We start from the raw sequence: 115,343 nt of genomic DNA, 5'->3' as shown, positions 1-115,343 counted from the left end.
TATGAGTACGAAATACAGCTTTTTCAATACTGGCATCAATTATCTCAGACTGTCGACAATACGGTTACGAATTTGAATGCTATTAGGTTCTAATTGTTTATATAGGTAGCTGCGATCTAATATCTCTTTACTAGGAAAAAGTTCAGGGTCATTTTGATACTCTTGAGAGGTCAACTCTTTTGCTTTTGTACCAGGGGTTGCAAACCATGAATCCATCGCGTTTTGAGCTGCGATATTGGGTTGAGATAAGAATGTCATTATTGTGGTGGCTTGTGAAGATAACGCTCCGTTGTTAATTGCTGCGATACACTCTAGCCACAAAGTTGTTCCTTCTTGAGGCACGACATATGCCCAAGATGAACCAGGCTCGGCATCATTGAGTGCATAGCTATCGCCTGAATAACCGTAGGCGAGGTCAATGTTTGAGAGGCGTTCAGGCTGGTGAATATAATCGATAACGTATTCGTTGCTTTCAAGATGCGGCTTCTGTGTTTGTAGGGTTTTATACGCAACGCGCAGTTCTTGTTCGTTGTTCGTGAACGGATCAAATTGATGTGCCAACAGTGCAGTACTCACTAAATCTGTTGCTTCGTAATACATACTTATTTTGCCACTGGCTTTTGTGTCGGGATCAAGAATGGCATTCCAAGATTCGGGAGTAGTAACTTTATCGCTTCGATACAAGATGCCTGATGTCCCCCAAGCATAAGGGATACCGTAATCTCCACATCCATCAACCCATCTAGAATCAAAGTTTCCTGCAATGGATTGTTGCAAGTCTTGGAGGTTGTGGAATAGATTTTGTTCGGCTAACGCTTTAAGTTTTACACTTTCTACAATAACTAGTTCAAAAGCGCCTCGACGTTCGCTCAATAAAACTTCATCTCTTATTGACTCATCAGAGAAGTACTGTTGTTTCAGCGAAATATCGTAAGTATCGCGTAACTGGGTAATAACACGATCAGATAAAAACTCATCCCAATTGTAGAGGTAAATTTCATGGGTTTGGCCAAGTGCAGAGCCAGTTAAAAAGGATGATGATGCAACAATTGAAACATAGAATGTTTTCACTGACGGATTCCTTTCGTACTGTGATTAATTAAATCGTAGCCCAATTCTTGAGACATAGTTCAAATTTAGGCCTCTTATTTTAGTACAACCTAATGCATTGCACGTGAACAACAATTTTCTGACTCCAAATAAGCGAGTTATTGAGCCTTGGTCAAAAGCTCACTAAGCTAAATCGTGGTTTGATAATCTAAACATTGAAAAGCTTATTATTAGGAAGTCTCGTACCTAACAAGACTGATTAAAACGTGTTGTCTGTCTGATCCTCTTAGTATCTAAACATTAACAGTTAACCAATAAAACCCAGCCTCCAATTATTATGCAATAATAATGCATTAAATTTTACAATAAGGACATTGGTTTATGGATACGGGTTTAGTCGGAATTTTTGTTACCGTGGCGATTGCTCACTTTCTAGCGTTATTGAGTCCCGGGCCAGACTTTGTGATTGTGGTGAAGAGTGCTGTTCGAAATAAGGGAAGAAAAGCATTAGGCGTTGCATTCGGTATTGCCAGTGCGAATGCGGTTTATATTGCTTTGTGCTTGGTTGGAGTAGGGTCTATTCTAGCGGCTTCCGTTTCCGTTATGATTGTACTGAAGATCATTGGTGGTGTGTTTCTTGTTTATCTTGCTGTGCAAGCGATAAGAGCGAAGAAATGTAATTACAGCAATATGGATGTTACCGAAGGAGATAGCTTCAACCAAACGACTTTTCTTAAAGAATTCATCACGGGTTTTCTATCAGGAATTCTTAATCCCAAAAACCTTTTGTTCTATTTGAGCTTATTCACGGTTGTGTTGAACAATGACATTGGCTTCATGTTCAAGCTCGGGCTGGGAGTTTGGATGACGGTGGTTGTATTTGTGTGGGATGCAGCAATCATATTCCTTTTATCGGCACCTAAAGTTCGTCGAGAGTTCACACGTGTTGCTTACTATATTGATAAAGTGACAGGAGTCATGCTGGGTCTGCTTGGCTTGACCATTGTGAAATCTGCTTTGGTACGTCAGTAGATTCATCATTACTGATTAACCTACGTTTGTGGCACGATACAATGCCTATGCGCCGCGAATGTGTGCTTGTTAAGTACCAGGCTGATACGTTTTAGCTCTTATCTGCCCGATATTAAACCTTCTGCTTAATCCGCCTATTATTTTCATAACTCTTTGTTTATCATTCCTTACTTCTTAAATAAGTATTAATTATGTTGCTGTTGAACACTTGTAGCACGGGGTGTTTGTGCTTATTGTAGGCAACAATATTTATCCAATATAAGAGCTAGGAACCATTGTGGATTTAGATATATATCAAGTAGATTCGTTCACAACCCAAGCCTTTAAAGGAAATCCTGCTGGGGTTTGTATTTCTCAAGAGCCTTTGAATGAAGCATTAATGTTTTCAATAGCGGAAGAGATGGCGGTATCAGAAACGGCTTTTCTTGTGCTTAACACTATGACGCTTAAATGGTTCACGCCAGAAGTAGAAGTGAAACTATGTGGACATGGTACTTTGGCAACCGTCCACGTATTGAAAGAGCAAGGGTTAGTGAAAACGGGTGATAAGGTAGTTTTTGATACTTTGTCTGGTGAGTTATCTGCCACGGTTCGTGAATCGTCTATCGAGCTGGATTTTCCTAGCACTCATTTATCGCCGAGTCTGGAACCCGATCAAGAATTGCTCGAACACCTTGGCTTGGAGTTCAACCAAGTTGTTTCATTTAGAGAGTTTGATTCGAAGCAGTTAATCGAAGTCGTTGATGAGCGCGTTCTATCGGATTTGTCGCCAAACTTTGACTCCTTGAAACGCATGGATGGTAGAGGTGTTGTGGTAACGGCAGTTTCATCAAATCCTGAACTTGATTTTGTTTCTCGCTACTTTGCGCCATGGGTGGGTGTTAAGGAAGACCCCGTCACTGGTTCGGCACATTGTGCATTGACGCAGCACTGGGCAGAAAAGCTAAACAAAAGTAGTTTCAATGCTTATCAGGCGTCTCGTCGTGGTGGCTATATGTCGACAGAGTTATTAGCTAACGGGCGAATAAAGTTAATAGGTTCTGCTATCACTGTGATTAGTGGTGTGTTGAAACTTTAGATCCCTGTTGAAGCTTTGAATCACTGTTGCCGTATTTTTGAATTAACCAAGAGAGTTTCTTAGGCTATTCATGGTTGAACAAAACGGCTCGGGCGTAATGTTATTATTGAAGGAATCACCGTGTCAACCTTTTATCTTTCTCAAGTATTAGTCGCGATTGCGATCTGTTTCGATCTTTTGTCATTTCAGTTTAAGGAAAGGAAGAAAATCGTCACTTGTCTGTTCTTTGCTGGTGTGCTTATTTCGAGTCACTTTATTCTTATCGAACAATGGACAGCGGCGAGCTTAATGACGATTGCCACTGTTCGCTATTTAACGAGCGTGTTTTCTACATCGTCTAAGTTTAAATATTTGTTCTGTTCCATGTCGGTGGTCGCAACGGCCGTGACTTACTCGGGGCTGACAAGCATATTGAGTTGCTTTGCTTCCGTATTTCAAACCTTTGCAGCCTTCAATAAAGATGACCGTCGATTGAGAGAGTTGATGATCATCGGAACCAGTTTTTGGTTGGTTCACAACTACTTAGTTGGCTCTCCAACAGCCGTACTGATGGAAGCGCTGTTTATATGCAGTAACTTAGTGGGCTATTACCGTTTTTACTTCAAAAAGAGTGTTGCTGCCTAGGTTTCGGCTTTCTACTGTTTATTAAGTTAAAGAACCACAAGCTTCAAAGCGCAGCACCAGATTACAGTTAACAAGGATTAGGATAGTTCGATGTCTAATATTTACGCTGATGTTCCTTCGTCGATGCCCAATGAAATATTCAATGACCTGCTTGCCAACGACAGTGTTCGAATCGAAAGAATATTGTCTCATGGTCACAGTTCCCCTGAAGAGGGTTGGTATGACCAAGATGAGAATGAGTGGGTGATGGTGATTGAAGGTCAAGGTGTGATTGAGTTTGAAGATGGACGCGTTGTGACTTTATCAAAAGGGGATTACATCAACATTGCCGCAAGAGAAAAGCACAAGGTTATTGGTACAGACAAAGACATGGTGACGATCTGGTTGGCTGTGTTTTATCGTTGAAACTCTTTGTTCTAGAGTCGACTCATTCAGAGAGCACATAGGGATAATACTTTACCTGTCCAATACGCTAAATACATGAAAGGACTATGTCGTGGTTAGAATCCGAAATTACCAAACCAGTGATGCTAAGGCGTTGTGGGAGATTTACTTTCATACCGTTCGTAACATTAATGTTCGAGATTATTCTCAGCAGCAAGTAGAGGCTTGGGCTCCAAACGGTTTTGACTCTGAGCTTTGGCAAAAGCGCATGAACGAGTTACTACCTTTTGTGGCTGAGTTAGATGGTTGCGTTGTTGGCTATACTGACCTGCAACCCAATGGCTTGATTGATCATTTCTTCTGTCATCATGAATGCCTGGGTAAAGGCGTTGGAAGAGCGCTAATGGAACATGTTCTTGTTGTTGGTCGTGTTCGTGGTGTATCGCGGTATTTCTCTGAAGTAAGTATTACCGCAAGGCCTTTCTATGAACACCTTGGTTTTAAGGTCGTTAATGAGCAGGAAGTTGAAATGCGTGGCGTAAAACTCACCAATTACGTGATGGAGAAGGTAGTGCCTTCAGACGAACGGTAATCTCATTTTTGTTACAGTTTTCACCTGTTTTTGGTTCTCTTCTTAAAGAAAAATCATCACTTTAGCGATAATATTCACTGCAACTAATTTGAGTGAAGGAAGTAACGTGGGAATTGAAGCTTTAGCGTTTGTGATGGACGCATTAATAACAGCATGCTGCATGTATATCGCCTCCAAAATGTCTTTCGTGGTCGCAGACTTTAAATCCCTTCTTACTATTGCTGTAATCGTTGCTTTGGTGTCATTGATTCCGACAGTGGGTTGGGTGTTGGGGTTGATTCTGTTTGTGTTCCTTCTCGGGAAAGCGACGCACTCTAGTATTGGTGATTGCATCTGGGTGGTGGTCTTCACGAAGGTGGTGTCGATGGCGGCATTTCTAATATTCGGCCGCTTGTTTGTGTAACTCGGGTTCTTGTTGATATAAAGGCAGCCTCGCTTGGCTTGAGACCGTGATTAACTTTTTAGTTAAAAGATGAAAAGGGCGTGACCTGTCACACCCTCTTAAAAGACTTTGACCGATATTGTATTTCTTATTTAGGCAACAGCACAGCGTCGATCACATGGATAACACCATTGCTAGCCTCAACGTCTGGCATAATAACTTTAGCGTTGTCTATCATTACGTTGCCGTCATCAATCGCTATCATTACCGCACCGCCTTGAACCGTCACTGCGCTATTTAATTTCATAACTTCAGCTGCCATGATTTTACCTGGTATTACATGGTATGTGAGCACTGCAACTAATTTGTCTTTGTTTTCTGGCTTCAACAACATGTCGACCGTTCCTTCTGGTAACGCAGCAAATGCCTCATCAGTGGGAGCTAATACAGTGAAAGGGCCTTCACCTTTCAATGTGTCAACTAAGTCCGCTGCTTTTACTGCAGCCACTAAAGTATTGAAAGAGCCGTTTTCAGCCGCAACATCAACGATGTCTTTCTTCATCTCGTGGTGGTTAGCGTGAGCAAAAGCCGTAAAAAGAAGCGTCGCAACTAGCACTGATGTGGTTTTGATTAATTTGTTAAACATATTGTCTTCCTTTGAGTTTTGTCCGTTATTTTCGAGAAGTTCTACGAAAGCTTAAAAGCGATAGATCAACTTATTGCACCTTTGAACCTATTTTTTAGACACCCAATTCGTCAGCTGAATGAATGTCTCCGTTAAATAGTTGTTATAATTTTAATTTAATACATATAGTTAACGGGTGATTATTCAATTAATGGATGTGAATATGAGGTTTGTTTTACCAGTTGTATTTTCGGCATTCGCTTCAATGCCAGCTTATAGTGGCCTTGCACCAACGGAAGGTTTCAGTGGTAACTTTAGTGTCTTGACGGGTGTATCTTCTGACAGCAGTAACTTGAGCACCGAGCAAGACGCGAATCAAGCAACTAACACCAAGGAGGGGGACAGCGAAAATCTAGGGCTACTCGGTTTTTTGGGTACGGTTCAATATACCTTTGGTGAGTCACTGACTCATCAAGTGTATGCGGGCACCACTCGAGAGGATATTGCAACAGGTACCATTGCTTTTGAGATTGGTTATCGACATCAGCTATCTGGAGGCACAATATTGGATTTTTCTGTTCTTCCTACGCTTATCTCGGGCAAGGCTTGGACGGATCCGTATGCTGTTGGCGTTAATCGAAATGAAACGGATGTGAAAGGTAATGTAGGACGACTGCAGCTCACTAATATCGGTGGAACTGGTTTTCGAACGGATCTCGCATTTGGGCAATCTGATGTTGATGAAGAGCTATCTGGTAGCCAAGGCTTATCTCCTGAAAATGCTGTGCTGCTGGATAGGGAAAGAACCTATGTGTACGCCAAAGCAGGGTACCGCTTTATCTTGCCAAACCAAGCAGGTCTATTTGTTCCTTCAATGGTGTATTTCCACTCAGACGCAGAAGGAGGAGCACTCAGCTTCGATAGTTATGGTATTGAATTAAACTACGCAAAGAGAATCGGTCGTCATGGTTTTGTTGTCACCCTAGATGCAAGTGATCGTGAATATGATGAGTCGAATCCAATTTACGGGCAAGTACGTGAAGAGAATGAATTCGGTGCATTCTTAGCTTATGAGTTTGGTGGCTTAATGGGTTATGAAGATTGGTCGTTTATTTCATTACTCGGTGTAAGGTCGATTGACTCTAAGATTGACTTTTACAGCTCTGAACAAGCATTAGCGAGTGTTGGTGTTGACTACAAATTCTGATATTCACACTGCGTAAACAATACTAATCAAAGCAGAAGCAGAAGCAGAAGCTCAGTCTTTCTATTTGTTTAATTATTTCGGGCACTTACACTTTCAAAGGTTGTAGGTGCCCGTTGCTATCCGTAATATGAAAATTAGCTTATGGACAAAAATAATATGATAAGGAAACGTTTTGGATATACAAATTAGACATTTAGAAGCAACGGATAGCCACGATATTTTTGATATTTATCGCCACCCTTCAGTTTCAGAAAATACCTCACAAAAGCCTTATCTTAGTTCTGACCAAGTGGAGCGACTGTTTGGCCATTCTGATCATTTCACATTGGTCGCCGAATTATCAGAGAAAGTCGTAGGACACATTACGCTATTCATGACCACAAAGGTAAGAGACAGGCACTGTGCTGGGCTTGGTATTGCGATTCACCCTGAAGCTCAAGGGAAGGGGATAGGAAAGGCTTTGATGCAAGAGGTGGTTAATCAGGCCGATAATTGGCTAAATCTAGTTCGTCTTGAGCTTGAGGTTCATGCAGATAACCACTCCGCGATTGCTTTATATGAACGAGTGGGTTTTCAGTTAGAAGGCACCAAAAGGCTGAGTACATTCAAAGCGGGTAAATATATCGATATGTTGCTGATGTCGAGAATTCGACCGGATTATCGTTGATATCGAGCTAAACGGGTTCCTACTATATAAATCGGTTTTTACTATGTTAATGAGTAATTGATTAGTGAAATTCACACTGAACTCTGTATAGTGGCAACCGTTTGCTTCGTATAACCCCAATGATATGGTTTGGGGGTCTCTACCAGCTCCCGCAAAGTGCTGATTACGAAGGGTTTAGATCACAATTGTGTTCTTACTCTTTGTAATGGCGTTCAAGAAAACCTCCTGTCTATTATTCAGAGTAAGTGCACACCTAAAATCCATAGTAGGTGAAATATGAACGCATTTATTCAAGGGCTTCCAAAAGTAGAGTTGCATTTACACATTGAAGGTTCGCTCGAACCTGAGTTACTTTTCCAACTTGCTCAACGCAACGGCATTGATCTGCCTTATTCATCCCCAGAGCAGCTAAGACGCGTATACGAATTTGATGACCTGCAGTCATTTCTTGATATCTATTATCAAGGTGCGGATGCATTGCGCACTGAACAAGACTTCTATGACTTAACCTGGGCGTATTTAGAACGTTGTAAAGCCGACAATGTTATCCATACTGAAATTTTCTTTGACCCTCAGACACATACCGATCGTGGCATTGCATTCGACACCGCTATTAACGGCATTCATCGTGCGCTTGAACAGGGTCATAAAGAGATGGGCATAACATCTCAAATCATCGCATGTTTTCTGCGCCATTTATCTGAAGAGAGCGCCATTCAAACGTTCGCCGATGTGTTGAAGCATCAAGACAAGATCATCGGAGTTGGCCTAGACTCTTCTGAATTAGGGCACCCACCAGAGAAGTTCAAGCGTGTATTCCAGCAAGCAAAACAAGCAGGCTTCTTAACTGTTGCCCATGCAGGAGAAGAAGGGCCTGCTCAAAACATTGTGGATGCGATTGAAATGCTCAGCGTGAGCCGAGTGGATCATGGTGTGCAGTGTATGACCGACGAAGCTCTGATAGCCGAATTGATTGAAACCAAAATGCCGCTGACCGTGTGCCCACTGTCTAATATTAAATTGCGTGTATTCGATGAGATGGAAGACCACAATATTGTTGAGCTGTTAAGACGAGGCGTAGCGGTGACGATTAACTCGGACGACCCCGCATACTTTGGTGGTTATATGTCGGATAACTTTAACGCGGTGAGCTTAGCTCATGAGATGACGGAGCAAGAGCTTGCTCAATTTACTTTAAATGCTATAGAAGCGAGCTTTATTGAAGAATCATTGAAACAGCAATATCGTGATGTTGTTTTGGCGTATCTCGCTTAAGTTAAAAGTTAAAAGTTTCAGTATGAAGCTAAAGGTGAAGTTTAGGGTATAGGTGAATGCGAACGAACTCTCGGCATTCTGCGATTTAGAAAGCTTAAACGGCCAACAAGTGTTGGTCGTTTTTATTTTGGTTCTCAAGCGGGTTTTAAGCTAGATAAGTGGCTTAAGACATTAAGAAATATGATTTTATTTGGGTAAAAACATCTTGTCTTAAGCTTTAATGAACTACATTTAAACGAGGTGTAGATATACAGTGTCACGCTGTATTGAAATAGAGATTAACTTAAGCATAAGCGTATAAAAGCAGACACAGAGATTGTCTGAGGAGGAACAAACTGTTGTTAGATCCAACAATCAGTGAACAAATACAATGGCCGTGTGAATTGTCTGCGGACTTGATAGAAAGCTTGCTTGATATTGCCGTTTTTAAATCGGGTGTCGACAGCTTTGAGATTACAAAAAAGTTTCAGAATTTGCCCGGTGTCTTTTATATTTTAAGTGGCTCCGCTGGAATCTGTTTTTCTACGGAAAACATGAAAAGCTTATCTGGTGGTGTTATTGGAAGGGGAGATTGGATGGGTGCTTTGTCTATACATGCTGACTACAACCTCTTTGCAGTGGCAGAAGAAGTCGAGCCTATCACTATGGTACTTTTTCCTGCAAGTAAGGTATTAGAGCTCGCTGAGCGGAAGTGCATGGTTTACAAATGGCTACTTCACTGTGGAACCAAAGCGCAATCTATTTGGATGCAGGCTTACTTATCCTCGATTCATGAAAAAGAGCAGAAAACCATTTACGTCTTGTTGGAACTTGCGGCACGCCAGACCAATATCGCGGGGGCAACCGTCAGCATTAATATTTCACAAATTCAACTGAGTTCGATAACAGGCATATCAAGACCTAGGCTAAACGAAGTTCTTAAAGGGATAGAGCAACAAGGCTTGGTTAAGATACAAAGAGGAAAGGTGTTTATCACCGATGTTAAGGGCTTGTATGAGCATATTTCACCGATGAATTTGATGATACGAGATCCTGTTGCTGAAATTAAGGCATGAATCTTTAACACTACGAGCTAACGTTTGGATTACTAGATTTTCAGTGTTTATTAGATATTTCAAAAAATTATGCACAGTGTTCTTTTAGGAACATACATTACAAGAGAACACCTATAATGTTCACTCTAGATTTATAAATTGAATTAGAGCGGAATAGAATTGTTATGAAAATGGCTGTATTGGAATATAAAGTATTGGGGCTTGGTGATTGGATTAAAACAAGAGTTTCTAGCCGCTGTGCGCACTTACTGGCCGCAGAATACAAAGCGCTAGGATGGCCAACAAAAGTAGATGGAAAAGTGTTATCGACTGAGTCGGCTTAATCAATATAAGCCTAAATCATCTAGATGAAGACAAAAAAGAAGCTGGCAGTGTACCAGCTTCTTTCATTTTGAAATTAAGACCATTGAGCTACTTGTTCACGTAGTCTTTGAATTTCTGCTTCGTTTCAGCATCCGCTTTTTCGTACCAGAAATACAACATTTCTTCAGCTGTATTCGCTGAATTTCCGTCAATCTTTGCTGGAAGCGTTACGGGTTGTGCTACTGCTACTGCGCCCGCGCTAGCACCTAGTGTAAGTGCAGCGATGCCGCCTTTTTGGTTGTATTCCTTAGCTTCTTGCGGGTACTTACGACCAATCTGCATGCCATCTTTGATTAGCTTATCTTGCTTAACACTGATTGCATTTTGGTTTTCATCAACCAGTTTCCAATCTAAGTTTTGAAGGCCTTTTTTCGCTTCGTTGGTGTTGCGGAACTTCGGCATGTCGAACGTTAATGCGGTGTTTGTCGCGCTAAAGGTTGCAATAATAGCGTCGCTATCAATGAACTCACGATCGTTGCCTTTATCAAAAGCAAGTTGATATTGGAATACGATTTGATTTTGACCGTCCGGAACGGTTAGCGTTTTATAAGAAGAGAATAAGCTACCATCGAGATCTGGCTTAGCTTCGTTGACCGCTAGAATATCAACACTTGATGGAACTTGGATTTCAACGTCAGCTAACACGTGCGGTGCTACGATAATTGTGGAAAGCAGTGCAATGGATTGTAATGTTTTCATAATCATACAGTTGTTTATGGATAGTTAAATTACAATCTCATGCAGAACGAAGTATTTCAAGTTACCTTGTCTCGATTTGGTAAAATTCACCGAAACTTAACCTAAGCCTAATTCTTGAACGTACGAAACGTATTTTTTTCGTTCGTATTATGGTGTGGCCTCAACGTTTTCTCTTCTGGATTATCTAAATCGCTCTCTTGAGCGCTTCGAAGCGACTGCAGAGTGATATACATAGGAACGAGAGCAGATACCCAAATGGCATAAATCGTAATCACTCGGTTGAAGGCGACGAACCAGGTTTCACTACCTGTCCCCGACAAGTAGTAACCCAATAGAGTCAGCAGGGTGCAGATGATGGCCCAAATGATCGTGGAAGATGACTCTCCTGTTGTCGATGCGAGTAGCACAATCGTAATGTAGGGAATGGCCATAGCAATGCCTAAAGGTACATGACAATCGACGGCGAAAATGATTGTTGCACCAAGGGCTAAGAGTATATTTGATCGCGTATTGGGTAAATTAAAGTTCCATGTCATGTGATATCTCACTTAGCCCGTTTTACGTTGTTGATTGAGCCTGTTTTACGTTGTTGATTGAGTTTGTTTATTAGGCGTGTTGCTTGGTGGCTGTTGACCATTAAACGGTTGATCAGTTGTTGGATTAATTCGGCTTCTGGCATGATTTGACGCTCTGCTATCTGTTCAGCGAAAGTGGCAAGTTCCAGTACTTCCGTCATTTCAAACTTTGACGCAATGCTTATTACTGCGTTTAAAGTTTTATTTAAGTCATCGGGTCTGGCGCTCGAGAACAGCTCTATCAATTCATCAATTTCGTTTTCTAGGTCATCAACGAGAGACGTTAAGCATTTGAGTTTTTCATCTAATTTAAGCTTACCTGTGGCTAATAAATGGCTTCGAGAAAGCTCTTCTTCCGTCAGTGGAAGTTTGTTCTTGGGTGGGCGCGTTAATATAGTGATGTTGCTTTCATCTTTGTCTGGAAAGTTATGTACGTTAACCAAGCTATGTCGGTTGCTCTCAAACTGATGATGAAACTCATTGATGGCGTTTTGTAAGCTGTTTTTCTGTAATGGTTTGGTGAGCACGAAATCAGCCCCGGACATGATAAATTCGTCATGCGCTTCTTTAAACACATCGGCTGTACACGCGAAAACTACGGTAGTCAGCTTGAGTTCCTTGCGGATTTTTTGAATCGCTTCAACACCGCTCATGTTCGGCATGTGGTTGTCCATTATGATTAGGTCATATTGGTTTGAAGCCAATTTATCTAAGGCTTGCAAACCGTCGTAGGCGTTCTCAACGGTTAAGTTTATAGATTCACAAAACTTCCTAATCACCATTGCGTTGATCTTATTGTCTTCTACTAACAATACCGAGAAGTTGTCGAGTGCCTGATTAGTTTTTGTTGGTGTTTTAACGACGACTTTTTCTTCGAGTTCGTGCATTTCAAGCGGAAGCGAAATGGTAAATCGAGTGCCTAGATTAAGTTCACTGGTAACCGTAATTGTACCACCCATCAGTTCGACTAACTGCTTAACAATGGAAAGCCCTAATCCTGTGCCACCAAACTTACGGGTCGTGGAAAGCTCGGCTTGTTCAAAGGCTGTGAATATATGGTCTATCTTGTCTGCTGCAATGCCAATACCAGTATCCGTCACCAAAATATTAACGCTTGGCGGGATTGTCTGTGCAATCAAAAATTCAACTTCGACTTTACCTGATTCAGTAAATTTAACTGCATTGCCTGCCAAATTAAACAAGATCTGACGCGTACGCGCGGGGTCTCCCACCAACTGAATATTGGTAGGTATGTTGTCCTTGATGACAAAACTTAGCCCTTTGTCCTCTGCAAGTGGTGTCAATGTCTTATCGAGATGTGTAACCACGTCTGTGACTGAGAATGGGCTGTATTCAAGTTCCATTTTTCCTTGTTCAACCTTAGAGAAGTCAAGAATGTCATTCAATATGGTGACGAGGTGCTGACCTGAGTCGATGATGATCTGTGCTTGCTTACGAGTGTCTGTGTTTTGCGATTCCTCTTTGATAATTTGAGCAATACCTAGTACGCCATTCATCGGCGTTCTTAATTCATGACTCATGGTGGCAAGGAATAAGGACTTCGCTTCGTTGGCTTTTTCTGCTTTGTCTGCTGCTTCTTGATAGGCAAGGTTGTTTCGTTTTAATTCAAAGACCCGGAAGATAAATATGGCGAACGAGAACACGAAGGTTAGTAGTGCTAGTGTGATGGTGAGTTTAACCATGACGCCTTCTAATTGGTCTTGAAGGTCGGTGAATTGGTGTTCAATTTGCTCAAGGTACTCCATGTTATGCACCGAAAGAACTTGAGATAACAATACATTTTGTTGCTGATTAAGTTCAGCGAACGTTTTAGACAGGTCCGCCAACTCTGAGCTTATCTGTTGATGTTGAATTTGGGTGCCTGTAAATAACACGCTAGCGAGCAGCTCACTTTGAATATTGATATCCGGTGTAGAGAGTGCATTTAACTCTTCTGAATTAAGCTCGCTTGCTGCTTCACGATGGTTTGCTGAATGACTATCAATGAGTTGTAGCGTTAGGGATTGCAGTATGAACTGACGAGCGACACTCAACCCTACGAGCTTGTCGAGCGTATCGACATTGGATATCGAGGCTTTGTGGAAACGTTCAAGTAATTGAGTGGTTTGTAAGTCTTGAAAGAACGTTGAGTGGATGCTTTCACCCTGATAGCTACCCTTTAACTCTTGCAGTTCTATTTCTAGTCTGACTAACTCAGCCGAAATTTGGTAAGGGTTCGAAATATCAGCGAGAGCAGCGTTGGTTATCTGATCACGCATTTCTAAAACTTCATGCCCCAGCTCTCGAACAGATTCTCCATATTCCGATACTTTCTCGTGCTCAGAGTAGGTCAGTATGATTAAGCTAACCAGCCCCACAAATAGCGAAATAAAGAATAAAAATATGAGTCTTATCTTATTCATTTTCAAACTCCACTAACATTTTAGGACGGTTACCTGTTAGGGTTTCGAGGAACACTTTAATCTCGTTAATGGTTTGTTTTTCAAATGTCTTGCCGAGTTGGCTTTCACCCATGATTTTGATGGCTTCCTCTAACGTTTCAGTTTGACCATCATGAAAATAGGGTGCAGTGATCGCCACGTTTCTTAAACTGGCGACACGGAAGAGGTGCTTGTCTTGTGGTTGTCCTGTAAACATAAATCGACCTTGGTCTTCACTTCGTTCTGAACCCGTTTTTGATAACCCAAAATAACCAAATCGCATGACCATTCCTCCGCCAATATTTGTACCTTGGTGGCAACGAATACAACCTTCCTTCTGAAAGGTTTCCCAGCCTCGCTTGGCCTTATCAGACAGCGCTGAATGATCGCCTCGCAAGTACTGGTCGAAAGGAGAATCAGGTGTGGTTAGCCCTTGCATGAACTCAATAAGCACAGCCTTAATCGAAGCTTCGTTGATGGTTGTCGATTGTTCTTTGAATAGGCTGATGTAGGTCTCCGATTGAGATACATAGTCCGTAATATGTTTCCAGTTTGAATCCATTTCGTCAACGTTGTGTACTGGACCATCGATTTGATCTCCAAGGTTATTCACCCGACCATCCCAAAAAAATCGGTAGTTAAAGGCAGCGTTAAAAACGGTGAGTGAATTTCGCATTCCCGCTCCATTTACGCCAATCGAAACCGGAATCACTTCAGCGCCATTGGTTTGTAGGCTATGGCAACTTTCACAGCTGACACTTCGGTTCGACGATAAGTTAGGGTCTTTGAATAGCACCCAACCTATCTTGGCAAGTTCATTGTTAATCTCGGTCGAATCTGGAATTGGGAAGATTTGTTGATCTGGAAATGCCGCTTGTTGGGCATCTTGTGAGTTTGTATTTGAGTAGTGTTCTGAAGAGTATGAATCATCATGGTCGTTTGCATGAGAGTGATTTTCTTGGTGCTCAAAAGAGGCGTGCATCTTTAAAGAAGCGGCGTCATAAACCAGTAGGCCTATTGAAACGCAAATGACAGTTATGCTTATTACTGCTAAATATGGCGTTTTCATAGTATTAGTTCCATCTAGTTTAGATAATTTTGGCAAGTCAGAATCCTTCTGATTTAAACCTTATTCACCCTGTGGATGAGAGGTGTATAGTTATTAACTTAGTTTCATAATGGTGATGTTGCAAGAAGATGGTGTAACAAGAGGAGAGGAGCAATATGAAGTCATTGAACCGTTGAATGACAAGGTACAGGGATCGTTAGAAACAACGCGTTACGTAGGGCAAGTTAGTGAGTTAACGGTCAATTCGAAAAAACGTTGTTGTATAAAATTTAGATTTTTAAGATACAGATACAGATACAGATACAGATACAGAAAACAAGTGCCAGACGTAGAAAAACCGTGGTAACTGCATAGAGTGACCACGGCTTTGGTATTACATCATGTACTTTCTAAACTGCTTGAATTACATGGTCTAGAGGGGCTTATTTAGCTTGCGCTGCTGCCGCTTCTAGTTGCTTAAGTTTACCTTGAAGCATGTAAGCATTCTGGTTGAAGTTACCAGGGTTCAACACTTGGCTTTGCTGCATTGGGTAGTCAGGTAGCGTGTTCATGAACTCTTGTACTTTGCCGCCTACTGGTACGAATAGCCACATGTTGTCTGCCATCCAGCGTAGGTACATGCCCGATTCGTGTGGTGCTTTTTCGAATGGGTCAGCACGTAGGTGAACAACTTGAGGCCAGTTTGGTTGGAAGCGAACCGCATCAACGATGTTACCGTCCATCACTGCGAACGAAATCTTGAAGTCATTCCAGCGAACTGCGTTTAGCTCAGCGTTAGCAGAAAAGTAAAGCATGCTGTCACGAGGTCCTTTTTCTTCTTTACCTTGGAAGTAAGGTAGGAAGTTGTAACCATCTAGGTGAACACGCCAGTTTTTACCGTTGTAAGTTGCACCTTTATCAGACGCTAGCTTATCAACTACTTTATCATCACCAGCGGCTGCTAGTAGAGTAGGGATCCAGTCTTGGTGCCCCATGATATCGTTGATCTTAGTTCCCGGTTTGATAGTACCAGGCCAGCGAACTAGCTGAGGAACACGCATGCCACCTTCGTAAGTTGTACCTTTCTCACCGTGGAAGTAAGTAGCACCACCATCAGGCCAAGATACGGTTTCTGCACCGTTATCGGTAGAGTAGATTACGATAGTGTTGTCTGCGATTTTAAGCTCATCAAGCTTGTCTAAAAGGATACCCACTTGGTCATCGTGCTCTAACATGCCATCAGCGTAGATGCTGATACCAGATGCGCCTTGGTATTTTTCTTGTAGACGAGTCCACACGTGCATACGAGTTGTGTTGTGCCAGATGAAGAATGGTTTGTCAGCTTTCACGGCTTTTTCCATGAAGGCTAGAGATTCTTCTAGGAACTCTTCATCCGCATGCTCCATACGCTTACGCGTCATAGGGCCTGTATCTTCAATCTTACCGTCAGAAGTCGATTTGATTACACCACGAGGGCCAAAGTTTTTACGGAACTCAGGGTCTTTAGGGTAGTAGTATGTCTCTGGCTCTTCTTCTGCGTTTAGGTGGTACAGGTTACCGAAGAACTGGTCAAAACCGTGGTTCGTTGGAAGGTGTTTGTCTTGGTCACCCATGTGGTTCTTACCGAACTGAGCTGTCATGTAGCCTTGTTCTTTAAGAAGGTCTGCGATCGTTGGAGCCCAATCAGGGATACCGTGGTCCGAACCTGGCATGCCAATAGTCAATAGACCAGTACGGAAAGGTTCTTGACCTGTTAGGAATGCAGCACGACCAGCAGTACACGATTGTTGACCGTAGTGGTCAGTAAACAGTGCGCCTTCGTTAGCAATACGGTCGATGTTAGGTGTTTCGTAACCCATCATACCGTTGTTGTATGCACTGATGTTGAATACACCAATGTCATCACCCCAGATAGCAAGAATGTTTGGTTTTTCTGCTGCTGTTGCCGCTGAAGAAGCTGCTAATAAGCCAACACCTAATGCTAGTTTATTAATTTTAGTACCCATAAGGACTCCGATTCACTTTTAAGATTAATGCGTTAGAACAACGCATCGATGAGCAAATGTTATTCCCAAAATTCCGTTACGTCCTTTTATAGTGCTTATAACCAATCGTTATGATGTGTGGGTAACTTACTGATTAAATTGAATTTAGGCTAATGGATGCCAGAAACCCTTAGATAGCATATGTGATCCTTATCATGTTTGTCGCCGTAAACCTTATCGATAACTTCTGCACCTGTATCTGAATAAAAAATGACAAAAAGATTAATAGCTTAGCGAACCTCGCGCATGCTTAAAAAATGGACTATACGTTGTAGGGCAGGATGCAAATAACTTACGAAGAGGTTTCTATGACAGCGAAATATGGCGTTAAACGTCGTTTAGCGATTTTGGGTACGGCGATGATGGCGGCTTCCACCACCACATTCGCAGCTGAAAAACCAAATATTCTCGTGATTTGGGGGGATGATATTGGACAGTCTAATGTTAGCGCATACACCTTTGGTTTAATGGGTTACAAAACGCCTAATATTGATAGCATCGCCAAAGAAGGGATGATGTTTACCGATTATTACGCTGAACAATCGTGTACTGCGGGTCGCTCTACCTTTATTACGGGGCAAAGTGTATTACGAACGGGTTTGAGTAAAGTAGGTTTGCCGGGCGCGGACATTGGCTTGCAAGCGGAAGACGCGACAATTGCAGAAATGCTAAAACCTATGGGTTACATGACAGGTCAATTTGGTAAAAATCACCTTGGCGATAAAGATGAATTCCTTCCAACAGCACACGGGTTTGACGAATTTTTTGGCAACCTTTACCACCTGAATGCTGAAGAAGAGCCCGAGAATGAAGATTACCCAACCGATCCTGAGTTTCGTAAGAAGTTCGGTCCGCGTGGTGTCATTAAGTCATTCGCTGATGGCAAGATTGAAGATACGGGTCCACTTACGCGTAAGCGTATGGAAACGGTCGATGAAGAAACACTAGACGCGGCACTTGATTTCATGGATCGCGCAGTGAAAGCGGACAAGCCATTCTTCGTTTGGTGGAACGCAACACGTATGCACTTTAGAACGCACGTGAAAGCCGACAGTAAAGGTGTGACCGGTGTCGGTAACTACGCTGATGGTATGGTTGAGCACGATCGACACGTTGGGCAACTATTGAAGCAAGTGGATGAGTTGGGAATCAAAGACAACACGATTGTTTTCTACTCAACGGATAACGGCCCACACATGAACTCTTGGCCAGATGCGGGTACAACCCCGTTCCGTGGTGAGAAAAACACTAACTGGGAAGGCGCATACCGTGTACCAGCAATGGTCCGTTGGCCTGGTAAGATTGAACCTGGAACAGTATCCAATGAAATCATGCACCACATGGACTGGATGCCAACCTTCGTTGCCGCTGCTGGTGATGACCAAATCAAAGAGAAACTACTTAAAGGTCATACTGCAGGTGATAAAACGTTTAAGGTTCACTTAGATGGTTATAACTTCCTTCCTTACCTAACGGGTGAAGAAGAAAAAGGCCGTCGTTCAGAGATCTTCTACTTTACCGATGATGGCGATTTAGCGGCGCTTCGTTACAACCAATGGAAAGCGGTGTTCATGGAGCAACGTGCAACGGGTACCATGCAGATTTGGTCAGAACCGTTCGTGACGTTACGTCTTCCTAAGCTGTTTAACCTGCGTATGGACCCATACGAAAACGCAGATATTACGTCGAATACCTATTATGACTGGTTGTTAGACCATGCTTATATGTTCGTTCCTGCGCAAGCGTATGTAGGCGAGTTCTTAGAAACGTTTGCCGAATACCCACCACGCCAAAAAGCAGCAAGCTTTAGCTTGGATCAGGTTATGGAGAAACTTCAAGAGAACCATAATAAGTAAACTATTGCCTTAGCTAAACTGATAACACGAAAGAGCTCCTAGGAGCTCTTTTTTTATGCGCATATCGATGAGTAAATCCCGGTCGTGAATATGAATCACAACTATCGTGCTCATTGCCACTAAATAATTGTATTTTAGTCGTTTTTACGTCTACCTTAGTAAGCATGAGGATGTATAAAAACAAGGAATGTTATGTCTGCATGGTTGTGCTCGCTAGTGAACGGATTGAAACACCAGAGAGTCGCAGTATTATCCGTAATCTTGTCTCCACTTATGTTGTCGCTGTTCAGTTTGAGCACCTATGCCAACGAGCAAGCTCCTAATAGCAACACTGAGACTTCAAAGCTCAGTTCTGTAGCTTCACACGCTAGCTCTGATGTTTTACCTATCGGCTCTAAAGCCACCTATGTTGGATCGGAAGCTTGTGTTGATTGTCATAGTGAAGAAGTCGAAGCGTGGCAGGGCTCTCATCATGACATGGCGATGAAACACGCTACAGATGAATCTGTATTAGGCGATTTCAACGATCAAACGGTCACTCATGGCGGTAAACCCAACCGATTTTTTCGCAAGGGTGAAGAGTTCTGGGTCAATATCGAAGGCCCAGACGGGCAATTCAAAGATTACAAAATCAGCTATACCTTTGCCTTTGAACCATTACAACAGTACATGGTTGAGTTTGAAGACGGTCGAGTACAGTTGATTCCTTTCGCTTGGGACTCTCGCACTGAGGGCGAAGGCGGTCAACGCTGGTTTAACCTCTACCCGGATACCACCAACACTGATGAATTCTACTGGACCAATAGCGGTCAAAACTGGAACTTCATGTGTGCCGATTGCCACTCAACGAATCTAGAGAAAAACTACGACAGCGCGAGTAATACCTATAACACTACTTGGTCTGAGATTAATGTCGGTTGTGAAGCCTGTCATGGCCCTGCAAGCGAGCACGTTGAGCAGGCCAAGTTAGCTAAAGCTCAGTTAACACAAAACAAGTCAGCCAAAGCCAATGGCGTAAAGGATGTTCAAATCTCGGCGCATTATGGCTTTGATCGCGACTTGTCGAAGTCGGTGAAAGAATGGGTCTACCAAGAGGGCAATTCAACCCTACAACCAAAAGACATCATCCATACCAACCAAGTTCAAACCTGTGCGCAATGCCACAGCCGACGTACTCAGTTAAATGAAACGGGTGACCACGTGAACGGTTCATTCTTCGATAAGTATCGTTTGAGCTTGATTACTCCTGAGCTTTACCATAACGATGGTCAAATCTACGATGAAGATTACGTTTACGGATCTTTCTTGCAATCAGTGATGGCTGAAAAAGGGGTCACATGTACTAACTGCCACGATCCTCATACCGCAGAATTAAAAATTGCAGAGGAAGCCGTATGTAGCCAATGTCACATTGCTTCTGAATACACGCCTGAAAAGCACACCTTCCACGAGGCGAATACCGAAGCTTCACAATGTACGACTTGTCACATGCCAGAAACGACGTACATGGAGGTCGACCCAAGACGTGACCACAGTTGGCATATCCCACGTCCTGATATTAGCCAACACATTAAAACGCCGAATGTGTGTACTAGCTGTCATGAAGACCAAACTGACCAGTGGGCAGATAAACAAATTGGCGAATGGTTCCCAGATTCTAAGTATCGTAACCAACAACATTTTGCTGTTGCCTTTTATGCTGACTCAATAGGGCACAGAGGTGCAGAGGATGCGTTGGCATACTCGGCTCAGGACTCCAGCTTAAGCAATATCATTCGTGCATCGAGCTTAGAACGTTTGGGCGGTCATACGGGTAAGAATACGCTTATCTCGCTAGCAAGAGCGGTGAAACATGATGATGAAATGATCCGTTTAGGCGTTGTGCAAGGCTCGTCTAGTTTCCCATTCTCTGACCGTTGGCAGATTCTGGAGCCGCTACTGAAAGACCCTGTATTATCGATTCGTTCAGAAACCGCAGGCGCATTAGTGCGTTATTGGGGAGAAATGAATCCTCTGCAGAAAGACCAAATCAAGCCTGCATTGGAAGAGTACATTGAGATACAGCAATTTAATTCCGATAGAGGATTTGGACGTACTAACCTAGGCAACGTTTACCGCGATCTAGGCCAATATCAAAAAGCGATTGAGTTTTATCAAGGTGCTATCGAAATCGAGCCTTATTTCGAAAACAGCTACGCCAACTTGGCGGATTTGTATCGAGCGCAAGGTAACGAAGCAAAAGCGCTGTCGACCTTGAAGCAAGGTATTCAAGCGCAACCAAAATCGAGTGTATTACCATACAGTGCAGGCTTATCTTTGCTTCGTGTGAAAGATTACGACCAAGCAACCGACTACCTAAAACAAGCAGCTGAAACAGCGCAAACTGACCCTCAATATTGGTATGTGTACGGCTTGGCTTTAGAGAAGTCTGATGTGCTTGCTGCAAGTAAATCGCTGAACAAGGCTTACCAATTTAGCCGTAACCCACAACACTTGTATGCACAGTGTGAGATTTTGGCTCGAAATTACCAGAAACCGGGTGTACCAAAAGCATTTGAGCAATGTATTTCATCATTGAGTAAGGTGGCACCACCGGAAGCCATTAACCAATTGAAAGCAATTAGTCAGTAGAAAGCTGAGCTGAAATAAAGCGCCAACATTGACGTGGCTATGCGCTTATAATTTATGGTGCTTATAACTAATAGTTATGGGGCTTGTGAGTAGGATGTCCACAGCCAGATTGAATTAAGGGAAGACCTATGAACCATGCGCAACAAGCAATAAACCAACTGATTGAACAAACAGAGAAAAGTGTTATCGGCCAGAGCCACGTCGTTCGGGCTCTGGTGATAGGGTTATTGACTAATGGGCATGTGCTTTTAGAGGGACTTCCCGGTACAGCGAAAACGCGCTCGGTGAAATCGCTGGCGAACCTACTGAACACCAGTTTTGGTCGAATTCAGTTTACGCCTGACCTGCTGCCATCAGATGTAACGGGTACTGAAGTGTATCAAGAGCTGGATGGTAAGCCTCAACTGCATTTCCAACCGGGGCCTATTTTCAATAGCATTGTTCTGGCCGATGAAGTGAACCGTGCCCCTGCGAAGGTGCAAGCGGCTCTGCTTGAAGCGATGGCGGAAGGCACGATAACCGTAGGTGGTCAAACTCATATCCTTCCAGACTTGTTCATGGTGCTAGCGACTCAAAACCCTGTTGAACAAGAAGGCACGTATCCACTGCCTGAGGCGCAAATGGACCGTTTCATTATGAAAGTGACGGTCGACTACCCAGAAGACGAAGCGGAGCGTGACATTATTCGACTGGTGCGCAGCGAAGAGTTGGGCAGCGAGACCAGTTCAGAATTAGTCACCCCACAGCATATTGAACCTGAATTGGTACTTGAAGCTCGTCGCCAACTTCCTGATATTACGGTTTCTGATTTAGTCGAAAACTACATTGTGGCCTTGGTGATGGCGACTCGTAAGCCAGAGCGTTACCCAGAATCAAACTTGTCTAAATGGATTGAGATAGGTTCAAGCCCACGAGCGTCAATCTCCTTGGATAAATGTGCACGCGCTTATGCGTGGCTACAAGGGCGTGACCACGTCACGTTAGACGATGTGCGAGCAATGCTACCGACCGTATTAGGCCATCGATTTTCGCTATCTTATGACGCATTGGCTGATGGTGTGAACCATCAACGAGTAGTTGAAGAGCTGCTTGATAATGTTGAGATCGGATAACTAGGGGGCGTTATGGCGAAGCCAACACAAGCTCCCGAATCGCAAGGCCTTGATCCACGACTGTATTGTGACTATTCAAGGCTAGTGCGAATACAGGCTCAAGCGGAGTCGTTTTCTCTGTTACCTCATTTAAAGGCAGGCAGCGTATTGTCAGGACGACATAATTCTTTGTTTCGCGGTCGAGGTTTGAATTTCGAGGAACTGCGTCATTATCAATTGGGTGATGATATCCGCAACCTCGATTGGAAAGTGACAATGCGAACAGGCAAGCCGCATGTTCGTAGTTACACCGAAGAGAAAGACCGAAATGTGATGATCTGTGTTGATCAGCGCAGTTCGATGTTTTTCGCTTCTCAAAATACCATGAAATCTGTTGTGGCTGCCGAAGTGGCGGCATTGTGTGGATGGCGAGTGCTTAAAGACGGCGACCGTGTCGGCTTTGTTTTAGCTTCACACCAAAAGCTATTTCACAGCAAAGCACAGCGTTCTCAGTCTGATTTACTGGCGCAGCTCAAGCACCTAGCAAAAGCCAATCAAAGCTTAGGGGTGAGTGTCAGTGACAATGATGGTGTTGGGTTTAGTCAGTGGATTGAACTGATCAAGAGAATGAGGCTAAAGCAGTCGACTCTAATATTTATTAGTGACTGGCGAGACTGCCAAGAACAGCACCTTGATCGGCTGAAACAACTTCAGCAACACAACGACATCTTAGCCATTATGGTGACCGATCCATTAGAACAATCACTGCCTCAAGACCTTGCTAGCGCAAATTGGGTGGTGGGTGATGGTCATTTTCAACTCAACCTAGATAGCCAATCTAAGGTTAATCTAGCGAGTGAAAGCCTATCCCAAAAAGCAGCACTCCAAAAACAATCACTGGCCAAATTAATGGCGATGAAAAGTCTCCCTTATATCGAACTAGATACATCCGGCGCTCACATATCGCAGCTTCAAAAGCTGGTGGGAGGACGCTAAATGGCTGTTGAACATACTCCTCCAAGTACCTATATCCTCCGCGAACTGCACGATGTAGCGATTCCTGACAGTGTGAGCTGGGCTCCTCAAACGATCGGCTGGAAGATCCTTGGCGTTATTTTGTTATTGGTCGCTATCTATCTGGCTTATCGTTTAGCGCAGAAATGGTGGAATAACCGTTATCGCAAAGAAGCGCTTCAAGAGCTCATGGTATTGGATGCACGAGACAAAAATTCAACAGAACGAACCTTTAAAGTACTGAAAGTGGTACTTCGTTACTTAGACAGCAGTAATGCAAAGCTGTTTGGAAAAGCCTATGTAAACCGTCTAAACGCTTATCTGCCTGGTAGCGCTAACACAAGTGAAAACAGCAATGCGTTCTTTGCCGATGAAGTTTCGGAATTATGGATGCAAAGCCTAATTGACCCTAATGTGCGTTTGAGCTTTGAACAGCGTTTAGAGGTGATCCAAACCGCGATGATGTGGCTAAAACTTCATAAGCCGAATGTACAGGTAACGGTTGAGGGGCAAGACAATGTTTGATGTTTTATCTTCCAGCTTTGAATTTGCGCATCCGCTGTGGTTTATCGCGTTACCTCTGCCTTTGTTGGTCTACTTTGCAGTGCCTGCTTATCGAACCAAGCAAATGGCCATCAAGGTGCCATTTTTCAGTGAGTTGGTTGAAGCGATAGGTGAAGCACCGTCTGAAGGGGCAAGCCAGCTAACACCAAGCTGGTGGCAACGAACCACGCTCACTATTACTTGGGTACTCGTGGTTTGCGCGTTAGCTAAACCAACCATTCTTGGTGAGCCGCAAGTTCGCGAACAATTAGGTCGTGATGTGATGGTAGTGGTCGATTTATCTGGCTCAATGGCAGAACAAGACTTTACCTCTAAGCGGGGCGATAAAATATCTCGTTTGGACGCGACCAAAGAAGTGCTGGCTGATTTTGCGACTACCCGAAAAGGGGATCGACTCGGTTTGATTCTTTTTGGTGATGCAGCGTTTGTACAAACACCGTTTACAGCTGACCAAGATGTCTGGCTTGAACTGCTTAATCAAACCGATGTCGCGATGGCAGGGCAAAGCACGCACTTAGGTGATGCAATTGGCTTGGCGATTAAGGTGTTTGAACAAAGCGAAAAGCAAAGTGCTGCCGTTCAAGATTCAAGTGTTGATGCCAACGAAAAAGAGAAAGTAGTGATCGTACTAACCGATGGTAATGACACTGGCAGCTTTGTTGAACCTATCGATGCCGCCAAAGTGGCGAAGGCGAAAGGCGTTCGTATTCACGTGGTCGCCATGGGTGACCCACAAACCGTTGGTGAAGTGGCTTTGGATATGGAAACCATCAAACGAGTGGCTCAAGAGTCTGGTGGCGAAGCCTTTGAGGCGCTTAACCGCGATGAATTGACTAAAGCTTACGCTCAGATTGGTGAGCTAGAGCCTCAGCTATATGAAAGTACCACTTATCGTCCTAAGCAAGGTCTACATCATTATTTGATGGCGATGGTTGTTGTGATGTATTTGACCGCGTTCAGCTTGGCGACGATACGTCGAAGATCGCTTTTGGCTTCTTCAACTAGAACTTTGAAAGGAGAGGACGATGCCTGATTCTCTCATGCTACAGCAGTTCTTTACCCAATTTCATTTTATTCGGCCATTGTGGTTATTGGCCTTTATACCGATGTTCTTCCTATTATGGATTCGTTGGAGAGAAGAAACTAAGCCAACGTGGAAAGACATTCTTCCTGATCACTTACGTGATGCGTTGACCATTGGTGAAACCGGTTGGCGTAAGCAGCTACCATTGAAGCTATTGGTGGTGATTGTAACTATCGCCATCATTATCTGTTCTGGCCCGACATGGCAACGTGAGGCTTCGCCTTTTGGTGAAGACAAAGCGTCGATGTTGGTTGTGCTTGATAACAGTGAATCTATGCTCGCTAAAGACTTACCACCGAGTCGCTTGGAACGATCTAAGCAGAAGATTAGAGACTTATTAGCAGCTCGGAAAGGCGGTAATACGGGCTTAGTGGTTTACGCAGGCAGCGCACACGTCGCGATGCCAGTCACTCAAGACAGCAAAGTATTCGAACCGTTTCTAGCGGCTATCACACCCGATATCATGCCGGTATCAGGTAAGTCAGCAGAAGAAGCACTGCCCCTGATTCATCAGCAACTGTCTGGTGAGTTAGGCTCTTCAATACTGTTGGTATCAGATGGTGTAAACCCAAGCACCATTAGGGCGTACGAGAGTTTCTTTAACGACAACCCGTATCAGTTACTAATTCTCGCCGCAGGAAACAGTAATGTGGTGAGCGATAACCCTGTCGACCTAGATTCACTGCGTAACTTAGCGAGTAAGACGGGTGGGCGATTGATTGAGGTGACCGTTGATGATTCGGATATTCAACAACTGAACAGAGCGGTTGAAAGAAACATGCAGCTCAACGGCGAATCTTCAATGCCTTGGAAAGACATGGGCTATGGTCTGCTCATTCCAATGGCGATCATCATGTTGTTGTGGTTCAGAAAAGGGTGGCTGGTGCAGTGGTGTGTCGTTGGTTTGATGATCACAAGCAGCATGTATTCACCAGACACTTTGGCGAAAACAGTTAACTTAACCGCTGAGAAACCAGTTGTGGTGGAGTCGGTTACGGCTTGGGACAAAACAGCTCAATGGTGGTGGGACTTATGGTTAACGTCTGACCAGCAAGGTCAACGCCTCTTGAACCAGAAGGAATACCTTGAAGCAGCAAAACATTTTACTGACCCAATGAGAAAAGGCGCGGCTTACTACTATGCTCGTGATTTTAAGCTCGCTCACAGTGCATTCCTGCAAACCAAAACTGACCTTGGTTTATACAACGCGACGAGTGCGTTAGCCAGACAGCGAGAATATCTTGCGGCGCGAGACCTTTTGAAATCCCTAAGCGAGAAAGAGGATCTTTCACCAGAACTAAGAACGGATGTGGAAAATAACCTTGCAGTGCTTAGCGGGATTGTCGAAGAGGTTAACCGAACCAGTGAAAGTCAATCCGGAACCACAGATGGCCCTGAAGAGTCTTTAGAACTCGAAGACGATCAGCCGCGAACGGGTGATGGCGCTGAAGAAGAAACGGTAGCGGAATTGATGCTCAAGGAAACGCTTAATGCCAATGAAATTTTGGGTAGCCAAGAGCTTGCCGATAAGTGGTTAAAGAGAGTAGAAGCGGATCCTAAGTTCTTCTTGAAGTCCAAGTTCCAAATTCAATTAAGAGACCCTGCACCTTCCATCGAACAAGCGTCAAAACAGGAACAGGCATCAAAACAGGAGCAAACCCAATGAGTCGATATGATTTAGCTCTTGAAGCCATTCAATCAAAGAGAGTGCGATTCAGAGCCCGTAAGTGGTTACTGTCGATGACTCTTATATTGAGTTGGTTTTCTCCTTTTGTTGCTTCTGCTGCAGATATCTTCGATCTCCAAAAAAGTGGTGACGTTGAGCTTATTGCTTGGGTAGGGGAGAAGCCAAAGTCAGGTGATAAGATAACGCCGACCAAAGTGAGCGTTAATGAGCAGGTAATTCTGAACATTGAGGTGGCGACGCCGCGTTGGTTAACGGGAGGGACTCGAATCGGCAGTATCGAAATCCCTAACGTGATTGCTAAGCAACGCAACCAACTCGCAACTAACTACACGGAACGGGTCAATGGCACTACATGGTCACGCCAGCGTTGGGAAGTGACGCTCTATCCGATGACTTCTGGCGAGTTTGTCATTCCAACCGTGCCGGTTCGCGTCCAAATTTCTGCACCTGATGGCTCTAACGTTGGCGGCACGCTTTACACGCAGCCAATTAAGTTTGAAGCTTCGTTGCCTTCAGGTTTACTTGATAATGAATCGCCTTGGTTTTCTGCAACAGAAGTAGATACAGAGCAACAATGGCAACGCTCGAGTGAAAACTTAAAAGTAGGCGATGCTATTACTCGAACGGTAACCATCAAGGCAAAAGACAGCCTTTCTGTATTACTTCCGGACGTGTTGAACAATGGATCGACCCAGCAGTACCAAGCTTACCCGCAACCTAATCGTTTAGATGATACTCAAGATCGTGGTAACTACCGTTCCAGTCGAATTGAAGAGACGGTTTATGTTATTCAGCAGGGCGGTGAATTTACGTTGCCAGAGTTTTCATTTCAGTGGTGGGACAGCAAGAATCAACGCATTGAAAACGTGGTGATAAAAGGGAATGTGTTTGAAGCAAAACACACAGTCCAATCTTTCATCAAGGCTTACATGTCAGTGTTTATTAGCGTTGGTCTGGCACTGTTGTTCAGTGTGGCGTGCTTTGTTTCTGTTAAACGTTATTATGCGAACCGCCCAACACCAGGTTGGTTGGCACTACGTCGTTTACTTAAGCAAGGTAATTGGCCTGCATTAAGAACTTTTGTCTATCGTCAACTACGCAGTGAAACCGCCCAACTCGAGCTGAGTAAAGCGCAACTTGGTAAATTGAATGGACAAAAGCGATGGGTGGAAGATAGCGAAGCGCTCCAGCAAGGGTGTAAAGATCAAGCCGTCTTTACGCGTTTATGGCGAGGGTTACGAAACCTATCATCTGGAAAATCAAAATCAGGCGCTTCTCGTACGATTATTAGCCGCTTGAAAATTCCTAAAGCATTGCCAGACTTAAAAGATAGAACTGAGTAGCTTTGCGATGAGAAGTGCATGTATGCGATGAAATCCGTCAAATTGAAATATCTATAAAAATTGTGGGCTAATCGCGGCATTACGCACAACTTTTAGCAATTCGCATCGAACATAATCGGCAGGTTCTCTAATATGGGGAACCTGCTTCTTTACTATGGAACTGTATGAAAAGTACTGAACTAAATTTAATTCCTATTTTTGTCGCTATTTATGAAGAGCAGAACTTGTCTAGGGCTGCGAATCGTATGGACATCAGCCAGCCAGCGGTAAGCAAAGCGCTCGCTAGGCTGCGTGATATTTATGACGAGCCACTGTTTCATCGAACTACTTCTGGCGTAGAGCCAACCACATTCGCTATTGATATCTATCCAGCAATGGCTGCGGCGCTTAAAAACTTTACTTCTACTTTATCCGCATCAAGAGATTTTGACCCTAAAACCTCTGGCCGTGTGTTTTCAATTGCCTGCGTTTCAGCAGCGAGTTATGAAATGATGCCAAGAGTCATGCAGTTAATCAGTCAAGTCGCACCTGGTATCGCATTAGAAGTTCATCCTCTATTTACGGAAGATTACGAGTCTGATTTAAGGCTTCAAAGACATGATGTCATTATCGATATGACGCCAAGAGGAAGAACCATGCTCAAGCATGAGGTGATCTCTAAAGAGGAACTGGTGGTGGTGTGCCGTAAAGACCATCCCACGATTGGTGACACTATCGATATGGAACAGTTTTTATCACTTGATCATGTGGTTGTTTCAAGATGGCATGCACGTAGAAGCTTATTGAGTTCTGAACACTACAGTGACCTTGAAAAACGCAGAATAGTCTATCGAGCTGCTGGCGTTGTTGAGATGCTGCCTGTTATTGAGGGCTCTGATTACATTGGCGTGCTACCTATGTCATCGGTGCGTTGCTTTTCTGAAAAATATGACGTTAAAACTCTGCCTTTGCCATTCGAATTGGAAGACCTTGATATGTGTATGATTTGGCACCCCAGTCGCACTAACGAACCTAGCCACAAGTGGTTGCGCACTAAGCTCAAAGCGGCGGCAAAAGAGTTATCAAGTTAGCTTTTAAAGGGCTTTTTCATAGAAAGCATTCGCGCAATTTTAAATGGAAAGAAAGCCAGTATCCTTGAGCTGAGGTAAGCGGTGTTTACTACAAGGGGACGGGATATTGACCTACAAGTTAGAGTCAGGTGGGACTCGTAAGATATGTTTCGCTTGGTGCTGCCCGAAGGCAGCCCTTGTTTAATCATAAATCAGTGAAAGAACTTAACTTACTGAATTGTTTAATTTAAGTAACGGATACTAAGCCTCTTTTGGGCTCTGTTCTGAGTTAAGCAAGAAGTAGGACACCCAATCATCAATAGGTAAAGGTCGCGCGAAGAAATAGCCTTGAGCGTATTTACAACCGATCTGGCGCAGAGTCGTTACATGATTCTGGGTTTCAAGGCCTTCTGCAATCACTGAGAAATCGAGTATTTGCGCGAGCTTGAGAACCGCGCAAGTAATCTCATAATCTACTTTTGACGAGTTAATATCTTCAATAAAGCTTCGATCTAATTTTACGCAATCGGCGGAAAGATTCTTCAACACCGACAACGAAGAATAACCCGTTCCAAAATCATCGATAGCGATCTTGTAACCCTTAGAATGAAGTACCTCAATGGTCCTTGAACAGGTCTCGAAATCTCGCATCATATCCCTTTCTGTGATCTCCAGAAGCAGCTGATGAGGCTGACAATCTGTTTCGTCGAGTATCACTTGTAACTGGTCTGCGAGATCGGTCATATAGAACATTCTCGCTGAGAAGTTGATGGAAAAAATCACGCCCTGTAGGTGCATTCCCGCGCGTTGCCATTCGGTAATCAGATTCGCTACTTTCTTAAATACCCATTTATCAATGTCGATAATGAGATCACTTTTTTCGGCAACCTCAAGGAAATCGACGGGCGGTAATAAGCCCAGTTTAGGGTGACGCCAACGTATTAGAGCCTCGGCACCAATGATGTCTTGCGAGTCTAAGTTGACTTTGGGTTGGAAGAAAACTTCAAGCTCGTCATTGGCAATGGCTTGATGAAGCCCCATGTTGGTTTCAATCAAGTCATTTACCTCGTGAGTCATTTCGTCCGCGTAGACGCGATATTGATCTCGGCCGTTTCGCTTTGCGTGATACATTGCTGTGTCCGCATTCCTGATTAGAGTTTCACGATCTAAACCATGAGTAGGGTACTCACACACACCAATACTCGCCGATACAAAGATAGAATTATCATCGATGTAATAAGGCTTTCTTAACGCTTGATTTAAGCGGTCTGCGATAGATTCGCCTTCGTCTAACCCAATGTTTGAGTAAACAACCAAGAACTCGTCTCCGCCCATTCGCGCAACAAAGCCTTTATCACCCACTAAGTTACTCAATATGTGCCCGACATTGACTAATAAGTTGTCACCTGGTGCATGCCCTAAAGAATCATTAATGGTCTTAAACTCGTCAATGTCGAGGTAGAACAGCAAGAAAGAGGCGTTGTTCTCATAGGATTTCCTGATCTCTTCATCTAACTGTTTGGTTGCTAATAGTCGATTTGCCAAACTGGTCAGTGGATCGTGGTGGGCGAGGAAGTCGAAGTTCTTTTTTTCTTCCGTGAGGTCTAGGTATGCTTTAGATAGCCTTGAAGCCATATCGTTATAGGCTTTCTCTAAGTGAGACCATTCGTCACTCCGGCCCAAGTTAATTGGGTTTTTTAGGCTTCCAGACTCTAGACGATCGAAGCCATGTCTCAGTGCATTGAGTGGCTTTCGAATGTGGTGTCGAACAACGTGGTGAACCAACAACATCGATAATACAACGGCTGAAAAACTGATAATAATGGCGTTCAGTCTTGATAAACCGATCTCTTTTTCAAGCTGGTCGGTTAATTCTAAGGCTTGGCTTTGTACGCGTGACTCGGTTTTTTCTACCATCTCCAATAGGTCGCTTTGAGCTACTAAGAGTGAAGCCATCACCAGCCAACGCTGTTCCAAATTCGCTCGAATGCGTTTTAAAGCGGCGTTGTATCGTTTCACCGTTCGATTGATTCTTTTCTTCTCAGCAATAACCGCCGTCGTTTCGATATCAACGTTTTCTAAGTGGAGTAAGAATATATCGAGTTCTTTCTCGACTTCGATAAGCAGTACTTTTTCCGTTTCTGGCGTGATGCGACTGTGAATGTCTCCAACCATTTTTCCTGAGGTGAGGAACGACTCTCTCAACATGTTGATAAGATCTAATTCATTGTTATAACGAATGAAATTGGGTTGGTCTAAGTGCCTAAGCTTGCTGTCGGCTATCGCAAATTCGAGCTGATCAAGCTGTTCGGCTAAGGTGGCGTCGATCTGATTGGTCTGTTTTAGAATTCGATTCAATGCGAGCGAACTGCCTAAGAAACGGTGGAAGTTATCGATAAAGGCATCAATTTTTTGCGAGAAACCTTCGTTAGTTGATAGGTCTCTGAGTCGTTGAAGCTGGAAATCCACATTAAATGCTTCTTCCGACAGTGTGGTTTCACTGAACAAAAAAGTTTGTTCAAGTAGCTTAACTCGAGAGGTGAGCGTAAATACGCGTCGGCTGATTTCAGAGTTAACAATCAAGTCTGATACGTGTGTAGAAGTTTCGTTTTTAAGCGTCGACTCGACGTAATACAGAGATCGAATCACCATGATGACAGCAAAGCTGACAATCAAAAGCGAAAGCAGGTTCGAAATAATGAGTCGTTGGGTGATGTTTATCTGAGGTAATTTCATTGTGGCTTCCAAATTTTCAGATACGCTTCACGGTAGCCATTTTTAGGGTCGTAGATGCCTTTGTCTGACTGGCTGATGAGCTCTTCAACATTATCGGGCGTGACGAGATGCACAGGGGCAGAGTAGCCACTTGGCGGCATGTGATTAAATGCTCGGTTGAGTTCGTCGACTATTTGCCAGCCTTGTAGATATAAGGGCTCAGGTACTGTTGCCAGTTGGAATTGACCGCTATTGATTCTTTTGTACGCGGCCTTGCTGCCATCACCCGCTGAGATATTTTGTGGTATTAACCGGTACTCCTCGAGGTTTGACTCCAAAGACGGGATAGCATAGTCAATGTACAGGTCGTTGATTGCCAGAAGATGAGTGACTTTCTCGCCGTACTTCTCATCTAGGTTCTTTAATGTCGCAGGCATTTGCTCGGCAATTTTATCGAGCGGTAAATAGTTAAGCTCAAGTACATCACAAGTGCTGCAACGCTTGATGGTATTGACCATCGCGTTGGCTTTGATCATCGCGATTTCATAGTTAGGGTCGGTGAACACCACGGTTCTCGCTCGACCGTTTGAGTTTACAATCGCGAGTAGCGCGGCCACTTCCGCCACATCGAGAGGGTCGGTGGTGATGTTGGTGTATAAACCTATTTCTGGATTACCACCGACAAGTTCAGTCGCGTGCCATCCAATGACTACAATTCCCAGATCTTCTGCTTGTTTCAAAATGGTTTTGTGTCGGACAGCGTCAATGCCGCCCAAAACAATGGCATCGGGTTCAAAACCAATCGCTTTCCTGATAGCTGCACCTTGGCGCACTTCTGAGCCTAATCCATCGATGAATCTAAGGTGCCAATTGATGTTAGAAATGGCTTCAGATATGCCTTTCCCAACGCCATAAACGCCACCATTACGTAAATCAGACGCGACAAAAATAACGTTCTTTTCATGGCGCACAGCAGGGCCTTGTGTGGGGCCATTCCACGTTCGCTGGTTGGAAACCGCACGCATCACTTTTTCTTCAGCATATTGGAAGAAACCGTCTTCATGATTACCCGCAAAACTCTGAGAGTAGCAAGTAATAGCGAGCAACAAACTCGCAAAATTTAATCTCTTATTCATATGGCTTATAAAACGCTTTAACTTATAATCGCTCTATATTTATAATAATGTTAATAAACATTCAAACATTTGGTAACAGTTATGCCGGGTCAAATTTGTAAAAACGTCTTGCTAACCCTACTGACAGCGTGTTTTTCCCTCCCTTTGTACGCCAAGTCCGACCGTATAAGGGTGGAGGCTGATGCTCAGAAACTCGAAAAATTTCAAGAGACTGTGAGTGGCGAACCGATTCTTTTGGCTCCAATGTCGGTAGAAAAACCGGTAAGAATTGCATTAATTTACCCAAGTGCAGATATTTCTGACTTTTGGACAAGAAATTACACAGCATTGAAGCAAAGGCTCGTCGCTTTGGAGTTACCATTTGAGATAAGCGAGTTCACCTCAAGGCAAATTGAGCACTCATTGCAGACCCAATACACCGAACAAGTGTTGAACTCTGAAACCCCTTACGACTTCGTTATTTTTGGCCCTTCTGAACTGGGTATTCAAGCGGAGAATATTCAAAAACTGTCTGCTTCGACAGAATTCAAAACGTTTATTTGGGCTTTTCACACGCCCAATGAACAATGGAAACATCAACCGGATAGCTGGTTTGATTTTTCAAGCGCGATGGGGGCCGATGTCCTGTGTGACCATGTGGTGAAAGAGCTCGGTAACGACGTAGAATTTTCAGCGAATCGTGGGATACCGGGAATAACCGATACCCAACGCTCGCAAGGTTTCATTGATTGCGTAGAAGACAAAGGTGATTGGCTAACAGTGTATGAGCATTTTGGGCAATACCAGAAGATAGGCGGTGCCGATGGAATTCGTTTAGTGCTCGGTAATTTCCCTGAGGTGACCATGGTTCACAATGCCAATACTGCGATGACCATGGGAGCGGTGGATGCATTAAACAATGCCGACATGTTGTCTGAAATCTATGTGACGGGTTGGGGCGGTACAGCGAAAGAGATTGAAAAGATTCGTACGGATGAATTGGATGCGACTCCAATGAGAATGAGTGATGACCTTGGTGTGGCAACTGCCGAGGCGATCAAGTTTCACTTGGAAGAGCGTGAGGCAGAAGTCCCACTGGTTTATTTAGGCCGTATCACGGTTGTGCACAACAAGATGAATGATGACCAGTTGGATCAGCTGACCAGAGAAGCGTTTCGATATTCTGGTAAGAACTAGGTTCGATTCGATCTGTCCTTTATCAATCAAAAAGAGCCGCTTATCTGTTTCGACTGAATCAGTCTGAATATGATAAACGACTCTCTTAATGAGTGGGTACTGGATTCGAAATCTAGCTCACGAAACCTTAGAGGTATAGTCTACTCAGTGATCTCTTGTAACACCTCTCCAATTGATCCGCTTGGTTGGGTTATCCCCAGTTTGTTCGAAAGTGTTGGCGCAATATCGTATGGCGTGATTGCACGCGAGATCTTCTGAGCTTCAACGTCGTAGCCTGCGAAGATTACAGGGACGTGCGTATCGTACTTCCATGGAGAGCCATGTGTAGAGGCGATTTGAAGGCCTTCCATGTCGTTAATGTAACTACGCGGTGCAAATACCACATACACGTCACCAGAACGAGCAGGGTGGTAGTTGTTTTTGATTAGCTGCATCACATGAGTATCAGGCACTCGGTTGGCTGCAATATCGCTGCTTGATACTGCAAACGCCACACCCTTCACTTTCGCTATTTCATCCGCGATCGCTTCCTGCACTTTAGCTAAGTCAAGTTTCTTCTCTGCGATTAAATCGTGATTCAGATAGATATAAGGCTGTGCATACAAGCGAATGGCGTCTTTGGATAAACCAAATTGATCCTTCAATCTTTTTTCTACGCCACTCGAGAGCAGTGTGTCTTTATTGAAGTATTGAGCTTGATTAAAGCCAAGCGCATTTGCCGCAGGTGAAGATTCAGGGACACCATGATCGGCAGATAACACAATTAATGTATTTTTTAGTCCGACTTGGTTATCAACGGTTTTAAGAAGCTTGGCGATCGTCTTATCAAGTCGAATTAGGTTGTCTTCTGTTTCTAGGCTTTCAGGGCCGTATAAATGCACCACGTAGTCGTTTGATGAGAAACTCACAGACAGATAATCGGTCACGTCACTTTGGCCTAGCTTCTCTTGCATCAACAGTGTGCTTGCAAAGTTTTCTGTGATCTCGTCACCAGCCGGGCTAACGGTTAGCGTTGTGCTGTAGTACTTGTAACTTGCGGGGCCATAAGGGTGAGGGAAGGTGCGTTGGAAGTCACCGAGTTTCACTTTGTGTTCGGTATTGTGCTCTTGAAGCGTGTACTTCTCACGTGGTAATGAGAGCTCCCACTTCTGTTTCGAATACTGAGCAGCAATCGCTTTCTCGTTCCAACGTGATACCCAATCTGGATACTCGTCGTAGTAATAGTTGCTGGTGACAAACTCAGATTGCGCTTTGGAGAACCAGAAGGCTTTACCACTGTGTCCCGCCAATGAGATTGCGCCGCGATCTTTCACTGATACACCGAACACTTTTGATTTGCCACTATTAGAAATCGTCAGCTCGTCACCAAACGTGGTGGAGAGTATTGGCACAGGGGAACGGCCATCGCCTTGTGCTGTCTTCTGCGTTGGGTCGATCTCAGTTGCTTTGTCGACACCCGCACCAGAGGTCAACATTTTGTAGTTGCCGTCTTCTACGTTATACACCAAACGCTCTTCGCTACGGTCATACCAAACGTTACCTACCATGCCGTGTACGCTCGGTGGCGCACCGGTTGCAAGCGACACATGCCCCACGATCGTTTCCGTGTTGCCATGTTGGTAGTTCGCGTTGGTGTAGTAAGTGCCGTCATCCATTAAGTACCGGAAACCACCTTCACCGAAGTTATGCTTATATCGTTCGATTAGGTCTGCGCGCAGGCCATCTACCGTGATTTGAAGGACTAGATCTGGCTTTTCCGCAGCCGAAACAGGGAAGGCACAGAGTAACGCGAGTGTAAGTCCTGAAAGCTTGGTGTATTGCATAGAGTTTCCTTATTCAGTATTGCAGCAGAGTTCTAAGGTTTGGTCAGATTTCCAACATTTGGTTAGATTTCTAATGTTTGTACAGTGCGAATCGTATTTTTAGGATTGTTTGTGAAGATTATTGAGTCATAACCGTCGGCATCTTTAGTTAGTTCGTATCCTTAACTAAACGCAGGCCCATATCTGACATAGTGATCGATTGGCTTGCGAAGTCGCGACGGTAACTTTCAGATTCATTTTCGTCATACGCAAAACTGCCGCCGCGTACCGACTTATGTGATAAACCAACGTCACTGTGTTTTGCATTGTTTGGGTTGTCTGTTGGACCGAATCGATAAAAGGTGTCATCGAAGGCATCAATCACAAACTCTCCAACATTTCCGCTCATGTCATATAAGCCTAGTTCATTTGGTTTCTTTAGCCCGACAGGATGTGCGCTATTGTTAGAATTTGCTGAGTACCACGCAACATCATCTAAGTTGTTGGAACCACTGTAAGTAAAGCCTTTACTTTTGTTACCACCTTTCGCTGCAAATTCCCATTCGGCTTCAGTTGGAAGGCGGTATTCCTCGCCCGTTAATTCGTTCAGTTGCTCAACGAAATAGTTAGCTTGTTGCCAGCTGAGGTTATTGACTGGAACCTGAGGGTTTTGGAAGTAACTGAGAGATGAACCCATAACAGATTCGAACAATTCTTGAGTTACCTCAAACTTTGCAATGTAGAAACTATTTACAGTTATATTACGCGCGGGTTGCTCGGCTTTGGTTGCTTCAGAGTTGTTTGAACCCATGGTGAATGTACCACCTTCAACCAGCACCATATCTTGGTCAATTTGTTGGGCGATTGGGTGTGTAGGCACGCTTACACAGCCACTCAGAAAAATTGTCATGGTAACGCTGCTAATCGCTGCTAAATATTTGTAATTGAAAAATTTCATCACGTGCCTCAAATGTTCGAAATAGGCTGTGATTCTAACGTTTAAGGTCATTCCTATTGGTTATAAAGGGTATAACATGCCACTGACTTTATTAGGAATTATGATGGGAACAAGACATTAAGATAGGTAGGTAAATCATGCACATTACTCAAGGTCCACAATATAACGGTAAAGCGTCTAAGCGCTTACATGTTATGGCTAAACCGATTGGCGCAGCGTGCAACATTGACTGTAAATATTGTTATTACCTAAGTAAGCAAGATTTGTTGGAGTACAAGAAAGGCAGTTCTCCAAGAATGGATGATGAGACGTTGGAAACTTACATCCGACAATACATCGAAGGACAAAATACCCCTGAAATTATTTTCTCATGGCAGGGCGGTGAACCGACCATGCTGGGTTTAGCGTATTTTGAAAAAGTGGTTGAGCTACAAAAGAAGTATCAACCTCAAGGTGTGTTGATTTCAAATGACCTACAAACCAATGGCACACTTTTAAATGACGATTGGGGGCAATTCTTAGCGAAGAACAACTTCTTGATCGGTTTAAGTATTGATGGCCCAGAAATGCTCCATAACGCCTATCGTACTAACAGAGCAGGGCGTGGCACATTCAAGCAAGTAATGGCGGCAGTCGAACTGCTGCACAAATATCAAGTGAAGTTCGCCACGCTTACCTGTGTGAATAATTTAACCAGCCAAAATGCATTAGAGGTGTATCGCTTTTTACGCGATGAAGTTAAATCACCGCAAATGCAGTTCATTCCTATCGTAGAGCAAAAAACCTTTAGAACGGTTGCGCCTCAAACATCTCAAGTGAGCGAACAATTAAAACAAGGCGACAAGCGTCTGATCCCTGGCCATAAAGATTCCATCATGGAATCGTGGTGTGTGTCAGACTTGGCGTGGGGTAATTTCCTTATTTCTGTGTTTGATGAGTGGTCGAAGAACGACATCGGTAAAGTGTTTGTTCAGTATTTTGAAGCCAGTCTAGAAACATGGATTGGCCGTCCAAACCCTCTTTGTACTTTGAATGAAATATGCGGAAAAGGGTTGGCGATGGAGCCGAACGGCGACGTATTTTCATGTGACCACTATGTATACCCTGAATACAAGATAGGTAACATTCATCATGAGAAGCTTGAGGATCTAGCGTACAGCGCGCCCCAACAGAAATTTGGCTTTGCTAAATCACGCACACTGACTAGCCAATGTCAGCAATGTGACTATAAGTTTGCCTGCCATGGAGAGTGTCCTAAAAATCGCTTTATTAAAACTCGTGCAGGTGAACCGGGCTTGAACTATTTATGTGCCGGTTGGCACAAGTTCTTTGCTCATGTTGATCAGTCGATGGCGTACATCGCTCGTGCGATGGGACATCCCGTTGCTCATGGAAAATTCAGTGACTCAATAGTGATGGCGCGTCGAGCACAACAGGTGCAACAAGCGACGTTTGAGACAAAGTTTTAACGGATTTTTTAGGTCAGCAGACCTTAATTTAATAAGAAACGAGTCTAAGGACAGGCTAAGTTCCCCAGTTTAAGGTAATACTATGATGAAGAAGAGTTTAGCGACGGCTGTTGCTTTATTGGTTTCAACGTCCGCATTGATATCAACGTCTGCGATGGCAGCGAATAGCGTTCAAGAAACCGTTGATGCACCTGCTCAAAATATCAATCAAGTGCTCGAAATGACGGACACTCAAACGCGTATTCAACAGCTGTCTTACATGGCTCAAGATCAGAATCAGTCCATTGAAAACCGCACTGGCGCGCTGCAGGAGCTAGCATCATACCCAAGCCAGAATGCGCTGGTGGCAGTTGCGCGAGGCTTAAAGGATCAAAACCCTGAAGTTCGTGAAGCGTCGGTTATCGGTTCTGCACCATATCAATTGGAGCACCGTTGGGCGTTGGTTTCTCCTTTGCTAAAAGACAGTGATTCAATGGTGCGTCACACAGCGACATCCAATTTAGTTCGTGATTACAATACGTTAGATGACGAGCAAAAAGCTCAAATAGAACAGCCTGTTGCTGAGCTAATCACATTTTTGGAAACACAAGAATCTGAAAAGTTTCAATTGTTGTTTGCTGATGTTTTACGTTGGCATAACGAATGGGAAAAAGCGGAAACTATTTATGTTGAGCTAGTGCAGTCCCATGGCAACAACGCCCAAGTTTGGTTGAGCTATGCAGATAACTTTAGAGCGCAAACTAAAGATCAAGAAGCAGTTGCGGTGTTAGATCGTGGTATTGAGCAAGTGCCAAACAACGCGGCACTGCATTACTCTAAATCACTGACTTTAGTTCGCTTAGAAGAAAAGAAACAAGCCGCTCAAGAGATCGAGGTCGCCGCTAACCTTGCAAAAGACAACAGCTACTATTGGTATCTCAATGGGGTATTACAAGAAGAGTTGGATATCGATAAATCGACTAAATCGTTCGAGAAAGCGTATTTGATTTCTGGTTCTCCAGAACAACTGTACGCGGTTTGTGATATTTACGTACGTTACGGTAATGAAAAAACTGATGATTGCCTGACAGAGCTAGGTAAAGTCGCACCAGACTATGTTATTGAGCAATTAAAAGAAAAACGAGTGAGCTCAAGCTCGTAAGTTTAGATTAACCGCGTAAACTTAGATCATCTGAGCACATAAGCTTAAAAGCCAGTCGATATATTCGACTGGCTTTTTTGCATTGACCTAATGCTTAGACAAAGCAAAGGTTGGAAAAGAAAAAGTGGGCAAGTTCGTTACTTACCCATTTCTATTGCTGTCCACTTATATTATTAGCCACCTATATCGTTAGTCACCTATATTACTTTGTTCATTTCGCCTAATTATTCACCCATAGAGCTAGATGCACGACGTCTGTCTGTTGCTCCATGAATTTTGCCATCTTTGATTTCAATGGCGTTCAAGCCGCTGACCACAGGAATAACGTGTACTGGATAACCGAGCTGAATAAACTCTGGCACCAACATTTCGGCGTAAGTTTTCTTCTCGACCAATAAACCGGTTGGGTCATAAGGTTTGGTGCGGTCGATCTTGGTGCCGTATTGGATGTTTGGAAGATCAATTGCTTCCTGCGCAGACAGATCCCAATCTAAAACACCAACGACGGTTTTCAACACGTACCCCGGAATTTGTGAGCTTCCAGGAGAACCAACCACTAACCGCAGGTCGTCGTTTTTATCCATCACCATTAATGGCGTTATCGCTGAACGAGGACGCTTACCTGCTTCGATGGCATTTTGAGTTGGCTTGCCGTTGATGGTTGGTTTTGTAGAAAAGTTTGCCATTTGCGCATTGAGAATCACGCCATCGACCATTACTCCGGAGCCCATTCCCGTGCCGACGGTGCTGGTCATTGCAATGGCATTACCATCTTTGTCGATAATGGAAATATGCCCAGTGTCTTGGCTCTCAAACCCTTGATACTGAGCGTATTCAGTATTGGATAACTTGCCTGCTTTCGGTTTGGTTTTAGCTATGCCCCTTTCAGGGATGAGTTTACGTCGCTCGTCGATGTAGGCTTTGTTTAGTAGGGCAGTAACGGGTGCCTCAACGAAATCCGGGTCACCTGCATAAGCGATACAATCGGCTTTGGCTATTCTCATTGCTTCTGTCATTAGTCGCCATGGTTCAACATCTGTTGTCGACATACTTGCCAAGTCGTAGGCTTCTAACATTTCAAGGCTTTGAGCAACCATCACGCCTCCAGAGGCAGGATAGCCAAATGACACAATCTTATTGCCACGATAGTCACTTTTAATAACATCACGTTGCTTCATTTTGTATTGTTCAAAGTCTTTAATAGAAAGCTTGGCGTGGTCTGAGTCGATTCGGCTGTTAACCGTCTCAACGATTCGTTTACCAAACTCACCACCATAGAGATATTGATCACCCCGCTGAGCTATGTTCGCGAGCGTATCGGCAAGTTTTGGGTTTTTCATTAAAGTGCCTGTTGGCTTAATCTCGTCGCTATTCCAATAGAGTGCTTTGATTTCTGGATCTTCAATCAACCGTTCTTGCTCACGAACTACGATGTCGTAGGTGTAGCTGTTCATCGCATAGCCTTTGCTTGCGAGATCTATGGCGGGTTGAACTAGTTCAGACCAAGGCATTTTTCCGTATTGTTGATGAGCGCTATAGAGCAAGCGGAGTGTTCCAGGGATAGCAACAGAACGAGGGCCTAAAATCTCATTTCGACTGAGTGCTTTACCACCTTCTATAAACATATCTGGAGTCGCGCTGGAGGGGGCTTCATCACGCCCATCGAGTGCAAGAAACTGGTCTTTGTCTTGTTGATAAAACAGCGCAAAAGTACCACCACCAATCCCTGTCATATCCGGTTCTACGACCGACATGGTCATCTGCATCGCAACCATTGCATCAATGGCATTACCACCTTTTTTGAGTATCGAATACCCAGTACTGCTTACGTATGGGTTAGTTGCACTTACCATAAACTTTTCGCCACTTTCATCTGGCGTAATTGGAAAAGGATTTGGCTCAGCCGCGAAACCGACCGCTGAAACCAAACTTAAAGATAAAGTCGCTATTCGCATGCGTTCTCCATTTAAGGTATCTGTTTATTCGCTCTTAGGTTGACTAAATAAAGGCGGTTAAGTTCGTGAGTTTGCAGCCTTCTTACACAATGCTGACGCTGCTGACAGAACCATTAAATTTTAGATCACTCTGCGACGTTAATTTATTACCAAGTTGAATGTAAGAAGGGTTTTGGCTTCTTTATATCGATTTAATCGTGACGATAGGTCTGCTCTTAAATAATAAAAATGAGGACAAAAACCGCAGAGCTATATTTTAAATAAAGGGCCGATATTTTGATGACTAAGGGTTTTTAATAAAATGGTTATTTATACATATTGATTTATATGGTTATTTTTCTGAGATAACAGTTTATAAATAATATTAACATTTCTGTCACTATTTTTGGTGTGACAGATTGATATACTGGTCAGATCTGTTATTGTTCGAATAATTAGTGCAGTTTATCATACTGTTTAGCAAGGAAAGCTTATGTTTACACTATCGATCAAGAATAGAATTCTAGCGTTATGTTTAGTTTCGTTAGTCGGGTTTATTAGTATTCTATTTGTTGGAGGGGATACATTAACCAACAATACAAAGCAGGTTAATCGAATTGATCAAGTGACTTATCCTGTCATGAATTCTGCTTCGTTGAATAGTGTTTTAATCTCTCAATTAGCAGAGCGTTTTAATTTAGCCGTGACTCTCGGTGATGAAGAGATTTTGGAGATGAATAAGCAAACTCTTGCTGCGATTCAAAGCAACTTCAATATTCAAATTTCATTGGACCCATCTTTACAGGGTTCATCCGCACTTTTGCAAAATCAAACCAATCAATATTTCGATCTGGCTTATCGTATCGCGCAAGGCATGATCGACGAAGAAATTAGCCTTAGTGAGGCAGGTCGTCTCGCGAAGCAAAGCACTGCAATTTTAGAAGAGCTTACTACGGGGATGAGTGAGTTTTCGTCGGCTCGTCAGTCAGAGTTTGAGAACGCAGTGCAAGAGTTGGAATCGAATAACAAAGCAGCTAACCAGATCATGAGTATTTCAGGTGCATTAGCCATGCTTGCTATGTGTATCTTTGGGTGGTTTGTTGTAAAAGGTATAAGGAAAGATTTAGCAAACATCAGTGATAAAATGCGTGATATTGCGGAAGGAGATGGTGACCTAACCGTTCGCTTACAACACGAGAAAAACGACGAACTAAAACCTCTAGTTGAATCATTCAATAGCTTTGTTTCTCACCTACAACAAAACGTGACGCATACAATCGAAAACGTCACTCAATTGGACACTATTTCTGGCTCTTTGGTGAGATCTAGTCAGGTCACGAACGAACTTTCAACCAAACAACATCTTTCTATTGAAGAAGTATCTAGTTCATTAAATCAGTTGTTTGTTGCTGCCAGAGAGATCGCAACGAACGCGAATGATGCGTCGACTTCTGCTTCGAGTGCCAGTGAACAGGCGACACTAGGAGAGCAGCAGGTTAAAAGTACCATTTTAGCCGTGCAAGAACTGACGCAAGATGTAGGCAATGCTTCACAAGTGGTTAAGCAATTGAATGACAAGACTCAAAGTGCCGGATCTATCTTAGAGGCGATAAGCGCTATTGCTGAGCAAACAAATCTACTGGCACTAAATGCTGCAATCGAAGCGGCACGTGCTGGTGAGCAAGGTCGTGGTTTTGCTGTTGTTGCTGATGAAGTTAGAACGTTAGCATCAAGAACACAAACGTCGACACAAGAAATCCAATCTGTACTTTTGCAGTTACAAGAGCAAGCTAAAACAGCCTCTACGATCATTTCGGATAGCGTGACGAAAGCTGAAACTTGCGTTGAAAAGTCACTTGTTGCTGAAAACTCGCTACAAAAAATCACTTCCGAGATCACTGAAATCAGTCAGCGAAACGAAAGTATTGCCGCTGCAACTGAAGAGCAGGAACAAACTTCAACTCGTATAGAAACTTTTGTCGAAGAAATTAGAAAAATGGCAGAAGGTACAAGCAACAGCGTTCAACAAGTCGATGCAGTTGCTCATGACATTCAGGAAGTCACTCGTAACATATCAACATTAACTGGCCACTTTAAGGTGAGTTAAGCCCCCTAGAATCATTCCTTCTCTCTTTTTGGCTATGCCTCAAGGAGGGCGGGAGTATGCCCCAAATATGGGCTGATTATACAAAAACAATTATATAAAAACGAAAAATCACATAACAATTGGAGTTAGTTATGAAGAAGACAGTGGTTGCTGCCCTAGTAAGTATGGCGTTTGGAGCAAATGCTGCAAACATGGATGATCTTCGAATTAGTGGATTTGGTTCTGTAGGCATCGGTAAGTCGGATAATGCGATCGGTTATGCGGGTTACACAGATGAAAAATTAGATTGGGAGCAAGAGACATTAGCAGGCTTACAATTTGATTTTCAAGTAAATGAACGTGCTAAGTTCGTGACGCAAATCGTTGCAAACAGCCGTTATGATTATGAGCCAAAAATTGAAATGGCGTATGCCTCTTATGATTTTGAGGACTTGACAGCTCGAGCAGGTAAGTTGCGTTTACCTTTGTTTTTCTACTCAGATTACACCGATCTTGGTTATGCATACCCTATGATCAGAGCTTCTCAAGAATTGTATGAAAACATTGTTTTAAAGGGCTACACCGGTGCTGATTTATTGATTCCGATTGAACTTGAAGATTCAAGTATTCTTCTTCAGCCAGTGGTTGGTATCGGTACTATTGATGAAGATGACTCAATTGTTGGTGAGGTGAAACTGGATAAACTATTCGGTATCAGTGCCAACTGGAACGTTGATGATTTTACTTTCCGTGGTTCGTACTTTGTTGCTGAGTCAAACCCTTCTTGTGATTTCCAAAACTCACAAGACCCGTATTGTCAATTGGGTGCAATGCTAGATAGCCAAGATGGTCAGTTCATCTCCTTGGGTGCTCAATATGACAATGGTGATCTGTTAGTTAATGTTGAAGCTGCGGATGTTCAGTTGGAAGGGCAGTTTTATGACTATCAATCGGTTTCTGGCTTGGTCGGTTACCGAATTAATGAATTTACGCCTTACGTTTCTGTTAGCTGGGTTGAAACAACAGACAACGAAGAACGTGAAAACATGACTACGACGGCAATTAAAGAGTCGATGAATTACGAGCGTCTTTCTTACTCTGTTGGTAGTCGTTGGGATTTCGCTAAGAACATGTCTTTAAAAGCGGATGTGACGTATGTGGATTACCGAGATACTAGTGGTGGGTTCCAAAGCAATGTTGAAACAACAGCAAACCCATATATTGCAACAGGTAACTACCTTGAAGACAGCTCTATTGTCTATTCAGCACGTCTTGATTTCGTATTCTAAGGAGGCAACATGAAAAGTTTACTGGCAGCAATAACCGTAGCGGTTCTTTCATTTAACGCTTCTGCTGGAATTGTAGTGATTGGTAACAATGCTGGCGTTGATTCTCTATCTAAATCTGACGTTAAAAAGTTATTCATGGGTAAGAAAAGCAAGCTATCGAATGGTACCAAAGCACAGATCATCGAGCTGGCTGATGGTTCTGAAGGTCGACTAGCCTTCCATGAGGTGGCGACGGGACGCAGCGAATCACAACTTCAATCAGCGTGGTCGCGACTTGTATTTACCGGTAAAGCTGAAGCGCCAATCCAGGTTGCAGACTACAACGAAGCAATCACAACGGTTGCTTCAAAAACCAACGCAATTGGTTATGTCGACGAAGCCGCTGTAACAGGTGACGTGAAAGTATTATTTAAATACTAAGCGTTGTTTGCTTACCAACATTAAAAAGCCCAAGGTTATTTGATTACCTTGGGCTTTTATTTAATGGTGATTGTTTAATTCTGGGTTAGAAAACGAAACTCAACATGATGGTGTAAAGGACGGCATCTTTATCATCAAAACCAGTAAGTGCATTGAAATCCTCAACAAAGGCACCGTTTGCTTTACGAGCCTCAAAATATTGCACTTCACCATTAATAGACACGTTAGGTAACACATCATAGTCAACGCCAATCAAGTAGCTGTTCCCCTCTAAGTGTTCATTGGAGTCAAATTGTGCGCCATAAACGACGTAAGGCGTGAATGACCCTAAGTGGTAACCAAGACTAGCGTACATGGATGAAGAGAAGTCGCTGATTTGCCCTTCACTGGCAAGTACAGCTTGACCAAATTCGTACTCAGCACCTAACGACCAAAGTTGGATGTGTTGGTTGTCTGCTGTTGGAAGTGAACCGATGTTTTTAATCTTTACGGTTTGGTCAAAATTGGAATCGAGGAATGACAAATTCCAACGATAATCTTCTCCACTCAATTGTAGATTGGCACCAAACATTCGATTGGTTTCAAATTCAAGCTCAGTTGTCGAATTGAAGTCGACTTCATTGTTATCTTTAATTCCGAAAAACGGAGAGAGTAGTAGGGTAGCTTCATCGCTTACATCATGAGTCCAGCTCACTTTGATACCATTGAAGGCAGTGATACCTAATACGGCGTTATATACCTCTGTAGGGGGTCTCGCCGTCATATAGGCTTGGCCGACATAGTAGTATTCAGAGGCAAGGAACAGTGGCAGCCTTAAGCGTCCAACACTGACATCGAAGTCATTAAACTCGTAACCGACGTAAGCCCACTCTAATTGAGGGTCACTCCAATCATATTGGGGTGGTTTGACAACTTGCACAGAAGCTTTGAATGAGTTGTAGAAGTAGTCTAACTGAACCCCAAATGTGGTATCACAGTCGTAACAATTTTCATCGGTAAAACCGCGGTTGATGATTAATGGATTATCGTTATCTGAGGTTGCCCAAGAAGTAGAACCGAATCCGCTTAACGAAAAATTATCGGTAAGTTCAATAATCGCAAAAGCCGGAGAGGCAACTGAAGCACACAGTACTGACGTAATTATTCTTTTCATATTATTTCTCCGAACTTATAACGTAGAGAATGTTGGCATTTTGAGGAACCGAAGAGAGTGGGGAGTAACCAATACGGTTTGGTTTGTCATCAAGCCAGTCCACTAAGCTGTCGGTTGACGCCGTTTTGATTTCTCTTGGATAACGCGCTTTTCCTGAAAAAGATAAACCAGCCCAGTGTGCATTCATTTGAGCGGCATTTTTTCCAAGCAAAAGCTGATAAAAGTCCTCTCTTTCGGCACTGTTCTCAGGCCAATCAGACAGTTCAACACGTTTGCCATTGAGGCGTTTAGTTTTCCCTCTATAGAGCTTTCGCGCTTTGTTTATTGATATCTCTTCAAATCCGGAGTCTAAAGAAAATATGGCATAATCTTCAGCGGCGTGAGCAGGGCTGAGAAGAAGCAAGCTTCCTAATAGCCCTACCGCGACTGGCAACATGACTCTGCGGGGAAGTGTTTTTATTGTTCTAATCCAATCCATGGGTATCTCCTAACAAGTCGCACTTTCTATTTGATGGAATAGCTTTTCTTTTCTTACGGGCTTCGCTACATATCCATCCATGCCTGAATCAAAGCACTTTTGAATATCATCGTCGATAACACTGGCGGTTAACGCGATGATAGGAGTTTTGCTTAAGCCTAGGTTTTTCTCATGCTCTCTGATCTCTTTGGTCGCAGTGAAGCCGTCCATAACGGGCATCATGCAATCCATTAAAATAATGTCGAAGCTACTGTCGTTTTGGTACATGTCGACGGCGATTTGTCCGTTGTCGGCGATTTCAAACGCGTAGCCCGCCTTTGTTAACATCACAGAAGCGACTTTTTGGTTAACTCGATTGTCTTCGACGAGCAGTATTCTTTCAGATTTACTCGGAACCGTGTTTTGTACTCTTTCTTCTGGCAATGTTCGCTTAGCCGCAGCATTAAGAATCGGTGTTACGGTCGTGGGTTTTTTCGTAGATTTAGTTTTGTAGGCAGCAGGAAGTGGCATCGCTTCAACGGCGGCAAGTACTTTTTCTTTTAGCATTTCAAATTTGAAAGGCTTTGGTACATAGTCATCCATACCTACGTCGAAACACTTTTGAATATCATCATCAATCACACTGGCGGTTAAGGCGATGATAGGGATACGACGCGTGGCATTGGTCTCTTTTTCAACGCGTCGAATGTTGCTTGTCGCTTCAAAGCCATCCATGATGGGCATCATACAGTCCATCAGTATCACTGCGTAATGAGGATTTGCGGTGAACATGTCCACAGCTTCCTGACCATTATTAGCGAACTCGAATTCAAAACCACTTTTACCGACATGAAGCCCAGCAATTTTTTGGTTGATCTTGTTGTCTTCGACGATGAGTATCTTATGTTGGATCTCTAGAGGTTGTTGGCTTGCCTCTGAAAGCTCAGCTAAACCCTGCGTATCACAGAGCTCAATAGCTTTAATTAAACGTAAGCCGAGTAGGGGTTGTGCGACTTGTGCAGTAACACTGTCGCCAAGATCCGCAGGCTCACTTAAGAAAGAACGTATCAAACAGATAGTGATGCCATTCTGGTGCAGCTTAGCTAAGTTATCTGCGTGGGTATTAGCTAGGAATGCATCATCTTCAGCGAAAACGACAGTAATCGGTTTATTGTGTTTCTGAGTCGCGAGTTGTTCGGTCATCGCGGAAGTGTTATTCATTCGCTGAGTTACCTTTAAGCCATAAAGGTTAAGGTCGCATTCTATTCGTGTAGAAAGCATGCTCTCGTTACCCAAAATATAAATGTCAGCGGTTGCCGTGCTTGGTTTAGGTAGCATGATGTCAACGGGTAATTCTAAGTCGAAGTAGAAACAGCTGCCTTTCCCCTTAACTGAATCGAGCTGAATCTGGCCACCCATCAGTTCGACCAACTGTGTACTGATGGCGAGGCCAAGACCAGTACCGCCAAACTGACGTGTAGTTGAGTCATCTTCTTGAGCAAAGGGCTCGAATATTTGTTTCTGTTGTTGCTTGCCGATACCAATACCTGTGTCGCGAACGGCAAATCGAATGGTGATATTATCGTCAGATTGTTTGAGTGTTTGGATTGATAATGTGACGCCACCTTCTGCCGTGAACTTCACTGCATTCGACATAAAGTTCATTAGGATCTGTCTTAAGCGGTGATCGTCGATCATCACGCGTGCAGGTGTGTCTGGGCTGATATCAACGTTAACCGATATTTTTTGCTCTTTCGCTTTTGGCGCAACAATAGAGGCTATGTCGTATATCGATTCTCTAATCGACGCCGAGTGCGGGCTGATTAACAGCATGCCAGATTCAATCTTCGAGAAGTCTAAGATATCGTTGATCAAGCTCAGTAGCAGTTGGGATGAAGTTTCAATCGTATCCACATAATCACGCTGTGTGGGTGTGAGTGGGGTATCTGCAAGAATCTCGGAAATACCAATAACGCCATTGAGTGGGGTACGAATTTCATGAGACATATTGGCTAAGAAGCTGCTTTTCGCTTTGCTAGCTTGTATTGCATGATCTTTCGCTTCTTCAGCGTCTTCTTTGGCTCGCTCAGCGTCTTCTTTCGCTATCGTAAGCCTGTCTTTTGCAAGTTCTCGCTCGATGGTCAACCGTTCAACTTGCTGAGCAAATAGGCTGAGTTCGTCTTTGCCTTGAATCAGCTTATCCAAAGAAGGTCGAGTTTCATCATTTTCGCTTTTCAAGAAAGCTAACACCAAATTCAGATTGTTGGTGACTTGTCGTGCCAAGCTTAGGGTTAATCCCATTACAATGGTCGCGAGCAAAGCAACGATGGAGATAAACAGTGTTCGTTGGATTTGCGCTTCATAGATGGCTTGCTCAACTTCCTGTTGGAACTCTTGCTTGATAACATTACCGAGGCTTTGCAATAAGCTGAGTCGAGCACTCATAGCCTCTAATCCGACTGAAATCTCTTGTGGCGTCAGTTGGCTGATTGCGTTTAGGTCGAGTAGGGCGCTGCGGATCTCTTGGCTTTGAGCAAATACATCGTTTCTAAACACTTCAACCATCAATGACACTTGATGTTCGTTGGCATTCAATGACACAAAGCGTTCTAGGAACAGTTGTTGTCTTTCACTCAGAGTTTCGATCTGTTCAGCGAGTTCTGGATCGTATTCTTGGCTATTTTGGAATATCTCAATCAATGAGGTACCCAGTTTAAATTCTTCATTTGACCAAAACATCAGCCATTCAAGCTGTTGTAACGCGGTGAGGTGCTGTTGAATTTCACGCTTGGTGTTTTCGAAAGGGACTTTTTCTATCTCAAGGAGCAACTGTTTGTACAAATCACTCTGCCATTCAAGTGCATCCAATTTATCGTAACTATCAGTCGCTTCCATCGTTGATAGAGTCGCTTCGCTGAAGTCTGCAACCAATTGGTTCATTTCATCAGAGGTGTTTAAAAATATAGCTGGAGAAAGCGTTTTTAGTTCTGCCTTTACTTGGCTGCTTTGTGTCGCGAATTCTTCAGGGCTAGAAGCCAGAGTGCTCCGATATAAGACCGAAATATCTTGAAGATACACAGATAACTGATTGGTTCGTTCAAAATCGGTTAACTGAGTCGTTAAAATATACGCTTGTCTGCCTGCTAGAAAGAGCAGTAGTGAAATGGGAAGTAGAACTAAGCCAAAGAGTTTATGTTTGACTGAAAGGTTATTCCAGACCGTAATCGCCATATAAGGATCCATCCAACTGTTTTTATATAAAAACAGTAGAATAAAAATGCGGATATGGAAACCTTGAAACGGTAAATTTAATGGAAGTGTGGGAGGGGTATAAGTTCTTGTGATTCCACAGCTTATTTTGAAATATCTTCTCTTACTAGCAACTTATAGCGATTGTCAGTCGGTTTAATTTTTATGCTTATTGATGAATAGCTTATAAAGCGAGTTAATGAGGACGCTTTTTATCGAGACTTAGTTCAAACAGAAGTTGCTCTAACACCGTTTTTGCAGAGGGCTCTAACGCCCAAATACCAAGCATTCTATTCAGTGCAGCGCGGTACACTCTGTTTTTGAGTAGGAAAGCGAGCGTACTCGTATCGTTGCTCAAAACATGTGTTTGTACGACGGTTAGCTCAGCTTTGTTCTCGATATCGATTTTCTGAAGGTTGAAAGCAGGGAGAAAGGCACACTCATACCAAACCTCAACGATCTCTCGAAGTTCGATTTCCTCTTCAGGAACATCGCAGTCCTGAAGTTGATGGTTTTCAGGAATTGCGGATAAGTAAGCTACATCAAGCTTGTCTGCAACGAATGTGTACATTTGCTTCCTTGTTATCGGTGATTTTAGAGCGAATCATCTCTCTCACTTATGTTTTTGTCAATTACATCCATTTATCGAACGAGTAATCTGTGAGTAAGCATCGCTGTGTTTAACTTAAACTGTTTAAGTATTTGTCTGTTAAGCCAAAATATTTAAGATTCCCGTCAGGCTCTAGAACCAAACTCATATTGGAAGTGGCGATCAAACCGGGATCATTGGTTGAAAAAATGACTGTTTTGTTCAACAACTTATCGCTGAACAACCGGTTAAAATACTGCGCGTTTTCATTTTCAGCCCCATTAAAGGGTTCATCAATGATGATCAGAGATTGCTCACAGTTGCCTAAACCAAGCGCCAAACGCAGCTTTTGCTGAATACCATTGGGAAGGCCTTTGCATTTATCGACACTCAATTGCGTTGCCAATCCTTCTGGTAGCCATTCGTCTAGTTCGAAGAAGCTCACCATTTCCTGCATTTTCTCTTTCGGAATCAACCCATTGTGCAAAATGAAGTTGGTCTCTAAAGAGCCTTCGAAAATGTGCAGATTGAAAGGGATGTAATTGATCGATGTGCGGTAGCGATAGCTGTTGAACTGCTTAATGTTATAACCATCGACAGATACGGCACCCTGATAACGATCTTCTAAGCCAGCAATAATAGAGATGAGTGTTGTTTTCCCACAGCCAGTAGGGCCGCAAATAACGACTTTTGCACTAGGAGGCACCTTGAAACCAAGGTTGGTTAAGCCTGTTGCTGCGCCTGTGTAACGGTGGCTCACACCACTGCCCACAATGCTACCTTGGAACAGGCGAATAGGCGGGCTTTTTTCTAAAGTCAGCTTGTCGTCATTCATCGACATCAAATTGTTTATCTGTGCTGATGAAGCCTTAATCGACTGGAATTTAGAAATTGAGTTGTAGATACCCATGATCGGACCTAACGCCTTCCAAACCAATATCACTGTCGCGAGCATCGCACCAGCATCAGAAGTCCCTTCCATTACTCCGATTACTGCGGTCACGATACTTGCAGTACCAATCACCTGAATCAAACTGCCGCCAGCAGCCTGAATCTTACTGTTAGTCACGGCAACTTTCTCGGCATCACTGGTGCTTTGCATATGTGAAGCACTGAAACGAGATTGAACGACACGAAGTAAAGGAAGGCCTTGGATAGTTTTGATACCACGAAGGATTTCATTCCATTGATACGAGACCATCGCATTGGCGCGCGAGCTTTTGGATGTGGCTTGCGAGTAGATATAGCGAGAATACACACAGAACACCAACATCAAGATTAAGCCACCCATCACTACAAGCGCTGCCGTACCCGACATAAGGGCAATGGCGATGATAAATACAATTACAAACGGCATATCAAAATAGCTAAGCGTTGATTCTGCGGTCACTAAGCGTCGGAAGGTGTCGATATCTTTCAAACGAGCCAACTGAGACGAAACCCCAGCGGTTGATGTCATCGCGTAGGGCAGCCATAGAAGTTTCGATATTACGGCTTGTGAGATGTGCACCGCGAGATCTTTACCGGAAGTCGCAATAATGTTGACGCGCATTTTCTTAAAAAAGTATTCAGAGAAGCCCACAATGATGGCAAATAAAGTTAGCCAATAGAGTGTTGCTTGAGAACTCGAAGTAAGCGCGAAGTTATAGACACTCATAATAAAGAAGGGCTGTAACGCGCCCAGTATACTGATGACGAAACTCAGTATGATCAAGCTTTTAAGTTCGTTGTTATAACGATAGAAAGCGTATTTTATCCAATTGCTTCTGTCTTGCGATTCCGGCGGTGGTTCGCGGAATAGACGAGAATATTCGCTAATCGAAATCAGCAAACAGGGCTTTTTACACATTGGGTATTCAATGGTGTTGTTGTTCGTGTAATCAAACAGGAGTAACTTTCCATCTTTAGTACCTAAGAAAATGGCACTAAGGTTCTCTATCTCAATAAAGCATGGGTGAGGGTACTGATCGATATTCTCGAGAGTTTTTAGCTTGGTCACATCACAGCGGTATCCAAGACGCTCTATAGTCGCAGTAAAACTGTCGCTGTCTTTTTGTTTAGGAATAAAAGCGTCACTGAGAATAGACGGCGTGCCTTCCCATTCCAGTGCTATCAGGGTGTAAGCTAAGCCACGAATCAGCGGTGACTGACTGTAGCGTTCATCATAACCACTTGCTTCAAAATCCAACACCCGCTGCGGAACATTGTTGAAGTCAACTAGGATGCTCATTGATCACCTCCGGTAAGTTTTACGCGTTTGAGGCGGTGGTTTAGTTTGTCCATCTTATTACTGGCGATGATTAGGATTTTGTCATTGGCACGATAGGCGGTACTGGTGAGCACCACTCGTGCAAATTCCTCATCATAGACACAATCGATATCATCAAATATCAATACACGCTTACTGGCGAGCAGGGCGCGAACCAATAATAAGGCGTAACCTACTTGGCGTGAGAATGGATTGCGCATGTGGCCTTTGAGTTCTGTGTAAAAACCAGCAGGAAGCCCATCGATTTGTGCCTTGATGTTCATGGTCTCGCACAGTGCAAACGCCGTATTATTCAAACTTGGTCGGAAGCAGGTTAGGTTATCAATAATGGTTCCTTCCACGAACGAGCTTGTTTTATCGACCATCAGCACGCTGTTACGCCATACGTTGTAGTTCAAGTCATCCAGAGGCGTGTCATTAATCATGATATCCAGTTTGTTATCGCTATTCTGCCGCGTAATACAGTTGGCGAGATGGGTCTTGCCTGTGCCACTTTTCCCTGTCAGTAAATAAGCTTGTCCGAGTTCAAATTCAATACGCTGATTTTCAGAATATTTAACAGAAATACGTTCTACTTCCGTTGTCTCATGTTGATGTTCAACAGACGCGGCCAGTTCAAGAAGCTCGGCGATACGCTGTATGTGAAGCTTGTTCAATTCCCAACGGCTCGCGGTACGCATCACTTGTTGGTAGGGCGCAAAGTAACGGTTGGTCAGCATGATTATTGCGGCCATTATGCCTTGACTTGACTCCATATTGATCACGGCTGTTGCCAATACCACAACAACACAAGCAATTGAGAGTTGTTGGATGAGCGCTAAGATCAAGCCAAAATTCGATTCAATCTGTTCGTATTTGATGTTTTCAACTTCACGTTCCTCGACCATTTGTGTCATCAGGCTTTCAACGCGGTATTCCATGTTTCGCGCTTTGATATCCAGCGGGCTTGAAATGATTTCAATGATTTTGGACGTCGTTAAGCCCTCTATATCGGACTTGTTCTGTAAGCTGCCAATCTTTTGTTTAGAAAGGCTCCAAGCGAAAATAGCTAAAATGAGCGAGGCAATCAGAAGCGTCACGCCAGCCCATATGTTGATGAGGCCAATAATAAGGATGGTTATTACGCTGACGGCAAGGTTGATCAGCGCTCGAACCGACTCGCCACCAAAGAAGGTTTTCAGCTCAGGAATGGTTGAGATCCGTTCTAGGTATTCCCCCGGTTCTAAACGGCGGAATTTGGAGATCTCAGCCAAACAGATGGATTGGAAGACCTTGTTGGTTAAGTTGGTCTCAAACTGCCTCATGATGACGGAAGATATCTTTTCCTCCTGATTTTTTAAGTGATAGTCGAGGAAGATGGAAATCAAGATAATCGCGAATAATAAGAACAGAGTATCCTGTGCTTGGTTGGGTAATACTCGGTCGAAAATGATCAGAATAGAGAAGGGCAGTACCAAGCCAAATAGAGTGGAAATTATCGTAGAGAAAGTCAGATAACACTTATCTGCCATATTGATTTTTTGAGAAAACTGCTCAGTTTGCATTGCGACCTCCTGTTTTCAACGACTCAGTTGAGAGAAGGTGTTTAGGCACTAATTCTTGATTGTTTCGTCCTTCGATATCACTCATCAATTGCATGATGCTCTCTATTGATTGAAGTGAGAGTATGCCCTTAATTTGCTCAAGCTTGATGGTCTCGATGATGTAGTCGTATCTTGCGCTTTCGTAGTCTCTTAAAGCACTGAACAGTTTACTTTCCGCCGCGAGTAGATCGGTGATGGTACGGGTACCTAACTGGTATGCCCTTTGGATCCCTTTATAAGACGCGTAGTTGGCACGAATGATGTTTTCATAACTGCTTATAGACTGTGAGAAATCGTTAATGTTGAGCACTGAGGTATTCACGCTGTTACGTGTGGTGTAAAGCGAGTCTTGGTAAAGTAGCTCGGTACGTTCAATGGCCGTCGATGATTTCTGATAACCGTAGTAATCAGAGCCACCGGACAAGATAGGTACAGCGAGGTTTAAGCCAACACTGGTTGAGTTACTTTCACCTGTCGCAGTGAGATCGGTTGTATCGTAGTTATTGGCGTCATCGTGACGATAGCTGGCTGAAAGCGACACGGTAGGCAAGAAGTTGGAACCGCTCTCTTTTAAGCTTCTGCGGCTTCTCTCGACGTTTTTCTTTGCCACCAACAAGTCGTTATTGAGCTTTAAGGCTTGATCCATGATCGTGCGCTGTTCGGTTTCATTTATTTCCTTTAACGGAACACTTTCATATATATCTTGCGATGGAGTGATAGGGTACTGAATCTGAACAGACAGCCCGTTAAGAATGACACGACGATCTTTCTGCAAGGTTCTTAATCGGTTCGAGACGCCTTCTTTCTGAGCAATCACTTCGTATAGTTCACTGGCGGCTGTATTACCTAACTCTACATTGCGTCGCATTTGATGTTCACGGGTTTCAGACGATTTAAGCTCAACCTTGGTCGCTTTAATTTGGGCGTTGTTTTTCAAATACTCAAAGTATTGAGAGCCGATTTCCGAAATGGTGCTTTGGATTTTGTTCTCGTGTTTAATCTCTTCGATATTGAAATCGAGCTTTGCTGTCCCGTATTTGAAAATGTCTCCAAGGTTGAATATGGATTGGGACAACGAAAGACTGTAACTGTTTGAGTTATAGCTTGAGGTTTCATCAGGCACACTTGATAACAAGGTTTCATTCTCATTCCATGTCGTGTCGGCAGCGCCATTAAGCGAAGGAAGAAACTTAGATCGGCTGATCCCAATGTTGTATTCGTTTTCTTCCACACCTTTATCACTGGCGCGAAGAGACAGGCTGTTTTGTAGGCCGAGTTCGACCGCCTCAAGCAGGGTCGTCGCCGATGCTGAAGGTGTCGTGCTTAAAGCAAGCGCAGCCATGATGCTGCTAGTTAAGTTTCTGAACCGCCACATACTTGTTGATCACCTTGATGATTTGGTCGCTTTTGTAAGGTTTGCTGATCACGTAATCCATTCCGGCTTCAATACAAGCCTGGTGTTCGTTACTGCTGGTCAATGCGGTTGCCCCTATGATGGTACAAGGGTTTTTCTCGTTTTCTTGTTCAAATTGGCGGATGCGTTTTGTCGCTTCAATGCCGCCCATGCCTGGCATGATGCAATCCATGAAAATGATGTCAGAACGTTTATTCATGAAGTGCTCCACTGCGTCAGCACCATCGCCAACCGTGTCTGGTTCATACTCTTGTTTAGTAAGAATTCGCTTAAGTAAGATCTGCTGAACTCGGTCATCCTCTACGATAAGGAATGAGCTATTCTCCATCTGCTCTTCTGATGCTTCCGCTTCCATAATGGTGAGCAAGTTAGGAATAAACTCATAAGGAATCGCAGGGGAGTTAATAATTTTGTCGACGAAGCTATGACACTCTTGTGCTTGCTGAGTGTTGGTTACTGACAGCAACAACTTGGTATTGGGATGATTTTTAAGTTGAGATTTCACCGTTTTACTCAGTGACGGCAGTTTGTTGGGTTCAAAGGTATCGGTTAGCATGATGGCATCGTACTCACCAAAGGTTTTCGCCGCTGAAAATAACTCATTGGCAGTGCGAATTTCAGTAATATCAAGCCCCAAGTTGCTGAGCATTTTCTTCATCACATCAATGCGAACTTGAGTATTGGCGCAAAGTAGTAAACGCTTGCCGTCGAAGCGAGTTTTCTCTGTGTGGAAATTTTTGGCCTTGAGATCAAGCTCAATCTGAAAACGTTCCTGTGTACCCGATTGGAACCAATGACTTTCGTAGTACCCGTAATCTTTTAAAACGCTTTTCGCTAAGTCGTCGGTGTTTGCGGTATGGTGTTTATGAGTGCTCCAATGAAGCTTATTGAGCTTGGCTACTGAGACATCTAACGTTGAAAGGAAGTTTAGGTTGATGGTGACACGGGTATTTTCCATATCAGAAGCTGCGCCAGACTCTATCGTCACGAACAACTTCTTGTTTGATTTAAGCTGGATGGCATTCGAAAGCTGCAGGAACAATATCCAGAACAAGCTGGTGGACTGGCCCTCAACACGATTCGGCAAATTATCAGAGATAAAGCAGTCTAGTTCGCCTTCATTTCGTTGAATTTTGGCGCTGATATGAATCATCAATTCCGATAATACGTTGAGCAGTGAAAATTCTTTCGACTTGCTTTCCGTACCCTGTGAAATCAATCGATTATAGTTTTCTGCTAGCTCAGATAGGGTGCTACATGCAGAGGTAATGTCCTTCGCCATCAACACGCCGTTTTCATCGGTTTCTTGAACGAGATACTGGACACCACCGTTAATCGTATTGGTGATTCCGCGAATCTCATAGCCGATGAGTGCATACAACTGTTTGTAGAGATCGTTATTGCGCTTTTGGTCTTCCAGTTTACTGAAGATCAGTTTTAGATGGGAGTAGATCTGACGCTGTTTGGGATTGATACTCACTTCATTAAGAAGCTCTTCAAGCCTTTGTAAATCTAACTGTTTTAGTTCTTGATACAGTGCATCGAACTCGTAGTCGATTTCGCGTTCGTTAGAGCTGGATTTTTTCAGCTTCAACATGGCGACTGCGTTAGATAGAACCGTTATCACGGCCAGTATTACGACCACCATAAACAACCAAACAAAGAACTCGTTTTTCTCAGACATCAAATCGCTCGCATGGTTGTTAAACATGGTGCGGTAGTTGTCATCCATCTGTAGATAGTTGTTGGTCAGTGATAGATATAAATCGAGTACATCGGTACGTGCTTTAGCGCTATCGGAGAAGCGGTTAATCGCTAATTCCAGTTGCGTGTATTCAGTTGCTCCAACCAAACTGAACTCAGTTTTGTTCAAAGAGGCTAAAGATCGAAATTCATCTATTTCACGCTTCAAGTTAACTAGATTGAATTCGTTAGTACCACAAGTGTCGGTACTTAAGCACTGCTGCAGAGTTTGAATATCTTGTTCGATGGTCTGATTAAGCTTCTGAGCTTGTATGAGCAGTGGGGCACTTTGCACTTGCGCTACTGAATCTACTTTTGACCAAGAAAAGTATAAATAGAAAGCGAGCGCAGCCAGTACGATGCTAAACAATATGCTCAGTCGTAGGGCGGGTACAGAAATATTGTATGAAGGTTTTCCGCTCATTGATTACCTCTCATCGAAAGCATCTTCGATGGCTGACATCACTGGCTTCGCTGCGTATTCGATCACACGACGCGAGCCTGTTTTTACATCGGCGGTAAATTCCATATAAGGTGATAATTTGTATTGAGTGCCTCCTCGTTCAAGAAAGTTTCGGTCAATTTCAATCTCTGCCAAATAGAATTCAGCGTCTTCTTCTTCATAAGACGAGCGGCTGATTGAGGCGATGGTTCCCTCAACAAATCCATATTTTGCGAAGTTATAGGTATCCATTTTTACTTTTACCGCTTGGCCAATTTCAACAAACCCCATGTCTTTACGTGGGATCTTCGCTTCACCGTGTAGGGAGTTATTGATTGGCGCAATATCGGCGATGCTCTCGCCGGGTGGAATTACCGCAGAGCGGAAGTTGAAGTGTAATTTGTCCACCACACCATCTACTGGCGAGTAGACGATTAAGCGGTCAACCTTGTCGGAATGCTGTGGTTGTAGGATCCGTTTCAGTTTGAGATCTTTATTGGCCTGAATGATTTGCGCTTGGTACTCGGAGTTTCGATTCTCAACCAAGTCACGGTGTTGCTTTTCCAGTTTGTCGAGCTGAAAACGTTCATTCATGACCGACTCATCAAGGTTCTCAATCTCACGCACCATATTGGATTCTTGTACTTTCATGTTGAGAACGTCGACATACGACGCCATCTCTTCTTTATAAAGTGTGTTTTTAATGTTGAGTTGTTTGCGAATGAGCGATAGTTGGTTCTCTGAGCTTTTACGACGCTTAAGCATCGACCTAATCAGAGAGTTTTTGTGTTTAATATCATGGGTAATGAGCTCTTCGTTGGAGCGGTTTTTAGAAAACTCTTGTTGCCACGTATTCATGTTGACCTGAACTTGTTCTGGGAACTTTTCGATATAAGAAGCAAAGTTTGGTTCGATCATGTCGCGCAAGCTTTCATAACGAATCTTGTCGAGTTCCAACTGAATGATTTCGGTGTTCACGGTATCGAGTTGGGTGTTGCGGTCGAGTGAGCGGATTCGGGCAATAGGTTGACCTTCATATACAACTTCCCCTTTTCTGACTAACAGCTCTTCTAAAATGCCGCCTTCTAAGTGTTGAACCTTCTCAACGTCAGATTCCAACAGCAGCTCACCACGCACAGAAACGACAATGTCGATGCGCGCCTGTGACGCCACGGCGATAGCGACCAAAGCGAGCAGGAATATGATGAGCAAGGTTTTATGAACGCTGGTCATAGCACTCGCAAGTACGATGGTGTCATCTGCCGTCACCTTCGAAGCCTCGTTATTAGAAACGAGTGCTTTTCTGAGGTGGTGCTCTATTTGGTTATTACTCATGACCTACCTCGATGACTTGTCATCGACCACTTCCTTAATATCCAGCAAGTGATTGATTTGTCGATTGACGTTTTGTAGTTCAGTTTTTACATCCTCTAAAAGCGCTTCCGGCGCAGGGAATTCGTGTTTACTCAAATGTTCCAACTTGGCCATTTTGGGCGGCAGGTCTTGGTCGCATAACAAAGTTAAGATGGTTTTCAATTTTTTAGAGTAGTTGTTGAGTTCATCAAAACGATTCCCTTTATGAAGCATCTCTATGTTCATAGGTGCGTCCGAAAAGTCCTTATAAAAGTCGCCTAGCAGCAATTGCAGCCCTTTGTGGTTGTTGTCGATTGAACGCAACAAATTCGTCATGTCTATCATCATTCCACTGCCTTAATTGCTTTAATCACAATAACTAAGGATCTTTAAAGGCAGTTTTCAAATTTTTTTTGATTCTTTATGTATAAAAAGAAAAATATGAAAAATGTTGTATAAAAACTTGGTTTTTCAAAATGGTGTCCTTTAATGCCTCTAAATACGATCAGTTAGCTAGTAGCAACGGAGGCTGTAATGGCAGGCGAAAATAACCAAAACAACCAAAATGAAGATCTAAATGATGCGGTAGAACAAACGGACACGAATGACGCGGGTACGCCCTCCCAACAGCAGAATCAACAAAATCAACAAAATACGATTGCGTCGACAATAGCGACGGGTGCTGAAAACACGGATGCGGCCGACGAGGTTAATCAGGCTTTAGAAGACAACCCGAGTGGCGCAGGTAATTCTGAAGATGCGTCGGCTTCTGGTGCGGCTGTTCAAGACGAGACGCCAGAAAGCGATGGAGATTCAGATACCGCTCAATCTAATGTAGTCGACAGTGTGGCTTCTGAAGGAGGAAGTACTGAAGGCGCATCCGGAAGTGGTGCTGGGGATTCTGGTGCAGGCGCACAGGCAGTAGGAGGCGGTGGTGCAGCCGGATCTGAAGGGGGAGTTGATGCAGAGGGCAATCAAGCCCAAGGTCAAGCAGTACAAACTTCAGCAGCATCAAGCTCTTCAACAGATTCTGAAGGGTCACAAGGTGGTGATAATCTAGACTCCGAAACCGCAGAAGAAACGTTTGCAGTCGATGTTCAGGACCAAAGCGGTGAAGCAACGAATCAAGTAAAAGAAGATTTTGATTCTGAAACGACGAGTGAAACTTTCCAAATCAATGTAGAAAGTGAAAATGACGCGCCAGAAGCAGAACAAGATCTGGCTTACATCATGGATGAAGATGGCTCCATAACATTCACTCAAGAACAATTACTCGAATACGCAAGTGATGTAGATGGAGACGAATTGGTTGCCTCTAACGTTCAAGTTGGTGCTGATGCAACAGTTCAAGACAATGGTGATGGTACTTTCACAGTAGTTCCTTCAGTTGACTTCAATGGTGAACTTGACCTTACTTTCGACATCAGTGACGGCCAAGAAACGATTAGCAGCGCAATTGATTTAACGGTTCGTCCTATTAATGACGCACCTGTACCAGAAGATAAAACCTTTGAAATAGAAGAAGACGGCACGCTTGTTTTCACTGATGCAGACCTACTAACCGGTGCAACGGACATTGAAGGCGATAACCTAACTGTTGAAGGTGTGACCTACGATGGTGGCGACGGTATTCTTACCGACAACGGCAATGGCACGTACACCTTTGCGCCAAACGAGAACTTCAACGGCGATGTAAACTTCGGCTTCGATGTGTCTGACGGTACCGATACGGTAGCGGCAAACATCGATGTAAGCGTAACAGCAGTCGATGATGCACCAGTATCTGGCGACCTTGCTTACTCAGTGGACGAAGACGGTTCGATTCGTTTAAGCCAAGAACAGCTTTTATCGCAAGCATCAGATGTTGAAGGCGATGACCTGACGGCCAGCGACTTAACGGTTGGTGGTGATGCAACGGTTGTTGCTAACGATGATGGCAGTTTCACCATCACGCCAGATGAGAACTTCAATGGTGACATCGATATCAGCTTTGATATCTCAGATGGCACTAACACGGTTCAAGCTTCTGCCGATTTAACCGTTAACCCAATCAATGACTTGCCAGTACCTCAAGATCAACAGTTTAGCGTGGAAGAAGATGGCACACTCATCTTCAGCGATGCCGACCTATTAACAGGTGCTACTGACATCGAAGGTGACAACCTGACTGTTGAAGGTGTGACTTACGATGGCGGCGACGGCATTCTTACTGACAACGGTAATGGTACTTACACCTTTGCGCCGAATGAAAACTTCAATGGCGATGTAAACTTCGGTTTTGATGTGTCAGATGGTACCGGTACGGTGTCTGCAAACATTGATGTGAGTGTTACGGCGGTTGATGATGCGCCTGTATCGGGTGACCTAGCGTACTCAATCGATGAAGATGGTTCGATTCGTCTAAGTCAAGAGCAATTGCTTTCTCAAGCATCTGACGTAGAGGGCGATGACCTTACGGCCAGCGGCCTAACGGTTGGTGGTGATGCAACGGTTGTAGCTAACGATGACGGCAGCTTCACGATTACGCCAGATGAGAACTTCAACGGTGACATAGATATCAGTTTCGATATCTCAGATGGTACCAATACCGTTCAAGCTTCAGCAGACCTAACGGTTAACCCAGTTAATGACCTGCCAGTCCCTCAAGATCAACAGTTCAGCGTGGAAGAAGATGGCACGCTCATCTTTACTGATGCAGACCTGTTAACAGGCGCAACGGACATCGAAGGTGACAACCTAACGGTTGAAGGTGTGACCTACGACGGTGGCGACGGTATTCTTACTGACAACGGTAATGGTACTTACACCTTTGCTCCAAACGAAAACTTCAATGGCGATGTAAACTTCGGTTTTGATGTGTCAGATGGTACCGATACGGTGTCTGCAAACATTGATGTGAGTGTTACGGCGGTTGATGATGCGCCAGTGTCTGGTGACCTAGCGTACTCAATCGACGAAGATGGCTCGATTCGTCTAAGCCAAGAGCAGTTGCTTTCTCAAGCATCTGACGTGGAAGGCGATGATCTTACTGCTAGCGGCCTAACGGTTGGCGGTGATGCAACAGTCGTTGCTAACGATGACGGCAGTTTCACCATCACGCCAGATGAGAACTTCAATGGTGACATCGATATCAGCTTCGATATCTCAGATGGCTCTAATACGGTTCAAGCATCGGCTGACCTAACCGTTAATCCAGTTAACGACCTGCCAGTTCCTCAAGATCAACAATTCAGTATTACAGAAGACGGTACGCTGCAATTTACAGATGCCGACTTACTTACCGGTGCCACCGATATTGATGGCGATGACTTAACCGTTGAAAGTATTAGCTATACAGGTGGGGATGGCGTACTGACCGACCACGGTGATGGTACTTATACCTTTGCGCCAAATGAAAACTTCAATGGCGATGTTAACTTCAGCTTCGACGTGTCTGATGGCACAGAAACAGTCAGCGCTAACATTGATGTGAGTGTAACGCCTGAAAATGATCCGCCAGTTGCGGGTTCAACCTCGTACATGGTCAACGAAGACAATGCCATCACAATTTCTGATGAACAGTTGCTAGCAAACTCTTCTGACGTTGAAGGTGCCGTGTCGGTTGACAGCGTCACTTATAGCGGCACAGATGGTGTGTTCCAAGATAATGGTGACGGCAGTTACACCTTCCTTCCTAATGAAAACTTCAGTGGCGATATCAGCCTTGACGTTATTGTTGCCGATGAAGACGGTTCGATTGATGAAACCACTGCGGGTATCACTGTTCTAGAAGTGAATGATCCACCGGTTGCGGGTCCAACGTCATACACCATTGATGAAGATTCGGTTCTGACGTTCAGTGAATCTCAGATTCTTGTGAACGCTTCGGATGTCGAAGGCGATGTAGAACTTGTTGGCATTAACTACGATGGCTCGGACGGTATCTTCACTGTAAATGGTGATGGTACATGCAGCTTTGCACCCAATGAAAACTTTAATGGTCAGGTTCAACTGGGTGTGACCATTCAAGATGAAGATGGCGCAACGGTTGAAACACACATTAACGTTGATGTATTGCCAATCAATGATGCGCCAGTATCGGGTGATTTGGCTTACACCATCAACGAAGATAGCTCCATCACGCTAAGCCAAGAGCAATTGCTAGCAAGAGCAGGTGATATCGATAGCGACAACTTAGAAGCTATCAATCTATCTACTGATGAAAATGCGACCATCCAACACAATGATGATGGCAGCTACACCATCACACCGAACGCAGATTACAACGGTGACCTAGATCTGAACTTCGATATCATCGACAACGATGGTGGTTCAGTTCAAGTTGGCCTAGACATTACCGTGAATCCGGTTAATGACTTGCCACAAGCGCAAGATCAACAGTTCACGATTGAAGAAGACGGTACCTTACTCTTCACCGATGCTGACCTGCTTGCAGGCGCGTCAGATATTGATGGTGACGAGCTGTCGATTGAAAACGTGCTCTACACAGGTGCAGATGGTGTTCTTAGCGATAATGGCGACGGCACATACAGCTTTGCACCAAACGAGAACTTCAATGGTGATGTTCAATTCTCATTCGATGTCTCTGACGGTACTGATTCAACATCAGCTGTTATTGATGTCAGCGTAACGCCTGAGAATGATCCACCGGTAGCGGGCTCGACATCTTACACAGTTCAAGAAGATGGCCAAATCACGATCAGTGATGAGCAACTATTGGCAAACTCTTCCGATGTAGAAGGCGATGTATCACTGTCAGGAGTATCGTACTCCGGTGATGACGGCTCTTTTGTTGATAATGGCAATGGTACTTACACCTTTACGCCAAATGAAAACTTCGATGGTGATATTTCACTAGACGTTGTTGTCGTTGACGAAGACGGTGCAACCGCAACTACAACCGCTGGCATCGATGTTATTGCTGTGAATGACGGCCCTGAAACATCTGGCATTCAGGCAGAGGTAGACGAAGATAATTCCATCACTATTACTCAAGAGCAGCTGCTTGCAAACGCAACCGATGTTGAAGGTGATGAGTTAACGGCAACTAACCTACAAACCAACGATCCAGATGCGACAATTGTTACTAATGACGATGGTTCATTCACCATTACGCACACAGAAAACTTCAATGGCGTGTTGGATTTCACATACAGCATCAGTGATGGTGAGAATGAAGTTCTGACGACACTCGACTTGACGGTTAATCCTGTCAACGATGCGCCGGAAGCGGACGATGAAATATTCATCCAAGCGCAAGAAGACCAAACCGTTGGTGTGACACTTCGTGAAGAACCAGCACTACGTTTAGACCAAGCGCCAGAAAACGGCATCATTGAAGCGAATGTGAATGACGAATGGGTGGTACTGGAAGTAGGACAAGAAGTTCCTGCAGATACCGAAGTCCGCTTTGTTCCAAGCGAAGATGCTCTTGCTGAAGGTACACACACCACACAAATCGGTACGTTTGACGATAACGCGAGTGTGGATGATTGGGGTACAGAAGTTGACCCTTATACGCGTGAGTTCTCAGATGGTGACTTAACGGTAACCGTTCAAAGTAACGATGACCCTCTTGGTGCCTGGAATGGTAACACCCACATTGGTCACGGACTTGGTGATACCGACCGTCAAGGCCTGAGTGGTGATGAGAAACTGACTGTTTCGGTTGAAGGTCAAGACATCAATGAAATCAGTTTCCACCTAGATGGTTTGGGTGGTTGGTTCATGGAAGAGTCTCGTCATTTTACAGAAGTCGAAATCAAAGCGTTCAATGAGGATGGCGACCTAATTGACTCGATGACTTACCACAAAGAAGACCGTGGTACTTTCGAGACAGATTACACGCTGACGGTTGATCAACCAGTGTCTTACTTTGAGCTTGGTACCGTGCAAGGTAATGGTACTTACGTCGTTCAAAACATGACAGTGTCACAAACTTGTCATGATGAAGCTGTGTTTACATCGATTGGTGTAGATGGCTCAGAGATTACTGAAACGGTTGAGTTGAATATCCATGCGGGTGACAACGAAATCGAGTTAACGGCTGATCTTCCGAATATTACTGTCGATACCGATGGTTCTGCCCAGTTTGCTTCGGTTGTAATTACCGAAGAGCAACTACTGGCGCAAGCATCTGATATTGATGGTGACGACCTTGATATTGAAAATCTAGAGCTAGTGGGTGAAAACTCAGAGCATGCAACACTCACCGATAATGGTGATGGCACTTGGACGGTAACACCGGATGAAAACTTCTACGGTGAAATCGAACTTGGTTACCAAGTTACCGATGGTGAGCTGACAGACAGCAATATCATCAACATCAACTTCGAATCAGCAAATGATGCGCCAATCGTTTCTGGCCCGATTGTTCTATCGACAGATGAAGATGAAGGTATCACGTTCAGTGCAGATGACTTGCTAGCGAACACCACAGATGTGGAAGGCGATACGCTGTCTATTTCTGACATCACTTACGGTGGTGATAACGGTGACTTGGTCGACAACGGCGATGGTACGTTTACCTTCATGCCGAATGAAAACTTCAATGGTGAAATCGACATCGACTACAAGGTGTTTGATGGTACTGATGAAGTTGCAACGCATTTAGACCTAACCGTTGTACCGGTCAATGATGTGCCGGTTCCGGGCGAACCATTGCATACCCAAATGCTTGAAAATGGATCTATGATCATCGAAGCGAAAGACTTATTGTCTGGTGCGACCGATGTTGATGGCGACATTCTTCATGTTGAAAACCTATTACTTGCAGACCAAACGCAAGGTACGTTAACGGATAACGGTGATAATACCTTTACCTTCGAACCTGCAGAAGACTTCTACGGTGAAGTTAATCTGACTTTTGATATCAGTGATGGCCAAGCAAGCGCACCAAGCACTGCAAGAGTTGACGTTGAAATTATCAATGAAGGCCCAGAGGTTAGTGGCCCAATTGAAGCCACTGTTGATGAAGATGGTTCAATCACTATTACTCAAGAGGATCTGTTAGCGAATGCAACCGATGTGGATGGCGATAACCTTGAAGCGGTTAACTTTGCGACCAACGATCCAAATGCGGTTGTTGTAGAAAACCCAGACGGTAGCTTCACGATTACACCAAGTGCAGATTTCTTTGGTGAGATTGAATTTACTTACGATGTCACTGACGCAATCGAAACTGTTGCCGCTGACCTCAACTTAACCGTAAATCCAATCAACGATGCGCCAGACGTTCCAGACATGTCTTTCACTACGGAAGATGGTCAAGCGATTACTATTACCGAAGCTGAGTTACTGGCACAGGCGACAGACGTTGAAGGTGATGAACTGTCAGTTGTGAATGTGACGAGCGCAAGCGACACGATAGAAGTCACAGACAATGGCGATGGAACATACACATTAACACCAGAGCAGGGCTTCTTCGGTAATGTCGACTTAGCGTTTGATGTGAGCGATGGCACTGACGTGGTTGCCGCAAACATTGACCTAAAAGTTGAGTTCGTCAATGATACGCCAGAAGCGACGCCAATGGTTGCAGATATCGACGAAGATGGTTCAATTCTCGTTACGCAAGAGATGTTGTTGGAAAACGCGAGCGATCAAGATGGTGATGAGCTGTTTGCGAGTGCGCTGGAAACCAACGATCCAAACGCCACCATCGTAAATAATGGTGATGGCACGTATACAGTGACGCCTTCGGAAAACTTCAATGGTGATATCGCATTCACTTATGAGGTGAGCGACGGTGAGCTGAGCACGTCTAATGACATGACATTGACCGTGAATCCGGTGAATGACATTCCAATCGTTGCTCCAGGCATGTACCACATTGAAGAGGATGGCAGCATCCTGTTCACTCAAGAAGATCTGTTGAGTGGTGCGATTGATATTGATGGCGACGACTTAAGCGTTACTAGCATCAATTACTCTGGTGATGAAGGCACAGTCACCGATAACGGCGATGGCACGTTCAGCTTCGTTCCTGAAGAGCACTTTAGTGGAGATCTACAGTTCAGTTTTACAGTTACCGATGGCACAACTGAAGTAGAACAAGACCTCAATGTTCACATTGAAGCGGTCGCAGATGCGCCGGATCTTGTGATTACCGATAGCGATGGCGTTAACGTCGATGACCAAGCGATTTTGGTTGAGCCAGGCGGCATTGTTGAACTGAATATTGCAGCGGCGCTTGTCGACCAAGACTTGTCTGAAACACTTACCGTAACTGTAGATGGTGTGCCAGAAGGTTCGGTTATTCAATACGATAACGAAGGCGTTCTGAATGACCAAGAGAACGGCATCACCAGTTACAACGACACTGAAATTACAGTAACGTTTGAAGGTGAAACTGCGGGATACCAAAACGCAGCGGGTTACTACAAAGTCGATGAAGACGGCAACATCACGGGTGTTGAAGTTGTCTATGAAAATGCATCACAAGTTGGTGGCGGTGGTGACCTTGTTCCAGGACAAGACCAGTTCAGCTTCCAAGTTGAAGAAGGTGAAAGTTTCAACCTGTTCTTGATTCCAAACGGGCATCAGCACAATGACTTTGACGCGATGCAGGAAGGTCAGTACGAGTTCCGTGCAGCGGATGGTTCGCCTGCAAACATGGATACGGTTGATCCTCAACTTGTATTTGTTGCTACCGATGGAACTGAAACTGTAGTTCAAGGGCAGAATGGTGACGCGATCTTCCATGGTGGTTCAAGCTCTCAGCTAAACCAAGATGGTATCGAACATACGCGCACGACGGTTAATGAAGACGGCGAGCTGGTTTACGGATTTGAAGATTTGTATGGTGGCGGTGATGCTGACTATTCAGACTTCAACTTCACAATCGATGTCGGTGAAGTGAACAGCCAAATCTACAGTGGTGAAGTGACGGTTGGTCCTGATGGTACGGTGAACCTACCAACAACGGCTATCGAAAATGCACTACAAATCCAGTTACCAGAAGACTTCAACGAACAGCTTGAAGTTCATGTAACAGCAACCGCAACAGAGCTATCGAATGATGATTCTGAAACGGTCTCTCAAACCATCTACATTAACGCGACTGGCGCCCACATTGAACATGCACCTGAAGCACTTCCTGTTGCTGCAACTGTGGAAGAAGATGGTTCTATCATCATTACGCAAGAAGACTTGTTAGCTAATGCTCGCGATTTAGATGGCGATCAGCTGACCGCTCTGAATTTAGCAACTGATGATGAGAGCGTTACGATTACCGATAACGGTGATGGTACTTACACATTAACGCCAGATGCTGACTTCAACGGTGATGTTAACTTCACATTTGATGTATCGGATGGTGATGATGTTGTTTCTACCAATCTTGAGTTAACCGTTTCACCAGTGAATGATGGCCCAGAAGCACAAGACCAGACATTCACCGTCGGTGAAGACGGCGTGTTAACGTTCAATGACCAAGACCTATTAACGGGTGCAACGGACATTGAAGGGGACGACCTAAGTGTTGAAGGTGTGACTTACACTGGCGCAGACGGTGTTCTCACAGATAACGGCGATGGCACATATAGTTTTGCGCCAAACGAAAACTTCAATGGCGATGTAAATTTCTCGTTCAATGTATCAGATGGTACCGATACGGTAACCGCTAACATTGATGTCAGCGTGACGCCAGAGAATGATCCTCCAGTGGCGGGTAGCACGTCTTACACCGTTCATGAAGACAACTCCATTACGATCAGTAACGAACAGCTATTAGCGAACTCTTCGGATATCGAAGGAGAGGTGGCAATTGATAGCGTCACCTACGGTGGCAGTGATGGTGTGTTGGAAATCAACGGCAACGGTACTTATACCTTCTCTCCAAACGAAAACTTCAATGGCGAAGTTAGCCTCGATGTGGTTGTTGTGGATGAAGATGATGCTGCCGTATCGACTACCGCAGGTATTACAGTCCTTGAGGTAAACGACCCTCCTGTGGCTGGTCCAACGTCATACACTATCGATGAAGATTCTGTACTGACCTTCAATGAGACTCAAGTTCTATTGAACGCATCTGATATCGAAGGTGATGTACAACTCGTCGAGATTAACTACGATGGCCCTGACGGCATCTTCTCCATCAATGGTGACGGCACATGTAGCTTAGCACCGAATGAAAACTTCAACGGCCAAGTACAGTTGGATGTGACCATTCAAGATGAAGACGGCGATCAAGTTGATACTCATATTACGGTTGATGTTTTACCAATCAATGATGTTCCAGTATCGGGAGGCTTGGCATACAGCGTAGAGGAAGACGGTTCAATTACCTTGAGCCAAGAGCAACTTCTTTCTCAAGCTAGCGATGTAGACGGAGACGACCTTACTGCTTCTAACTTAATTGTTGATGGAGACGCGACAGTCGTTGCTAACGATGATGGTAGCTTTACCATTACACCAGATGCGAACTTCAATGGCGACATTGACCTAACGTTCGACATTAGCGACGGTACCGATACGCTGGTTGCGACGGCTGACCTCACCGTTAATCCAGTTAATGACCTTCCACAACCTCAAGATCAAACGTTCAGCATTGGCGAAGACGGCATCTTGAACTTCACAGATGAAGACTTGCTAACAGGTGCTACCGATATCGATGGGGATGACCTATCGGTTGAAGGCGTTACTTACACAGGGGCTGATGGGGTTCTTACTGATAATGGCGACGGAAGCTACAGCTTTGCGCCAAACGAGAACTTCAATGGTGATGTGAACTTCAGTTTTGATGTATCAGATGGTACCGATACGGTTCAAGCCAATATTGATGTGAGCGTGACACCAGAGAACGATCCACCGGTTGCGGGTAGTACGTCTTACACGGTTCATGAAGACAACTCGATTACCATTAGCAACGAACAGTTACTCGCTAACTCTTCAGATATTGAAGGTGAAGTGGCGATTGATAGTGTGGCTTACACCGGTGCCGATGGTGTATTCGAAGACAACGGAAACGGTACGTATACCTTCTCGCCAAACGAAAATTTCAATGGCGAAGTTAGTCTAGATGTTGTTGTGACCGATGAAGACGGTGCAACTGAAGCAACGACAGCTGGAATTACTGTACTTGAGGTGAACGATCCACCAATTGCGGGTTCAACCAGTTACTCAGTCAACGAAGACGAAGTCATCACCATCAGTTCAGAGCAACTGTTGGCGAATGCTTCAGACATCGAAGGTGAAGTGGCGATTGATAGCGTTAACTACACCGGCTCAGACGGTATATTTACCGATAATGGTGATGGCACATTTAGCTTCGCACCAAACGCTAACTTCGATGGCGATGTAAGCCTTGATGTTGTCGTGACTGATGAAGATAGCGCAACCGTAGCGACCAACGCAAGCATTGATGTTCTGCCTGTTAACGATGCTCCGGTATCAGGTGACTTGGCATACAGCGTTGATGAAGATGGTTCGATTACCTTGAGCCAAGAGCAATTACTTGCTCAAGCTGGTGACATTGACGGGGATGACCTAACAGCGGCCAATCTAACCGTTGGTGGTGATGCGACCGTCACTGCAAACGATGATGGTAGTTTCACTATCACGCCAGATGCTAACTTCAATGGCGACATTGATTTGAACTTCGACATTACCGATGGTGATGCGACGCTTCAAGCAACGGCTGATCTTACCGTTAACCCTGTCAATGACTTGCCAACTGTCGGTGAGCCACAGTTTGTGACTCAAGAAGACACGAGCTTTACCTTTACAGAAGAGCAACTGCTGCAAAATGCAGGTGACATTGATGGCGACAACTTGTCGGTTGAAAATGTCGCTTCTGACAGCGGTTCTTTGGTTGATAATGGCGATGGTACTTACACATTCGCACCGAATGAAAACTTTGACGGCAATGTGAATGTGACGTTCGACGTGAATGACGGTACAGCGACAGTACCAGCAGAAGCGACGATTGATGTTCAATCTGTGGTTGATATGCCTGAGCTGTCGATTGCCTCTGACTTGGTGATTGCTTCAGATAACTTCGAGTCTGGCTCAAATGGCTGGAATGCGGGTACTGAAAGCTCACAAGGCTTTGAGTCGGGTGACATGCTGGGTCGCATTGGTCGCATTGGTGGCACTGGTGGCGATGAAGCGGTCAGTAAAACTTACGACATTCCAAGTGATGTGAGTGAAGTGAATATCTCATTCAGCTTCTACGAAATTGATTCTTGGGATGGTGAGTCGTTCCAAATCTTTGTAGGCGGCGAAGAGCTTACCTCGCTAGATAATTCTGCGTTCCGTACCGAAGATGGCACGACAACGTTGTACGATTCAGCTGGCAATGAAGTGGGTGAAGTCGTCCATGGTGTATCGCAAGGTGAAGGCTTCAGTGGTTGGAATGACCAAGCACACCAAATCAACCTAACGGTACCCGTTGAAGACGGCCAACTTGAATTAGGCTTCGGTTCAACCTTGAACCAAAGCGTGAGTGATGAGTCATTTGGTATCGACAACATTGAAATCACAGTGTCTGACGCGGATTACCAAATCATTGGTACCGAAGATACGCCAGTACCACTGGATATTGATGCGGCACTAACGGATACGGATGGTTCAGAAAACCTCGCTATCTTGATCGAAGATGTGCCGGAAGGAAGCTCGCTTTCTGCAGGTACGGATAACGGTGATGGCTCATGGTCACTGCAACCAGGAGAACTAGAAGGGCTAGAGTTTATTCCTTCAGGTGACTTCAATGGTGATGTGGTACTAACCGTTAAAGCGACATCGACTGATGTTGATACAGGCACCACTGCAACGGCAACACAAGATGTGACGATTCATATCTCTCCAGCAAATGATGCTCCAGAAGTTGATGGGGATATCAGTGCAGTCACTGCCGAAGACAATAGCATCACGCTAACGCAAGAACAGCTGCTAGAACACGCTGTCGATATTGATGGTGATGACCTATCAGCAATCAACCTAACCACCAATGATGAAAATGCCACCATTGAAATGAACGACGATGGTAGCTTCACCATTACCCCAAGTGAAAACTTCAACGGTAATATCGAATTTAGTTACGATGTCACCGATGGAGAAGAGATGGTGGCAGCCGGTCTAGACTTGACAGTAACGCCAGTCAATGACGCGCCAGAGCCACAAGATCAAGCATTCACTATTGGTGAGGATGGTGTTCTTAACTTCACGGACACTGACTTGTTAACTGGCGCAACCGATGTTGAAGGAGACGACCTAACAGTAGAAGGTGTGACTTACACGGGTGCGGACGGTGTTCTTACTGACAATGGCGACGGCAGCTACAGCTTTGCACCAAACGAGAACTTCAATGGCGATGTGAACTTCAGTTTTGATGTGTCAGATGGCACGGACACGGTTCAAGCCAATATTGATGTGAGCGTAACGCCGGAGAACGACCCTCCAGTGGCGGGTAGTACGTCTTACACGGTTCATGAAGACAACTCGATTACTATCAGTAACGAACAGCTATTAGCTAACTCTTCAGATATTGAAGGTGAAGTGGCGATTGATAGTGTGGCTTACACCGGTGCCGATGGTGTATTTGAAGACAACGGTAACGGTACGTATACCTTCTCGCCAAACGAAAACTTCAATGGCGAAGTGAGTCTAGACGTTGTTGTGACCGATGAAGATGGTGCAACCGAACCAACGACAGCTGGAATTACTGTACTTGAGGTTAACGATCCTCCAATTGCGGGTTCAACCAGTTACTCCGTTAACGAAGATGAAGTCATCACCATCAGTTCAGAGCAACTGTTGGCGAACGCTTCAGATATCGAAGGTGAAGTAGCGATTGATAGCGTGAACTACACAGGCGCTGACGGTATCTTTACTGACAACGGTAACGGCACATTCAGCTTTGCACCTAATGCAAACTTCGATGGCGATGTTAGCCTCGATGTCGTGGTGACTGATGAAGACGGTGCGACAGTAGCCACCAGCGCAAGTATTGATGTCTTGCCAATTAACGATCCACCGGTATCAGGTGACTTGGCGTACAGCATTGATGAAGATGGCTCGATCATTCTGACTCAAGAGCAATTGCTGTCTCAAGCTTCTGATGTGGATGGTGATGACCTTACGGCAAGCAACTTAAGTGCGGGCGATAATGCGACAGTCGTAGATAACGGTGATGGTACCTTTACGGTGACACCAGACGCCGATTTCAACGGTAATATCGACCTAAGCTTTGATATTTCGGATGGTACAGAGTCAATTGTGGCAAACGCCGATCTGACGGTAAACCCAGTTAATGACTTGCCAACGACATCTGATGTTTACGCGAACGTTGATGAAGATAATGTCATCACTATCACGCAGGAGCAGTTACTAGCGAATGCCGCTGATATTGAAGGTGATGATCTTGTCGCTTCCGACTTAACCTTGGTGGGAGATGATGCAACGATTGTCGATAATGGCGATGGCACATTCTCTATCACTCCAAGCGAAAACTTCAATGGCTACATCGATGTGGCTTACAGTATCAGCGATGGTGACACACCGATTGCGGCTAACTTAGGTTTGACGGTTGATCCAGTTAATGATGCGCCAATTGTTTCTGCTGATGTTGCGATAACCATTGAAGAAGATGGTTCGTACACCATTACTCAAGAAGAACTCCTACAATTCGCGACTGACATCGAAGACGATGACATGACCGCAATTATCGGAGAGCAGGGCGATGAAACGACCGTAACCGGTACGGTGCTGGATGCTGAAACGGGTAGCCCAGTCGTTGGTGCAGACGTCACAATGACCGATAACGCCGGTCACTCATACACCACGGTAACAGACCAATCTGGTCACTACTCTGTGAGTGGCCCTGTTGTTGACCAAGGTACCGTTACTATTGAACAAGAAGGCTCTATTACCAGCAGCTTCCTTGTACCAGCAGGTGAAGATACTAATGGTGGCGTGACTGCAATATCTGAAGTCCTTGAAGAAACAGATATGCGTATCGTCGTGACCTGGGGTGAGAGCCCTCGTGATATGGATAATCACCTATGGCTTTACGATACAGAGTCTGGCAATGAGCTAGACCATATCTACTACCGCGATATGAGCCATGACCTTGGTGAAGGCAATGTCGTCCAACAAGATGTTGATGACACAAATGGCGGTGGCCCTGAAACCATCACTATTCCAAATTATCAAGATGCTGACATGCACTATTCAGTACACAATTACACCAACAGAAGTTGGGATGTAGATGGTGTTGAAGATGTGCAGGTTCAGGTGTTTGTTGGCGATACTTTGGTTGAGACCTTTACCCCAGACTTGCCTGACAATCCAACGGGTGAGCATTGGCATGTGTTTGATATCGTTAATGGTGTTGTGGTTCCAAGCCAAGATGTGGGCAGCGAGAATGCGTTTGATTTACCAACGGCAGAAGAAGCGCTCGCGAATGAAAACGGCATTGATATCTCTGAGTTGCTAACGGGTGATGAAGATGGAGACTCTGGTGAAACGGGTGGTAACGAACCAAGTGTTGGTGACATCTCAATTGAGAACGCGCTTATCACTGACAATGGTGACGGCACTTACACCATCACTCCTGAAGAGAACTTCAATGGTGAATTCTCGATTAGCTATAACGTGGACGATGGCAACGGTGGGATTACTCCAGCAGAACTAGACGTTACCGTTACAGCAGTTAACGACCTTTCTGTTATTTACGACCACGACTACACCATTAATGAAGATGGGTCGTTGATCTTTACCGATGAACAGCTATTGGCTGGTGCAACGGATATTGATGGCGAGAACCTTTCTGTCGAATCGGTTAATTACGAAGGTACCGACGGTGTGTTCACGGATAATGGCGATGGTACTTATACCTTTGCTCCAAACGAGAACTTCAATGGTAACGTTGACCTAACTTACGATGTCAGTGACGGTACCGATGTTGTATCGGCAAACATTGATGTGCAAGTTGTCCCAATTAATGACGTACCGGTTGCTGGAACCACCGCTTACAGTGTTGAAGAGGATGGCAGCATAACCCTAAGCGATGCACAACTTCTGACGAACAGCTCGGATGTTGAAGGGGAAGTGTTTGTTAGCGATGTAAGCTACAGCGGCACAGATGGTGTGTTCACTGACAATGGTAATGGCACTTACACCTTCTCGCCAAACGAAAACTTTAACGGCGACATCAGTCTTGATGTGTCCGTTATGGATGAAGATGGCGCAACGGCCGAAACCACAGCCGGTATTGATGTCATAGCAGTAAATGACTTACCAGTAGCGGGTTCTACGGCTTACAGTGTCGACGAAGACAACGTCATTATACTATCTGACGCACAACTTCTGGCAAACAGTTCAGACATTGAAGGTGATGTATCCGTAAGTGATGTTTCGTACTCGGGTACAGACGGCATCTTTACCGACAATGGTGATGGTACATACAGCTTTGCACCAAATGAAAACTTCAACGGCAATGTCAGCCTAGATGTAACCGTTGCTGATGAAGACGGTGCAACCGCGCAAACGACGGCGGGTATTGATGTTATCGCCGTCAACGATGCTCCAGTATCTGGCGACTTGGCTTACTCAGTGGATGAAGATGGTTCAATCACGCTAAGCCAAGAACAATTGCTAGCTCAAGCATCGGATGTGGACGGCGATGACCTTACCGCAGCTAACCTATCTGCAGGCGACAATGCAACCGTAACAGCAAATGAAGATGGTTCATTTACTATCATGCCGGATGCTGATTTCAACGGCGACATTGACCTAAGCTTCGATGTTTCAGATGGCCTTGAAACCGTTCAAGCAGGCGTTGACCTAACGGTTAACCCAGTGAACGACTTGCCTACGGCTGAAGATCAAAACTTCACCGTTGAGGAAGACGGAACGCTAACCTTCACTGATGAGGATCTGTTAGCAGGTGCAGCGGACATTGATGGTGATGAGCTTTCCGTTGCTGATGTGTCTTACACTGGCGCAGAGGGTGTGTTCACCGACAATGGCGATGGCACTTACACCTTTGCACCGAACGAGAACTTCAACGGTGACGTAAGTCTGGACTTCTCAGTATCTGACGGTACAGAGACGGTTGATGCAAACATCGACGTAACGGTAACCGACGTTAACGATGCACCAGTGGCAGGCGCAACGTCTTACCAAATGAACGAAGATGGCACCATCACATTGAGCCCTGAGCAGTTGATTGCGAATAGCTCCGATGTAGATGGTGAAGTATCACTTGATAGCGTGAGTTACTCGGGTCCAGACGGCATCTTGGTTCAAAACCAAGATGGTTCAGTCACGTTTGCTCCAAATGAAAACTTTAACGGCGACATCAACCTTGATGTGACGGTTATTGATGACGATGGCGCAACGGCTGCAACAACGGCTGGTATTGAAGTGATTGCCGTCAACGACGCACCAGTAGCAGGAAACGTGGCTTACTCGGTTGATGAAGATGGTTCAATTACGCTGTCTCAAGAACAGTTGTTGGCGAACGCTTCCGATGTTGATGGTGATGCCCTGACCGCAAGCAACCTATCTGTAGGTGACAATGCAACCGTAACAGCAAACGATGATGGTTCATTTACTATCATGCCGGATTCTGATTTCAACGGTGACATTGACCTAAGCTTCGATGTGTCAGATGGCCTTGAAACTGTTCAAGCTGGCGTCGACCTAACGGTTAACCCAGTGAATGACTTACCAACGGCTGCTGACCAAAGCTTTACCGTTGAGGAAGATGGTACGTTAACCTTCACTGACGCTGACCTATTAGCAGGCGCTGCAGATATTGATGGTGATGACCTGTCTATCACGGATGTGTCTTACACGGGCGCAGAGGGTGTGTTCACCGATAACGGTGATGGCACTTACAGCTTTGCTCCGAACGAAAACTTCAATGGCGATGTAAACCTTGGCTTCACAGTGACTGATGGCACTGAGACAGTCGATGCCAATATTGATGTGACGGTAACGGATGTTAACGATGCGCCGGTTGCGGGTTCAACGTCTTACCAAATGAACGAAGATGGCACCATCACAATTAGCCCTGAACAGCTAATTGCTAATAGCTCGGACGTTGATGGTGAAGTGTCGCTTGAAAGTGTGACTTACTCAGGCTCTGACGGCACCTTAGTTCAAAACGATAATGGGTCTGTGACTTTCACGCCGAGTGAGAACTTTAACGGTGATATTAACCTGGATGTGGTCGTAACCGATGATGACGGTGCAACTTCAACAACAACGGCAGGTATCGAAGTTCTGGCTGTGAACGATGGACCTGAATCTGAGGAAGTGAAACTAACCACAGCCGAAGACAGCACCATTCTTATCACACAAGACATGTTGTTAGCTCAAGCTACCGACATCGATAACACCGCAGATGAATTGTCTGCTTCTGGTCTACAAATCGACCCTAGCTTGGGTGAGTTGCTAGACAACGAAGATGGTACTTGGTCATTCACGCCAAACGAAAACTTCAATGGCGATGTGCCGATGACGTTCAACGTTAGCGATGGCCAAGAGACAATTTCAGTCAACGGCAACATCGATGTCACGCCAGTGAATGATGCACCTGAAGCACCAATGATTCAGATGCAAGGTGAAGAAGATGTGGTCATGGTGATTGACCCAGCTTACATCGCGGATCAAGTTACAGATCTTGATGGTGATGAGATCAGCATTGAGAGCATCACAGTTCGAGCTCCAGCGAATGCGACCTTAACTCAGCAACCAGACGGCATGTATCATTTAGTGACTACGCAAGACTTCAATGGCTTGGTAGAACTGGGTTATCAAGCTACTGACGGCGAAGAAGTGGTTGATGGTTCGCTGAATGTGGATGTCATTCCGGTTAACGACGCACCATTCAACGTCGGTAACGCAATGATGACCACAGACGAAGATGGCGCGTTCACCTTCGATGCTGGTGACTTGATGAACTTGTTCGGCGACATTGATACCGCTGACCTTGTTGTTTCACGCATTATCACCGCAGACGGTGAAGATGGCGGAGAAGTAACAGACAACGGCGATGGAACTTGGACATTCACACCAACGGGCGACTTTGCAGGCGTTTCTGACCTACAAGTGGTCGTGAGTGACGGTGAGTTCGAAACGGTTCTTGATGTTCCTGTGTTTGTCCGTCCAGTCGCAGATGGTGCGGTTATTTCAACTGATCATGACGGTCCGTTAGTCTTCGGTGAAGATGAAACCGGTCACTTAGGGTTGAACGTTGGCCTAGTCGATGATTCAGAAACACTAAGTAACTTGGTGATGACAGGTTTCCCTGTTGGGTTCGAGGTGACGGATGGTGTGAATACTGTGATGATCACCGAGCCGGGTCAATACATCGACCTGTTTGACTGGGATATCTCAAACATTCAAATGACGCCTCCTGAAGACTTCCATGGTGAGTTCTTCGTAACCGTAAGTGCAACAACAGTCGATTATGGAGATGAGCCAGAAGCGTTTGATGATGGTATCGATTCAGGTGATTTCGAAACTGTAGCGGGTGATTCCATCATCCTAACAGCGGACGACCTAATCGGATTGGCTGAGAATGTGGATGCAGACAGCGATGATGAAGTGAAACTGGTTCATCTTGCCGACCGCAGCCAAGGTGAGATTGTCGATAATGGCGATGGCACTTGGACGTTCACACCAGCACCAGGCTTTACGGGCGAAGCAGACATTGCATACGTAGTTGATAAAGATGGCGTGCTTCATGATGAGCAAACTGGCGTAGTCGTGAAAGAAGGCGACTCGCAAGACAATGCAGCACCAGAAGTTAACAGTATCACAACGACGGAAATCGCAGCGGATGCCACTTTATCGTTCACTGATGAAGACATGTTAGCGAACCTGAGCGATGCAGAAGGCGATAGCTTGAGCATTGAATCAGTAAGCTTGATGGAAGGTCAGGGCGTAATAGAGAGCGATAACCAAGGTAACTATCAATTCACTCCTGCTGAAGACTACACCGGCGATGTTCAAGTTGGGTTTATAGCGACCGATGGCGAAAATCGCATCGAAAGCTTCTTCAATGTGGATATCCAAGGCGGAGATGAAGCAGCGGCGAGTGAAGGTTATGCCTTAGCTGATGATGGTTCACTAACTATCACGGATGCACAGCTGGTGGATGAGTTGGGCGTGAGTGATTCTGCACAAGTTGTTGATGTTGCAGACGCGAACGATGCTGGCTTCTTTGCCGAATCAGGTGAAGGTGAGTGGACTTACTGGCCGAACGAAGACTTCGATAGCAACTTAGCGATGAATGTTGAAGTTAACGACGGCGGTGAAGTATCAAGTCATAGCTTAAGCATCCAAGTTGAAGATGATTCAGTACAAAGTGATGAACCACAAGTCCAAGCTGCTCAAGCAACAGAAGAGCAACAAGTGGAAGTGGCTCAACAAGCTGATGACCAAGCTCAAGATGCTGAAACTGAAGACAGTACAGCAGATGTAACCGCGGCACCGGGTGATACCATCTCTATCTCGATTCCAGATGAGGTAAGTGGTAACGAATCGGTTGATTACGCTGATATGTCTGGTCTACCTGAGGGCGCTACTGTGAGCAACGCACTGGATAACGGTGATGGTAGCTTCACAATCAGTGGCAACCTAGAGCAGCCTGTATCCGTTGAACTTCCAGAAGGTTATGAAGGTACTAGTGAAATCCAATTCCAAGGTTACGACGAATTGGGTGGATCAATTGACGGCGCAAGCGGTTCTGTTGAAGTTGAGGTCGATGATCAATACACCATGCAAGGTTCTACCCAAGAGCAGCAACCGGACATGGCGGGTATGGAATCTGGTGGAAGCGACTGGACAAGTTCAGGAGGTCAAGACCAAGGTGTTGACTTCACGGACGACTCTGGAAGCTTCGATTCAGATTCTCAAACTGGTACCGATCAAGGCAACGACTTCGACCAAAGCTCGATTTAATCGAGAAGGCTTAGTTTTAGTCTGAACCGACATTTAGTCTAAACCAACAAGTAGATAGGGCAGCGTAAAGTTGCCCTCATTAAAGCCATGTAGGGTTATTGATACATGGCTTTTTTATTGCTTGTTCTTCTAAATAATATTGTTTGTTTCGCTAAATAAACTTGAGAACAGATAAAAATGTCCTTAATTATTAGAAGAGTTAGTTAGAAAGGAGGGACGACATGTATCGTTATGTCAGTTCACCGCAAGCGTCGAAGTACATCGTGCCACCACCTCAACATCGAGAGTTGTCTAGTGTGGACGTGCCTGAGTCTGAATTAGAGATGCGAGAAATATTGAATAATTGGTTTGCTGATGGTTTAGCGCCCATTATTGAAAGTGAAGATGACTACATCTCTGCGAGCGATCACGTTCGATTTGAAAAGCTCAGCGGCACCGTTGGGATGCTGTTGAGAAACAAAGATTATTATTTTGCGGCCAAACGGATTTTATCTGTGTGGGAACAAGATTGCCTTGAAACCACTTACATCAATTATCTCATTTTACGCAGTGAGCGAGTCACTTCTCTAAGGTAAGTTAATGCTGTTGCCATTAGCCATTAGCCATTAACGACTTACGGTTCGTGTTCTTACGATCTTTTTGTTTTTCTAGCGAATCAGGTAAACAAAACAGGAAAACAAAAAGGGCAAGCTTTGAGGCTCACCCTTAAGGTTATTTCTTTTACTTACGTTGCTGTTTCGGCTTAACGTTATTTTCACCCACTTCTAAGCAGGGTTATGGCTTACACCCAACCATCAAATTTGAGTCGCTTTTGAATTCTCTCGACTGCTTCTTTCTGCATTTGTCTAACACGTTCATTAGAAACATTTACATCTTGCATTTGTCCCACCTCAGACAGTGTTTTCACCTTGTTATCAAAGAAACCAAAACGGTGAATGAGAACCTTCTGTAATTTGGGTGGCAGTGTGTTTATTATTTGCTCTAGAGCTTGGGTAAAAGACTGATCTTCACAATCTTTTTGTGGGTCAGGGATATACTCACTTTCACACTGTTCAAGTACTATCGGTGCGTGGCTGAAACCAACCGTTGTTGTCACGTCAATAAACCCGCTAAGCGCCACGAGTTGGTCGACACGTTTTGCCTTTACGCCAGAGCTGTCTGACAACTCTGAAATCGAAATCTCTTTACTCATTTTTTTACTTACATCGAGCTTCTTGGACGCGAGGCTGTTTATTTCTTTGCATACGTGGGCGGGCAATCGGACAGTACGACCTTTGTTCATCAATGCCGCTTCAATATTCTCTCGAATCCACCATACGGCGTAAGTCGAAAAGCGATAACCGGGTTCGGGGTCGTATTTATCGATTGCTTTGATTAAGCCGATGTTACCTTCCTCGATCAGGTCGAGCAGCGTGAAGTTGTTGCCTTTACGTTTTAGGTAACTCTTTGCGATTTTTACAACAAGTCGCAGGTTTGATTCGATCATGATGTCACGTGCTTGCTTGTCACCCGCGCGATTCAATTTTGCGTAATACACCTCATCTTCACGCGACAGCAAATCAATCCCCACAATATCCTTTAGATAGTGAGCATAAGGTTCTGCAGTGGTAGAAAATGATTCTTTAATGGGTGTGTCATCCGTGAGCACCTGAAACGCAGCAAAACTGTCATTGTTCATTTCCTTGTCCTTTTTTAGCCGACTGAACGTTTTATTTTTTCATTTTATTATTATGCCACCAAGTGATTAACGCTTGGTTTCATTAGAGTGTAGATAACAGTTTCTTCTTTACCAATAAATAAAATGCAATTTCGTATACTTACGTCACAAAAAGATCTACAAGTATTTAACCGTTTTACATCTCATCGAACGTGTCGGTTTTTCATAGGAAACATGGACATGCATGGTTTATAAAGTATGTATTATGCATTGGTGCATGTAGATAAATCGAGTGAATTTATAGGAGCGGGCGGCATATAATTGATAGGGGAAATGAGGAGAACGTGGCAAGAGTCGAGGTTCCATGTTGCCAAAGCACCTCAGCTCTTTAACCTGTTCAGCTGACATTGTTTGCTGCGTAAAACTATAAAAACTATTAGTGAAGACTAAAAGCTGTTACGGAATACTAAAAGCTATTACTGAAGACTAAAAGTTATTACTAAAAGCTCAGTGAATTGACTAATAAGTGCTTAGCACCTCATCGATTTGTTTGTTGATGATCTTCATTTCGCTGTAGATAACAGAAAGATCATCATCTTGAGGTGCAAGCTTATTAAGTGTGTTTTGCTCGACTCTTTCTAAGGCCACGGTGGCGGTTTCTTCGCCGAAGCTGGCTAATATGCCTTTTAATGTGTGTACGGTAAAATGAAGCTTGCCCCAATCCTGTTGCTGTACCAGTTCTTGTATCTCTTCTAATGAATTGCCATGGTCTTCTTGATACACAGACAACACAGCGAAAATCACTTCTTTGTCATTATCTAAGTAGGCATTTAGGGCATCAAAATCTAGCATATAGACTCCTGTCGGCTGTATGTTGAAAATGGGCTGGGCGGCTTAGTAGAAAAACCAGATCTTAATGAATCACTGAGCCATTGGCTCCATCTTGGTGGAAGCTCTAGCTGTGCGAGCTGTTTCAAGTATTCGTGTCTAAGGTTTTCTTCTATATGAGCTTTATGGACGGCATATATATAGTCAAGTTTCGCCGCAATTGAATATGGGTAATTGTGAATGTAGTCCTTTAGTTCTTGGATGGAATCGGAATTTTCGATATTTACACAAGTAGAAGGGTCTACATCTTGTGATTCGAGTTGATGGTTTATTGTCTCCCCTCGAGCTTTTAAGCACTCTGCAACTAAGTGGTACAGGGAGTACTCGCCAAAGTGAGTTAAAAGAGGCAGCAATTGAAGCAATAAGTGAGTGGGTTGGTTGTAAAAGTTATTTGCTAACAGTGTCGAGGCTCGAATCACTTTCTTGTGAGCAACTTGAGGGCTGTTCTCAATGAGTAAAATATTACTTTGAAATAGGGCAAGGCTGGCCAGAACTTGTTGCTGTTGTTTTACCGGAAGTTTGAGGTTTACCAACTCTGTGAATTGATTAGCATGTTCCAGCAGAATGCGTTTGTACTTTAATTGTGTCTCACGTTGGTAGGTCGCCTTTAGTGAACTGAAGTGAGCGCTAATGGAATGAATAATATCAATGTCGGCAGACGATATATGCGTCGCGTACATCTCACCAAGCTTGATAAGCATCAGGGTGTTGTCGACGTTTTCTGCCAAGTCGATTGCTCTTATCGCACGGTGACTGATGCTAGGCGTCATTTCAAACGCTCTTATGGCCAGTTTAAGCGCGGGCAGTAACATATTATGTTTTTCATAAATGCAGCTTAAACAATCAATAACGTTTAATGACAACGGCTGAGCAATCAGGTAATTGTGGAGCTTTTCTATGGCTAGGTTCGGTTTACCCAAGCTGTCTAGAATTAATGCCTCTGCGACTAATTTGGTCGGGTGCATTTTCGTGTTCGAGTTGTCGATTGTGCTTGAAAGCAAATCCCATTCTTTGCCTCCAATTAAGTGTTCAATCAATGTCGCTTCAAACTGAACGCTATTGCCATTAGGGGAGATCGCTAACGCTTGTGTCAATCGCTCCAAATTAGTGATCGGATATAAGTCATTCAGTTGGGTGAGTTTCTTCGAAACGGACACAGCACTTTGAATCTTCTTGCCTAAAGATTGAGTATTGATCGGTTTAGAAACAAAGTGATGTGCTTCGCCAGAAAGGGCCGTCAATACGGTTTCCTGACGCATATCCCCAGAAACAAGAATCGTGGCGACTGTATGATCGATGAGCCTGTTTCGATAGAGGATCCCCAAAAGCTCAAACCCCGTGAAGGATTTTTCTAAGTGGTAATCGATGAGGAGTACATGAAATGAGTGCGTCTCGACCGCCTTGATGGCTTGTCGATAATCGGTCGCAATAAAGATGCAATCATGTGAAATGCCCAAGCTCGAGAGTTGCTGCTTAATAAGTATTGTTGCGCTCTTAGAGTCGTCGACAATCAAAACCCGCAGGTCTGTTGGTAAGGTCAAATCCATTTTCCTCAATACCAAATGTTATGTTTAATTTAGGTGTCAGGTTGCACATTGTCAAGGTGCCTATATCACATACAAACACTCAATAAACTATTGGTAATTAAAGAGTATTCGATAACATTTATGAAAGCCTTCAAACGCAGGCTGCGTTTACCTTATTTTTGTGGGGTTATCCGTGTTTTAGAAATAAAAAAGAGGTAAGCCGATAAGCTTACCTCTCTGTTTTCTTACTCGATTTTTTATCCGAAATGTAGCCTTTTTTGAAGCTTTACTAACTAAAAAACTAGCGCTAATCACGCATGTTAAAAATCAATACTGCCGCTAGAGCCAAGAACGCCGTCATCATTAAGAACACATCGTTGTAAGCCATGATGGCAGCGTCACGTTGCATGGTGCCAAGTAAACTTGCTTGAGCTTGTTGCATCGCCGTTGTGGCATCACTTCCTGACTGAATAAAGAACGCTTGTTGCTGCTGAAGCGTTTGCCAACCGAGTTGACTCACAGAAGGTAGCGACTCCTTGATGTGAGCCAGATGCTCACGGGTTTTGTTATCCAATAGCGTAGCGATAATCGCGATGCTGAAAGCGCCCCCTAAGTTTCGCATTACGTTGGTTAACGTTGATGCGTCTGGCGTGTCCATTTTGCTGATGTTCTTCATGGCAACCAAAGACAGCGGAACCATGATAAACGGACTACCAATAGCACGCAGAACCATAGACAAAATCAGCTGTTGGCCACCAAAATCGATTGTCATGTGCGTATTAACGTAACAACTGAAACCGAACATTGCGAAGCCAAAGGTCACCAAGTACTTAGGCTTAATTATCTGTGTTAGCTTGGGCACAATTGGGAATATCAGAAGTTGTGGGAAACCCATCCACATTAGCACTTCACCAATTTCCATCGCGTTATATTGCTGAATTTGAGTGAGATACATCGGCAGCACATAGATAGAGCCAAGCAACGCCATCCCCAAAATCAAATAGGCGATACAGGACATAGCAAACTGCCCATCCCGCAATAGCCGCAGGTTAACCAATGGCTTTTTGTGTTGGAGTTCGTTTATAACGAAATAAACCAAACTCACCGCCGACACGATACTCAAGCCAATAATAAAGCTCGAACTGAACCACTCTTCACGGTTACCTTCTTCTAGTACCACTTCCAAACAACCTAGCCCTAACGCCATGGTGGCAATACCAAACCAGTCCGCTTTTTTCAGGGTGCCAAGGTCGAGCTTTTCATCATCCAAGCCATATCGGATCATGGTGATCACAAGCAAAGCGGGCGGAATATTGATGTAGAAAATATAGTGCCATGAAAAGTTCTCCGTCAGCCAACCACCAAATGTTGGGCCGATCGATGGAGCAAAGGTCGCGGTTACGCCAAACAGTGCCATACCCACAGCACGTTTGTTAACAGGCAATAACTGAATCACTAACGAGAAAGCAAGCGGGATTAAAGCGCCACCACTGAAGCCTTGCATCGCCCGGAACACGATCATCGAGGTCATGTTCCAAGAAAACGAACACAACAAAGATGAAATGGTGAAAATGGCCGTCGTCCACGTGATATAACGGCGTTTACCGAGTGCTTTAGAAAGCCAACCACTGAGTGGAATAGCAATCATCTCTGCGACTAGATAAGACGTAGAGATCCACGAACTTTCATCTAAGGTGGCAGACAGCGCGCCTTGAATATCTTTGAGAGACGAGTTGGTGATCTGAATATCCAAAATCGCCATAAACGCGCCAATCAAACCGCCAAATAGGGCGATCCAATGACGTCTTGAAACCTCGCCATCATCATTAGTGTGGGTGACAACACCAGCGTTACTCATGGTCTAGCCTCGTTTATCGATGGTCGCTACCACAGACAAACCAGGAAGCAGTCGACCTTTCAATTCTTGCTGATCTGGAATGATGATTTTCACCGGTACACGTTGAACGATTTTAGTGAAGTTACCTGTCGCGTTTTCTGGCGGCAGTAGCGCAAACTTTGCACCAGTGGCAGGGGAGAAGCTGTCGACAACGCCTTCGAGTGGTTGTCCCGGGAAGGCATCTAATTCAACTTCTACGGATTGACCTTTATGAATGCCGCTTAACTGTGTCTCTTTGAAATTAGCTTCGATCCACACTTGGTTGTTTGGTACCAAACTCATAAGTGGCGCGCCGGCTTGAATCAACAGACCTTCTCGCACGCTGCGTTTGCCAATTACACCATCTGCTGGCGCGTAAACTTTGGTGTAATCAAGGTTAAGTTGTGCTTGATCTCTTTGTGCTTGAGCTTCAGTCACGGATGCGTTTGCTTGTTCGATTTCACTCGCAATCACGATTAGCTGATCATTACTTGCGACGAGGTTTGCTTTTGCTTCTTCAAGTTCTGCTTGGGTGACTTTTTGTTGTGCGACCATGCTGTCGACTTCATCTTGCGAAGCATAGTTACGCTTTAATAAGCTACGGGAACGCACGACTTGTTGGATTGCACGCTCGTATTCAGCTTGTGCGGAATCAACACGGCTGTCAGCTTGATTTATTTGGCTACGTTGTAACGTTTGTTGAGCGATAAGGTTGTGTACGCTTGATTGAACGACGCTTAAATGCGCATTCGCTTGAGCAAGTGCAGATTGGTAATCACGATCATCAATTTGAACCAACAAGTCACCTTGTTTAACCGATTGGTTATCACTCACGTAAGACTTAACAATATAACCCGACACCTTCGGGCTTATATTCGTGATGTCGCCTTGTAGGTAGGCATTGTCGGTAGATTCAAAGTATTGGCCATAGCCGTACCAATATCCTGCGCCAGCTAGACCTAATGACAGCATGATCGCAGTAGCAATAAGCGGGGCTTTTTTACGTTTTTTTGTGCTTACTGATTGCGAAGCGTTGTTGTTCTCTGTCATTTTTTATTTCTCATTTTGTTTTTATTTAGATGTAACGAATTGTAAATGAATTCGATTGATTGATAAGATAGGAAAAAAGGGAAACACTGTTGCAAAAATCTTACTAATATAGCTTTGGGAGAAGTACGATGGACTTAAATGCTGTGACTGTTTTTACACAAGTTGTTGATTGTGGGAGTTTTACGCACGCAGCTGAAGCATTGAACATGACCAAGTCGACCGTCAGCCGAAAGCTAGACGAGCTCGAGCAGCACCTAGGTGTGAGGTTGATCACTCGTTCGACACGAAGTTTAGTTTTAACGCCAGAGGGTGAGCGCTTTTATCAGTCGAGCATGCAGATGCAAGAGATCATGAACCAAGCTGAGTTAGAGGTTTCTGCCAATCAGGATTTGATCCGAGGGCAGTTGAATGTTGTGTTGCCTGTCGAATTGGGACATCAAGTATTAGCCACATACATCCACAGTTTCCTAAAAGAGCACCCAAACGTGACTTTGAACTTAGAACTGTCGAATCGAGAAGTTGACATCATTGCAGAGGGGATCGATCTTTACGCGCAAATTGGTGAGTTGGTGGATTCGAGCTTGGTTTCTCGCTACCTCACAACATCGAAGCGTGTATTGGTAGCCAGCCCTGAGTATTTAGAACAGTTCGGTGAAATCTCTTCACCCGATGACCTTAAGCCTCCATTTAGGATGATTGAAGTGGTGAACAAGGCGGCACGTCTACCTAAGTGGCATTTGCAATTAGAAGGCGGTGAGTCGATTTTGATCGATCTGCCGTGTCAGTTGCGAGTGAATACCATCACGGCATGCCTAACAGCGTGTGTGGATGGGCTCGGCTTGGCGGTGCTTCCTGAATTCATTTGTCGTGAGCACTTCAAGACAGGGAAGCTGATTCGTTTGTTACCTGAGTATGAGATGCCAGAAGTTTCAGTAAGCCTAGTGTATGCAGACAGACAGTTGATGCCGAAACGTAAAAAGGTCTTTATCGACTATCTACTGACTGCCTTTCAAAATAGGAAGCAAAAGTAACGGGGATAACCTTAGCGGGTAAATAAGTGCTTAGGCTTCCTATTAATCGTTTTTGCCTAAACCGTATCGAAGCTAATGATAAGTTGACTGCCAATCGACGACTTGTCCATTCGCCAATATAGCTTTGACCGACAGGGCCGCAATATCAACGTTATCGTGACGAAAGGTCTTGTTGGAGAAGTTGGCAATGATCTTACTCCCGTCACTGAACTCGGTTTGTTGAACATCTCCGTTCTTATCTAACCAGTCGAAATCGACCAACTGTTTATCCCATAACTGTTCGTGCATCGGTTCAAAGCCATTTTGATAGTGTTTCAATGCTCTGATTCTCGGGCTTGAACTTGATAAAGCTTCATCTCTGGTCAAGTGAACCATCGGTGGCGTGTTATACAGCATGGCGCTTAAGTCACGATTTGCTTGTATATTGGTGAACTTAAGGCTGTCTGAGTGCCAATGGTGCGTATTGATTACTTCATCATGGAAAACGGCTTGGTAAAGCGGAATTCGATATTGTGGCGAAAACAGTAGCGACTTGTAGGGCTCTTTAACCTCGGAGGGTTTAAAGAAGAAGTCAGGCTTGTGGTCTGGGTACCAACGACCTAAGTAATAGGGAGATCGGCGGTTCTCTTTCATGTCTTTATCTGTCCAACCAAAACCAACCGTTTCTAAGCCGTGCGCAAACGCGATGCCTTTTGTTGTTAGGCTGTTGCCGTCTTCAGATCCTAATACTAACGATGGTTGCTCGCTTAGCCACTGCATTCGGTTGTTGAAGGCAGAAAGCATATCCGATTCGTTTGTATCGCCATTACCATTGCTGTTGCTATGACTCTTGCTATGACTGTCTATAGAGCCTCTGTAATCCTCACGTGCCATGGCGGTTGCATCAACATCTAAGAACAAGCTGTTGAAGTTGCCGAATTTCATAATGTCTTGAGCGCGCTGCTTTACGTAATCTAAATGGCAATTCGGATTGAGGTAGAATCCGTTACCTCGAAACCCTTTTTTTAAGCTGCCATCCGCTAGTTCAATGGCACAACTCTCACGCATCGGCTCTGGTAATTGAGCGGTTAGCCAGCTGTCGTTCAGCTTCGCAGGAATGGCTGTGTTGTAGGAATCGTAGGTGCCGACCAGATATCCGGACTGTTTTGCCAGACCCACAGCGTTAGGTTGATAGAATGCTGGCATCCAATTATCGAATCCGAGCCAAAGTTTGTTTAAGCCTGCCTTATTTAGATTGGCAACCATGCCTGAAGACAACGCTTGTCCCCAAGTGTCTGACGAGTTTAGGTAGGGGGAGGCGTGTTCAACCAACCAATTTTTCTTATTCTGCGCTGCCACGTATTGAGCTTTGATCGTGTTGTTTTCGAGTGTCGGATTACCAACTGGATATAACACCTGCAACGACTGGCTAATAGAGTCTAACAATAACTGTTTGTGGTACTGACTGAACCAATCTTTACCCTTGGAGAGTGATGAAAGCTCTCTTTTTGCTTCCTTGGAAACGTTGAGTTTTGAGCCCTTTAGATACCAGCTTTTCAATCCCCACCAGTCGCTTACATCTTGGACGCTTAGTGGATCTTTGCCAAACAAATAAACGTGGCTCGCGCCGATCAACTTACTCACATCTGGATTGCGCTTTTGCTTTGCTACAAGTGTTTCAGACTGGTCATTATTGATGCGCCAATCTCGGTATTGTTTGGCACCATCTAACCACGAGTCTCCGAGGGTGATACGAACAATAAAAGGCTGTGACTGATTGAGCATCGTAAATTGGTGTGATGCCTTCATATCAATTTTGGTCTTTGTATTTGAGGAAGCATTAGAGGATGCATCTGAAAAGAGCAGTTGATTGTTGGTTGCATTAATCATCTGATAGCTAATGAAGTGGTCGTTCTGTTGTGCTGTCCAAAAAGGCATCTTTAGGTCTTGAGTGGTGTTGCTTCCAGAATGGTTGTCGACTAGATAACTACCCCAAAGCTTGTTATCTGTAGGTACACGCATGCCTTCGCCAAAAGGAAGAAATAGGGTCTGAGTTTGTTTTTCTGCAAGATCAAACCAAGCCAACTCTACGGGCTGGTTACGTTTCACCTGTATATTTGAAGGGAAGCTGAACTGAAAAGTGAGTTGATCTTGATTTAGTTCTGCCTCAATGTTTATTCCACTAGGTACTAAGGTCCAAGTTGCGGTCTTTGCTGAGTTAGTTTTATCGGAAAGACCAATGACTAGATTCGTCACTTTCTGTGGTTGGCTATCAACGGTGAGAGCGCCGCTGTTAACGCTTAAGCCGTTCCAATCTATCTCTAAAGTATTCGATGAAATAGAGACGGTATTGTTGGTAGCACTGTTAGCGTTGTCGCGAATACTGCTGCCGCTAATGCTATTTCCGCTAACGCTGCTGTTGCTAATACTGGTGAGCGTTATTTGGCTCGCTTGTGCGTTGGATGAAAACAGACAAGCTGTTGTTAAAGCTACAATGGCACAAGTAGAAAGATTGAGTGGGTGACGTACGCTGAGCATATCTAGATTCCGTAAAGGGTAAGTACGGTTATTACACCCAAGTAGCGCTAGTGCTTTGTCACCTATATGTCTCTATTTTCTGCATTACCTAGTTTCTCATCTTCTTCTGAATGCATTCCATTAGAAAGGCACCGCGACACGCTGCACATATTGGACTTCAATCGCGCCTTGGTATTCAAACATTTCAACCGAAGCACTCAAGTGTTTGGCATTAGTCCCTAGTGGGCTTTCTGTGGGAACGGGTGCTTGCGCTATCTTGATTGGCACTTTGTAGCCTAACAGGTTGTAGTTCTCATCGAACCATTGCCAACTCACATTGGCGTTAGGGCAGTTGTCGATCACCTTCGGTGGCGTGATCACGATATGTGGTTCGCTGAGTTTACTTTCGAGTGTTAACCATCGCTTGCTGTTGTCTAAAGCGACAACAATAGGATAGTGGTTCGAACCTATCCTTAGTTGATAAACACCAGATTCGGGTTTGATAAACATTTCACTAGTCTCAATCTCTTGATACTCATTGTTAGAAGCGAGTTGTCCATCGAGAAGGATTTTACCTCTTGGGGAAACCAGAGAGATAGGTTGTGTTTGGATTTTCGTGTCTTCACTGAGTTGCTCTGCAGCGACTTTGATTTGATAACCTTGCGATGACAGGCCGTAGCGTCGAATGAAGCTAACTTGAATGTGATGTTTCGTCTCAGTGTCTTGTCTTAGTGAAGTTCCGCATTGAGTTTGGCTCAATATCTCTTGTTTCACAGGCAGCCAAAGCTCACTATCGAGTGTTTGTTGATCGAGTGCGATTTGAAGCTCTTGCCACGCGACTTGAGGTTGTTCATCAAGCAGAGATTGATACGTATGTTGCAATGGTGTGTTGGTAAACCAAGCGGCGTGACACGCAAACGGCAAAGCGCAGATCAATGCGATTAACGAAGTGACTCTCATTATGATTCCCCAGCTAAGCGGTAACCAACGCCGCGATGTGTTTCGATCTTTAGGGTTGGCAGCTTCTGGCGCAAGCGCAGTATGTGATTATCCACGGTTCGGGTACTTGGAAAGGCTTGATAACCCCAAATCTTATTGAGTAACTCATCACGATGAAACACACGACTTTGGTTCTGAACAAACAAGACCAATAACTGGAACTCTTTAGGTTTTAACGTGATCGGGCTTTCATCCAAATAAGCGATTCGTTCTGACAAGTTGATTTGGATATTTGCGTAATTTAAGTGGCTCACCCCTAACGGACGAAGTTGGGTAATGACTCGAGCAAGCAACTCCTCGTTCGAGAAAGGTTTAGTGACGTAATCTTTGGCTCCTGCCATTAAGCCTTCTACGCGTTGTTGGACTTCCACTTTAGCCGTTAACACAATCACTGGTAGGGCTTTGAGCAGTAACCAATTCGGCAAATGTCGCAAGCTGTCACCGTCTTCGAGTTGTCGATCCAGTATCACTAGATCGGCTCGGAACCATTGCTTACTGGCACTCTCTGAATCCTTCGCCCAAAGGCATTGGTAACCATTGGACTCAAAGAAGCTGACGAGGCCCTGTCCAAGTAGATGGTCGTCTTCAATCAGCAGTAGGGTGTTCATAAGCTATTTCCAAAATACATCGGGTTGGGTTACGAAGAATAATGAGGCGGCCATTCGCTTGTTTCATCAAGTGTTCGACAATTGTGAGGCCAATGCCCATGTTGTCTTGTCTGTGATTGATATTCGGTGTTGCTCGAGATACTAACCGTTGCAGAAAAGAAGGGAAGTGACCTTCGTCTTGCACCTCAATCCTGAGCTTATCAGCGAGTTCTACCTTGACCAAAACCTCACCTATACCGTGCTGTTTAGCGTTCTTAATCAAGTTATCTAAGCAGATGGTTAGCCAGTAATACGGTAGGTTAAGTTCAGCATCACTTGAATCACATTGATACTCGATATTGTGCTTTTCACATACATGATCGAGCCACTCTTCTAATGAAGCGTTTTGCTTCAACAAAGGTTCTGACTGATCCGAACTTAGATACACTTTACTGTTTTCGGTGAGCTGAGAGAGCCTTTGATAGTCGGATATTAAACGCCAAACCGCATTTTGAGTTTCATCAGAAAAGTCATCGTAGCGATTTCTAAACATTTCGACGGTTAGACCTAGGCTAGTAATGGGCGTGCGAAGTTCATGAGTAAGAAGCTGTAAAACGAACTGCCTCTCTTTTCGTTGTTTTGTTCTTAGGTATAAGACTCTACCGAGTCCGGAAAGCAACGTTAACAGCAATGTAAAGATCAACGTTTTCATGATCAGATTGTCATTGCTAGGTTCGCTTAAGCAGACGTTGCTGTAACGAAAAGTGCAGGTTTCACCCGTCAAAGACACCTCTTGCTGCTCTGCAATAGGTAGCCAAACATTTAAGGGAATGGCTTTCCAGCCTTGTTCGCCACTTAACCAAAGCACATCGTCCTGTTGCCAAGCTCGGTACCCACTGAGCAGTGCTTCTCTGCCTTGAGCGGTTAGCGATTCTAGCTTGGTATATAAAGGGTGCTGAGGGTTGGTAATACTCAAAAACGGGCGTATTTGCTCGCTTACGTCGGGGTAAACTGCCAAATAATGATCAGCAAAACTACCACCTGCAGGGTGTCGTTTGGAGTGTGCAGCAAACCAAATGGAATCCAATGCTTGTTGCTGACACAAAGCGAGCTCAAACTCGATGGCGTCATGTAATGAAGGGTTATCGCTTTCAATCGCTCGGCAGTGATCTTGTATTGACGCTAACGCTGCGATGTCGTCCCAACTGAATTGGTTGAAATCAGGATAGCGGCTACGTTCATGAAGCAGAACTTTCGGATACTGAGCCAACTCTTGTTGAGATACTAGGATTGGGGATGATTGCCAGCTCAGTTGATACAGGGTTTGCCACTTGTCTTGCAAACTTTGGGCATTGGCTAGAGTGGGGAGCCAAAAGATCAAGCAAAGAGCTAAGGTAAACCTACGCATCCAATCATTCTCGTTAAAAGTCGTGGGGCGAGTCTAAAGAGTTTTGGACGTGATTTGTAACCTGAATGTCAACAAGTGTTCCTTTAACAACAAATTGTCGAGTGGGTCATGTTTTAAAATAATAAATTGGAAATGCAGTAAGTATCATTTGGATGGATTAAACTAGATTATTGTGTACTTATTGTCATTATTGAACGAATGGAGGGGACTATACTTGGCTCATACCTAATCAGAGGAACCACCATGAAAACACTCATTAAATCAGTATTGGCACTTAGTATATTAACAGCTGGCTCGGCTCAGGCATTCGAATTAACGAGTAATGATATTCAAGAAGGTCACCCAATGGCGAAGACGTTTGAATATTCAAGTTGGGGTTGTAACGGCGAGAACTTGTCACCGCAGTTGATGTGGAAAGATGCTCCAGCAGGAACCAAAAGCTTTGCAATCACGGCTTATGATCCAGATGCTCCGACTGAAAGTGGTTTCTGGCACTGGGTCGCGTTTGATATTCCAGCAACAGTGAGCGAGCTCCCTCGTGGTGTCGACATCTCTAAAGTGGGTGGCAAAGAAGGCCGCATAGATTATGGAACGGTAGGTTTCGGTGGCGCTTGTCCTCCTGAAAAAGATAGCATGCACCGCTACCAGTTCACGGTTTGGGCATTGCCAATGGATAAGCTCAACCTAGACGAAAACACGCCGTCGGCTGTGGTTGGGTTTACGTTGAACAGCATGGCTTTAGACAAAGCGAAACTGACTGCAACTTATACACGTTAATAGCTTATACACGTTAATAACTTATATACGTTAGTAACTTATACATGTTGATAGCATATACACGTTGATAATTTACGGACACTAATAAAGCGACCAGTTATTGATGCGATAGCTGGTCGTTAGTAATAAATAAAACAAGGGGACAAGATGAATCATCAATATGCAGTCACGGTTTTTCGCGCTGAACAGTTACAGAAACTGCGTAATGTGAGGATTCTATCCCCTAGTATTATCCAGATAATCACAGGTAGTAAGCGTCTGTTTTGGAAAGATTCAGCTGAAGAGCTATCACATTCACAGTTGTTGCTTTGTGAAGCCTCTGCCTCATTGAGCTTTGAAAATATGCCTCATAAAGGCCGTTTTCTATCGCGTGTATTCAGCTTCCATCACCAGCCAACTCAGGCAATGTTGGATTTAAGTGAGGAACGTTCAAATGATATAGGGCTACCTACAGTACAAGCTGATCGCAACTTACAAGACTCACTCAACGCTCTGTTTTCGTTTGATACACAGAGCATGAGCAAAGAGACCCAACAGTTTTGGTTGCAGGGCTTATACCAACAATTAGCTGAAAAAGGTGTGTTGCATCGATTGTTTGCTAGTGCCAACGTTTCGTTTAGCCAAAAGCTCAGCCATTACCTTTCACATTCACCTGATGATAAGCATCCGCTAGAGTCGGTCGCAGAGCGTTTTGCGATGAGCCGCGCCACGCTTATTCGAAAACTCAAACTTGAAGGCATGCAATATCGTGAGGTGTTGGCTGAGGTGCGGTTGAGTCACGCGCTTTATCTGATGCAAAACGGACAGCAGAATGTCGCGATGCTGGCTCAGTCTTGCGGTTACCAATCGGAAGGGCGTTTTAGTCAGCGCTTTAAAGGGAAGTTCGGTTTGACACCTAGCGAGTATATTAAGACCGTCGCGGTTCAATAGCCGCGAATAGTCGCGGCTTCAAATTCATACTTTCATCGTTTAAACGCTGACTTTCTTGTCTCTTGCTGCCAGTGCCGCGAAAATCGTGCACGCAAATGCAACGGATGCGATCAGCAGAATGGGAACACTCCAAGAATCTGTTTGAGCATGAAGCTTACCCACCAGCGTTGGACCTGTTGCTGCTAAAGCATAACCAATTCCTTGCGCCATACCCGACAGCGATGCGGCTTGGCTGCTATTCGATGTACGCAAGCCAACAAAAGAGAGTGCGATAATAAACGTAGAGCAGTTGGCTAATCCAAAAAGTCCCACCCAAAAGATCGCAAACTCAGGCAAATACAGCAGCCCAATTAATCCAATAAATACACTCGAAGTACAAAGCGTAATGAGCCATTGTTGGTTATCGCTTTTACCTAAGAACGGCAGTAACAGCAATCCAGGAACCATCGTCGAAAATTGTAGAAATCCATAAATGTAGCCCGCGTCAATTTCGCTGTAGCCAAGGTCGTTCAAGATCTGTGGCAGCCAACCCGCCAAAGAATAAAACGTGAATGAATTTAGCCCAAGAGCCAATGTTACTTGCCATGCAACGCCACTCTTGATCATCTTTTTCATCGGAATCGGCGTTTCTTGATGCTTGTTACTGGCCGTAGAAGAAGAGCGCTTTCTGACTTTAGGTAACCAGATCATCAGAGCTAACATTGGGAACACTATGTTCATTAACAGTGCTAATTGCCAACCCGTGATGGTGAATAAGGTTAGATTTGAAAACGGTACCATCAAACTTGAGCCTAACGTCGAGCCGATGCCCATCGTAAAGATGTACAATGAGGTGACCGTCGCAATACGTGTAGGGAAGCTAATTTTCACTACAACGGGCAACAACACGTTACCAATCGCGATACCAATACCGATCATCACAGTACCTATATACAAGGTAGTGATAACTCCAAAAGATCGCAGAGTGATCCCCGCGGTAATCAGAACTAAGCCTAATAGTAAGCTAGGTTCTAGGCCTATTCGTTGAGATATCTTGGTGACTAATGGTGAGAACAAGGCAAAAGTTAACAATGGCAAAGCCGTTAAGAAGCCAGCAGCAGAAGACGTTAGGTTGAGACCTTCCATAACCTGAGAAAGCACAGGAGCCAAGCTCGTAAAAGGCCCACGCAGGTTAAGAGCCAAGAATAGAATCCCGAGCATGACGAAAATGCTGTTACGAAGTGAGGCGCTCATAGATTGCTCTACTGTTTGCTTATGACAAGAAGTGCTAGCCTACAGGCCATTGAATGATTACACAAATACCGTTTAAATAGCGTTAAACCAAGTGATTGAACGAGAGCAGATTGCTCTATGCTAGAGAAGGTAACCATGACTGAATTGAAACTCGATGCTGAGTTAAACCTAGATAGCGAATTAAGCTTAGCTAGCGAATTAAACATAGATACCGAATTAGACATAGATAAGCTTGTTAACGACTTTCCGCTGTTGGAACAACTTGTAGCGTTGGAAGAGGTAAGTTGGTTTAACCCAGATGTGACGACTCTGGAGAGCGGTTTGCCTTATGTGGGGTTAGGCGAAGAAGATATTCACGACGCGAGCTTGAGGTTACAAAGGTTTGCTCCCTATCTTGCGAAGGCGTTTCCTGAAACTCAATTGACCAATGGCATTATTGAATCTGAACTTATCGATATTCCGTCAATGAAATCAGCGTTAGAAGCCCGTTATCAGCAGCCAATAAAAGGGCGTTTGATGATGAAAAAAGACAGTCATTTACCGATTTCGGGTTCAATTAAAGCGCGTGGCGGTATCTATGAAGTATTAACGCACGCCGAAAAACTTGCGATTGAAGCGGGCTTGCTCAGCGAAAGTGATGATTACAGCAAACTGCTCGAACCTAAGTTTCGTGATTTCTTCAAACAATACAGCATTGCAGTGGGTTCTACGGGGAATCTAGGAATGTCGATTGGCATCATGAGCGCCAAGTTGGGCTTTACAGTTTCGGTACACATGTCGGCTGATGCAAGAGCGTGGAAGAAAAATAAACTGCGTGAGCACGGTGTCAACGTAGTCGAGTACGAACAAGACTATGGCGTCGCGGTAGAACAAGGGCGTAAAGAGGCGGAGCGAGACCCACGTTGTTTCTTTATTGATGATGAAAATTCGCAAACCTTGTTTCTTGGTTACTCAGTGGCAGGACAACGACTAAAGCAACAATTTGAACAGCAACAAATAGTGGTCGATAAACAACACCCATTATTTGTCTACTTGCCATGTGGAGTAGGTGGCGGGCCCGGTGGTGTTGCATTTGGCTTGAAGATGGCATTTGGCGACCATGTGCACTGCGTTTTTGCAGAGCCGACGCATTCACCTTGTATGCTTCTTGGCGTTCATACCGGTTTGCATGACCAAATTTCAGTACAAGATCTTGGCATCGACAATCTAACGGCTGCTGACGGCTTAGCGGTGGGTCGTGCGTCTGGTTTTGTTGGTCGCGCGATGGAACGTTTGCTTGATGGTTACTACACATTAACCGACGAACGCATGTATCAATTGCTAAGTGAACTGAATCAAGCCGAGGGGATTCAATTAGAGCCTTCAGCACTTGCGGGCATGCCGGGTGTGATTCATGTTGAGCAGAATAGAGAATATCTTGATCGCCTAGAGATTGATGAGTCGACGCTAGCGAATGCAACGCATCTTGTTTGGGCGACTGGTGGTGGCATGGTGCCAGAGCAAGAAATGGCCGCTTACTTGGAAAAATCGTCGGTTTAGCCCTAAAGCGTTTGTAAGTTGATCGTTTATAAACTGGGTGTTTATAAATGTAAGCGGTTAAACAGATAAGTCAGGAGAGAAGAGTGATGTTTATAGCTTGAACACACTCTTTCTCATCTCCAATTCCCACCGTAATTCAAACAATAACCTGCGCAGATCGTTATCCAAAACACATATTTTATAAATTAGACTTCATAGATGTTCTAACTATCAGTTAGGTTGAGTGGCATTCAACTTGATAGGGATTGAGCAATGCAAACGGATAAAGTGATGCAGACAAGACACATAAACACACCAGAAAAATTACTACAGCGTTTAGATGCGATTGGGGAGTCTTTGGAAGCATCGGGTAAGGCTCATGCTTTATTGGGATTGGGCTCAGTCGGTATTGAGACAGAACGATTGGATCAGTATTCAGATGTCGATTTTTTCGCGATAGTACAAACAGGGCACAAGCAGTATTACTTAGACAGTTTGCATTGGCTCTCTGATATTCACCCAATCGACTATGCCGTAAGAAACACCGTCGATGGTTATAAAGTGCTTTACGCTGACGGAATCTTCTGCGAATTTGCTGTGTTTGAACCCCACGAGTTAGCGCATATTCCATTTGCTGAAGGGCGCATTGTTTGGCAGCAACCGGAATTTGATACGCAGTGTTGTATTCCTCCCGTAAAAGGGGAGTCAGACACTAACTCCCAAGAGTGGATCATTGGTGAGGCACTTACCAATCTTTATGTGGGCATGTCTCGTTATAATCGAGGCGAAAAGCTGGCTGGGAGTCGGTTCGTTCAATCTTACGCACTTGATCGTTTGATCGATCTTGTGGATCAAACTGAACATTCTGAGCCTGAATTCGTCGATGAGTTTATGTCGGATAGAAGGCTAGAAGCGCGCTTTCCTAAGTTTGCCCAATTGCTACCAACCTTTACCCAAGGTTACGAGCGCACCGCTGAATCAGCACTTGCCCAACTAGCGTTCCTCAACACCCACTTCACAGTTAACCAAGCCATGTGTGACCGAATCACTGAACTGTGTTCCGGTAAAGATTAAGCTTATAACCTGTTAATCTTAAAACCTATTTTCCTGGTGCGCGTAAATAACAGTTGTCGCTAGTCTGTATTGTTGATAGGTTTTAACCATGAAATTTAATTCTGCTTCAACTTCAATTTTCTTTTGGTGGTGCTCTTAATAGAGCAGCACGGAATATTCACATTCTTTAGCTGCTGGACGGTAGCTAAGAATGTCATCAAAAATGTCGCCTCTTTTTATCTCCAGTAGCCTTTCTAACTTGGAGATACCTCATGAAAACCCATTCAAACAGCCATATTGATAGCAACAGCGATGCGGTCAGCAACTATAGCGCTGGCAGTAAGAACAATACCAACAAGCCTGAAATCATTCTGACTGGCGATAGAGCAACTGGGCCTTTGCATTTAGGCCATTACGTCGGTTCTCTCGAACAAAGAGTTTCTTTGCAGCATATTCACGACCAAACGATATTGGTCGCCGACATGCAAGGGCTGACCGACAACGCCCATAACCCCTCGAAGGTTTCTTCTAACATTCTCAATGTAGTCGCTGACTATCTTGCTGTTGGAATTGATCCGGCGAAGACCACGATTTGTTTACAATCACAGTTGCCGGTGTTAGCTGAGCTCACCATGTTCTACAGCAATCTTGTTTCTATCGCTCGCTTGGAACGTAATCCAACGGTCAAAAGCGAGATTCAAAACAAAGCATTTGGACGCTCAATTCCAGCAGGCTTCCTCACTTATCCAATCTCACAGGCTGCAGACATCACCGCGTTCAACGCGACTTTAGTACCTGTTGGCGATGATCAACTGCCGATGTTAGAACAAACCAATGAGATCGTGCGAAAGTTAAATTCGCTCGCTGGCAAACCAATCTTGAATGAATGCAGGCCACTTCTCAGCAACGCCTCGCGTCTCCCTAGTACTGATGGTAAAAGTAAGATGTCTAAATCGATGGGCAACGCCATTAATCTTGGTTCAACAGAAAAAGAGATCAGAGCTGCCGTTAAATCCATGTATACCGACCCAAACCATCTACGAATTGAAGACCCAGGCAAGGTAGAAGGGAACATCGTGTTCACTTATCTTGATGCTTTTCACACAGACGTTAACTATGTCAGTCAGCTAAAAGAGCATTATCAAAGAGGTGGGCTAGGCGATGGACAAACTAAGAAAGTATTGGAAGAGTGCTTACAAGAGATGCTTCGTCCTATTCGTGAAAGAAGAGCTGAGTTACTGGATGACAAAGCGCAGCTCATCGATATTTTGCGAAATGGTAGCGAAGTCTCTAGGGAAAGAACGCAAAAGGTATTGTTCGATGTAAAAGGCGTCTTTGGTCTGAATATTATCTAGCATTTACTGCACCTGTCACAGGCTAAACGGCGGGAGAGTGAAAGCGCGATGACTTAGCAATCAAGAGTTTGGTATTCAATGACTGGTTTGGATGTAAATAAAGTCAATTGATTTGAATGGTGATTACGATTGATTTATAAAATGTCTTTTATGAATGTCTTTGAGGTTATGTGGCAAAGCACGACCTCAAAACCTTACCTTCAAGTAATGGTAATTAAATGAAAACTAACGTTTTACTCCCTACCTTATTTTCGGCTCTGGCCCTAATGTCGGGTTGTTCAGATGTAGTCAGCGATGAATACTCGACTTATGCACAAGCCAAAGAAGAACGCTTGTTTGACAGAGGTTGGTTACCCGACATCCTGCCTAAATCTACTTTGAATATTGAAGTGAATAACGATCTGGATGCGAATACATCAGAAGGGAGCTTTATCATCAACGAGCCAGCATTGTCCGAGTTTATTGCGAAATTGGAGTCGAGTGAGTCGACCAATGAATTTCACTTTGTAGACGGCGAAAATGTTTGGGTGTTCATTGTGGGAGAAGACAGTGTAGTTAACTACACACTAAACAAGCGTGACGACTAAGTTGCTGAATTCCGAAGTATATCTGTTTATTGCTGATATGGGTTGATAAATAACACGTTTCACCAAAGTACCAGCAAGCACTCATCATGGTTATTCTTCGGAAGGTAATCATGGAATTCAAACCGTTGAATTTGTAGACGCTGCGCTTTCGTCGTCGTTAACCCAAAGAGGCGACGAATAATGTTCAATCTTTGGGTTCAGTTCTTTGTATATGGATATAAAAGACATGAGGATAAATTCGTATTTTCTCGTTCTTCTTATTACATTGCTTCAGTTAACCATCAGATTTTACTTACTTTTTTTGACTGCATGTCTCAGTTCGTCTTGCTCCAGTAATTATGTTTTGAATTAAGCTCACGTATGCAACTAGGTTTATTTCTATATGTAGAATATCTATCGTTAAGATACGTGCTCATCAAGTTGGTGAATTTGTAAAACATAATTATAAAAGGTTACATATGCGTAGTGCACATTTAATAATGCTATTCCCAATAGCGTTTACTTCTCAAGCTGCTAATGTTGTTGACTATTCGAAGGTTGACTTGTCTAAAGTACTTAATAATACAAAACAAGGGCTTACAGTAGCCAGTGAACCACTGTCTTATCAAGATATAAGCCGAGTAAACACCAATACAACAACACTTTTACGTAAGAAGCAGCTCCATTATGGAATTCCTGTTTATGGACAATCTGTGGTCGTTGATCTTTCTAAGCAAGGTGTGGCAAAAGCTGTTGATGGCCAAGTGTTAACCGGTATTGAGTCAGATATTAGTTCAACACTGCCCATGATTAATGCTAAACAGGCGGTTGATATTGCGAAGTCACAACACAAAGGTATTGCAGCGGCTACTATCCGTGACCCTCACACTGAGCTTGTTATTTGGCTTGATGATCAGCAGTCTGCTCGGCTCATCTATAAAATTGATTTCTTACAGACTAAAGGGATGGCTCCTTCAAGGCCGATTACGCTTGTGGATGCTAAATCTGGTGAGCTATTGGAACAGTGGGAAGGCATCGCTTTTCTTGAGGCTGAAGGTCCTGGCGGTAACGAAAAAAGTGGGCGTTATTATTTTGGCTCAAACACACAGTATGGCGGTTTTCAGGTTAACCCGTATTGCCAAATGGACAGCGAGAACGTCGTTACTCTGAACATGAACAATCAGCAAAGCTCTGGGCAGATACATCAGTTTAGCTGTAGCGATAATAATGGCGTGAACGTTAACAATTATCGCGCAGTGAATGGTGCGTATGCGCCGATGAATGACGCTCACTATTTTGGCCAACGTGTATTCGACATGTACCAAGATTGGCTAAATACACGTCCGATTAAACAAAAGCTCACGATGCGTGTTCACTATGGTTCAAATTATGGGAACGCATTTTGGGACGGTCGTCAAATGACATTCGGCGATGGTAACCAATCGATGTATCCGCTAGCAACATGGGATGTGATCGCCCATGAAGTCAGCCACGGCTTTACCGAACAAAACTCAGGCTTAGAATATCGTGGAATGTCGGGAGGAATGAATGAATCCTTTTCTGATGTGGCAGCAGCAGCATTAAGTGAATATGTGCACGGTAGCTTCAATTGGAAGATGGGCGAACATGTGATGAAACATAGTGATGCAATGCGTTACTTCATTCAACCAAGCCAAGATGGTGTGTCTATTGACCACGTCAACCAGTACTACAACGGCATTGATGTTCACCATAGTTCTGGCATTTTCAATAAAGCGTTTTACCATTTATCAACAAGCAATAACTGGGGAATTAAGAAAGCTTTTGAGGCCTACGCGACCGCTAACCAACTTTATTGGACACCTAACTCGGATTTCCAACAAGGTGCTGACGGTGTCTGCAAAGCGGCCCAAGATCTTGGTTATGAAACCTCTGCGGTAAGGATTGCTTTTAACGAAGTAGGCATTGATGTAGAACACTGTGGTTCTGGTCAGCCTAATCCACCATTACCATCACCAACTTCAGACGTTGTGGACCTAGAGATCAATATGCCAACGCCTATCTTGAGTGACGGCGAGGATCAGCAACAGTTCGTTCTCAAAAACACACCAGCCGATGAGGTATGGGTGCAGACTTATAATGGGTACGGTGAAGTAGACATGTACGTTGCAATCGGTCGACCAGCCACGCTGAGTGACTACGATTGTGCGTCAACTAATCGAGGTAACCGAGAATATTGTGGTCTCAATGGTGTAACGGGCGCTGACATTTACGTGATGGCTTCTGGGGCTCAAGGTTCGATGGATGCGTATGTTGCTGTGAGTGCTGACCTAGAAGCTCCTCAACCTGAGCCACAACCAGAACCTAAGCCAGAACCACAAGGTTTGTGCGATAACCTTCAAGAGTGGAACCCAAATTACTATTACCCCGCAGGCACAGCAATTCAATATTATGGCAATAGATTCTCAGCGTCTGCGGATAGCTGGGGAGCCGACCCGTTCAACAATTATTGGTACTGGGTATTTGAAGGTACTTGTGACTAGTTAAAACGACTTAAAGTGATTCAAGTTAGCTAAAACCGATGAGAAGGGAGCGCAGTCTGTGCTCCCTTTATTCGTTCAAAGTGAGAAGTGAAGGTGTACGCTTATCTTGTGTTAGCAAATCCAACGTTAGAGTATGTAACTTAGCGTTATTCAGCATTGAATATTCAACATTTAGTAACGACGAGATAAGGATGATTAAATTGGAAATTAGCCATTTGGACCATTTGGTATTAACCGTTAAAGACTTATCCGTGACGGTGGATTTTTATCAAAACGTGTTAGGTATGAAGTCAATCCAATTCGGTGAAGGGCGTTTGGCTTTATCGTTTGGTAATCAAAAGATTAATCTTCATCAAAGAGGTAATGAGTTCGAGCCAAAGGCTGAGTGCGTGCAAGCTGGCAGTGCCGATCTCTGCTTTATTACCAATACGCCCATGATTGATGTTATTGAGCATATCCAAGCGCTAGGAGTCGTGATAGAAGAGGGACCAGTACCGCGAACAGGTGCAACGGGTAAAATCGTTTCTGTCTATGTTCGAGACCCTGATGGGAACCTGATTGAAATATCCAATTACTAGATGTTGGCGAGAGCAAAATACCAGACCGTTTAATAGAAAGTTAATAGCACACCAACTGCCTTTAGAGCCAATAGATGCTGGATGTTGAAAGGCAAATAAATTACAATCGAACAATGTTTTATTAATTCAAACTCTAATCCCTATGCTGAGAAATTTAATCACATTCATCGTTAGCCTATTTCTTTTGACGGCTTGTTCTACAACGAGCAACAATCAACTTGATGATAAGACATTAAGTAACGAAGACACTGTATCTAAAAGTGTAGAGGAAGAGACCAATCTAGACATTAGTACAGAAACAAACTCCGGTACTGACGCAAATGAAGATTCGAATACACACGCTAAGACAGAGCTTACATCAACCGAAACCTCTCAAATAACGGCAAAACATGCGGCCGATGAGCACGATAGTGAAAAGGGTATAGGAAACTATTTCTTGCAAAATAATGAACCAACCAAGAAGGTCATTAAATCGTTAGAGGGTGTGACAGACACATTGAACATTCTGACCTTCGGGATATTTGCGACGGGCCATGGATAAGCAAGTTGGGGGCGAACTCCAAGCTAAACTTTGTAATGAAGCGATGAAGGCGAGCTAAGTGGTTCGCCTTTTTTATATCGCAGCCTAATTAACTCATCGTTCTGTTGGCTATTATGTTTGTTGTTCAATATCCACAGCTCTATCTGATTGAGTCGAAACACGGTCAACTAACGTAGGAATTTTCTCGTTCTGGAAGGGACTAGTCGTATTTACTGTGTTCGATTTGTTATATGCACCAAGGCTTTTAATACTCTTACCCAAAAGTAAGCAATGAAATCTAATCTTGCTAAGACAATGTCTTATATTCACTTTGGAGCATAGTAATATGTTTGTTGTGAAGTTCGATGTTTAGATTAAGTTATCAATATTCTAGGGAAGAGATATGAAGAACAAGAGTGTGTTTTTAAGCGTTGCGATGGTCATGTTATCGGCTCAAGCAAATGCATCTAGCGCGAATCATGAAGCTGTTTCAGATGGAGTTATCGCCGAACAAAGAGCGAACCTTTCTGAAAATACTCAAGGGAAAGGTTTTGGACCGCAAGCCCCACGAGATTTAGACTCTTTAAAGGGAACTAACGCCCGCCTGTTTTCGGATGCGCCAGATTCAACAGCAATGAACTTATGTAATATTCACTTTCACAAGAACGCCGAACATAAAGGTGGTGAGTTTACTCAATACGCTGGCAATGGTGATGGTAAGGGCTTCCAAAGTGGTTTCAAATACACAGGTAAGCTAAGTGCGGTTGAACTTAAACCATTCGATCAAAAGGTTTGTCCAAGTGATCATGGTTCTCTTCACTCGGGAGATACTATTGAGGTGCATTACGTGTATTCAACGGCGCAAGTTGAACCGGGTGAAACACTGGGCGCTTGTTTTAACGATGCGATTACCAATCCGCAATTGCGTGTTGAAACTCAAGTCTATGTATTAGTTAATGACGACAAAGCTCTCGACTTCGAAGCATTAGCGAAACACTCTAAAGTCAACGGTTTAAACCAAGCCCCGAACATTCCACAAAATACGGGCTCAGCGATTCAATACGCAGGCTCTACAACTGGCCCTGGCTACAATGAACAAGGTTCACCGTTCCAAGTAACATGGAGCGTGAGACCACAAGTAGCGAAAGTAAACATTGCGACGGTTGGCAGCTGGTGTGAAGGCAATGACTTCAACGAAGATCACGCGCATGGTGTGAGAAACATAGTTGTAAACCCAGAGTTGTTGTCACCAATAGCGAACTAATCTTGTTACGTTGATTTGTAATCAATATTTTTCAAAGGCGAGCCACTAGGTTCGCCTTTTTTGTGTCTTAAAGAAAAACGCTTAGTTTCAGTTTTAGGCTTAGGCTTAGGCTTCGGTTTAGGTTTAGGTTTAGGTTTAGGCTTAGCGGGGAAATTACGCGTGACACTTATTCAAAACATGAGTTGTGTTAAACGTGCTTAGTCAAAAACGTTCTTTACCCGAATCGAAGCTCCATGATACGTTCATGATCAATTATGTTGGGTTATAGATAAGGACAGTCCAATGTCATTAGAAGGTGCGATTACATTCTTTATTGCCATGTTTATATTTGGTATTACTCCGGGGCCTGGCGTGTTTGCCATTTTAGCTCGTGGCATGGTTAACGGTTGGCGAAAGTGCATCACTCTCTCGTTAGGGATGATATGCAGTGATCTTATCTATCTTGCGCTTGCCTGTTTTGGTCTCGCGACGATTGCTGAGAACTGGTCGTTTGCTTTTGAGGTAATTCGCTACGTTGGTGCGGCTTATTTGATTTACTTAGGCTACAAGATGTTTAAGAGCCTACCGGAAGTGCAAGGCTCAGCGGAACTCGCAGCCAAACAAAGTCAGAAATCAGAACGCGCCAGTTTCGCACAAGGCTTTTTGATCTCAGCATCAAACCCTAAAGTGATTCTCTTTTATATTTCATTCTTGCCGACGTTCATTGACCTGACGGTTTTGCAGTCACAAGATATCATATTGGTTTCTGTTTTAGCGGCTGTTGCTCTGATGTCTGGTTTAATGCTAATTGCAATGGGCGCGGGCAGAATGGCCAGTTTACTTAAAACGCCACGCGCACATAAAAGATTAAACCAAAGTGCCGGTGGAATAATGATTGCTGCTGGCTCATATTTGGCGATAAATCGATAAACATGGCTTTTTAAGCACGACTCTTTAAACAAGAAGGCGAACCGAATGGCTCGCCTTTTTTGTTCTAGAGGAATGGACTATGTGCTTGTAAAAACTATTCTTATAAAAGGCGAGCGCTTATAAACACAGTTCATTTGCTAAATCTAAGCATCTACAAAAATCACTTCACCGGTAATGAAGCCATCGACAGAACGCTCGAAGGCTTTACCGACTAATTTGCTCGGTACAGGTTCAAAGCCTGGCATCATTTCACCGTAAACATCCCATGCTTCAGCAAGAACCGTTGGGTTGATTACATTGATACGTGTGTTTCTTGGCATTTCATAAGCGACACACTTTACGAATGTATCAATTGCGCCGCTGGTGGTTGCGTCTGCAATAGCGAAAGGGATTGGTTTAACGTTCAATATGCCACTAATCAGCGTAAATGAACCACCGTCAGCGATGTACTTTTGGCCGATACGAACAAGGTTAATTTGTCCCATCATTTTGCTCATTACCGTAGTCATCCACTGTTCTTCCGTCATATCTGCAAAGGTATTGTATTCGCAAAGGCCGACGGTGTTCACAACCGCATCAAAGTGTCCCACTTTCTTGTAAAGCGCCTCAATTGATTGTGGGTCAGTGATGTCAACAATATGGTCTACATCGCCAGAGCGACCCGCAGTGATAACGTTATGATTGCCTAAGCCCATTAATGCTGCTTGACCCATCTTGCCACGTGCGCCAATTAGAATGATTGTTTTCATGTTGTTCTCCGATCTGTATATGTTTCGTTTCGATGGAAGAACTTTAACCAAATAGCCAAACAAGTAGAAACAAAGCTTAGTTGTGAGTGTTACTGGTTTTATTTGTTGAGTGTTACACTGACATGGAATCCAACTTCACCGAAGCGAGTGCGTGTGAGCAAACTAGACCGATTAGACATAAAGCAACTTAGAGTTTTCCAAGCTTTAATCCGTGAAGAGAACGCGTCTAAAGCTGCGAATCAATTGGGGCTGACCCAGCAAGCTGTTAGTGAGCATTTGAAGAAGCTGCGAGAAGTGTTCGACGATAGGCTGTTTGTGAGAAAAACCAACGGCTTTGTTCCGACCACCTTCGCACAAGAGTTATCTGTTGGTGTTGATCGTTTACTGATCGATTTCAATTTGTTGTTATCTAGAACAAATTTCGTACCAGAGAAAGCTAAAGGGACGTTTGTGATTGCGGCGACGGATTATGCCCAGCAGATCATCTTACCAAGCTTAATTGCAAAGCTAAGGGAACAAGCGCCAGAGTTAAAGCTAATTGTGCGTGACTTCGAAATCGACAACCTGCACGAGCTAATGGAAAGCGGCAAGGTTAACTTAGCCATCGCGTTTCCGGACTACATTCCAAGCAGCTACAAAGTAATCAAGCTGTTTGAAGAGCACCATGTGTGTGTTGCATCACCTCATTCTTCAATAGCACAGATCACGCCTTCATTAGAGGAGGTGGCGACCTATCCAACCATTATTGCTTCACCATCGCGTCCAAACTTCAAAGGGTCGATTGATGAATGGTTTGGTCAGTTTGGGTTAAAGCGTAACGTGGTGGTATCTGCACCGTGTTTCTCTATCGTACCTATGTATTTAAACACTACTGACTCTATTGCTTTCTTACCATCAAGGGCAATCGAAGGGCTGAACTTGGTGACTATTCCAATGGAACAATCCCCCGAGAGTTTTGATGTGATAGCCGCATGGCACCCAAGGTATAACGATGATCCGCTACAAAAATGGGTGACGTCTTTGTTAGAAGTCGATTAATGGGAAGAGTGTTTTTGTATCGCAGCGAACCAAAGAAGGCTCTTATTGGGCTGTCTATGTGATTGGATTAGATTCGATTAGATTAGGTATTTCGACCTGGACCGACGCTAATTTAATTGGTGTTCTTGCACTTATTTGTTCATCGATATTTTTTCTTCTAACCTGAACTCCAACTACTTGATTTCCAGTTAATTGACCTTTATTGAATGATTTTGCGTGTTGCATAAACGTGATCAATATATGTTTTTTGTATTCTTCGGCTAAAGTTATCGGGCTTTTTACAGATAAAGGAATAGAGGCGAGCTCTAACACGAGATAAAACGTGCGAGCTTTGGTTTCGCTTTTTGAAACCTTTAGAGAACTTTTAACAAACTTGCGTCGAGACAACCTAAATGAAGAAAACAATCCTATTTGCCGTTTTTATTATGTTTGGCATTGCCGTCGCTGCGAGTATGGCGTCAACTTATTTCATTTCAAGCGAAAAAATTGATGAGATAATATTGAACAAATCTCAAGTTCAAGCTGAATTTTTGGCTGGGAATGCTGGGTATATCTTAGAGAATTCGGACAATCCAGTTCAAGATTTACAAAAGCTGGTGGGCGAGCTGAAACAGCGATCTGATGTCACTTATGCGATTGTTATTGATAGTAACGTAAGTGCTATTGCTCACAGCGACAAAAATAAACTGAATAAAGTTTATGAAGATAGCTATACCGTTAAAGGCGCGACCAAAGGCGTACAACAGTATTCAAAATGGTACGCTGATGTTCAACAAGTGTGGGTGTTTGACATCATGGCACCTATCTACGTCAACGGTGAGCTGTACGGTACTTTTGATATCGGTATCCCTATCACAGAGGTTAGCCAAGCAACGAATGGCATTATTAGCTACCAGCTCGCTTCAATGGTTTTCATTTTTGTGGTTTGTCTCGTTGTTCTATCACTTCTTCTTAGCAAACTGATGCAACCTCTCTTGGTATTGAAAAATACATTGCATGATATTTCTGAAGGTGATGGTGATCTATCAGTACGTTTGCCTATCAAAGGGAATGACGAAGTTGCTCAAATCTCATCGGCTTTCAATGTGTTCGTTGGCAAGGTGCACGAGATAATTACGCAAACAGTGAATACGGGTGTCGAATTAAATAAGACCGCTATTGGGCTTCGTGAACAGTCGCAGCAAGCGTTGCAAAGAGGGCAAGAACAGAACGAACAAACCATGTTGGTCGTGACGTCTATGAATGAAATGATTGCCACGGTTAATGAAATTGCATCTAGCGCAGCTGGTGCTGCAAGTGCGGCAAACATGGCAGCGAGTGAAACTCAAGAAGGTCATAAGACGATTGAGAAGACCACGACTTCAATTTCGAACCTTGAAGCCGAAATGAATAGTGCTTCTGACATCATTGTTAGCCTTGCTGATAATACCCAGTCGATCGGTACTATTCTTGATGTTATTCGAGGTATCTCTGAGCAAACGAACTTGCTGGCACTTAATGCTGCAATTGAAGCTGCGCGTGCTGGTGAGGCTGGCCGAGGCTTTGCGGTTGTTGCTGACGAAGTTCGTAACCTAGCGACAAAAACCGCGCAGTCTACCGATGAAATTGACACTATGATCAACCAACTTCAAACCGAAGCTAAGAACGCTGTTAGTTCGATGAGTAATAGTAAGAGCTTAATTGAAGAGGGTACGACTGAAACTGAAATGGCTCGCCAAGCTTTGGAAAAAATTTCCACGCAAGTTTTGGCTATTCTTGATATTAATACGCAAGTCGCAACGGCAACGGAGCAGCAATCAGCGGTAGCGAATGAAATTAATATGAACATGGATACGGTTAATAGCTCAGTCAAAAACGGTTTGAGCGCAAGTGAGAAGTTAGAGCAATCAAGCCAGCAGCTGGCAGAGTTGTCACAAGTTCTCGATCGTTATGTCGGTTCATTTAAAATCTAGACTTCCCAACATATCTCTTTAAGAGATGTGTTGAGTCTCCAGTTATTGAATAGCGCTTATGTCTTGCATGAGCGCTATTTTTTTTGCGATATGCCGACACAGATACTCCGATAGAGCGCAACAGAAATGAAGAATGTGCCTGCAGTGTAATATCGTGACAATTTAGCTCATTCAAAACAACGCGATCAAATAAGACAGCGACAACAAGGCGCTAATTTTTATCCTCCCATGCGCAAGGTCTAAAAATCGACTAAACAACAACTCTGACGCGACACATAAGGTGTTCCGCATCTCATCACGATGTATAGTTATTGATAATTCATTCAGTAATCGTATCTGTAGTTGTCAGTTGATGTGGGTGTTATGAAGAAAAACGGATTTACTTTAATGGAATTAATCATTGTGATCGTGATACTCGGAGTATTGGCCGTTACCGCTGCCCCGAGGTTCCTCAATATTCAAGAGTCAGCAAGAGAAGCGGTACTAGAGGGGGTTGCTGGTGCTATGGAAGGCATTATCACGCAGGTGACTTCTAAAGCCATTATTGTTGGACTTAACCCGGACGCAACAAACCCAGGTGATCAGAGCAACTACGTAATCGATTTTGGTATCGGTAGCGTTGAAGTCGATTGGGGAACACTTTGCCCTGAAAGCCGAGGGGAGTCCGGAGACAAATTAAAAATGCTCGATTTCCTCACATTGTCAGATGATGACAGTATTATCTCAGATTATGGAAATAGACATACGGTAGTCGGATACAATCAACCTTTTAGCGACGCAGACCTGAACAGCAATAACATTACCGACGATGCCTTACCTTCGGGTTGTTATGTTATCTATGATTCTTTTGGCGGCAGGACAAGTGGAGACACATGTCCAGTAGATGGTTGTGAGTGTACAGTTCGTGTTATGAACGATGAGTGTTAAACCAAGCACATCATCTGGTTTATAGAAATTCAATAAAAAAGCGCGTTATTGCCGAGTAGCAATAACGCGCTTTTTTGTATTAGCTTAATGATTTGTCTTAGTTTACCAATGGAGCACTTGCTGGTGGCAAGTCACGCTTCTTAATCACGTATCGCAAGCGAATTAACATCAGCGTCGCTGAAACACTCAAGCCCGTTAGGATACCAATCCAAAAGCCTTCTTCACCCATTGCTGGAACAATATGGTCTGTTAGTCCTAGCACCATGCCGAGTGGCAGTGCCAAGCCCCAATATGAAGCGATGGCTAAGATCATTGGGATCTTAGTATCTTTATAACCACGTAATGCACCGTTAGCGGATGTTTGTAATGCATCGCTGAATTGGTACATCGCCGTAAAGGTTAACAACACCGCTGCCGTAGCGCTTATTGCAGGGTCGGTGGTGTAAAGCCTGATTATCCATTCAGGGAACAGTAGGAACATAGCCACTGAAAGAAGCGAGATTAAAGCTGCAACCAAGATACCGACTTTGCTACGTTCAATCGCGCCAAGTTCGTCTTTTTCACCCAAAGCGTGCCCAACACGAATTGTAATGCCAAATGATATACTCATTGGAATCACGTATGTCAGGCTCGATATATTCAGAGCAATTTGCGCCGCTGCCACGTTCTCTGCACCAATACGACCAATCATCAGAGCGATTACCGCAAAGATACTGCCACATACCGCAATGTTCATCCCGATAGGTAAACCTAACCTTAGAAGGTGAAGCATCTCTTTTGCTTTTGGTTTTGCATCGGCAAAGCTAATAATGGTCTTGTAGTGGTGATGACCTTTAATGTAGGAATACAGCATTCCCGACATTAACCAATACACCAAACTTGTTGCCCAACCACAACCTACAGCGCCCATTTCAGGGAAGCCGAACTTTCCGTAGATAAGTACGTAGTTGACCGGAATATTCACCAACAACCCAACCACAGAAATGATCATTGGTACTTTGGTATTGTTCATCCCTTCACAGAAGCCGTTCAAAGTGTAGAACAGGGCAATACCCGGAACACCAAAGGCTAGGGCAAACGCATAATCGCTGCCGATAGGAATGATCTCAGCGGCGACTCCAATCCATTCTAAGATCGGTTTCGCACTCACCAAATAAGCGATAAGTAATACGCTAGCAATTAATGCCAACCAAACCATCTGGAAGAATTCAACAGAGATACTTTGAAAGTCACGTGCGCCGCGGTGGTAAGCGACAACGGGTGTTAACGCCATAATCACTCCACGTAGAAGAAGTAACACTGGGATCCAAAGGCTGGTGCCAAGTGCAATAGCGGCGAGATCGGCAGGGCTTACTTGGCCAGCCATTGTCGTATCGACAAATCCCATCGCTTGGGTAGCTATTTGAGTCAAAATGATTGGAATCGAAAGATGCATAAGCGCACCCGATTCACGAGTAAAAGGACGAAATTTCGTTAGCATGGAAGTTCACAACACCAATATAAATACACGAATGATGGCAGGATGGCCGGTGTGCATTTTAGGATGTGCCCCGTTGGGCGGGCGACAATATAAACACCTTACCGTATAGGGTCAAGCTTTGGATTTATAGAGTTTCACTAGCTTTGAGGTAGGGGCAGATTCTGATGGTCAAAACACAACACCAACTCACGTAACTTATTGATTTATTGTGAATCATGCTAGATGGATAATTTCTATATTTGCCACGCTAATCACTAAGGTTGTGGTATAAGTGATTGTTATGGAAAGACAAAGGCTAGTACAATTGATGGCATAAAGAGCTAGATAGAAATATTCTGTATTTAAATGCAGGATTTTCTGTCTAAGAACTGTTAGCTTTTTTGGAGGTCAATTGGAAGATTTAGTATTAATTTTAAACATTGCTGTGGTGGTATCCATATCCATCGGTGGCTTTCTTGTCAGAAACTACGTTCCCAAGTATTTGTCTGAAAAAGCCAAAAACTTAGCGACAAAAGAAGATATCGGGCAGATTACAGACCAAGTAGAATCCATTAAACGTCAGCATGCCGTTGAACTCGAAAAGGTCAAAACAGAACTTGATGTAAAAGGGGCTCTTCGTCAGTCATTTCAATCTAAGAGCTTGGACGCTCTGACTGCTATTGATGAGTTACTCGTAGAAATTCATTTATACAGTTGGAAGCAACTTGCTGAACGATCACCAAATGAACATTACGTCTGGAGGAATGTCGACACTTTAGCCGACAATCGACATTTTCATTATTATCGTGTCGCTATAGATAAAGTTAAAATGGTTCACGGTCTTTACCTTACTTCAGCAGCAAAGCGAGCTTTATCAGACTTATCTCAATCCATAGGGATGCTATCTAGTATGGAGCTAGCTCTCAACAATGATCCTGACGAAGCAATTTTAGAATCTGCTGTTCCAGGTTATTCGTCAGCGATTGAATCTGTTGAAAAGTGCCGAAAGAAGCTAATGCACGAGCTTGGAGTACAAAGCTAACAAACGGCTATGGCGCCAATAGCTAATTTGGCGCTATCTATCTTTTACATACCATCATTTCTTAGCTTCAAACCTAGTACCGTATCAGCCTCCTACTGCCACAGAGCCAACAGAAACACAAATAACCCAATCCCAAGCGTTACTTTTAGAAGTAAACTAAGAGGGGCTCCACCTTTCGGAGCTTTATTGCAACATCCCATAATCATTTCCTAATTCATCGTGACCGTCATACCACCATAAACCTTTCCCTTACGGTAAGGTCAATGCATTTGTTTACCTTGAATTTCAAATAACAAAAGGCGAACCATTTGGTTCGCCTTTTGTTATGTTTTGCTTCTTAGCACAGCTACGAATTAGTCGTCGCTAAGACTAGATATGCTTGTCGTTGCGCTGAAAACGAATAATATACGTCAACTTTGGTCACTAGGTTTAGTTATTTGTAGTTCATTTTTAATGGCCTACATTAGTGAGTTGTGTCGAATATTTACTGGTTAAACCTATGCGAGAATACTTTTAGCGCGAAAACTATGAAATTATTACAAGCGATTTTAAAAATTATTAATATTTAATATGACAGTTTAATTAAAAGGAGTGCACACAGTGAGGGATAGTCTGGTTCTAGAGGGGAATAACGTTTTTAGGAAATCGTGGACTGCGTATATAGACCCGGTACTAACT

General features: G+C 44.1%; 79 protein-coding genes and 1 riboswitch (1 of these 80 cut by a window edge). Of the genes, 44 read left to right on the top strand and 35 right to left on the bottom strand.

Going from position 1 to position 115,343, the window contains the following annotated elements; all coding sequences use genetic code 11:
- Together L3V33_RS03150 and L3V33_RS03145 are read right to left on the bottom strand one after the other, a co-directional pair.
- Positions 1-36, bottom strand: the 5' end (the start) of a protein-coding gene (locus L3V33_RS03150) for a bifunctional diguanylate cyclase/phosphodiesterase (protein ID WP_065206013.1). It extends 2,397 nt beyond the left edge of the window; only the first 36 of its 2,433 coding nucleotides appear in the window; it begins with the start codon at positions 34-36; its stop codon lies off the left edge, out of view.
- 3 nt (positions 37-39) lie between these two features.
- The gene (locus L3V33_RS03145; RefSeq protein WP_237288975.1) at positions 40-1,071 is read right to left on the bottom strand and encodes an extracellular solute-binding protein; all 1,032 of its coding nucleotides are present in this window, start codon (positions 1,069-1,071) and stop codon (positions 40-42) included.
- A gap of 360 nt (positions 1,072-1,431) precedes the next feature.
- Here L3V33_RS03145 and L3V33_RS03140 point away from each other — a divergent pair, with 360 nt between their 5' ends.
- The 6 genes from L3V33_RS03140 to L3V33_RS03115 all read left to right on the top strand — a co-directional run bounded on the left by L3V33_RS03140 (position 1,432) and on the right by L3V33_RS03115 (position 5,163).
- Complete coding sequence (locus tag L3V33_RS03140) at positions 1,432-2,082, top strand: LysE family transporter (RefSeq protein WP_065206015.1); 651 nt, start codon at positions 1,432-1,434, stop codon at positions 2,080-2,082.
- Positions 2,083-2,359: 277 nt separating this feature from the next.
- On the top strand, positions 2,360-3,160 hold the full coding sequence (locus tag L3V33_RS03135) for a PhzF family phenazine biosynthesis protein (RefSeq protein ID WP_237288972.1): 801 nt from the start codon (positions 2,360-2,362) through the stop codon (positions 3,158-3,160).
- Positions 3,161-3,280: 120 nt separating this feature from the next.
- Positions 3,281-3,784, top strand: a complete 504-nt coding sequence (locus tag L3V33_RS03130) for a YgjV family protein (protein WP_237288970.1) — start codon at positions 3,281-3,283, stop codon at positions 3,782-3,784.
- 90 nt (positions 3,785-3,874) lie between these two features.
- Positions 3,875-4,189, top strand: coding sequence for a cupin domain-containing protein (locus L3V33_RS03125; protein WP_102551770.1), 315 nt, complete (start codon positions 3,875-3,877; stop codon positions 4,187-4,189).
- A gap of 91 nt (positions 4,190-4,280) precedes the next feature.
- On the top strand, positions 4,281-4,760 hold the full coding sequence (locus L3V33_RS03120; protein ID WP_237288967.1) for a GNAT family N-acetyltransferase: 480 nt from the start codon (positions 4,281-4,283) through the stop codon (positions 4,758-4,760).
- A 106-nt stretch (positions 4,761-4,866) separates the two neighbouring features.
- Complete coding sequence (locus tag L3V33_RS03115; RefSeq protein WP_004730457.1) at positions 4,867-5,163, top strand: hypothetical protein; 297 nt, start codon at positions 4,867-4,869, stop codon at positions 5,161-5,163.
- Positions 5,164-5,290: 127 nt separating this feature from the next.
- Here the strand turns inward: L3V33_RS03115 and L3V33_RS03110 are convergent, their stop codons facing one another.
- Positions 5,291-5,788 carry a fasciclin domain-containing protein gene (locus L3V33_RS03110; protein WP_054546975.1) on the bottom strand — a complete coding sequence of 166 codons (498 nt, stop codon included), beginning with the start codon at positions 5,786-5,788 and terminating at the stop codon, positions 5,291-5,293.
- Between the two features lie 202 nt (positions 5,789-5,990).
- On the opposite strand from L3V33_RS03110, the gene L3V33_RS03105 reads away from it, so the two are divergent.
- The 5 genes from L3V33_RS03105 to L3V33_RS03085 all read left to right on the top strand — a co-directional run bounded on the left by L3V33_RS03105 (position 5,991) and on the right by L3V33_RS03085 (position 10,294).
- The gene (locus tag L3V33_RS03105) at positions 5,991-6,974 is read left to right on the top strand and encodes a DUF2860 family protein (protein WP_054546974.1); all 984 of its coding nucleotides are present in this window, start codon (positions 5,991-5,993) and stop codon (positions 6,972-6,974) included.
- Positions 6,975-7,146: 172 nt separating this feature from the next.
- Positions 7,147-7,641 carry a GNAT family N-acetyltransferase gene (locus tag L3V33_RS03100; RefSeq protein WP_054546973.1) on the top strand — a complete coding sequence of 165 codons (495 nt, stop codon included), beginning with the start codon at positions 7,147-7,149 and terminating at the stop codon, positions 7,639-7,641.
- A gap of 86 nt (positions 7,642-7,727) precedes the next feature.
- A riboswitch (purine riboswitch) is annotated at positions 7,728-7,827 on the top strand.
- 90 nt (positions 7,828-7,917) lie between these two features.
- Positions 7,918-8,916, top strand: a complete 999-nt coding sequence (locus L3V33_RS03095) for an adenosine deaminase (RefSeq protein ID WP_237288964.1) — start codon at positions 7,918-7,920, stop codon at positions 8,914-8,916.
- 338 nt (positions 8,917-9,254) lie between these two features.
- Complete coding sequence (locus tag L3V33_RS03090) at positions 9,255-9,971, top strand: Crp/Fnr family transcriptional regulator (protein ID WP_017081172.1); 717 nt, start codon at positions 9,255-9,257, stop codon at positions 9,969-9,971.
- 164 nt (positions 9,972-10,135) lie between these two features.
- Positions 10,136-10,294 carry a hypothetical protein gene (locus L3V33_RS03085; RefSeq protein ID WP_017070406.1) on the top strand — a complete coding sequence of 53 codons (159 nt, stop codon included), beginning with the start codon at positions 10,136-10,138 and terminating at the stop codon, positions 10,292-10,294.
- 88 nt (positions 10,295-10,382) lie between these two features.
- Here the strand turns inward: L3V33_RS03085 and L3V33_RS03080 are convergent, their stop codons facing one another.
- From L3V33_RS03080 to L3V33_RS03060, 5 genes are all read right to left on the bottom strand, one after another.
- On the bottom strand, positions 10,383-11,033 hold the full coding sequence (locus L3V33_RS03080; protein ID WP_237288961.1) for a DUF2057 family protein: 651 nt from the start codon (positions 11,031-11,033) through the stop codon (positions 10,383-10,385).
- A 107-nt stretch (positions 11,034-11,140) separates the two neighbouring features.
- Complete coding sequence (locus tag L3V33_RS03075; RefSeq protein ID WP_237290160.1) at positions 11,141-11,569, bottom strand: hypothetical protein; 429 nt, start codon at positions 11,567-11,569, stop codon at positions 11,141-11,143.
- Between the two features lie 8 nt (positions 11,570-11,577).
- Positions 11,578-14,031 carry an ATP-binding protein gene (locus L3V33_RS03070; protein WP_237288959.1) on the bottom strand — a complete coding sequence of 818 codons (2,454 nt, stop codon included), beginning with the start codon at positions 14,029-14,031 and terminating at the stop codon, positions 11,578-11,580.
- Positions 14,024-15,118: a cytochrome c peroxidase gene (locus L3V33_RS03065; RefSeq protein ID WP_237288957.1), complete on the bottom strand. Its 1,095-nt coding sequence runs from the start codon at positions 15,116-15,118 to the stop codon at positions 14,024-14,026. Before L3V33_RS03065 ends, L3V33_RS03070 begins: the two co-directional genes overlap by 8 nt.
- Positions 15,119-15,540: 422 nt before the next feature.
- Positions 15,541-17,103, bottom strand: coding sequence for an arylsulfatase (locus L3V33_RS03060; protein WP_108086006.1), 1,563 nt, complete (start codon positions 17,101-17,103; stop codon positions 15,541-15,543).
- Between the two features lie 347 nt (positions 17,104-17,450).
- On the opposite strand from L3V33_RS03060, the gene L3V33_RS03055 reads away from it, so the two are divergent.
- The 9 genes from L3V33_RS03055 to L3V33_RS03015 all read left to right on the top strand — a co-directional run bounded on the left by L3V33_RS03055 (position 17,451) and on the right by L3V33_RS03015 (position 29,482).
- Positions 17,451-18,998: an arylsulfatase gene (locus tag L3V33_RS03055; RefSeq protein WP_004730481.1), complete on the top strand. Its 1,548-nt coding sequence runs from the start codon at positions 17,451-17,453 to the stop codon at positions 18,996-18,998.
- 192 nt (positions 18,999-19,190) lie between these two features.
- Complete coding sequence (locus tag L3V33_RS03050) at positions 19,191-21,629, top strand: tetratricopeptide repeat protein (protein ID WP_237288956.1); 2,439 nt, start codon at positions 19,191-19,193, stop codon at positions 21,627-21,629.
- 128 nt (positions 21,630-21,757) lie between these two features.
- Positions 21,758-22,741: a MoxR family ATPase gene (locus L3V33_RS03045; RefSeq protein WP_237288954.1), complete on the top strand. Its 984-nt coding sequence runs from the start codon at positions 21,758-21,760 to the stop codon at positions 22,739-22,741.
- A 12-nt stretch (positions 22,742-22,753) separates the two neighbouring features.
- Positions 22,754-23,716 (top strand): DUF58 domain-containing protein, encoded by a 963-nt coding sequence (locus L3V33_RS03040; RefSeq protein ID WP_017073968.1) that lies wholly within the window; start codon positions 22,754-22,756, stop codon positions 23,714-23,716.
- On the top strand, positions 23,717-24,259 hold the full coding sequence (locus L3V33_RS03035) for a DUF4381 domain-containing protein (protein ID WP_171330140.1): 543 nt from the start codon (positions 23,717-23,719) through the stop codon (positions 24,257-24,259).
- On the top strand, positions 24,252-25,331 hold the full coding sequence (locus L3V33_RS03030; RefSeq protein ID WP_237288952.1) for a VWA domain-containing protein: 1,080 nt from the start codon (positions 24,252-24,254) through the stop codon (positions 25,329-25,331). The genes L3V33_RS03035 and L3V33_RS03030 overlap by 8 nt, the downstream gene beginning before the upstream one ends.
- On the top strand, positions 25,324-27,048 hold the full coding sequence (locus L3V33_RS03025) for a VWA domain-containing protein (protein WP_171330144.1): 1,725 nt from the start codon (positions 25,324-25,326) through the stop codon (positions 27,046-27,048). Before L3V33_RS03030 ends, L3V33_RS03025 begins: the two co-directional genes overlap by 8 nt.
- The gene (locus tag L3V33_RS03020; RefSeq protein WP_237288950.1) at positions 27,045-28,412 is read left to right on the top strand and encodes a BatD family protein; all 1,368 of its coding nucleotides are present in this window, start codon (positions 27,045-27,047) and stop codon (positions 28,410-28,412) included. The genes L3V33_RS03025 and L3V33_RS03020 overlap by 4 nt, the downstream gene beginning before the upstream one ends.
- A gap of 164 nt (positions 28,413-28,576) precedes the next feature.
- A complete protein-coding gene (locus L3V33_RS03015; RefSeq protein ID WP_004730495.1) occupies positions 28,577-29,482 on the top strand; it encodes a LysR family transcriptional regulator in 906 nt (301 codons plus the stop codon).
- A 240-nt stretch (positions 29,483-29,722) separates the two neighbouring features.
- Here the strand turns inward: L3V33_RS03015 and L3V33_RS03010 are convergent, their stop codons facing one another.
- Positions 29,723-32,197, bottom strand: coding sequence for an EAL domain-containing protein (locus L3V33_RS03010; protein ID WP_237288948.1), 2,475 nt, complete (start codon positions 32,195-32,197; stop codon positions 29,723-29,725).
- Complete coding sequence (locus tag L3V33_RS03005) at positions 32,194-33,312, bottom strand: substrate-binding domain-containing protein (RefSeq protein ID WP_171314497.1); 1,119 nt, start codon at positions 33,310-33,312, stop codon at positions 32,194-32,196. The genes L3V33_RS03010 and L3V33_RS03005 overlap by 4 nt, the downstream gene beginning before the upstream one ends.
- Before the next feature lie 81 nt (positions 33,313-33,393).
- On the opposite strand from L3V33_RS03005, the gene L3V33_RS03000 reads away from it, so the two are divergent.
- The gene (locus tag L3V33_RS03000) at positions 33,394-34,488 is read left to right on the top strand and encodes a substrate-binding domain-containing protein (RefSeq protein WP_171330150.1); all 1,095 of its coding nucleotides are present in this window, start codon (positions 33,394-33,396) and stop codon (positions 34,486-34,488) included.
- 140 nt (positions 34,489-34,628) lie between these two features.
- Here L3V33_RS03000 and L3V33_RS02995 read toward each other — a convergent pair whose 3' ends face one another.
- Positions 34,629-36,311, bottom strand: a complete 1,683-nt coding sequence (locus L3V33_RS02995) for an alkaline phosphatase family protein (protein WP_237288946.1) — start codon at positions 36,309-36,311, stop codon at positions 34,629-34,631.
- Positions 36,312-36,459: 148 nt separating this feature from the next.
- Entirely contained in the window at positions 36,460-37,248 is a 789-nt protein-coding gene (locus L3V33_RS02990; RefSeq protein WP_171330154.1) for an SUMF1/EgtB/PvdO family nonheme iron enzyme, read from the bottom strand.
- Positions 37,249-37,385: 137 nt separating this feature from the next.
- Between L3V33_RS02990 and L3V33_RS02985 the strand changes: the two genes are divergently transcribed.
- The gene (locus tag L3V33_RS02985; protein ID WP_135456890.1) at positions 37,386-38,717 is read left to right on the top strand and encodes an anaerobic sulfatase maturase; all 1,332 of its coding nucleotides are present in this window, start codon (positions 37,386-37,388) and stop codon (positions 38,715-38,717) included.
- 82 nt (positions 38,718-38,799) lie between these two features.
- Positions 38,800-39,858: a HEAT repeat domain-containing protein gene (locus L3V33_RS02980; RefSeq protein ID WP_145568744.1), complete on the top strand. Its 1,059-nt coding sequence runs from the start codon at positions 38,800-38,802 to the stop codon at positions 39,856-39,858.
- A gap of 224 nt (positions 39,859-40,082) precedes the next feature.
- Here the strand turns inward: L3V33_RS02980 and ggt are convergent, their stop codons facing one another.
- A complete protein-coding gene (gene ggt / locus L3V33_RS02975; protein WP_237288944.1) occupies positions 40,083-41,813 on the bottom strand; it encodes a gamma-glutamyltransferase in 1,731 nt (576 codons plus the stop codon).
- A gap of 619 nt (positions 41,814-42,432) precedes the next feature.
- Between ggt and L3V33_RS02970 the strand changes: the two genes are divergently transcribed.
- The 3 genes from L3V33_RS02970 to L3V33_RS02960 all read left to right on the top strand — a co-directional run bounded on the left by L3V33_RS02970 (position 42,433) and on the right by L3V33_RS02960 (position 45,587).
- The gene (locus tag L3V33_RS02970; RefSeq protein WP_237290159.1) at positions 42,433-43,899 is read left to right on the top strand and encodes a methyl-accepting chemotaxis protein; all 1,467 of its coding nucleotides are present in this window, start codon (positions 42,433-42,435) and stop codon (positions 43,897-43,899) included.
- A 131-nt stretch (positions 43,900-44,030) separates the two neighbouring features.
- Entirely contained in the window at positions 44,031-45,167 is a 1,137-nt protein-coding gene (locus L3V33_RS02965; protein ID WP_237288943.1) for an outer membrane beta-barrel protein, read from the top strand.
- Positions 45,168-45,176: 9 nt separating this feature from the next.
- A complete protein-coding gene (locus L3V33_RS02960; RefSeq protein WP_237288940.1) occupies positions 45,177-45,587 on the top strand; it encodes a substrate-binding domain-containing protein in 411 nt (136 codons plus the stop codon).
- 85 nt (positions 45,588-45,672) lie between these two features.
- Here the strand turns inward: L3V33_RS02960 and L3V33_RS02955 are convergent, their stop codons facing one another.
- From L3V33_RS02955 to L3V33_RS02910, 10 genes are all read right to left on the bottom strand, one after another.
- Complete coding sequence (locus tag L3V33_RS02955; protein WP_146453759.1) at positions 45,673-46,740, bottom strand: sulfate ABC transporter permease; 1,068 nt, start codon at positions 46,738-46,740, stop codon at positions 45,673-45,675.
- Between the two features lies 1 nt (position 46,741).
- Complete coding sequence (locus L3V33_RS02950; RefSeq protein WP_017080103.1) at positions 46,742-47,218, bottom strand: hypothetical protein; 477 nt, start codon at positions 47,216-47,218, stop codon at positions 46,742-46,744.
- A gap of 9 nt (positions 47,219-47,227) precedes the next feature.
- Positions 47,228-50,428 (bottom strand): response regulator, encoded by a 3,201-nt coding sequence (locus L3V33_RS02945; RefSeq protein ID WP_237288939.1) that lies wholly within the window; start codon positions 50,426-50,428, stop codon positions 47,228-47,230.
- A gap of 214 nt (positions 50,429-50,642) precedes the next feature.
- Positions 50,643-51,017 (bottom strand): hypothetical protein, encoded by a 375-nt coding sequence (locus tag L3V33_RS02940; protein WP_114635421.1) that lies wholly within the window; start codon positions 51,015-51,017, stop codon positions 50,643-50,645.
- 109 nt (positions 51,018-51,126) lie between these two features.
- Positions 51,127-53,265 carry an ATP-binding cassette domain-containing protein gene (locus tag L3V33_RS02935; protein WP_237288937.1) on the bottom strand — a complete coding sequence of 713 codons (2,139 nt, stop codon included), beginning with the start codon at positions 53,263-53,265 and terminating at the stop codon, positions 51,127-51,129.
- Positions 53,262-54,848, bottom strand: a complete 1,587-nt coding sequence (locus L3V33_RS02930) for an ABC transporter transmembrane domain-containing protein (RefSeq protein WP_237288935.1) — start codon at positions 54,846-54,848, stop codon at positions 53,262-53,264. Before L3V33_RS02930 ends, L3V33_RS02935 begins: the two co-directional genes overlap by 4 nt.
- Positions 54,838-56,262: a TolC family protein gene (locus L3V33_RS02925; protein WP_237288934.1), complete on the bottom strand. Its 1,425-nt coding sequence runs from the start codon at positions 56,260-56,262 to the stop codon at positions 54,838-54,840. The genes L3V33_RS02930 and L3V33_RS02925 overlap by 11 nt, the downstream gene beginning before the upstream one ends.
- A complete protein-coding gene (locus L3V33_RS02920) occupies positions 56,237-58,468 on the bottom strand; it encodes a response regulator (protein WP_237288933.1) in 2,232 nt (743 codons plus the stop codon). The genes L3V33_RS02925 and L3V33_RS02920 overlap by 26 nt, the downstream gene beginning before the upstream one ends.
- Before the next feature lie 3 nt (positions 58,469-58,471).
- Complete coding sequence (locus tag L3V33_RS02915; protein ID WP_237288932.1) at positions 58,472-59,821, bottom strand: HlyD family type I secretion periplasmic adaptor subunit; 1,350 nt, start codon at positions 59,819-59,821, stop codon at positions 58,472-58,474.
- 3 nt (positions 59,822-59,824) lie between these two features.
- Positions 59,825-60,187: a hypothetical protein gene (locus L3V33_RS02910; protein ID WP_016799356.1), complete on the bottom strand. Its 363-nt coding sequence runs from the start codon at positions 60,185-60,187 to the stop codon at positions 59,825-59,827.
- A 186-nt stretch (positions 60,188-60,373) separates the two neighbouring features.
- Here L3V33_RS02910 and L3V33_RS02905 point away from each other — a divergent pair, with 186 nt between their 5' ends.
- Entirely contained in the window at positions 60,374-80,755 is a 20,382-nt protein-coding gene (locus L3V33_RS02905; RefSeq protein WP_237288931.1) for a tandem-95 repeat protein, read from the top strand.
- A 221-nt stretch (positions 80,756-80,976) separates the two neighbouring features.
- Positions 80,977-81,330 carry a hypothetical protein gene (locus tag L3V33_RS02900; RefSeq protein WP_017079131.1) on the top strand — a complete coding sequence of 118 codons (354 nt, stop codon included), beginning with the start codon at positions 80,977-80,979 and terminating at the stop codon, positions 81,328-81,330.
- A 206-nt stretch (positions 81,331-81,536) separates the two neighbouring features.
- Here the strand turns inward: L3V33_RS02900 and L3V33_RS02895 are convergent, their stop codons facing one another.
- The 5 genes from L3V33_RS02895 to L3V33_RS02875 all read right to left on the bottom strand — a co-directional run bounded on the left by L3V33_RS02895 (position 81,537) and on the right by L3V33_RS02875 (position 87,752).
- Positions 81,537-82,433, bottom strand: coding sequence for a sigma-70 family RNA polymerase sigma factor (locus tag L3V33_RS02895; RefSeq protein WP_237288930.1), 897 nt, complete (start codon positions 82,431-82,433; stop codon positions 81,537-81,539).
- Positions 82,434-82,931: 498 nt separating this feature from the next.
- Positions 82,932-83,264 (bottom strand): Hpt domain-containing protein, encoded by a 333-nt coding sequence (locus tag L3V33_RS02890; protein ID WP_017079133.1) that lies wholly within the window; start codon positions 83,262-83,264, stop codon positions 82,932-82,934.
- The gene (locus L3V33_RS02885; RefSeq protein ID WP_237288929.1) at positions 83,258-84,847 is read right to left on the bottom strand and encodes a response regulator; all 1,590 of its coding nucleotides are present in this window, start codon (positions 84,845-84,847) and stop codon (positions 83,258-83,260) included. Before L3V33_RS02885 ends, L3V33_RS02890 begins: the two co-directional genes overlap by 7 nt.
- A gap of 286 nt (positions 84,848-85,133) precedes the next feature.
- A complete protein-coding gene (locus L3V33_RS02880) occupies positions 85,134-86,684 on the bottom strand; it encodes a DHA2 family efflux MFS transporter permease subunit (RefSeq protein WP_237288928.1) in 1,551 nt (516 codons plus the stop codon).
- A gap of 3 nt (positions 86,685-86,687) precedes the next feature.
- A complete protein-coding gene (locus tag L3V33_RS02875) occupies positions 86,688-87,752 on the bottom strand; it encodes an HlyD family secretion protein (RefSeq protein WP_017094011.1) in 1,065 nt (354 codons plus the stop codon).
- Positions 87,753-87,880: 128 nt separating this feature from the next.
- On the opposite strand from L3V33_RS02875, the gene L3V33_RS02870 reads away from it, so the two are divergent.
- Positions 87,881-88,783 (top strand): LysR family transcriptional regulator, encoded by a 903-nt coding sequence (locus L3V33_RS02870; RefSeq protein ID WP_017092646.1) that lies wholly within the window; start codon positions 87,881-87,883, stop codon positions 88,781-88,783.
- A 72-nt stretch (positions 88,784-88,855) separates the two neighbouring features.
- On the opposite strand, the gene L3V33_RS02865 is transcribed toward L3V33_RS02870, so the two are convergent.
- The 4 genes from L3V33_RS02865 to L3V33_RS02850 all read right to left on the bottom strand — a co-directional run bounded on the left by L3V33_RS02865 (position 88,856) and on the right by L3V33_RS02850 (position 94,273).
- A complete protein-coding gene (locus L3V33_RS02865) occupies positions 88,856-91,300 on the bottom strand; it encodes a glycoside hydrolase (protein WP_237288927.1) in 2,445 nt (814 codons plus the stop codon).
- A 120-nt stretch (positions 91,301-91,420) separates the two neighbouring features.
- On the bottom strand, positions 91,421-92,239 hold the full coding sequence (locus L3V33_RS02860) for a DUF2861 family protein (protein ID WP_237288926.1): 819 nt from the start codon (positions 92,237-92,239) through the stop codon (positions 91,421-91,423).
- Positions 92,239-92,886, bottom strand: a complete 648-nt coding sequence (locus L3V33_RS02855) for a response regulator transcription factor (RefSeq protein ID WP_054546940.1) — start codon at positions 92,884-92,886, stop codon at positions 92,239-92,241. The genes L3V33_RS02860 and L3V33_RS02855 overlap by 1 nt, the downstream gene beginning before the upstream one ends.
- Positions 92,864-94,273, bottom strand: a complete 1,410-nt coding sequence (locus L3V33_RS02850; RefSeq protein WP_237288925.1) for a DUF3404 domain-containing protein — start codon at positions 94,271-94,273, stop codon at positions 92,864-92,866. The genes L3V33_RS02855 and L3V33_RS02850 overlap by 23 nt, the downstream gene beginning before the upstream one ends.
- A gap of 243 nt (positions 94,274-94,516) precedes the next feature.
- On the opposite strand from L3V33_RS02850, the gene L3V33_RS02845 reads away from it, so the two are divergent.
- A complete protein-coding gene (locus L3V33_RS02845; RefSeq protein WP_237288924.1) occupies positions 94,517-95,050 on the top strand; it encodes a YbhB/YbcL family Raf kinase inhibitor-like protein in 534 nt (177 codons plus the stop codon).
- 147 nt (positions 95,051-95,197) lie between these two features.
- The gene (locus L3V33_RS02840) at positions 95,198-95,980 is read left to right on the top strand and encodes a helix-turn-helix transcriptional regulator (protein ID WP_237288923.1); all 783 of its coding nucleotides are present in this window, start codon (positions 95,198-95,200) and stop codon (positions 95,978-95,980) included.
- Between the two features lie 39 nt (positions 95,981-96,019).
- On the opposite strand, the gene L3V33_RS02835 is transcribed toward L3V33_RS02840, so the two are convergent.
- Positions 96,020-97,213, bottom strand: a complete 1,194-nt coding sequence (locus tag L3V33_RS02835) for an MFS transporter (protein WP_135457777.1) — start codon at positions 97,211-97,213, stop codon at positions 96,020-96,022.
- Between the two features lie 135 nt (positions 97,214-97,348).
- On the opposite strand from L3V33_RS02835, the gene L3V33_RS02830 reads away from it, so the two are divergent.
- From L3V33_RS02830 to L3V33_RS02790, 9 genes are all read left to right on the top strand, one after another.
- Positions 97,349-98,752, top strand: coding sequence for a D-serine ammonia-lyase (locus L3V33_RS02830; RefSeq protein ID WP_237288922.1), 1,404 nt, complete (start codon positions 97,349-97,351; stop codon positions 98,750-98,752).
- A gap of 252 nt (positions 98,753-99,004) precedes the next feature.
- The gene (locus L3V33_RS02825) at positions 99,005-99,805 is read left to right on the top strand and encodes a hypothetical protein (protein ID WP_237288921.1); all 801 of its coding nucleotides are present in this window, start codon (positions 99,005-99,007) and stop codon (positions 99,803-99,805) included.
- 251 nt (positions 99,806-100,056) lie between these two features.
- Complete coding sequence (trpS, locus tag L3V33_RS02820) at positions 100,057-101,139, top strand: tryptophan--tRNA ligase (RefSeq protein WP_237288920.1); 1,083 nt, start codon at positions 100,057-100,059, stop codon at positions 101,137-101,139.
- A 218-nt stretch (positions 101,140-101,357) separates the two neighbouring features.
- Complete coding sequence (locus L3V33_RS02815) at positions 101,358-101,726, top strand: hypothetical protein (RefSeq protein WP_237288919.1); 369 nt, start codon at positions 101,358-101,360, stop codon at positions 101,724-101,726.
- 458 nt (positions 101,727-102,184) lie between these two features.
- Complete coding sequence (locus L3V33_RS02810) at positions 102,185-104,227, top strand: M4 family metallopeptidase (protein ID WP_237288918.1); 2,043 nt, start codon at positions 102,185-102,187, stop codon at positions 104,225-104,227.
- A 200-nt stretch (positions 104,228-104,427) separates the two neighbouring features.
- A complete protein-coding gene (locus L3V33_RS02805) occupies positions 104,428-104,805 on the top strand; it encodes a VOC family protein (protein ID WP_114635772.1) in 378 nt (125 codons plus the stop codon).
- Between the two features lie 142 nt (positions 104,806-104,947).
- Positions 104,948-105,346: a hypothetical protein gene (locus L3V33_RS02800; RefSeq protein ID WP_114635402.1), complete on the top strand. Its 399-nt coding sequence runs from the start codon at positions 104,948-104,950 to the stop codon at positions 105,344-105,346.
- Between the two features lie 382 nt (positions 105,347-105,728).
- Entirely contained in the window at positions 105,729-106,589 is an 861-nt protein-coding gene (locus L3V33_RS02795) for a delta-class carbonic anhydrase (RefSeq protein WP_237288917.1), read from the top strand.
- Positions 106,590-106,871: 282 nt separating this feature from the next.
- On the top strand, positions 106,872-107,498 hold the full coding sequence (locus L3V33_RS02790; RefSeq protein WP_237288916.1) for a LysE family translocator: 627 nt from the start codon (positions 106,872-106,874) through the stop codon (positions 107,496-107,498).
- Between the two features lie 143 nt (positions 107,499-107,641).
- Here the strand turns inward: L3V33_RS02790 and L3V33_RS02785 are convergent, their stop codons facing one another.
- Positions 107,642-108,247 (bottom strand): short chain dehydrogenase, encoded by a 606-nt coding sequence (locus L3V33_RS02785; protein ID WP_054546927.1) that lies wholly within the window; start codon positions 108,245-108,247, stop codon positions 107,642-107,644.
- 153 nt (positions 108,248-108,400) lie between these two features.
- Here L3V33_RS02785 and L3V33_RS02780 point away from each other — a divergent pair, with 153 nt between their 5' ends.
- The 3 genes from L3V33_RS02780 (at position 108,401) to L3V33_RS02770 (ending at position 112,164) form a co-directional block, all read left to right on the top strand.
- Positions 108,401-109,285 (top strand): LysR family transcriptional regulator, encoded by an 885-nt coding sequence (locus L3V33_RS02780; protein ID WP_065206276.1) that lies wholly within the window; start codon positions 108,401-108,403, stop codon positions 109,283-109,285.
- Positions 109,286-109,710: 425 nt separating this feature from the next.
- A complete protein-coding gene (locus tag L3V33_RS02775; RefSeq protein WP_171308049.1) occupies positions 109,711-111,237 on the top strand; it encodes a methyl-accepting chemotaxis protein in 1,527 nt (508 codons plus the stop codon).
- A 363-nt stretch (positions 111,238-111,600) separates the two neighbouring features.
- The gene (locus L3V33_RS02770; protein ID WP_267136819.1) at positions 111,601-112,164 is read left to right on the top strand and encodes a type II secretion system protein; all 564 of its coding nucleotides are present in this window, start codon (positions 111,601-111,603) and stop codon (positions 112,162-112,164) included.
- 97 nt (positions 112,165-112,261) lie between these two features.
- On the opposite strand, the gene L3V33_RS02765 is transcribed toward L3V33_RS02770, so the two are convergent.
- Positions 112,262-113,644 (bottom strand): MATE family efflux transporter, encoded by a 1,383-nt coding sequence (locus L3V33_RS02765; RefSeq protein ID WP_017082305.1) that lies wholly within the window; start codon positions 113,642-113,644, stop codon positions 112,262-112,264.
- A 391-nt stretch (positions 113,645-114,035) separates the two neighbouring features.
- On the opposite strand from L3V33_RS02765, the gene L3V33_RS02760 reads away from it, so the two are divergent.
- Positions 114,036-114,665, top strand: a complete 630-nt coding sequence (locus L3V33_RS02760; protein WP_237288914.1) for a hypothetical protein — start codon at positions 114,036-114,038, stop codon at positions 114,663-114,665.
- Positions 114,666-115,343: the final 678 nt, after the last annotated feature.

The organism is Vibrio sp. A2-1 (assembly GCF_021728355.1).
Taxonomy (GTDB): domain Bacteria; phylum Pseudomonadota; class Gammaproteobacteria; order Enterobacterales; family Vibrionaceae; genus Vibrio; species Vibrio splendidus_K.
The sequence above is the reverse complement of the archived record's forward strand: the minus strand, read 5'-3'. Positions and strand labels throughout refer to the sequence as shown.

Bases quoted from the DNA above. Each gene is read 5' to 3' on its own strand.
- L3V33_RS03140 (WP_065206015.1), top strand. From the start codon at position 1,432: ATGGATACGGGTTTAGTCGGAATTTTTGTTACCGTGGCGATTGCTCAC.
- L3V33_RS03125 (WP_102551770.1), top strand. From the start codon at position 3,875: ATGTCTAATATTTACGCTGATGTTCCTTCGTCGATGCCCAATGAAATA.
- L3V33_RS03110 (WP_054546975.1), bottom strand. From the start codon at position 5,788: ATGTTTAACAAATTAATCAAAACCACATCAGTGCTAGTTGCGACGCTT.
- L3V33_RS03105 (WP_054546974.1), top strand. From the start codon at position 5,991: ATGAGGTTTGTTTTACCAGTTGTATTTTCGGCATTCGCTTCAATGCCA.
- L3V33_RS03095 (WP_237288964.1), top strand. From the start codon at position 7,918: ATGAACGCATTTATTCAAGGGCTTCCAAAAGTAGAGTTGCATTTACAC.
- L3V33_RS03085 (WP_017070406.1), top strand. From the start codon at position 10,136: ATGAAAATGGCTGTATTGGAATATAAAGTATTGGGGCTTGGTGATTGG.
- L3V33_RS03080 (WP_237288961.1), bottom strand. From the start codon at position 11,033: ATGAAAACATTACAATCCATTGCACTGCTTTCCACAATTATCGTAGCA.
- L3V33_RS03075 (WP_237290160.1), bottom strand. From the start codon at position 11,569: ATGACATGGAACTTTAATTTACCCAATACGCGATCAAATATACTCTTA.
- L3V33_RS03070 (WP_237288959.1), bottom strand. From the start codon at position 14,031: ATGAATAAGATAAGACTCATATTTTTATTCTTTATTTCGCTATTTGTG.
- L3V33_RS03065 (WP_237288957.1), bottom strand. From the start codon at position 15,118: ATGAAAACGCCATATTTAGCAGTAATAAGCATAACTGTCATTTGCGTT.
- L3V33_RS03060 (WP_108086006.1), bottom strand. From the start codon at position 17,103: ATGGGTACTAAAATTAATAAACTAGCATTAGGTGTTGGCTTATTAGCA.
- L3V33_RS03055 (WP_004730481.1), top strand. From the start codon at position 17,451: ATGACAGCGAAATATGGCGTTAAACGTCGTTTAGCGATTTTGGGTACG.
- L3V33_RS03050 (WP_237288956.1), top strand. From the start codon at position 19,191: ATGTCTGCATGGTTGTGCTCGCTAGTGAACGGATTGAAACACCAGAGA.
- L3V33_RS03045 (WP_237288954.1), top strand. From the start codon at position 21,758: ATGAACCATGCGCAACAAGCAATAAACCAACTGATTGAACAAACAGAG.
- L3V33_RS03040 (WP_017073968.1), top strand. From the start codon at position 22,754: ATGGCGAAGCCAACACAAGCTCCCGAATCGCAAGGCCTTGATCCACGA.
- L3V33_RS03035 (WP_171330140.1), top strand. From the start codon at position 23,717: ATGGCTGTTGAACATACTCCTCCAAGTACCTATATCCTCCGCGAACTG.
- L3V33_RS03030 (WP_237288952.1), top strand. From the start codon at position 24,252: ATGTTTGATGTTTTATCTTCCAGCTTTGAATTTGCGCATCCGCTGTGG.
- L3V33_RS03025 (WP_171330144.1), top strand. From the start codon at position 25,324: ATGCCTGATTCTCTCATGCTACAGCAGTTCTTTACCCAATTTCATTTT.
- L3V33_RS03020 (WP_237288950.1), top strand. From the start codon at position 27,045: ATGAGTCGATATGATTTAGCTCTTGAAGCCATTCAATCAAAGAGAGTG.
- L3V33_RS03015 (WP_004730495.1), top strand. From the start codon at position 28,577: ATGAAAAGTACTGAACTAAATTTAATTCCTATTTTTGTCGCTATTTAT.
- L3V33_RS03010 (WP_237288948.1), bottom strand. From the start codon at position 32,197: ATGAAATTACCTCAGATAAACATCACCCAACGACTCATTATTTCGAAC.
- L3V33_RS03005 (WP_171314497.1), bottom strand. From the start codon at position 33,312: ATGAATAAGAGATTAAATTTTGCGAGTTTGTTGCTCGCTATTACTTGC.
- L3V33_RS03000 (WP_171330150.1), top strand. From the start codon at position 33,394: ATGCCGGGTCAAATTTGTAAAAACGTCTTGCTAACCCTACTGACAGCG.
- L3V33_RS02995 (WP_237288946.1), bottom strand. From the start codon at position 36,311: ATGCAATACACCAAGCTTTCAGGACTTACACTCGCGTTACTCTGTGCC.
- L3V33_RS02990 (WP_171330154.1), bottom strand. From the start codon at position 37,248: ATGAAATTTTTCAATTACAAATATTTAGCAGCGATTAGCAGCGTTACC.
- L3V33_RS02985 (WP_135456890.1), top strand. From the start codon at position 37,386: ATGCACATTACTCAAGGTCCACAATATAACGGTAAAGCGTCTAAGCGC.
- L3V33_RS02980 (WP_145568744.1), top strand. From the start codon at position 38,800: ATGATGAAGAAGAGTTTAGCGACGGCTGTTGCTTTATTGGTTTCAACG.
- ggt (WP_237288944.1), bottom strand. From the start codon at position 41,813: ATGCGAATAGCGACTTTATCTTTAAGTTTGGTTTCAGCGGTCGGTTTC.
- L3V33_RS02970 (WP_237290159.1), top strand. From the start codon at position 42,433: ATGAATTCTGCTTCGTTGAATAGTGTTTTAATCTCTCAATTAGCAGAG.
- L3V33_RS02965 (WP_237288943.1), top strand. From the start codon at position 44,031: ATGAAGAAGACAGTGGTTGCTGCCCTAGTAAGTATGGCGTTTGGAGCA.
- L3V33_RS02960 (WP_237288940.1), top strand. From the start codon at position 45,177: ATGAAAAGTTTACTGGCAGCAATAACCGTAGCGGTTCTTTCATTTAAC.
- L3V33_RS02955 (WP_146453759.1), bottom strand. From the start codon at position 46,740: ATGAAAAGAATAATTACGTCAGTACTGTGTGCTTCAGTTGCCTCTCCG.
- L3V33_RS02950 (WP_017080103.1), bottom strand. From the start codon at position 47,218: ATGGATTGGATTAGAACAATAAAAACACTTCCCCGCAGAGTCATGTTG.
- L3V33_RS02945 (WP_237288939.1), bottom strand. From the start codon at position 50,428: ATGGCGATTACGGTCTGGAATAACCTTTCAGTCAAACATAAACTCTTT.
- L3V33_RS02940 (WP_114635421.1), bottom strand. From the start codon at position 51,017: ATGTACACATTCGTTGCAGACAAGCTTGATGTAGCTTACTTATCCGCA.
- L3V33_RS02935 (WP_237288937.1), bottom strand. From the start codon at position 53,265: ATGAGCATCCTAGTTGACTTCAACAATGTTCCGCAGCGGGTGTTGGAT.
- L3V33_RS02930 (WP_237288935.1), bottom strand. From the start codon at position 54,848: ATGCAAACTGAGCAGTTTTCTCAAAAAATCAATATGGCAGATAAGTGT.
- L3V33_RS02925 (WP_237288934.1), bottom strand. From the start codon at position 56,262: ATGTGGCGGTTCAGAAACTTAACTAGCAGCATCATGGCTGCGCTTGCT.
- L3V33_RS02920 (WP_237288933.1), bottom strand. From the start codon at position 58,468: ATGAGCGGAAAACCTTCATACAATATTTCTGTACCCGCCCTACGACTG.
- L3V33_RS02915 (WP_237288932.1), bottom strand. From the start codon at position 59,821: ATGAGTAATAACCAAATAGAGCACCACCTCAGAAAAGCACTCGTTTCT.
- L3V33_RS02910 (WP_016799356.1), bottom strand. From the start codon at position 60,187: ATGATGATAGACATGACGAATTTGTTGCGTTCAATCGACAACAACCAC.
- L3V33_RS02905 (WP_237288931.1), top strand. From the start codon at position 60,374: ATGGCAGGCGAAAATAACCAAAACAACCAAAATGAAGATCTAAATGAT.
- L3V33_RS02900 (WP_017079131.1), top strand. From the start codon at position 80,977: ATGTATCGTTATGTCAGTTCACCGCAAGCGTCGAAGTACATCGTGCCA.
- L3V33_RS02895 (WP_237288930.1), bottom strand. From the start codon at position 82,433: ATGAACAATGACAGTTTTGCTGCGTTTCAGGTGCTCACGGATGACACA.
- L3V33_RS02890 (WP_017079133.1), bottom strand. From the start codon at position 83,264: ATGCTAGATTTTGATGCCCTAAATGCCTACTTAGATAATGACAAAGAA.
- L3V33_RS02885 (WP_237288929.1), bottom strand. From the start codon at position 84,847: ATGGATTTGACCTTACCAACAGACCTGCGGGTTTTGATTGTCGACGAC.
- L3V33_RS02880 (WP_237288928.1), bottom strand. From the start codon at position 86,684: ATGAGTAACGCTGGTGTTGTCACCCACACTAATGATGATGGCGAGGTT.
- L3V33_RS02875 (WP_017094011.1), bottom strand. From the start codon at position 87,752: ATGACAGAGAACAACAACGCTTCGCAATCAGTAAGCACAAAAAAACGT.
- L3V33_RS02870 (WP_017092646.1), top strand. From the start codon at position 87,881: ATGGACTTAAATGCTGTGACTGTTTTTACACAAGTTGTTGATTGTGGG.
- L3V33_RS02865 (WP_237288927.1), bottom strand. From the start codon at position 91,300: ATGCTCAGCGTACGTCACCCACTCAATCTTTCTACTTGTGCCATTGTA.
- L3V33_RS02860 (WP_237288926.1), bottom strand. From the start codon at position 92,239: ATGAGAGTCACTTCGTTAATCGCATTGATCTGCGCTTTGCCGTTTGCG.
- L3V33_RS02855 (WP_054546940.1), bottom strand. From the start codon at position 92,886: ATGAACACCCTACTGCTGATTGAAGACGACCATCTACTTGGACAGGGC.
- L3V33_RS02850 (WP_237288925.1), bottom strand. From the start codon at position 94,273: ATGCGTAGGTTTACCTTAGCTCTTTGCTTGATCTTTTGGCTCCCCACT.
- L3V33_RS02845 (WP_237288924.1), top strand. From the start codon at position 94,517: ATGAAAACACTCATTAAATCAGTATTGGCACTTAGTATATTAACAGCT.
- L3V33_RS02840 (WP_237288923.1), top strand. From the start codon at position 95,198: ATGAATCATCAATATGCAGTCACGGTTTTTCGCGCTGAACAGTTACAG.
- L3V33_RS02835 (WP_135457777.1), bottom strand. From the start codon at position 97,213: ATGAGCGCCTCACTTCGTAACAGCATTTTCGTCATGCTCGGGATTCTA.
- L3V33_RS02830 (WP_237288922.1), top strand. From the start codon at position 97,349: ATGACTGAATTGAAACTCGATGCTGAGTTAAACCTAGATAGCGAATTA.
- L3V33_RS02825 (WP_237288921.1), top strand. From the start codon at position 99,005: ATGCAAACGGATAAAGTGATGCAGACAAGACACATAAACACACCAGAA.
- trpS (WP_237288920.1), top strand. From the start codon at position 100,057: ATGAAAACCCATTCAAACAGCCATATTGATAGCAACAGCGATGCGGTC.
- L3V33_RS02815 (WP_237288919.1), top strand. From the start codon at position 101,358: ATGAAAACTAACGTTTTACTCCCTACCTTATTTTCGGCTCTGGCCCTA.
- L3V33_RS02810 (WP_237288918.1), top strand. From the start codon at position 102,185: ATGCGTAGTGCACATTTAATAATGCTATTCCCAATAGCGTTTACTTCT.
- L3V33_RS02800 (WP_114635402.1), top strand. From the start codon at position 104,948: ATGCTGAGAAATTTAATCACATTCATCGTTAGCCTATTTCTTTTGACG.
- L3V33_RS02795 (WP_237288917.1), top strand. From the start codon at position 105,729: ATGAAGAACAAGAGTGTGTTTTTAAGCGTTGCGATGGTCATGTTATCG.
- L3V33_RS02790 (WP_237288916.1), top strand. From the start codon at position 106,872: ATGTCATTAGAAGGTGCGATTACATTCTTTATTGCCATGTTTATATTT.
- L3V33_RS02785 (WP_054546927.1), bottom strand. From the start codon at position 108,247: ATGAAAACAATCATTCTAATTGGCGCACGTGGCAAGATGGGTCAAGCA.
- L3V33_RS02775 (WP_171308049.1), top strand. From the start codon at position 109,711: ATGTTTGGCATTGCCGTCGCTGCGAGTATGGCGTCAACTTATTTCATT.
- L3V33_RS02770 (WP_267136819.1), top strand. From the start codon at position 111,601: ATGAAGAAAAACGGATTTACTTTAATGGAATTAATCATTGTGATCGTG.
- L3V33_RS02765 (WP_017082305.1), bottom strand. From the start codon at position 113,644: ATGCTAACGAAATTTCGTCCTTTTACTCGTGAATCGGGTGCGCTTATG.